This window comes from Caldicoprobacter algeriensis (assembly GCF_023838525.1).
Taxonomy (GTDB): domain Bacteria; phylum Bacillota; class Clostridia; order Caldicoprobacterales; family Caldicoprobacteraceae; genus Caldicoprobacter; species Caldicoprobacter algeriensis.
Genome location: NZ_JAHUQD010000001.1, coordinates 1 through 115343, shown reverse-complemented (window position 1 = coordinate 115343; position 115343 = coordinate 1). Strand labels below are relative to the sequence as shown.

General features: G+C 45.1%; 111 protein-coding genes, 7 tRNA genes, 3 pseudogenes and 2 other annotated features (1 of these 123 running past the window's edge). Of the genes and pseudogenes, 99 read left to right on the top strand and 22 right to left on the bottom strand.

Going from position 1 to position 115343, the window contains the following annotated elements:
- On the top strand, positions 1 to 25 hold the 3' end of the coding sequence (locus KVG29_RS00610) for a deoxycytidylate deaminase (RefSeq protein ID WP_338084603.1). The gene continues 428 nt to the left of window position 1, outside the view; 25 of the gene's 453 nt are visible here — the last part of the coding sequence; its start codon lies off the left edge, out of view; it ends in the stop codon at positions 23 to 25.
- Positions 26 to 50: 25 nt separating this feature from the next.
- On the opposite strand, the gene KVG29_RS00605 is transcribed toward KVG29_RS00610, so the two are convergent.
- Complete coding sequence (locus KVG29_RS00605) at positions 51 to 806, bottom strand: DUF6062 family protein (protein WP_252225691.1); 756 nt, start codon at positions 804 to 806, stop codon at positions 51 to 53.
- 125 nt (positions 807 to 931) lie between these two features.
- Between KVG29_RS00605 and KVG29_RS00600 the strand changes: the two genes are divergently transcribed.
- From KVG29_RS00600 to KVG29_RS00525, 16 genes are all read left to right on the top strand, one after another.
- Positions 932 to 1855 carry an SPOR domain-containing protein gene (locus KVG29_RS00600; protein WP_252225690.1) on the top strand — a complete coding sequence of 308 codons (924 nt, stop codon included), beginning with the start codon at positions 932 to 934 and terminating at the stop codon, positions 1853 to 1855.
- Positions 1856 to 1870: 15 nt separating this feature from the next.
- Positions 1871 to 2224, top strand: coding sequence for a DRTGG domain-containing protein (locus KVG29_RS00595; RefSeq protein WP_252225689.1), 354 nt, complete (start codon positions 1871 to 1873; stop codon positions 2222 to 2224).
- Complete coding sequence (locus tag KVG29_RS00590; RefSeq protein WP_252225688.1) at positions 2225 to 2665, top strand: ATP-binding protein; 441 nt, start codon at positions 2225 to 2227, stop codon at positions 2663 to 2665.
- Positions 2665 to 3996 (top strand): [Fe-Fe] hydrogenase large subunit C-terminal domain-containing protein, encoded by a 1332-nt coding sequence (locus KVG29_RS00585; RefSeq protein ID WP_338084602.1) that lies wholly within the window; start codon positions 2665 to 2667, stop codon positions 3994 to 3996. The genes KVG29_RS00590 and KVG29_RS00585 overlap by 1 nt, the downstream gene beginning before the upstream one ends.
- Before the next feature lie 6 nt (positions 3997 to 4002).
- The gene (locus KVG29_RS00580; protein WP_252225687.1) at positions 4003 to 4359 is read left to right on the top strand and encodes a DRTGG domain-containing protein; all 357 of its coding nucleotides are present in this window, start codon (positions 4003 to 4005) and stop codon (positions 4357 to 4359) included.
- A gap of 272 nt (positions 4360 to 4631) precedes the next feature.
- Entirely contained in the window at positions 4632 to 5336 is a 705-nt protein-coding gene (locus KVG29_RS00575; protein ID WP_252225686.1) for a PHP domain-containing protein, read from the top strand.
- A gap of 293 nt (positions 5337 to 5629) precedes the next feature.
- Positions 5630 to 6118, top strand: a complete 489-nt coding sequence (gene nuoE / locus KVG29_RS00570) for an NADH-quinone oxidoreductase subunit NuoE (RefSeq protein ID WP_252225685.1) — start codon at positions 5630 to 5632, stop codon at positions 6116 to 6118.
- A gap of 3 nt (positions 6119 to 6121) precedes the next feature.
- Positions 6122 to 6676: an ATP-binding protein gene (locus KVG29_RS00565; protein WP_252225684.1), complete on the top strand. Its 555-nt coding sequence runs from the start codon at positions 6122 to 6124 to the stop codon at positions 6674 to 6676.
- A complete protein-coding gene (locus tag KVG29_RS00560; protein WP_252225683.1) occupies positions 6673 to 7044 on the top strand; it encodes a (2Fe-2S) ferredoxin domain-containing protein in 372 nt (123 codons plus the stop codon). Before KVG29_RS00565 ends, KVG29_RS00560 begins: the two co-directional genes overlap by 4 nt.
- A 24-nt stretch (positions 7045 to 7068) precedes the next feature.
- Positions 7069 to 8865, top strand: a complete 1797-nt coding sequence (gene nuoF, locus KVG29_RS00555; RefSeq protein WP_252225682.1) for an NADH-quinone oxidoreductase subunit NuoF — start codon at positions 7069 to 7071, stop codon at positions 8863 to 8865.
- A gap of 31 nt (positions 8866 to 8896) precedes the next feature.
- Positions 8897 to 10639, top strand: coding sequence for an NADH-dependent [FeFe] hydrogenase, group A6 (locus KVG29_RS00550; RefSeq protein ID WP_252225681.1), 1743 nt, complete (start codon positions 8897 to 8899; stop codon positions 10637 to 10639).
- 242 nt (positions 10640 to 10881) lie between these two features.
- Positions 10882 to 12198 carry a xylose isomerase gene (xylA, locus tag KVG29_RS00545; protein ID WP_252225680.1) on the top strand — a complete coding sequence of 439 codons (1317 nt, stop codon included), beginning with the start codon at positions 10882 to 10884 and terminating at the stop codon, positions 12196 to 12198.
- Between the two features lie 63 nt (positions 12199 to 12261).
- Positions 12262 to 14616: a glycoside hydrolase family 3 N-terminal domain-containing protein gene (locus KVG29_RS00540; RefSeq protein WP_252225679.1), complete on the top strand. Its 2355-nt coding sequence runs from the start codon at positions 12262 to 12264 to the stop codon at positions 14614 to 14616.
- A gap of 457 nt (positions 14617 to 15073) precedes the next feature.
- Positions 15074 to 15451: a DUF2089 domain-containing protein gene (locus KVG29_RS00535; protein ID WP_252225678.1), complete on the top strand. Its 378-nt coding sequence runs from the start codon at positions 15074 to 15076 to the stop codon at positions 15449 to 15451.
- A gap of 23 nt (positions 15452 to 15474) precedes the next feature.
- A complete protein-coding gene (locus KVG29_RS00530; RefSeq protein ID WP_252225677.1) occupies positions 15475 to 15864 on the top strand; it encodes an SHOCT-like domain-containing protein in 390 nt (129 codons plus the stop codon).
- A 39-nt stretch (positions 15865 to 15903) separates the two neighbouring features.
- Positions 15904 to 16287 (top strand): hypothetical protein, encoded by a 384-nt coding sequence (locus tag KVG29_RS00525; protein ID WP_252225676.1) that lies wholly within the window; start codon positions 15904 to 15906, stop codon positions 16285 to 16287.
- A 382-nt stretch (positions 16288 to 16669) separates the two neighbouring features.
- Here KVG29_RS00525 and KVG29_RS00520 read toward each other — a convergent pair.
- Positions 16670 to 16814, bottom strand: a pseudogene (locus tag KVG29_RS00520) (IS256 family transposase); the annotation flags it as partial.
- Between the two features lie 182 nt (positions 16815 to 16996).
- A complete protein-coding gene (locus tag KVG29_RS00515) occupies positions 16997 to 18289 on the bottom strand; it encodes a DUF5667 domain-containing protein (protein ID WP_252225674.1) in 1293 nt (430 codons plus the stop codon).
- 158 nt (positions 18290 to 18447) lie between these two features.
- Here KVG29_RS00515 and sigI point away from each other — a divergent pair, with 158 nt between their 5' ends.
- The 11 genes from sigI to KVG29_RS00460 all read left to right on the top strand — a co-directional run bounded on the left by sigI (position 18448) and on the right by KVG29_RS00460 (position 30070).
- Positions 18448 to 19125 carry an RNA polymerase sigma-I factor gene (gene sigI, locus KVG29_RS00510; RefSeq protein WP_252225673.1) on the top strand — a complete coding sequence of 226 codons (678 nt, stop codon included), beginning with the start codon at positions 18448 to 18450 and terminating at the stop codon, positions 19123 to 19125.
- Complete coding sequence (locus tag KVG29_RS00505) at positions 19122 to 20225, top strand: anti-sigma-I factor RsgI family protein (protein ID WP_252225672.1); 1104 nt, start codon at positions 19122 to 19124, stop codon at positions 20223 to 20225. The genes sigI and KVG29_RS00505 overlap by 4 nt, the downstream gene beginning before the upstream one ends.
- A gap of 183 nt (positions 20226 to 20408) precedes the next feature.
- Positions 20409 to 20987, top strand: a complete 579-nt coding sequence (locus KVG29_RS00500) for a TetR/AcrR family transcriptional regulator (RefSeq protein ID WP_252225671.1) — start codon at positions 20409 to 20411, stop codon at positions 20985 to 20987.
- A 317-nt stretch (positions 20988 to 21304) separates the two neighbouring features.
- Positions 21305 to 23380, top strand: coding sequence for an efflux RND transporter permease subunit (locus KVG29_RS00495; RefSeq protein ID WP_252225670.1), 2076 nt, complete (start codon positions 21305 to 21307; stop codon positions 23378 to 23380).
- A gap of 78 nt (positions 23381 to 23458) precedes the next feature.
- The gene (locus KVG29_RS00490) at positions 23459 to 23689 is read left to right on the top strand and encodes a hypothetical protein (protein ID WP_252225669.1); all 231 of its coding nucleotides are present in this window, start codon (positions 23459 to 23461) and stop codon (positions 23687 to 23689) included.
- Positions 23690 to 23712: 23 nt separating this feature from the next.
- The gene (locus KVG29_RS00485) at positions 23713 to 24039 is read left to right on the top strand and encodes a hypothetical protein (protein WP_252225668.1); all 327 of its coding nucleotides are present in this window, start codon (positions 23713 to 23715) and stop codon (positions 24037 to 24039) included.
- A gap of 9 nt (positions 24040 to 24048) precedes the next feature.
- Complete coding sequence (locus tag KVG29_RS00480) at positions 24049 to 24825, top strand: hypothetical protein (protein ID WP_252225667.1); 777 nt, start codon at positions 24049 to 24051, stop codon at positions 24823 to 24825.
- Positions 24826 to 25119: 294 nt separating this feature from the next.
- A complete protein-coding gene (locus KVG29_RS00475; protein ID WP_252225666.1) occupies positions 25120 to 26793 on the top strand; it encodes an MBL fold metallo-hydrolase RNA specificity domain-containing protein in 1674 nt (557 codons plus the stop codon).
- A gap of 557 nt (positions 26794 to 27350) precedes the next feature.
- On the top strand, positions 27351 to 28406 hold the full coding sequence (locus KVG29_RS00470; protein ID WP_252225665.1) for an energy-coupling factor ABC transporter permease: 1056 nt from the start codon (positions 27351 to 27353) through the stop codon (positions 28404 to 28406).
- Positions 28407 to 28447: 41 nt separating this feature from the next.
- Positions 28448 to 29257 (top strand): cobalt ECF transporter T component CbiQ, encoded by an 810-nt coding sequence (cbiQ, locus tag KVG29_RS00465; RefSeq protein WP_252225891.1) that lies wholly within the window; start codon positions 28448 to 28450, stop codon positions 29255 to 29257.
- Positions 29258 to 30070 carry an energy-coupling factor ABC transporter ATP-binding protein gene (locus KVG29_RS00460; protein WP_252225664.1) on the top strand — a complete coding sequence of 271 codons (813 nt, stop codon included), beginning with the start codon at positions 29258 to 29260 and terminating at the stop codon, positions 30068 to 30070.
- Here KVG29_RS00460 and KVG29_RS00455 read toward each other — a convergent pair.
- A pseudogene (locus tag KVG29_RS00455) lies at positions 30027 to 30437 on the bottom strand (IS1634 family transposase); the annotation flags it as partial. The gene KVG29_RS00460 and the pseudogene KVG29_RS00455 overlap by 44 nt on opposite strands.
- A 222-nt stretch (positions 30438 to 30659) precedes the next feature.
- Here KVG29_RS00455 and KVG29_RS00450 point away from each other — a divergent pair.
- The gene (locus KVG29_RS00450; RefSeq protein WP_252225662.1) at positions 30660 to 30836 is read left to right on the top strand and encodes a hypothetical protein; all 177 of its coding nucleotides are present in this window, start codon (positions 30660 to 30662) and stop codon (positions 30834 to 30836) included.
- Positions 30837 to 31158: 322 nt separating this feature from the next.
- Here the strand turns inward: KVG29_RS00450 and KVG29_RS00445 are convergent.
- From KVG29_RS00445 to KVG29_RS00415, 7 genes are all read right to left on the bottom strand, one after another.
- Positions 31159 to 31246, bottom strand: a tRNA-Leu gene (locus tag KVG29_RS00445).
- 17 nt (positions 31247 to 31263) lie between these two features.
- Positions 31264 to 31348 (bottom strand) — tRNA-Tyr (locus KVG29_RS00440).
- Between the two features lie 5 nt (positions 31349 to 31353).
- A tRNA-Phe gene (locus tag KVG29_RS00435) sits at positions 31354 to 31429 on the bottom strand.
- Positions 31430 to 31437: 8 nt separating this feature from the next.
- Positions 31438 to 31514: transfer RNA gene (locus tag KVG29_RS00430), tRNA-Asp, on the bottom strand.
- A gap of 7 nt (positions 31515 to 31521) precedes the next feature.
- Positions 31522 to 31597, bottom strand: a tRNA-Ile gene (locus tag KVG29_RS00425).
- A 27-nt stretch (positions 31598 to 31624) separates the two neighbouring features.
- Positions 31625 to 31699, bottom strand: a tRNA-Glu gene (locus KVG29_RS00420).
- Between the two features lie 6 nt (positions 31700 to 31705).
- Positions 31706 to 31782, bottom strand: a tRNA-Pro gene (locus KVG29_RS00415).
- A 148-nt stretch (positions 31783 to 31930) separates the two neighbouring features.
- On the opposite strand from KVG29_RS00415, the gene KVG29_RS00410 reads away from it, so the two are divergent.
- From KVG29_RS00410 to pyrE, 21 genes are all read left to right on the top strand, one after another.
- A complete protein-coding gene (locus tag KVG29_RS00410; RefSeq protein ID WP_252225661.1) occupies positions 31931 to 32248 on the top strand; it encodes an STAS domain-containing protein in 318 nt (105 codons plus the stop codon).
- A complete protein-coding gene (locus KVG29_RS12335; protein WP_276576317.1) occupies positions 32245 to 32640 on the top strand; it encodes an ATP-binding protein in 396 nt (131 codons plus the stop codon). The genes KVG29_RS00410 and KVG29_RS12335 overlap by 4 nt, the downstream gene beginning before the upstream one ends.
- 6 nt (positions 32641 to 32646) lie before the next feature.
- Positions 32647 to 33408 (top strand): sigma-70 family RNA polymerase sigma factor, encoded by a 762-nt coding sequence (locus KVG29_RS00400; RefSeq protein WP_252225660.1) that lies wholly within the window; start codon positions 32647 to 32649, stop codon positions 33406 to 33408.
- A 155-nt stretch (positions 33409 to 33563) separates the two neighbouring features.
- Complete coding sequence (locus KVG29_RS00395) at positions 33564 to 33983, top strand: ATP-binding protein (RefSeq protein WP_252225659.1); 420 nt, start codon at positions 33564 to 33566, stop codon at positions 33981 to 33983.
- A 110-nt stretch (positions 33984 to 34093) separates the two neighbouring features.
- Positions 34094 to 35308: a biotin/lipoyl attachment domain-containing protein gene (locus tag KVG29_RS00390; protein ID WP_252225658.1), complete on the top strand. Its 1215-nt coding sequence runs from the start codon at positions 34094 to 34096 to the stop codon at positions 35306 to 35308.
- 7 nt (positions 35309 to 35315) lie between these two features.
- Positions 35316 to 36005 carry a YggS family pyridoxal phosphate-dependent enzyme gene (locus tag KVG29_RS00385; protein WP_252225657.1) on the top strand — a complete coding sequence of 230 codons (690 nt, stop codon included), beginning with the start codon at positions 35316 to 35318 and terminating at the stop codon, positions 36003 to 36005.
- 18 nt (positions 36006 to 36023) lie between these two features.
- Positions 36024 to 36509 carry a cell division protein SepF gene (locus KVG29_RS00380; protein ID WP_252225656.1) on the top strand — a complete coding sequence of 162 codons (486 nt, stop codon included), beginning with the start codon at positions 36024 to 36026 and terminating at the stop codon, positions 36507 to 36509.
- Between the two features lie 11 nt (positions 36510 to 36520).
- A complete protein-coding gene (locus KVG29_RS00375) occupies positions 36521 to 36826 on the top strand; it encodes a YggT family protein (protein WP_252225655.1) in 306 nt (101 codons plus the stop codon).
- A 37-nt stretch (positions 36827 to 36863) separates the two neighbouring features.
- Entirely contained in the window at positions 36864 to 37340 is a 477-nt protein-coding gene (locus KVG29_RS00370) for a DivIVA domain-containing protein (RefSeq protein ID WP_252225654.1), read from the top strand.
- Positions 37341 to 37454: 114 nt separating this feature from the next.
- Positions 37455 to 37763 (top strand): DUF5665 domain-containing protein, encoded by a 309-nt coding sequence (locus tag KVG29_RS00365; RefSeq protein WP_252225653.1) that lies wholly within the window; start codon positions 37455 to 37457, stop codon positions 37761 to 37763.
- Positions 37764 to 37915: 152 nt separating this feature from the next.
- Positions 37916 to 38314 (top strand): TraR/DksA C4-type zinc finger protein, encoded by a 399-nt coding sequence (locus KVG29_RS00360; RefSeq protein ID WP_252225652.1) that lies wholly within the window; start codon positions 37916 to 37918, stop codon positions 38312 to 38314.
- An 86-nt stretch (positions 38315 to 38400) separates the two neighbouring features.
- A complete protein-coding gene (lspA, locus tag KVG29_RS00355) occupies positions 38401 to 38859 on the top strand; it encodes a signal peptidase II (RefSeq protein WP_420840504.1) in 459 nt (152 codons plus the stop codon).
- A 10-nt stretch (positions 38860 to 38869) separates the two neighbouring features.
- Positions 38870 to 39799: an RluA family pseudouridine synthase gene (locus KVG29_RS00350; RefSeq protein WP_252225650.1), complete on the top strand. Its 930-nt coding sequence runs from the start codon at positions 38870 to 38872 to the stop codon at positions 39797 to 39799.
- A 192-nt stretch (positions 39800 to 39991) separates the two neighbouring features.
- Complete coding sequence (gene pyrR / locus KVG29_RS00345) at positions 39992 to 40528, top strand: bifunctional pyr operon transcriptional regulator/uracil phosphoribosyltransferase PyrR (RefSeq protein WP_252225649.1); 537 nt, start codon at positions 39992 to 39994, stop codon at positions 40526 to 40528.
- 148 nt (positions 40529 to 40676) lie between these two features.
- Positions 40677 to 41612: an aspartate carbamoyltransferase catalytic subunit gene (locus tag KVG29_RS00340; RefSeq protein WP_252225890.1), complete on the top strand. Its 936-nt coding sequence runs from the start codon at positions 40677 to 40679 to the stop codon at positions 41610 to 41612.
- A complete protein-coding gene (locus KVG29_RS00335; protein WP_252225648.1) occupies positions 41596 to 42885 on the top strand; it encodes a dihydroorotase in 1290 nt (429 codons plus the stop codon). Before KVG29_RS00340 ends, KVG29_RS00335 begins: the two co-directional genes overlap by 17 nt.
- Before the next feature lie 63 nt (positions 42886 to 42948).
- Entirely contained in the window at positions 42949 to 43890 is a 942-nt protein-coding gene (gene pyrF, locus KVG29_RS00330) for an orotidine-5'-phosphate decarboxylase (protein WP_252225646.1), read from the top strand.
- Between the two features lie 36 nt (positions 43891 to 43926).
- Entirely contained in the window at positions 43927 to 47136 is a 3210-nt protein-coding gene (gene carB, locus KVG29_RS00325) for a carbamoyl-phosphate synthase large subunit (RefSeq protein ID WP_252225644.1), read from the top strand.
- Positions 47137 to 47242: 106 nt separating this feature from the next.
- Positions 47243 to 48010: a dihydroorotate dehydrogenase electron transfer subunit gene (locus tag KVG29_RS00320; RefSeq protein WP_252225643.1), complete on the top strand. Its 768-nt coding sequence runs from the start codon at positions 47243 to 47245 to the stop codon at positions 48008 to 48010.
- The gene (locus KVG29_RS00315) at positions 47988 to 48911 is read left to right on the top strand and encodes a dihydroorotate dehydrogenase (protein WP_252225642.1); all 924 of its coding nucleotides are present in this window, start codon (positions 47988 to 47990) and stop codon (positions 48909 to 48911) included. Before KVG29_RS00320 ends, KVG29_RS00315 begins: the two co-directional genes overlap by 23 nt.
- 234 nt (positions 48912 to 49145) lie before the next feature.
- The gene (gene pyrE, locus KVG29_RS00310) at positions 49146 to 49724 is read left to right on the top strand and encodes an orotate phosphoribosyltransferase (protein ID WP_252225640.1); all 579 of its coding nucleotides are present in this window, start codon (positions 49146 to 49148) and stop codon (positions 49722 to 49724) included.
- Positions 49725 to 49790: 66 nt separating this feature from the next.
- Here the strand turns inward: pyrE and KVG29_RS00305 are convergent, their stop codons facing one another.
- The 3 genes from KVG29_RS00305 to KVG29_RS00295 all read right to left on the bottom strand — a co-directional run bounded on the left by KVG29_RS00305 (position 49791) and on the right by KVG29_RS00295 (position 55486).
- Positions 49791 to 51554, bottom strand: coding sequence for an Rqc2 family fibronectin-binding protein (locus KVG29_RS00305; protein ID WP_252225639.1), 1764 nt, complete (start codon positions 51552 to 51554; stop codon positions 49791 to 49793).
- A gap of 182 nt (positions 51555 to 51736) precedes the next feature.
- Positions 51737 to 54997, bottom strand: a complete 3261-nt coding sequence (locus tag KVG29_RS00300) for a M56 family metallopeptidase (RefSeq protein ID WP_252225638.1) — start codon at positions 54995 to 54997, stop codon at positions 51737 to 51739.
- A 3-nt stretch (positions 54998 to 55000) separates the two neighbouring features.
- On the bottom strand, positions 55001 to 55486 hold the full coding sequence (locus KVG29_RS00295) for a BlaI/MecI/CopY family transcriptional regulator (RefSeq protein ID WP_252225637.1): 486 nt from the start codon (positions 55484 to 55486) through the stop codon (positions 55001 to 55003).
- Positions 55487 to 55751: 265 nt separating this feature from the next.
- Here KVG29_RS00295 and KVG29_RS00290 point away from each other — a divergent pair, with 265 nt between their 5' ends.
- The 13 genes and pseudogenes from KVG29_RS00290 to trpA all read left to right on the top strand — a co-directional run bounded on the left by KVG29_RS00290 (position 55752) and on the right by trpA (position 67123).
- Positions 55752 to 56762 (top strand): GerMN domain-containing protein, encoded by a 1011-nt coding sequence (locus tag KVG29_RS00290; protein ID WP_252225636.1) that lies wholly within the window; start codon positions 55752 to 55754, stop codon positions 56760 to 56762.
- A 60-nt stretch (positions 56763 to 56822) separates the two neighbouring features.
- Positions 56823 to 57569, top strand: coding sequence for a ribonuclease PH (gene rph / locus KVG29_RS00285; protein ID WP_252225635.1), 747 nt, complete (start codon positions 56823 to 56825; stop codon positions 57567 to 57569).
- A complete protein-coding gene (locus KVG29_RS00280; protein ID WP_252225634.1) occupies positions 57566 to 58162 on the top strand; it encodes an XTP/dITP diphosphatase in 597 nt (198 codons plus the stop codon). The genes rph and KVG29_RS00280 overlap by 4 nt, the downstream gene beginning before the upstream one ends.
- Before the next feature lie 235 nt (positions 58163 to 58397).
- On the top strand, positions 58398 to 58889 hold the full coding sequence (locus KVG29_RS00275) for a metallophosphoesterase family protein (RefSeq protein ID WP_252225633.1): 492 nt from the start codon (positions 58398 to 58400) through the stop codon (positions 58887 to 58889).
- Positions 58890 to 59179: 290 nt separating this feature from the next.
- Positions 59180 to 59533: pseudogene (locus tag KVG29_RS00270) on the top strand (amidohydrolase family protein); the annotation flags it as partial.
- Complete coding sequence (locus KVG29_RS00265) at positions 59530 to 60117, top strand: carbohydrate-binding family 9-like protein (RefSeq protein WP_252225631.1); 588 nt, start codon at positions 59530 to 59532, stop codon at positions 60115 to 60117. The pseudogene KVG29_RS00270 and the gene KVG29_RS00265, both read left to right, overlap by 4 nt.
- A gap of 157 nt (positions 60118 to 60274) precedes the next feature.
- Positions 60275 to 60595: a binding site (T-box leader), on the top strand.
- Between the two features lie 113 nt (positions 60596 to 60708).
- Positions 60709 to 62142: an anthranilate synthase component I gene (gene trpE / locus KVG29_RS00260; RefSeq protein ID WP_252225630.1), complete on the top strand. Its 1434-nt coding sequence runs from the start codon at positions 60709 to 60711 to the stop codon at positions 62140 to 62142.
- Position 62143: 1 nt separating this feature from the next.
- On the top strand, positions 62144 to 62722 hold the full coding sequence (locus tag KVG29_RS00255; RefSeq protein WP_252225629.1) for an anthranilate synthase component II: 579 nt from the start codon (positions 62144 to 62146) through the stop codon (positions 62720 to 62722).
- On the top strand, positions 62712 to 63734 hold the full coding sequence (gene trpD, locus KVG29_RS00250; protein WP_252225628.1) for an anthranilate phosphoribosyltransferase: 1023 nt from the start codon (positions 62712 to 62714) through the stop codon (positions 63732 to 63734). The genes KVG29_RS00255 and trpD overlap by 11 nt, the downstream gene beginning before the upstream one ends.
- On the top strand, positions 63724 to 64527 hold the full coding sequence (gene trpC / locus KVG29_RS00245; protein WP_252225627.1) for an indole-3-glycerol phosphate synthase TrpC: 804 nt from the start codon (positions 63724 to 63726) through the stop codon (positions 64525 to 64527). The genes trpD and trpC overlap by 11 nt, the downstream gene beginning before the upstream one ends.
- Entirely contained in the window at positions 64520 to 65149 is a 630-nt protein-coding gene (locus KVG29_RS00240) for a phosphoribosylanthranilate isomerase (protein ID WP_252225626.1), read from the top strand. The genes trpC and KVG29_RS00240 overlap by 8 nt, the downstream gene beginning before the upstream one ends.
- Positions 65139 to 66314, top strand: a complete 1176-nt coding sequence (gene trpB / locus KVG29_RS00235; RefSeq protein ID WP_252225888.1) for a tryptophan synthase subunit beta — start codon at positions 65139 to 65141, stop codon at positions 66312 to 66314. Before KVG29_RS00240 ends, trpB begins: the two co-directional genes overlap by 11 nt.
- A gap of 17 nt (positions 66315 to 66331) precedes the next feature.
- A complete protein-coding gene (trpA, locus tag KVG29_RS00230; protein WP_252225887.1) occupies positions 66332 to 67123 on the top strand; it encodes a tryptophan synthase subunit alpha in 792 nt (263 codons plus the stop codon).
- Positions 67124 to 67213: 90 nt separating this feature from the next.
- Here trpA and KVG29_RS00225 read toward each other — a convergent pair whose 3' ends face one another.
- Positions 67214 to 68146 carry a magnesium transporter CorA family protein gene (locus KVG29_RS00225; RefSeq protein ID WP_252225625.1) on the bottom strand — a complete coding sequence of 311 codons (933 nt, stop codon included), beginning with the start codon at positions 68144 to 68146 and terminating at the stop codon, positions 67214 to 67216.
- A 380-nt stretch (positions 68147 to 68526) separates the two neighbouring features.
- Between KVG29_RS00225 and KVG29_RS00220 the strand changes: the two genes are divergently transcribed.
- The 5 genes from KVG29_RS00220 to KVG29_RS00200 all read left to right on the top strand — a co-directional run bounded on the left by KVG29_RS00220 (position 68527) and on the right by KVG29_RS00200 (position 74244).
- On the top strand, positions 68527 to 69465 hold the full coding sequence (locus KVG29_RS00220) for an NUDIX domain-containing protein (RefSeq protein ID WP_252225624.1): 939 nt from the start codon (positions 68527 to 68529) through the stop codon (positions 69463 to 69465).
- Between the two features lie 83 nt (positions 69466 to 69548).
- Positions 69549 to 71018, top strand: coding sequence for a nicotinate phosphoribosyltransferase (locus KVG29_RS00215; RefSeq protein WP_252225623.1), 1470 nt, complete (start codon positions 69549 to 69551; stop codon positions 71016 to 71018).
- Between the two features lie 247 nt (positions 71019 to 71265).
- A complete protein-coding gene (locus KVG29_RS00210; RefSeq protein WP_252225622.1) occupies positions 71266 to 72237 on the top strand; it encodes a phosphoglycerate dehydrogenase in 972 nt (323 codons plus the stop codon).
- Between the two features lie 432 nt (positions 72238 to 72669).
- The gene (locus tag KVG29_RS00205) at positions 72670 to 73083 is read left to right on the top strand and encodes a GntR family transcriptional regulator (RefSeq protein ID WP_252225621.1); all 414 of its coding nucleotides are present in this window, start codon (positions 72670 to 72672) and stop codon (positions 73081 to 73083) included.
- Between the two features lie 42 nt (positions 73084 to 73125).
- The gene (locus tag KVG29_RS00200) at positions 73126 to 74244 is read left to right on the top strand and encodes a GNAT family N-acetyltransferase (RefSeq protein WP_252225620.1); all 1119 of its coding nucleotides are present in this window, start codon (positions 73126 to 73128) and stop codon (positions 74242 to 74244) included.
- Positions 74245 to 74320: 76 nt separating this feature from the next.
- Here KVG29_RS00200 and KVG29_RS00195 read toward each other — a convergent pair whose 3' ends face one another.
- Together KVG29_RS00195 and KVG29_RS00190 are read right to left on the bottom strand one after the other, a co-directional pair.
- Entirely contained in the window at positions 74321 to 75607 is a 1287-nt protein-coding gene (locus tag KVG29_RS00195) for a class II aldolase/adducin family protein (protein ID WP_252225619.1), read from the bottom strand.
- A gap of 177 nt (positions 75608 to 75784) precedes the next feature.
- Positions 75785 to 77032, bottom strand: coding sequence for a 6-phosphofructokinase (locus KVG29_RS00190; protein WP_252225618.1), 1248 nt, complete (start codon positions 77030 to 77032; stop codon positions 75785 to 75787).
- Positions 77033 to 77297: 265 nt separating this feature from the next.
- Between KVG29_RS00190 and fba the strand changes: the two genes are divergently transcribed.
- Positions 77298 to 78239 (top strand): class II fructose-1,6-bisphosphate aldolase, encoded by a 942-nt coding sequence (gene fba / locus KVG29_RS00185; protein ID WP_252225617.1) that lies wholly within the window; start codon positions 77298 to 77300, stop codon positions 78237 to 78239.
- A gap of 59 nt (positions 78240 to 78298) precedes the next feature.
- On the opposite strand, the gene spoVB is transcribed toward fba, so the two are convergent.
- On the bottom strand, positions 78299 to 79849 hold the full coding sequence (spoVB, locus tag KVG29_RS00180) for a stage V sporulation protein B (RefSeq protein WP_252225616.1): 1551 nt from the start codon (positions 79847 to 79849) through the stop codon (positions 78299 to 78301).
- A 213-nt stretch (positions 79850 to 80062) separates the two neighbouring features.
- On the opposite strand from spoVB, the gene KVG29_RS00175 reads away from it, so the two are divergent.
- The 5 genes from KVG29_RS00175 to KVG29_RS00155 all read left to right on the top strand — a co-directional run bounded on the left by KVG29_RS00175 (position 80063) and on the right by KVG29_RS00155 (position 84426).
- The gene (locus KVG29_RS00175; RefSeq protein ID WP_252225615.1) at positions 80063 to 80590 is read left to right on the top strand and encodes a hypothetical protein; all 528 of its coding nucleotides are present in this window, start codon (positions 80063 to 80065) and stop codon (positions 80588 to 80590) included.
- Positions 80591 to 80715: 125 nt separating this feature from the next.
- The gene (locus KVG29_RS00170) at positions 80716 to 81348 is read left to right on the top strand and encodes a ThuA domain-containing protein (protein ID WP_252225614.1); all 633 of its coding nucleotides are present in this window, start codon (positions 80716 to 80718) and stop codon (positions 81346 to 81348) included.
- 20 nt (positions 81349 to 81368) lie between these two features.
- Positions 81369 to 82112: an SDR family oxidoreductase gene (locus tag KVG29_RS00165; RefSeq protein WP_252225613.1), complete on the top strand. Its 744-nt coding sequence runs from the start codon at positions 81369 to 81371 to the stop codon at positions 82110 to 82112.
- Between the two features lie 139 nt (positions 82113 to 82251).
- Positions 82252 to 83010 (top strand): DeoR/GlpR family DNA-binding transcription regulator, encoded by a 759-nt coding sequence (locus tag KVG29_RS00160; protein ID WP_252225612.1) that lies wholly within the window; start codon positions 82252 to 82254, stop codon positions 83008 to 83010.
- 150 nt (positions 83011 to 83160) lie between these two features.
- On the top strand, positions 83161 to 84426 hold the full coding sequence (locus KVG29_RS00155; RefSeq protein ID WP_252225611.1) for a zinc-binding dehydrogenase: 1266 nt from the start codon (positions 83161 to 83163) through the stop codon (positions 84424 to 84426).
- Positions 84427 to 84602: 176 nt separating this feature from the next.
- Here the strand turns inward: KVG29_RS00155 and srlD are convergent, their stop codons facing one another.
- Positions 84603 to 85397: a sorbitol-6-phosphate dehydrogenase gene (gene srlD, locus KVG29_RS00150; protein WP_252225610.1), complete on the bottom strand. Its 795-nt coding sequence runs from the start codon at positions 85395 to 85397 to the stop codon at positions 84603 to 84605.
- 428 nt (positions 85398 to 85825) lie between these two features.
- Here srlD and KVG29_RS00145 point away from each other — a divergent pair, with 428 nt between their 5' ends.
- From KVG29_RS00145 to KVG29_RS00130, 4 genes are all read left to right on the top strand, one after another.
- A complete protein-coding gene (locus KVG29_RS00145) occupies positions 85826 to 87199 on the top strand; it encodes a dihydrolipoamide acetyltransferase family protein (RefSeq protein WP_252225609.1) in 1374 nt (457 codons plus the stop codon).
- 25 nt (positions 87200 to 87224) lie between these two features.
- Positions 87225 to 88595, top strand: coding sequence for a dihydrolipoyl dehydrogenase (gene lpdA / locus KVG29_RS00140; RefSeq protein WP_252225608.1), 1371 nt, complete (start codon positions 87225 to 87227; stop codon positions 88593 to 88595).
- A gap of 20 nt (positions 88596 to 88615) precedes the next feature.
- The gene (locus tag KVG29_RS00135; RefSeq protein WP_252225607.1) at positions 88616 to 91087 is read left to right on the top strand and encodes an alpha-ketoacid dehydrogenase subunit alpha/beta; all 2472 of its coding nucleotides are present in this window, start codon (positions 88616 to 88618) and stop codon (positions 91085 to 91087) included.
- A gap of 123 nt (positions 91088 to 91210) precedes the next feature.
- The gene (locus tag KVG29_RS00130; protein WP_252225606.1) at positions 91211 to 92266 is read left to right on the top strand and encodes a class II aldolase/adducin family protein; all 1056 of its coding nucleotides are present in this window, start codon (positions 91211 to 91213) and stop codon (positions 92264 to 92266) included.
- Positions 92267 to 92365: 99 nt separating this feature from the next.
- Here KVG29_RS00130 and KVG29_RS00125 read toward each other — a convergent pair whose 3' ends face one another.
- The gene (locus KVG29_RS00125) at positions 92366 to 93067 is read right to left on the bottom strand and encodes a phosphatase PAP2 family protein (protein ID WP_252225605.1); all 702 of its coding nucleotides are present in this window, start codon (positions 93065 to 93067) and stop codon (positions 92366 to 92368) included.
- A 294-nt stretch (positions 93068 to 93361) separates the two neighbouring features.
- Between KVG29_RS00125 and KVG29_RS00120 the strand changes: the two genes are divergently transcribed.
- From KVG29_RS00120 to KVG29_RS12330, 5 genes are all read left to right on the top strand, one after another.
- Positions 93362 to 94087, top strand: a complete 726-nt coding sequence (locus KVG29_RS00120) for an ABC transporter ATP-binding protein (RefSeq protein WP_252225604.1) — start codon at positions 93362 to 93364, stop codon at positions 94085 to 94087.
- Positions 94084 to 95373 (top strand): ABC transporter permease, encoded by a 1290-nt coding sequence (locus KVG29_RS00115; protein WP_252225603.1) that lies wholly within the window; start codon positions 94084 to 94086, stop codon positions 95371 to 95373. The genes KVG29_RS00120 and KVG29_RS00115 overlap by 4 nt, the downstream gene beginning before the upstream one ends.
- A 111-nt stretch (positions 95374 to 95484) precedes the next feature.
- Positions 95485 to 96144 (top strand): adenylate kinase, encoded by a 660-nt coding sequence (locus tag KVG29_RS00110; RefSeq protein ID WP_252225602.1) that lies wholly within the window; start codon positions 95485 to 95487, stop codon positions 96142 to 96144.
- 13 nt (positions 96145 to 96157) lie between these two features.
- Positions 96158 to 96847 carry a metallophosphoesterase gene (locus KVG29_RS00105; RefSeq protein WP_252225601.1) on the top strand — a complete coding sequence of 230 codons (690 nt, stop codon included), beginning with the start codon at positions 96158 to 96160 and terminating at the stop codon, positions 96845 to 96847.
- Between the two features lie 194 nt (positions 96848 to 97041).
- Positions 97042 to 98301 carry a C40 family peptidase gene (locus KVG29_RS12330; RefSeq protein ID WP_338084601.1) on the top strand — a complete coding sequence of 420 codons (1260 nt, stop codon included), beginning with the start codon at positions 97042 to 97044 and terminating at the stop codon, positions 98299 to 98301.
- Between the two features lie 96 nt (positions 98302 to 98397).
- On the opposite strand, the gene KVG29_RS00085 is transcribed toward KVG29_RS12330, so the two are convergent.
- A complete protein-coding gene (locus tag KVG29_RS00085; RefSeq protein ID WP_252225600.1) occupies positions 98398 to 99153 on the bottom strand; it encodes a TIGR03915 family putative DNA repair protein in 756 nt (251 codons plus the stop codon).
- Between the two features lie 2 nt (positions 99154 to 99155).
- Entirely contained in the window at positions 99156 to 100466 is a 1311-nt protein-coding gene (locus KVG29_RS00080; RefSeq protein WP_252225599.1) for a putative DNA modification/repair radical SAM protein, read from the bottom strand.
- Positions 100467 to 100604: 138 nt separating this feature from the next.
- Between KVG29_RS00080 and KVG29_RS00075 the strand changes: the two genes are divergently transcribed.
- The 16 genes from KVG29_RS00075 to KVG29_RS00005 form a co-directional block, all read left to right on the top strand.
- Positions 100605 to 100757 carry a hypothetical protein gene (locus KVG29_RS00075; RefSeq protein WP_252225598.1) on the top strand — a complete coding sequence of 51 codons (153 nt, stop codon included), beginning with the start codon at positions 100605 to 100607 and terminating at the stop codon, positions 100755 to 100757.
- A gap of 12 nt (positions 100758 to 100769) precedes the next feature.
- Positions 100770 to 101288 (top strand): translation initiation factor IF-3, encoded by a 519-nt coding sequence (infC, locus tag KVG29_RS00070; protein WP_025746913.1) that lies wholly within the window; start codon positions 100770 to 100772, stop codon positions 101286 to 101288.
- Positions 101289 to 101351: 63 nt separating this feature from the next.
- Complete coding sequence (gene rpmI, locus KVG29_RS00065; RefSeq protein WP_025746912.1) at positions 101352 to 101549, top strand: 50S ribosomal protein L35; 198 nt, start codon at positions 101352 to 101354, stop codon at positions 101547 to 101549.
- 21 nt (positions 101550 to 101570) lie between these two features.
- Entirely contained in the window at positions 101571 to 101930 is a 360-nt protein-coding gene (gene rplT / locus KVG29_RS00060; protein WP_025746911.1) for a 50S ribosomal protein L20, read from the top strand.
- Between the two features lie 190 nt (positions 101931 to 102120).
- A complete protein-coding gene (locus KVG29_RS00055) occupies positions 102121 to 103461 on the top strand; it encodes a TrkH family potassium uptake protein (RefSeq protein ID WP_252225884.1) in 1341 nt (446 codons plus the stop codon).
- A gap of 15 nt (positions 103462 to 103476) precedes the next feature.
- The gene (locus KVG29_RS00050; RefSeq protein WP_252225597.1) at positions 103477 to 104136 is read left to right on the top strand and encodes a potassium channel family protein; all 660 of its coding nucleotides are present in this window, start codon (positions 103477 to 103479) and stop codon (positions 104134 to 104136) included.
- Positions 104137 to 104150: 14 nt separating this feature from the next.
- On the top strand, positions 104151 to 104957 hold the full coding sequence (locus KVG29_RS00045; RefSeq protein WP_252225596.1) for a TrmH family RNA methyltransferase: 807 nt from the start codon (positions 104151 to 104153) through the stop codon (positions 104955 to 104957).
- 61 nt (positions 104958 to 105018) lie between these two features.
- Entirely contained in the window at positions 105019 to 105117 is a 99-nt protein-coding gene (locus KVG29_RS00040) for a YqzL family protein (RefSeq protein ID WP_252225595.1), read from the top strand.
- Positions 105118 to 105125: 8 nt separating this feature from the next.
- Positions 105126 to 105356 (top strand) — a binding site (T-box leader).
- Between the two features lie 55 nt (positions 105357 to 105411).
- On the top strand, positions 105412 to 106431 hold the full coding sequence (gene pheS, locus KVG29_RS00035) for a phenylalanine--tRNA ligase subunit alpha (protein WP_252225594.1): 1020 nt from the start codon (positions 105412 to 105414) through the stop codon (positions 106429 to 106431).
- Positions 106432 to 106446: 15 nt separating this feature from the next.
- A complete protein-coding gene (gene pheT / locus KVG29_RS00030) occupies positions 106447 to 108840 on the top strand; it encodes a phenylalanine--tRNA ligase subunit beta (protein WP_252225592.1) in 2394 nt (797 codons plus the stop codon).
- Between the two features lie 98 nt (positions 108841 to 108938).
- On the top strand, positions 108939 to 109268 hold the full coding sequence (locus tag KVG29_RS00025; RefSeq protein ID WP_252225591.1) for a cell division protein ZapA: 330 nt from the start codon (positions 108939 to 108941) through the stop codon (positions 109266 to 109268).
- 33 nt (positions 109269 to 109301) lie between these two features.
- The gene (locus KVG29_RS12325) at positions 109302 to 109430 is read left to right on the top strand and encodes a hypothetical protein (protein WP_276576315.1); all 129 of its coding nucleotides are present in this window, start codon (positions 109302 to 109304) and stop codon (positions 109428 to 109430) included.
- A gap of 97 nt (positions 109431 to 109527) precedes the next feature.
- Positions 109528 to 111912, top strand: coding sequence for an endonuclease MutS2 (locus KVG29_RS00020; protein ID WP_252225590.1), 2385 nt, complete (start codon positions 109528 to 109530; stop codon positions 111910 to 111912).
- Positions 111913 to 111931: 19 nt separating this feature from the next.
- On the top strand, positions 111932 to 112399 hold the full coding sequence (locus KVG29_RS00015; RefSeq protein WP_252225882.1) for a 2-thiouracil desulfurase family protein: 468 nt from the start codon (positions 111932 to 111934) through the stop codon (positions 112397 to 112399).
- Between the two features lie 137 nt (positions 112400 to 112536).
- On the top strand, positions 112537 to 114846 hold the full coding sequence (locus KVG29_RS00010) for a helix-turn-helix domain-containing protein (protein ID WP_252225880.1): 2310 nt from the start codon (positions 112537 to 112539) through the stop codon (positions 114844 to 114846).
- A gap of 201 nt (positions 114847 to 115047) precedes the next feature.
- Positions 115048 to 115343: DUF4277 domain-containing protein (locus KVG29_RS00005; RefSeq protein ID WP_252225589.1), on the top strand; the 296-nt coding region annotated here is incomplete at its 3' end.

Below are 115343 nucleotides of genomic sequence, written 5' to 3'. Positions count from 1 at the left end.
CCTAGAGAAGTACGAGGAAGAGTAGGTATTCTATTTATAAGCCATCCATCTTAATCCATAAATTTTCCCGTGAGCTTCTGTATGGTGCGGGGAAGAGAATTCTTTGCGCTTCCCAGTGGTTTGTTCTGATTGCGATAGTCAAATTTGTTTATAAATTGATACAGTTCCTGTTCCAGGTTATGAAAAGATTTAATCTGTAGCGGGATTACATCGGCCAGCCAGAGAGCTTGCTTGTGTGCTGGTAGCGTCTCTCTGGCTATTTTTATGGTCAATGTCAGGTGTTTAAGGCAAAAACCTTTTGAAGATTCAAAAGCTTTTTTGAATTCCTTATCCGTATCCCACAGATAGAGAATGGTGTAGGCATAGCGGTTCATGGTATTTGACATCCGGTTACAGATTATGCATTGATGATGTTGCACTGTAAGCCATTCTTCCAATTCGGCTGTGAGCTGCTGCATGTCTTTTTTTCCTCGAATTATACTGCTTAATGCAAAAGCGCTTCTGGCTTTGCTTGTCTTTAAAACCGCATTGCAGCGTTGCTCGAATTTCTCCATAAACTCTTTGAGATGGGTATGAGTCATTAAAGCCAGGCCTAAACGATTTTGAGCATCATACAGCAATTTGAAGTGGTGGGGGCAAAACCCAGTTTTGTTGACCTCTATCCGGGTGTCTGGTTCCATCACCGAGGCTCCCAGGAACGAATCTACATAGCTTTTCTCCAGCCTGTTCTCTAGGTTGCACAGGGGACACTCTCCTCCCTGGTGGTAGGCATCCCATACAGGAATGGTATCAATATGGTACTTCATGGGTAACCTCCATTAAATAGAGTTGCACGTCTTGGGTATCATTTTATCATAAATCAAGTGGACCTGCCATAGATATAAGTATGAAGTTTACCTTAAGCAGTTTATAAATCAAAGGAGGAATCTTTATGCGTTACTCGCGGTTAAAGAGGAAAAACAGGCGGCGTTATACTTCAGTACTTCTTCTGGGCCTTTTACTGTTTTTGGCTGTATATATAGGCTCTGCCAGTGCGGCCGGCAATTTTATAAGCCGGATAGTCACATCCTTCCTGGGCAGCTTCGCCAACACTAACCAGGGTGAAGACGATGCTTCTGTTCGGGTAACTGATACCCAGCTTACCGTCCCTGATAAAGCCGCCGAATCCCCGGATGAAAGCCCGAATGGAGGTTCTAGCTCGAGCCAGAAGGTGACGGAACAGCTCGACATAGCTCCATTTAATCTGTATGCCATACAGCTGGGCGCTTTTACAAGCAAAGAAAATGCCGAAGTGGCTGCCAGAGAACTTCAGGCAAAAGGAGGAGCAGGGTACATTTTAAATGACAAGTATTTTCGTCTTTTGGCCATGGGTTATGCTTCCCAAGCTGATGCTCAAAAAGTAAAGCAACAGCTGGAAAAAGAAGGAATAGAAAGCCAGATATATTCCATTTTGGTACCCGGTGTGAACATGGAGATAACTGCCTCTGCGGATAAAGTGAGCAGCGTTAAATCGGCTTTTTCGATGTGGATTGATAAAACCAAGGCCCTGGAAGACATGGTGAAAAACCTTGATACTTCGGCCATATCGGTAGAGGATGCCAAAAAGGGCATTGAAGCGACGATTGGTGCGTTTAACTCTACCCTTGAACAGCTTAAAGCGTATTCAGCTACGCAGGAAAGCAACCATATACTGGCTGGACTTCAGGAACTTTATCAAAAGGGCATCGAAAGCCTAAACGGAATATTTGCTGGAAATGTTTTGGACAGGGTAGCAATTTCGTCAAAAATAAAGTATACTTATATTGATATGGTTTACAGGTACAAGCAGTATATAGATAGCATAACCGGTAAGTAAGGGGGAGCTAATAATTTGAAAATAGAAGAGATACGCGATTTGCTGAATGCCAGCCTCTTAACAGGCCAAGAATTGCTGGACAGAGAAGTGTTTTCGGCCTGCGCATCAGATCTTATGAGCGATATATTATCCTATGTAAAAAATCAAACGGTGTTGCTCACTGGCCTTACCAATGCTCACGTCATTAAAATGGCTGAAATCCTGGAGGTTACCGCCATAGTGTTTGTTGGTGGGCGAAGGCCTGCTGATGAAGTGGTCGATATGGCCAGAAAGATGGGCATTGCCGTGCTTACAACCGAATACACCATGTATGAGGCATGCGGAAGGCTCTACAGTGCGGGATTACCAGGCTGTACGAGGGAGTCATAAATGGCGGGCGGCTATTATTCCATTGAACAGGTGTTTCATATTAAAGCCGGTGATTTTGCTTCAGCAGGAGAGGCTTCCAGCCAAATAAAGAAAACATTAAAGCAGTTGGGGATTGATTCCACCCTGGTGCGGCGGGTTACCATAGCAGCTTATGAGGCCGAGATGAATTTGATAATACACTCAATCGGCGGAGAACTGAAGTTGAAAGTAACTCCTCAGTCCATTATCGTGACGGCCGAAGATAAAGGCCCTGGCATTCCTGATATAGATTTGGCCATGCAGGAAGGGTACTCTACAGCTCCTGAAATAGCAAGGGAGCTGGGGTTTGGTGCAGGGATGGGGCTTCCCAATATTAAACGTAACGCTGATCGTTTGAATATTCAGTCTAAGGTGGGAGAGGGAACCCTGCTGGAGATATATTTTGACATAAAAGCAAGGTGATGAAATTGAAGGAATATTACCATTCGGTTACTTTGAGGAAGGACAAGTGTAGGGGATGTACCAATTGTATAAAAAGGTGTCCTACCGAGGCCATAAGGGTGAGGGACGGCAAGGCCAGGATAATTGCAGAGAGGTGTATAGACTGCGGAGAGTGTATAAGAGTATGCCCCTATCATGCAAAGGTGGCCGTTACAGATCCCTTGTCTTCCATAGAGAGGTTTCGCTATCGCATAGCGCTGCCGGCTCCAACTCTGTACGGGCAGTTCAAGAATGTAGACGATATAAAGGTAATTCTGACGGGCCTCAAAAAACTTGGCTTCGATTACGTATATGAGGTTGCCAGAGGAGCGGATTACGTGACCGCTTTTGTCAAAGAGGCGCTTAAGGACCCAAATCGCAAAAGGCCTATCATATCCTCAGCCTGCCCGGCCATTGTCAGGCTCATTCAGGTGCGCTTTCCTGAGCTGATAGATAATATAGTGAATGTTGATTCGCCCATGGAAATTGCCGCGCAGCTTGCCAGGAACGAATTTTGTGAAAGGTACGGCGTAAAGTCCGAAGAGGTGGGGGTATTTTTCATTACCCCCTGTGCTGCCAAGATGACCAGCATACGGAATCCGGTGGGCAGGAAGGAATCCTCGGTGGATGGTGCCATTTCCATCCAGGAGATATACGGCCCACTCTACAGTCAAATAAGCAACCTGAAAGAGGAAGATGTTGCGCAGATGGCATCGCCCTTTGGAGTGGGATGGGCCAATTCCGGGGGAGCATGCCTCTCATTGGGAATTGATAGTTACCTGGCGGTTGACGGCATACAGAACGTCATACGGGTGTTGGAAGAGATAGAGGATGAGAAGCTGACTGACCTGGAATATTTTGAAGGTCTAGCTTGTCCCGGTGGCTGTGTGGGCGGCCCGCTTACCGTTGAAAACGGGTTTGTAGCAAAAAACCGTATAAGGAAGCTGTCCGAAAAGGCAAGAGGTAGGCCGGTATCAGAAGATGAGCTGCGTGAGGTTGCGCAAAAGATACAGTGGCGGCTTGATGAGAAGATACTGCCCAAACCCGTTATGAAGCTGGATGACGATATAGTGGAGGCCATGAAAAAGATGGAGACCATAGAGAGTATATACGAAAGCCTGCCGGGGCTTGACTGCGGTTCCTGCGGGTCACCCAGCTGTCGAACGCTGGCCGAGGATATAGTAAGGGGTTATGCTTCTGAGATGGATTGCGTCTTTAAATTGAGGGAAAAGGTAAAACAGCTTGCGCAGGAGATGATAGAGCTTTCTGAAAAGATTCCAGGGGGAAGAAAAGAAACAGAAGGGCAGGAGTGAACGGCGATGAAGGTATCGCAAATGGTAGAGGCTTTATCCCTTAAGGTGCTGGCTGGAGAGAGTTTTTTGGAACGGGAGGTGTGCAGCGGCTATTGCTGCGACCTTTTGAGCAGGGTAATGGCAAAAGGGGAAAAGGGAATGGCATGGATTACCGTGCAGACGCACATGAACGTAGTGGCTGTGGCTGCATTGGTTGAGATGGCCTGTATTATAATCCCCGAAGGCATAGAGGTGGAACGCAAAGTTTTGGACAAGGCTGAAGAGGAAGGGGTAATAATGCTTTCATCTCATTTGACGGCTTTTGAGTTGGCGGGAAAACTGTATCAAATGGGTATTGCGCCTGTCTGTAAGGTTGTAGATTGATTTTTGGATTATGATACAAAAATACCATGTAAACCATGAGGTTTGGTATAGATAACTTTGGGGAGTTGCTGTGTTTTGATGATCTTATTGTAATTCGTTGGATGAGGCTGTAAATATCTGTAAAATAGCGTGTTCGGTATCTCAAGTAGACAAAGGGCGCGGTCTGTGGGTGTGCTATACCGGTTGTGCGATGTGGTGTCACTGAATCGAAGGTCAGAGGTAGCCCCTTGCGTGTATAGCTGCCTTTCAATACTGTTGAGGAGAGACTTTTCATGAAAATAGCAGTAGACCTTCATATACATTCGGCGCTGTCTCCCTGTGCCGATGATGATATGACGCCAAACAATATAGTAAATATGGCTATTCTAAAGGGGCTTGATGCCATAGCCATAACTGACCACAATAGCTGTGACAACGTTGAAGCCGTCATGAAGATTGCCGGCGGCCGGATTTTGGTGTTGCCCGGCATGGAAGTACAGACAAGAGAGGATGTCCATTTGCTGTGCTATTTTGAAGATATAAAATGTCTGCTTGACTTTGATGCATATATCCGTAATTTCATGCCTCAAGTGCCAAATGTCCCACATATTTTCGGCAACCAGTATATAATGGATGAGAATGATCAAATCATAGGAAAGAGGGAGGACTTGCTGCTCTCTTCGCTTGACCTGTCTGTCGAGGAGGTAGTACAGCTGGTCCTGCAAAGAGGCGGGGTTGTGGTACCGGCTCACGTCAATCGCCCTTCTTACAGCATCATTTCTCAGCTTGGATTCATCCCCAAAAACTTGGCTTTCAGCGTCTTAGAATTTTCAAAGATTGACACGAATTACACAATATATTCTCAAGGATTTAAACATATCTATTCCTCGGATGCCCATCAATTGGGTCAAATACTGGAAAGAGAAATGTTAATTGACGTATATGATGTCTCATTAGCTGCTATTATACAGTGGTTAAAAGGTTTGACTGTTATTTAACAGAATTATAACAAAAAAATTTGTAACAAAATTCGTTAAAATAATAGCAAATACTCTTGATTATGATACGATTATATGAGATAATAACTCTTGTTGAACAGCATCGATAATTGGGAAGGTGCTGTTTAATATATAAATTGCGATAAATTTTAATTATTTTATTATAGAAAAAATCGCAGTTTATTAATAGGGCAAATATTGAAGCAAATCAACCAAAGTATACATAACATAGCCAAGGATTTTCGGCTGAGTGGATTTTAACATACATAAAGTAACAGGGGAGGGAAATAACCATGGCGGTATCTGTTTTGACAGAAAATAAAGAAAAGTTTGAAGAATTTAAGAAGGTAATTGAGGAATACAAGGGCAAGGAAGGGCCGCTTATGCCTATATTGCAGAAGGCCCAGGAGATATTTGGCTGCTTGTCCTTGGATGTACAAAACTATATAGCCGAGGAATTAAACATTCCGATAACCGACATTTATGGGGTGGCTACTTTTTATGCCCAGTTTACGTTAAAGCCAAAGGGAAAGTATAAAATCGGCGTTTGCCTGGGGACGGCTTGCTATGTAAAAGGTTCACAAAAGGTGCTGGACAAGCTGCAGGAAATTCTCAATATTAAGGTAGGGGATACCACCGACGATGGCAAGTTCACTTTGGAAGCCACGCGGTGCCTGGGGGCCTGCGGATTGGCTCCGGTTATGATGATAAATGACCATGTATACGGTAGGCTTAAGCCAGAGGATGTAGAAGGGATAATTGCAAAATACAGGGATGAATAATGGATGGAAGATATCTCGCTTTATATACTGGACTTAGTGCAAAACTCCATTGCTGCTGCAGCCACCCTTATCGAAGTATCGGTAATCGAGGATGTACAAAATGACAAGCTCATCTTGAGCATCAAGGATAACGGCCAGGGGATGGACTCGCAAACGGTTAAAAAGGTCACAGATCCTTTTTATACCACACGGACAACGCGAAAGGTGGGCTTGGGGTTGGCGCTTGTGGAGGCAGCCGCTCAGGCCTGCGGGGGAGGGGTTTACATCTTTTCGCAGCCCGGCAAAGGCACCGAGGTGAAGGTGGAATTCAAATATAATCATATTGACCGGCCACCTGTAGGCAAAATTGATGAGACTGTGGCAGCACTGGTGGCCTGCAATCCATCAATAGATTTTGTATATACCCATATTACTCCTGTGGGGAGGCTGCGTTTTGACTCCAGGGAGGTCCGGCAGAGGATAGGCGATTTGCGCATCGACCATCCCGAAGTGGTGGAGTGGATTAGGGAATATATAAGGGAAGGCATTGATGAAATAAGCGGAGGTGGAGGAGTATGAAGTCTTTGAAAGAGTTAGAGGAGATAAGGCAACGGGCTTTGGAGTCCGTTAATTTAAGAAAAGAAAGAAACGGCACGAGGGTAGTGGTTGGAATGGGAACCTGTGGGATTGCTGCGGGTGCAAGGCCGGTGCTTTTGGCGTTTCTAGAAGAGGTAAAAAAGCGTAATCTTCAGGATGTTATAGTGACTCAAACGGGTTGTATAGGCGTATGCCGTCTTGAGCCTATGGCGGAGGTTTACAGGCCGGGTGAAGAGAAGGTAACTTACGTTAAGCTCACGCCTGAAAAGGTAAGGCGGATCGTGGCCGAGCACATTGTAAATGGTAGGCCGGTAACTGAGTTCACCATCGGCGCTGCTGACAAGCAATGATGTGTTTGTGAGGAGGTAGGTAACATGGAACTGTATCGCGCTCATGTACTGGTCTGTGGAGGGACCGGATGTACATCATCGGGTTCTCCAGCTATTATAGATAAATTCAATGAAGAGCTTGAAAAGCATAACATAAAGAACGAGGTCAAGGTGGTAAGAACAGGGTGTTTTGGCTTATGCGAGGTGGGCCCTGTTGTAATTGTCTATCCCGAGGGTGCCTTTTACAGCCGTGTCAAGGTTGAGGACGTGCCTGAAATCGTTGAAGAGCACCTGGTAAAGGGAAGAATTGTAAAGCGGCTTTTGTATCACGACAGCGTAGCCCAGGATCAGACCATCAAATCGCTAGACGAAGTTGGATTTTATAAAAAGCAGATGAGGATAGCCCTGAGGAACTGCGGCGTCATTGACCCAGAAAATATAGAGGAGTACATTGCTCTGGACGGTTATAAAGCCCTGGGCAAGGTGCTTACCGAGATGACGCCCGAACAGGTAATAGAGACCGTCAAGGCATCGGGCTTGAGAGGAAGAGGCGGTGCTGGATTCCCGACGGGGCTCAAATGGGAGTTTACGCGAAAAGCGCCAGGGGATAAGAAGTATGTCTGCTGCAACGCTGACGAAGGTGACCCCGGTGCTTTCATGGATCGAAGCATCCTCGAGGGCGACCCGCACAGCGTCATCGAAGCCATGGCCATTGCGGGATATGCAGTAGGAGCTGATCAGGGGTATATTTACGTCCGTGCGGAATATCCAATAGCCGTTAAACGGCTGGCCATAGCCATAGCTCAGGCTAGGGAATACGGCTTGCTTGGCAAAGATATCTTCGGAACCGGTTTCAATTTCGACATAGAGCTGCGTTTGGGAGCAGGTGCATTTGTGTGCGGTGAAGAGACAGCTCTTATGGCTTCCATCGAAGGGAAAAGAGGCGAACCCAGGCCCAGGCCACCTTTCCCAGCAGTCAAAGGTGTATTCTCCAAGCCTACCCTTCTTAACAACGTCGAAACTTATGCCAACATTCCGCCTATCATCCTGAAGGGGCCCGAGTGGTTTAGCTCTATTGGGACGGAAAGGAGCAAGGGAACCAAGGTATTCGCACTGGGCGGGAAGATCAACAATACCGGGCTGGTGGAGGTGCCCATGGGGACAACCCTCCGCGAAATCGTATATGATATCGGCGGAGGAATTCCCGGAGGCAAGAAGTTTAAAGCGGCTCAAACGGGTGGCCCATCTGGCGGTTGTATACCGGCAGAGCACCTGGATACGCCCATCGATTATGAATCGCTCGTTCAAATCGGTTCCATGATGGGTTCGGGCGGCCTTATCATAATGGATGAGGATACCTGTATGGTTGATATCGCCAGGTTCTTCCTCGATTTTACAGTGAGTGAGTCGTGTGGAAAGTGCCCGCCCTGCCGTATCGGTACCAAGCGCATGCTGGAAATACTGGACAGGATAGTCAGCGGTAAAGGGCAGGAGGGGGATATAGAAAAGCTGGAGCTTCTTGCAAAGAACATCAAAGCTGCTGCTCTGTGCGGCCTGGGGCAAACGGCGCCCAACCCGGTGCTCAGCACCATACGCTATTTCAGGGACGAGTATGAAGCCCATATAAAGGAGAAGCGCTGTCCAGCAGGCGTTTGTCAGGCGCTGTTGCGTTACGTCATTATTCCCGAGCTGTGCAAAGGCTGCGGTCTGTGTGCTAGGAACTGTCCGGTGGGCGCTATATCCGGTGAGCGTAAGAAGCCTCACAGCATAAATCCGGATAAATGCATCAAGTGCGGCGTATGTATTGAGAAATGTCCGTTTAATGCTGTGAAAAAGCAGTAAGCGCATTTTGAGGAGAAAGGGAGTGAGAGTCATGGGAATGGTCAAAGTTACTATAGACGGTATCCAGGTGGAGGTTCCAGAAGGGAGCACTGTCCTGGAAGCTGCCCGTCTTGCCAATATAGATATACCCACCTTGTGTTATTTGAAGGGGATAAATGAAATCGGAGCGTGCAGGATGTGCGTTGTAGAAGTGAAGGGAGCCAGGGCCCTACAGGCCGCCTGTGTCTATCCCGTATCTGATGGGATGGAGATAAGAACGAACACGCCAGCTGTCCGCGAAGCCAGAAGGGTGAACCTGGAGCTCATTTTATCCAATCATGACCGGAACTGTTTAACATGCGTGCGCAACCAGAACTGTGAGCTTCAGGAGCTGGCGCAAAAGCTGGGCGTCAATGAGATACGATTTGAGGGAGAGCGCATCAATTATCCCTTGGATGATTTTTCGCCTTCAATAGTGCGGGACCCCAACAAGTGCATATTGTGCCGCCGCTGCGTATCGGTGTGTCGAAATGTGCAGGGCATAGGCGTAATCGGGGTAAGCGAGAGAGGCTTCGACACAATCATCTCGCCGGTATTTGGCATGAGCCTCAGGGATGTGCCCTGTATATATTGCGGTCAGTGTATTGAAGCTTGTCCCGTCGGTGCTCTCAGGGAAAAGGATGACACCGAGAGGGTGTGGGATGCGCTCAACAACCCCGACCTATTTGTGGTGGTACAGACGGCACCGGCGGTGCGCGTGGCCCTGGGCGAAGAGTTTGGCATGGAGATGGGCACCATCGTAAAGGGTAAAATGGTAGCGGCACTCAGGCGATTGGGATTCGATAAAGTGTTTGATACCGATTTTGGAGCCGACCTGACTATAATGGAAGAGGGGACCGAGCTGCTCAATAGGATCAAAAACGGCGGCAGGCTTCCTTTGATCACTTCCTGCAGCCCAGGTTGGGTCAAATACTGCGAGCACTATTTCCCAGAGTTTCTGGATAATCTGTCAACCTGCAAATCCCCTCATGAAATGGTGGGTGCTTTGATCAAGTCCTATTACGCCGAGAAGAACGGCATTGATCCTTCGAAGATATTTGTGGTTTCGGTGATGCCGTGTACCGCCAAGAAGTTTGAAGCCACGCGTCCCGAGCTCAGCGCTACAGGTTATCCCGATGTCGATGTTGTGCTGACCACCAGAGAGCTGGCACGGATGATCAAACAGGCAGGCATAGATTTTGTAAATCTCCCGGATGAGGAGTATGATCCCTTCTTTGGCGATTCCACCGGTGCCGGCGTCATATTTGGTGCAACCGGTGGCGTGATGGAGGCGGCCTTAAGGACGGTGGCTGAGATTGTAACCGGCAAGCCGTTGGACAACATCGAAATAACGGAAGTACGAGGGCTGGAAGGGGTAAAAGAAGCGGAGATTTCTTTGAGAGATATGACCATAAAAGCAGCGGTAGCCCATGGCACTGCCAACGCAAAAGCGCTTCTTGAAAAGGTAAAATCTGGTGAGAAGGAATATCACTTTATCGAAATAATGGGATGCCCTGGTGGATGCGTCAACGGAGGCGGTCAGCCAATAGTCAAGGCCAAGGACAGGATGGATGTGGATCCCAGGCAGGTAAGGGCGGCTGCCATCTATCAGGAAGACAGGAATCTGCCGCTCAGGAGGTCACATGAAAATCCATCGGTTAAGAGGTTGTATGAGGAGTATCTAGGCCAGCCCAATAGCCATAAAGCCCACCAGCTGTTGCATACCCACTATGTGCCGAGAAAGAAGTATTTATAATAATCTAATAAAACGGACTGAGCCAGTAAAGGAGCCCCTACTAGATCTATGGCAGGGGCTCCTTTTTCAATATAAAGCAGGCTTTTGTGCAATATATACAAATTTTGGGATTGAGTATAGCTTAAACGACACAATTTTTTGTATTGAGGTTGATTAATGTTATTTTCGTATTGACCAATATTATTTAATATAATAACATAATTTGTAGAGTAAACAAACGAATATGAAGGGAGTGTACACTTATGGCTTATTTTGAGAATATCAAGCCTATTACTTATGAAGGCCCTGATTCTAAGAATCCTCTCGCATTTAAGCATTATAATCCTTCCGAAGTTATTATGGGGAAAACGATGGAAGAACATTTGAGATTTGCGGTGGCTTACTGGCATACTTTTACCGGTAGCGGCGCGGATCCATTCGGGGAAAAGAACATGATTCGTCCCTGGGACAAGTATACAGGTATGGATTTGGCCAAGGCTAGAGTGGAAGCGGCTTTTGAGTTTTTCGAAAAGCTAAATGTTCCGTTTTTCTGTTTCCATGATCGCGATATTGCTCCCGAAGGTGATACCCTAGCGGAAACCAATAAGAATTTGGATGTAATAGTATCTATGATAAAAGAGTATATGAAGACGAGCAAAGTTAGGCTTTTGTGGAATACAGCCAATCTATTCAGTCATCCCAGATATGTACATGGGGCTGCTACATCTTGTAATGCCGATGTGTTTGCATATGCGGCGGCTCAGGTTAAGAAAAGCCTTGAAATTGCTGTAGAGCTGGGGGCTGAAAACTTCGTATTCTGGGGTGGCAGAGAAGGATATGAAACGCTTTTGAATACAGACATGAAATTGGAGCTTGACAATCTGGCTAGGTTCTTGCATATGGCGGTTGACTATGCCAAGGAAATCGGCTTTAAAGGGCAGTTTTTGATTGAGCCCAAACCCAAAGAACCCACAAAGCATCAGTATGACTTTGATGCGGCTACAACCATTGCATTTCTGCAGCATTACGGCCTGAAGGATTATTTCAAACTGAACATTGAGGCAAATCACGCTACGCTGGCTGGACACACCTTTGAGCACGAGTTAAGGGTCGCAAGCATATACGGTATGCTGGGTTCTATTGATGCAAACCAAGGGGATCTGCTTTTAGGCTGGGATACCGATGAGTTCCCCACTGATCTTTATATGACCACCCTGGCAATGTATGAGATACTAAAGGCAGGTGGGTTTACAACTGGTGGTGTCAATTTTGATGCTAAGGTAAGGCGTGGATCCTTTGAACCCGAGGATCTGTTCTATGGCCACATCGCAGGCATGGATGCCTATGCCATAGGTTTAAAGGTTGCGGCAAAGCTGATCGAGGATAAGGTGATAGACAAGTTTATAGAAGAGCGCTACAGCAGTTACAAGAGCGGTATCGGCCTGGATATTGTCAGCGGAAAAGCCAATTTCAGGACGTTAGAACAGTATGCAATGCAAAATCCCGTAATTAAAAACCGCTCCGGAAGACAAGAAGTGATAAAGACGTTGATTAATGAATATTTGTTTAATGTCAAATGATTTTGGATAATGCAAAGAAGGGCAGATGCGTTGTAGTGTAATCAAAATGAGGGAGGGACTGGGATGGCTGAAGCTCTGTATAAGGATAAAAACCAGTCGATTGAAAAGCGGGTTGAGGATCTGCTTTCGCGGATGACATTGGATGAGAAAATAGCCCAACTAAGTGCTGTATGGGTATATGAAGTGCTGGATGATACAAAATTTTCGCCCGATAAAGCTGCTTCCAAAATCGGACATGGTATTGGTCAGATTACGCGTATTGCGGGGGCCAGCAATTTGGACCCTGAGTCATGCGCCCAAATAGCAAATGAGATCCAGAAATATCTAATAGAAAATACCCGCCTTGGAATACCGGCCATTGTACATGAAGAGTCGTGCAGCGGTTTTATGGCAAAGGGAGCTACCTGTTTTCCTCAAACAATCGGTGTAGCAAGTACGTGGAACCCTGAACTGGCAAAGGCGATAGGAGAAGTGATAAGGACGCAGATGAAAGCAGCAGGGGCACATCAAGCTTTGGCGCCATTGCTGGATGTGACGCGGGACCCCAGATGGGGTAGAACAGAGGAGACTTTTGGAGAGGACCCTTATCTGGTGGCTCAAATGGGTATTGCGTATATTAATGGCCTGCAGGGGAATGGTTTGCATGATGGCATTATAGCTACGGGGAAACATTTTGTGGGCTATGGAATGTCAGAAGGCGGGATGAATTGGGCACCAGCGCATATTCCAGAACGAGAATTGCGCGAAGTATATTTGTTTGCTTTTGAAGCAGCTGTCAAAGAAGCCAAGCTGGCTTCAATCATGCCGGCTTATCATGAAATAGATGGAATACCATGTCACGCTTCAAGCCGATTGCTAAAGGATATATTGCGCGATGAATGGGGGTTTGAAGGTTTAGTAGTTTCCGATTATTTTGCTATCAACATGTTATATGAATATCATAAGCTTAATCCAGATAAGGTATTGGCGGCTAAAAAAGCGATTGAAGCGGGAGTGGATATAGAGCTTCCAAGCACCGATTGCTATGGCTTGCCTTTGAAGACTGCAGTTGAACGGGGTATTGTCTCTGAAGAAGTTATTAATAGGGTTGTGGCACGAATTTTAGAGCACAAGTTCAGGTTGGGATTATTCGAGAATCCGTACGTCGAGCCTTCTAAGACTAAAGCGGTGTTTGATATTCCGGAGCAGCGTCAGCTTGCGCGAAAAGTGGCGCAAGAGTCAATAGTTTTATTGAAGAATGAGAATAATCTCTTACCGTTAAGTAAAGATCTGCGTTCAATAGCAGTTATTGGCCCCAATGCCCACAATATTCGCCATATGATAGGGGACTATGCTTACCCCTGCCATATTGAGACATTGCAAAACATGGCTGATGCTTTTGATACAGCAAGACCGCAGCGTGTTGATTTGGCTGACAAAGAACTATTTGTGCCAATGGTCAGTATATTGGATGGGATAAAAGAGAAAGTGTCTGAAAATACTGAGGTTCTGTATGCAAAGGGTTGTGATGTACTAGGCGACGATACCAGCGGTTTTGTTGAGGCTGTTGAAGCGGCTAAGAAAGCTGATGTCGCTGTTGTGGTTGTTGGCGACAGGTCCGGTCTTTTACGTGGATGTACATCCGGTGAAGCCAGAGACAGAGCTGACTTGAATTTAACAGGCAAACAGGAAGAGCTTATAAAGGCGGTACATGCTACTGGGACACCGGTGGTAGTTGTACTGGTCAATGCGAGACCGCTTTCGATCACCTGGCTCCATGAGAATGTTCCTGCGATAGTTGAAGTATGGCTCCCTGGTGAGGAGGGTGGTCGAGCAGTCGCGGATGTGCTGTTTGGCGATTACAACCCGGGTGGCAAGCTACCGATTAGTTTTCCGCGCACGGTAGGACAGGTGCCGGTATACTATGCCCATAAGCCTTCGGGTGGACGCTCTCACTGGCTGGGTGACTATGTAGAGTGCAGCACAAAACCCCTGTATCCATTTGGTTATGGATTGAGCTATACCACTTTTGAGTACAGTAACCTGCAGATAACACCTCAGGATGTTGGTGTAAGCGGTGAGGTCCGCATACAGGTGGATGTGACCAACACGGGTAAAATGGCAGGGGATGAGGTGGTACAGCTGTATGTCCACGTTCCGGCACAAAATGTGACCAGGCCCGTGAAGGAGCTTAAGGGATTTAAGCGCGTCAATCTTGAGCCTGGTCAAACGAAAACCGTTGTATTTGAACTGCCAATTGCTTTGCTGGGATTTTATGATGAGAACATGGATTTCGTAGTGGAACCGGGTAAGGTTGATGTGTATGTTGGTAGTTCCTCCGAAGATATAAGGGCTACAGGGCAGTTCAATCTTGTAGGAGAGAAGCTGGTCATTGGGAATAACAAGAAGTTTACTACAAAGGTAACGGTGAACGATTAAAATCTTTATGTAAACTTTTGTGACTGGTAAATGTAACGCCTGTACATTTGTTTATGAAACCCAAAATGTACAGGCGCTAATTTTATTTACCTAGACGATGGGTACATACCTGATGTTTCCCTTTGAAACCACGCTTAATTTTCCAGCTAATAGCATCTCTAAGGCTGGTTCTTGCTGTTCCGCGACATATCGAGTACTTTTATAAATGAATACTTTAGCAAAGAAGTTTCTAGATGAAAAGTGAGATTGCACATCAAGTTCAAGTTTTTAACTTTCTAGGGGGTTATTAGCGAGATAGTACGGTCTGAAACAAAAAATTAATAAAAATATTAAACTTTATAAAATTAACACGAGAAAAAATTAAAATTATTAAAAAACATATTGAAAAAATTAATTTTGGTGATATAATGGTAATTGGATAGTAATATAAGAATTTTACTTGTAGGGGGATTAGCAGTTGCAAAACAATATCATAACAATATGCGCAGTGTGTGGTACCAAGTTAGAAGTAACAGAGTTGCATTGTTGCCGGTGTGACACAACATATAAAGGGCATTTTAAACTAGATAAGTTCAGCTATTTAACACCTGAGCAGAAATATTTCATCGAGGTATTTCTAAAATGCAGGGGGAACATCAAGGAAGTAGAGAAGGAACTTAACATTTCATACCCAACTGTTCGTAGCAAACTTGATGATGTTATTTGTAGTCTGGGCTACGATGTTGGTGGCAATGAAAAAAAGCAGACCAGCAAAAGAGAGGTTTTGGAGCTACTGAGCCAAGGGGTGATTACCTACGAAGAGGCAATAAAGATGATGAAGGAGAACAGTAAATAAATTAATAAAAGGATGGGATGGGCATGATGAAGGAAGAAATAAGAAAGATTTTAAAGATGGTAGAGGAGAAGAAGATTACTGCAGAGGAGGCCGAAAAACTTATTGATATGATTGAGCCAGAAAACACAGGTCTAACACAGTATGATTCAAGCGCAAATGGGAATTACGAGAAATTTTTGAGGGTTAAAGTGGTTGAAAACGGGGCTAATAAAGTGAATGTAAATATTCCGCTCTCATTAATTGAGGTGGGGTTAAAACTGGGGACACAGGTTGGGGCACAATTTGAGCCAAAATTGGAAGCTTTAAAGAATATTGATTTTAACGAGATTATACAGTCTATTAAAAATGGAGCACAAGGAAAGCTTGTCGAAATAGAAGATGATGAGACTTATGTAAGCGTTGTAGTTGAATAACGTCTGAATTGAGAAAAGTTTATTTGAGGATGATAGAAAATGGATGACATTGAGATTTTAGAGAAATTGGATAAAGGACAAATTGATTTTAATGAGGCTTTTACTTTGATGAAAAAGAATCGGGAAGCTGTAAATACTGCTAAGGGACATTTTTTAAAGATCAACATTAAGGATGGAGAACGATGTTTTCCTATAGTGATACCGTTGTTTTTGATTAAATCAGGTTTTTCATTGGGCAAAGCAATAGTTAGACTTATTCCAAAGGATAAGCAAAATGATAATTTGGAAAAGGTATACAAGATTTTGGAGAAAATAGAAAGCAGAGATATAAAGAGATTGGTTGATGCGTTAAGGCGGTGTAGATCATATCCTTTGGTTCGAGTAGAAAATGGCGATACTCTTGTGGATATAAGTGTTATATAATTTCCTCATCAAAGCGTCGTGTTTTGGAAAGATAGGGAGTGTAAATATTTTTGTGTATGGGAGCTTTTGGCTCCTTTCTGGTGTTGTTGGTTGTATCACTTTAACCTGGTAACAATATCTTTCGTACATTACTATTGTTACCTTTTTCTTTGTATTTTATGCATAAAATAGAATATTTTTGGTGATAATTTTTTATATTGGTGTAGTATGCCCTCCTCCTTCATCTGCAAAATTTCAAAAAACTTTCTACAAATGTCTTCTGTCATAAAAACCAATTTTTTACTGTTCTAAAAATGTTTTAGCGACTGCTCATATAACATAATCTTCTATTCGGCTCCCGTACATTATCAACAGTTGATTCAGTACCTGGTCCCAATTATGGTATCTCTGCGTCCATTTCTGCCTCCAGCATTTCTTGAAAGGATATCTTTAAAGGAGTCCTTCAAGAATTTCATAATCTCTTGAGAAGTTTGAAAATTGTTTTCCTTGATTATTTCTCTTAACAATTCTTTTGGTAGAACACTCATAATAAAACGCTCCTTTCTGATTTTATGTTGTTAATTTTATCCAGAAAGGAGCTCTTTCATTCATCCATACACAAAACTTTGGACAGTCTCGGCTCAAGTTTTATCGTTGCCAGAAAGAGCGCTTGTTTTTATAAATACTTTTTACCAAATATTAACAATTATGTATGAGTTACTTTTAATGTTTACTGTTTTTTGCGTCCCAAAGCTCTTCCGTTGTTGTTGCTGTTTTTGTAATTGATAGTTTTTACTGTATTCTGGATATTTTCTGCTTTTTGGGTGTTATTGTTACCCTGTCCATCATTATTTTCGTCTTTTATTTTATCGTTTTGGCTGTTTTGAGCATTATTACCATCATCAATATTCTCTTCTTCAACTTCCTGGACAGGCTGCTGTGCGTTTATTTCCTCATTTTCATTATTTTCCTCCCTGTTAGCATCTTCATCAAGGGGCTGTTGTTGGTCGGTTTCATCTGCTGCGTCATTGTTTTCCTGGTTTTCCTCTTCGTTATCCTGATTGTTTTGGTTGCGGACCCTGTTCCTTACAGCTGCTTTCTTTTGCGTTATTGCATCGTTTAGCTGTTCTTTAGCTTGGAGTTGAACAGCCTGCTTCTCTTCGACCAGCTTTTGCGCTTCCGCAATTTTTTCTTGGTCTCCAGTTTTCATGGCTTTTTTGAGCTGAACCTCTGCTTTTTTAAGTTCCTGCTTGGCGGTATTGTATCTGTGCCTTGCTTCTACCATTTTGGCTACAGCTTCTTTCTTTTGCGTCTGCATTTCTATTACTTTTTCTATTCTTTCCCTGGCCTGTTCCGGCAGTTTATCCTTTATAGCGTTTAAAACCCTTATGCCGTTTTCCTGCCTCAGCCTCAGCCTTACTTCTATGGTATTTGGCTCATTGTTTTCATTATTTGTAGAACCGTCCTCAGGAATATCCGTATTGCTGTTGCCTTCTTCGTCTGGAGTTTGTTGGCTATCTTGGTTTTCTAATCCCTCTTCCTGGGAGCTTTGTTCTGTTTCACTGCTTTCTGTGTTTTGTTTGGTATCGGTATTTTGTGCATCCTGCTGTTCATTTTGATCTGCCTCGTTGGAAGTGTTTTTGTCACTAGATTCAACTTTATTTTCGTTTTCTAGATTTTCTTGTGCTACCTTTTCTAATATTTGATATGCCTGCTCCATTTTTTGGCTGTATTCTTCTACAAGCTCCAATGCTTTTTCTTCGTCGCCTTTTTCAAGCATGACCTCGCTTTCACCAAGCCTTTCTTCGGCGACATCAGTAACTGCAACTGCCTTGTTTTCGTCTCCTATTGTGAAGAAGACTTTTAGATTATCCAGCGCAACATCAACGGGATAAAAGATGCTGTCGGGTGTTATCCCCGCTTTATCAGCATAAGAAACGACTTCATCTTCCTGGGCAAAACCAGGTATTGCCAGTCCCAGCATAAATATAAACGCTGATGCCAAAGCTAAACGTTTTCTCATTTGAAGACCCTCCCGTTTTTCATAGTTTATTTTTGCCTTTCGTCCATATATACGAATGCTGTATAATATTTTTGGGGGGTTATATTATCAAAAATAAAAAAAGTTTAACGCCACCGTTAAAAACGGAAATTGAATCGTATACATAATCGGGAGGGAAAATGAGCTTGAACAAGGATGTGATAAATGGCTCCCGCGATGAATTTATAGAAAACAATAAGGGGTTTATATACAGGACGGCGTGCAGCATATGCAAAAGAAAGCTGGATTTTGATAACGATGATGAATTATCAATAGCGATGATTGCCTTTAACAATGCTTGTGACAGCTATGATGAGAAGTATGGAAACTTTTTTTCATACGCTGCAGTGGTGATACGCAACGCTCTTATTGACTATTTTAGAAAGTCTAAAAATTCTCCTGTAGCTGTGTTTTCAGATGATAACCAGCTGGATTACATAGATTACAGGGTGTCTATGACGGATTATGAGTTGAAGTTAGAAAGTGAGTTGAGGACGCAGGAGATCAATGAACTGTCGGAAGAGCTAAAAGCATATGGGATTGATTTTGAATCGTTGGTTTCCTGCTCTCCAAAGCATAAGGATACCAGAGATGCCCTTTTAAATATAGCATTATATTGTGTAAGGGATACAGAGCTTCTTGACAGTATAAGGACTAAAAAAGCATTACCTGTAAAAGAACTTGTGGAAAGGCTTGGTATAAACAGAAAGATGCTAGAGAGGTGGAGAAAATACATAATTGCCCTGGTCATCATTCTTGCGGGGGATTATCCATATATCAAATCCTATTTAAATATCAAGGTAGGTGAAAAGGATTGAAACATGAGGGTATAGTGCTCAAGGTGAAAGGCACAACAGCGGTTATAGTTACTCCGGGTGGACAATTTGTAAAAGTGAGGGTTAAAGGGCGTCCTCCCGCAGTAGGAGAGTTGTATTGCGGAGAAGCGCTGGGGAGCAGCAAAACATTTATCAGATGTGTAGCCATGGCGGCAGCTGTGGCGCTGGTGCTGATCTCCTTTTCTGCGATAAAGCTTTATTACACGGCCTATGCCTCGGTTGTGGTGGATATAAACCCTTCCATAGAGCTTGTGATCAACCGATGGGAGAGGATAATAAAGGCTGTGCCGCTAAATGAGGATGGCGACAAAATCCTGTCGAGAATCGAGTTGACCAACGTTTCTTTGGATGCAGGGCTAAAAAGGATTGTCGATGAGTCAATAAAGCAGAAGTTTATAGATGGTGATCGTGCTGTGGATGGCAGCAGCATAAGTGTAAATATTTACTATATCGGCGATGGAAAGAAAGTTGACCTGTCGGGTTTTGAACGGTATCTTACCACGGTAAACGTAAAATACGAGATAAAACAGCAATCTGCTGAGAAGTATCGCCCTGAAATAAATAGCCGTGAGACAGGTGCTGCAGAGGAAAACATCAAGGGTGATGGTATTGGAAATCATAAAGGCAACATGGATGGTAAGACGGATGATGGTACTAAGCATGATGATGGGTATGATGAAAACCAGGAAAGAAAAAACAACAAAGAGGATGCACAGAATAAAGGTAATACGGGGGAAAACACAGAGAAAGGAAGTACTAGTCCAAAGGCAGATAAAAATTTAAACAACAGCAGTGCCGCTGATAAAGGAAACAGCGACAACAAAGGTGGTACAAACAACAAGAACAAAAAAGAAAACGGCAGCGACAAAACCGGCACAAATAACAGCAGCAATAAAGGAAACGATGACAGCGGCCAGAAGGGCCAAATTTACGGTAATAATAAAAAATTCCCTGTAGGGGGTAAGGATAAAAATCCTGGGAGGAATGAAAATGTCAATGAATACCATGAAACTAAAACGGAAAAGTTAAACAGAAATGCACGGGGAAACAATGCGAACCGCGGTAATCGGTCCGGCAAATAGGGAACTACAAATCCTGCGAAGGTCGGTGATGTTAAAGATACCGTAAGTAACGGGAGAAACAAGGATTAAGGTATTCAAATGACAGGATGTTTGTGGTACACTTTTAGTGTACTTTTTTTATACTAGTAAAATTAGAAGTTCAATTTAGAGTGTTTAAATTTGCAAAACTTGGGAGGCTTTTAAATGGAAGGCAGAATGGATACACAGGATAAGATCATAGCCACAGCTATAGACATGGTCGGGCGTCAGATTAATTTAGATTTTACCGTAAGGGAGATAGCCGAAAAGGCCAATGTAAACCTGGCATCGGTTAATTATTACTTTCGTTCAAAATATAATCTTCTCAATGAAGTTGAAAAGCATTTTGTCCTCGAAAGCCATCGCATATATGAGGAAGTGGCCCGCTTAAATGCCGGCCCCAGGGAAAAGATAAAATTCTGGGCCATGAAGACCATGGAACACATAATGGAATATCCAGGCATTATATATCTGATTGTTACCAAGTTGCTTCACCACAAGGGCAAAAACGTGGGAATCGTTGGATTGATTGATACTTTGGAACACAGCATTATGCCCCTCGTTAAGGAGTTGACGGGGGTCGCTGACGATTTTACGGCTTCGGTAAAGCTGATGCAGTTATTCTCAGGCGTTGTAGCACCTGTGCTTTTTTATTATGGAGCCGGGCGCACGTTTAATATAGACATGCGAAGCAGTAAGGACAGGGAAGCGTACGTTGAGTCGCTGATCGAAAGTATATTATAGACTTATGCCACACAGCCTGATCCTATTTGTTTGCCGTTGTTTAAAGTCAGGGTGATTTTTAGGCAAATATGTGATGTACTTGCTGGGCGAATGGATTGCCAAATATCAACTCCATGATGAATACAGCGTTACCATCGGTAAGCGTGGTTTCCGTGTGCAAAGCAGGTGTTTGTCGGCAATTGTTGAATAAAGAACGTTTTTTTGCCTTGACAAACGCTTTTTTAAGCGTTATATTTAAACATGCATATTAAACAGTTGTTTAATATAAGCGTTTATTAGGCACTTTTTTGATCTATATGACGAGGTGAGATACTATCATGATTGCATTTAGCAGGTTTGTGGTGAAGCATAGAAAAGCAGTACTTGCGCTGTTTTTGACCCTCTTGATTCCGTCTGTTTTCGGCATATTCTTAACGCGAGAAAATTACGACATATTATCGTATATGCCCAATTATTTGAACTCCCGGAAAGGAGAAGAGATTTTAGAGGAAAATTTTAACCTTTCGGGGCAGGCTTTTCTGGTGGTTAAGGATAGGGAAATGTGGGAAGTTAAGGATATAAAATCCCGCATCGAGGCTGTAGATGGAGTGAAAGATGTAATATGGGTTGACGATTTTGAGGATATAACTTTGCCGGCCGAGTTTATGAACCCTGATATCCGAAAAAATTTCTTTTCTGGCAGCTCTACCATTTTGCAGATTCAGTTTGCCGACAGTGCCAGGTCTGAGTCCACAATGCGGGCAATAAATGAGATAAGGAAAATCATAGACAGGGATATGCTGTTTGGCGGAGAACCGGTCATTATGAATGACCTTAAAGCCATAACTTCAAAGGAAATGGTATACTACATGGTCATTGCTGTAATATCTATATACCTCATACTCTCGGCTTCTATGACCTCGTTCATTGAACCGTTACTATTTCTTGCCTCAATAGGAATTGCCATTTTGCTCAATATGGGTACCAACGTTATAAAAGGCGAAATATCATTTATAACAGCCTCTATAGCTGCTGTCATGCAGCTGGGCGTATCCATGGATTATTCCATCTTCCTGCTACATAGGTTTGAGGAAGAAAAGCAAAAACATCCCAATATAGATGATGCCATGGTTGCGGCCATGTCGAGAACGGGTGTGCCGGTGATGGGCAGTGCCCTTACCACCATTGCGGGGTTTGTGGCGCTGATGTTTATGAAGAACGGCATAGGCCGCGATTTGGGATTTGTTTTGGCCAAGGGAATAATATTCAGCCTTTTGATGAATATCACTGTTCTTCCCTGCCTGATCCTGATGTTTAACAAATATGCAGACAGGCACAGGCACAAACCCATCATTCCCACCTTCAAACGGGTTTCGCAGTGGGTTGTGAAATTTAGATGGGTTTTCCTTGTCGTAATAATAGTGCTGGCTGTGCCTTCATTTTTAGCTCAGAGAAATCTTCAGTATTACTACAGCATGGAGCATTATTTGCCCGAGAACTCCCGGGCTGCGGTAGATACCGACAAGATTAGAGAAAGCTTTATGAATACCGAAGTTGTGTATGTGTTGATTCCTGATGAAGGAGCAATAAAGGAAAAGGAATTGATAAATAGGATTGAGACTATAGATGCGGTGGATTCGGTAGCTGCTTTATCCCGTCAGATTGACGTGACCATACCTGAAAGCTTTATTCCCCGCGATATAAGGGAAAAATATGTAAAAGGGGGTTACAGGTATTTCGAAGTGCGCCTTAAGACTCCTTCGGATGACCCGCGGACGTTTGAAGCGGTTGACCATATAAGGGAAGCTGCCGGCGAGATGTTTGGCGAGTATTATGTGACCGGGTCTCCGGCGCTGACAAGGGATCTGGCCGGGTTGGTGGCTGCGGATAATAAGACGGTCTCCATAATATCCATAGGCCTGATATTGGCCATTATAGGTTTCAGCTATATGTCGCTTTCTCTTCCGTTTTTGCTTGTGCTGGTGATTGAAATGGCCATATGGATAAACTTAAGCATACCGTATTTTCAGGGGGTTACCGTCTCATCCTTGACGCCGATAGTTATAGGAGCTATTCAGCTGGGAGCCACAGTGGACTATGCCATTTTGTTTACCAGCCGTTACAAGGAAAACCGTGAAAGGATGAAGGATAGGCTAGAGGCCATAAGGCAAACAATAGAAGATACCGGACGTTCTGTACTGACCAGCGCCCTGACCATGATAGCTGCCACGCTGGGCATTGCATTGATTGCCAGCATAAAGGCAACGGGAGAGCTGACGATGATGATCGGAAGGGGTGCGGCTATAAGCATGGCGGTGATCTTCCTCGGGTTGCCTTCCGTGTTTCTGATATTCGACAGGCTGATTGGCTGGACCACAAAAAACTGGGCAAGAGCTGAAAAGTCGAGCAAATAAAAAATGCCAGTAAATAGGTTTAAGGGAGATGTAAATAAATATGCAAAGAAGGGGTGAGAGTTTATGAATGTTAAAAATATGATGAAAAGGGTACTATCGAGAACACTGCTGTTTTCGGTTATACTTTGTTTCGTATTGATGCCAATGGGTGTGACCTATGCTTATAGAGGTTTAAAAGTAGCATTGGCTCAACCATCTGGCCAAAACGTGGATGATGGTTCGGGCTTTGTTGCCAAAGATGAGACCGTCTACGTGATTCTTGACCATGACGGTAAGGTGCTGGAACAAAGGGTTGTCAACCGAATTTAGGTGTACGAAAGATCCGCGATGGCTTGAAGCAGTTTGGCGCTGCTGCGCAACCGCTGGCGAGCGGCGGCAAGCAAATGGCTGAGGGCAAACAGGCACTTGAGAAAGGGATTTCTGATCTTGTTGCAGGAAGCAAAAAATTAGATAAAAGCCCCAATGAGTTGGTAGCAGGTTTTGATGCCAGCATTCAAGGTTTTAATGAGTTAAATGATGGGGTGACAAAGCTGGCCGAAGGCCTTAATGGAGTGGCTGCCGGGATGAACAGTCTGGTTGATTCTGCAGGGGAAGTATCTTCTGCTGTAAATTCTCTGGCGCAGGCTGCCAGCCAGCTACAGGATGCTGCTAGTGGTTAGGCAAATAACATGGCGCCTGGACTGTTACAGCTTGTGAATATAAACGAGGAAATGTTGACTATAGCCCAAAAGCTGGTGCAGGAGCAGCCTGAAGGTTCTGATTTGTATAAGCTGGGGCAGATGGTCATTGAGCAAAACAGGCTTATAGAGAGTATGGGTGGCCCGGAATGCATTATAAACAATGGTGCGCAGCTTTTAGGGGCAATAAATGAGGTGAAAGAAGCGGTAGATAAATTAAAAGAAGGGTTAGACAGCCAGTTCATTCCCGGAATTCAGGCCGTAAACGATTCAATTGCCAGTTTGGCATTGGGTGCTAAGGCTACCCTTGATGGAATGGAAGAATACCAAAAAGGGCAAACAGCTTACAGGCAAGGCCTTGTAAAGTATGTTGAGGGAGTGGGGAATGTTACCGCTGGATTGAATGCCTTGAGCGGGAATTTGACAAGTATGTTTACGGGAATGGATTCTTTGGTCAAGGTTTTGGAGAAGATGGAAGAGGGCTTAAGTGCAATGGATTCCCAGGGCCTCTCCGAAATGGAAGAGGGAATCATACAGGCAATTGATGACATGCGCTTTGCCAAGGCATTGAAGCAGCGAATGGAGGAGCTGGCTGACGGCTACAGGTCCTTCATGGATAACGAAAGAAACAAGAACAGCAGCGTTCAGTTTATCATGAGAACCAGGGAAATAGAGTATGAAGAGGATAGAGGAGAAGTACAGGATGTTCAGGATATCCAGCCCAAGATGAATTTATGGGAACGGTTGCTAGATTTTCTCGGTCTATAGAAAATTTACCATTTTTGAAGGAATTTTCGAGTTTTTGTCGAATATATAACATTGTAGGGGACCTGCGATTAGCTATGAAATGTAAATACTTGTAAAGTATTATTTGCTTTGAAGTAAGTGTTTCAAGATGCTTTGAGAGATATAAAGAGATACTTTGAGAGATAGATGCAGTAGAAGGACGAGATTTGTAAAATGAGACAGTTGGATTTTATGACAAGCTAAAATTTTGCAAGAAAGGAGGAGTGGCGCAGAAGGCTCTTTTTTAAGGGGTCTTCTGCGTTACTGTATAATGAGATGATAAAAATAAGGTTTTTAGGCGCGGTAGATGGGGTAACGGGGTCATGCCATATAATCGAGTTTAATGATAAGCTTATACTGCTTGACTGTGGCCTGTATCAGGGGAAGGATGAGGGGCTGAACTATGCGGAATTTGAGTTCAATCCGGTTGACATCGACTATTTATTTTTAAGCCACAGCCATATAGACCACAGCGGAAGAATTCCCTTGCTGGTCAAGAAGGGCTTTAAGGGAACCATATATTGTTCAAAGCCTACCTATGATTTGTGCGAGGTTATGTTGCTTGACAGTGCACACATTCAGGAAGCCGAGGCGGAATGGAAAAACAGGAAAGCAAAGCGTTCGGGCAAGCCGCTGGTTGATCCGCTTTATACCCAAGCCGATGTACACGACAGCCTGAGATTTTTTAAGCCGGTACTGTATGGCCAGATTGTTAAGGTGGATGACGATTTGACAGTGAGGTTCAGCGATGCCGGGCATATACTGGGTTCTTCCATAATCGAGATGTGGTTTAAAGATGAGAATGAGGTGATCAAGATTGTCTACTCAGGAGACCTGGGCACGAAGGAAAAGCCTTTGCTGAAGGACCCGGCAGCGATCGATAGTGCAGATTATGTTATAATGGAGTCAACGTATGGGGACAGGGAACACAAGGACGTTGAGCAAGCGGAACAGCAGCTGATCGACATAATACTGAAAACTGCTGAGAGGGGAGGCAGTGTCATCATACCCTCTTTTGCGGTGGGCAGAACCCAGGAGATAATATATCACCTGAACAAGTATTATGACAAAAAATTGAGTGAAGCGGGGGAAAGGGAAAATAGATTGAGGAAAATACCAGTATATGTAGACAGCCCACTTGCCATAAGGGCGACTGAAGTATTTGCTCGCAATGCCCATGTGTTTGACGAGGAAGCAAGGGATTATCTGATGAAAGGAGATAATCCGCTGTATTTTGGAAATCTCCATTTTATTCAAAGCGTTGAGGAATCTAAAATGCTCAATTTTTCCAATGAACCCAAGATAATCATCTCGTCCAGCGGCATGTGTGAGGCAGGACGAATTAAACATCATCTGAAACATAATCTGTGGAAAAAGGAGTGCAGCGTGGTATTTGTTGGATATCAGGCTGAAGGTACCCTTGGAAGGAGAATTTTGGATGGCGCCAAAGAGGTCAAGATACTGGGAGAGGATATTCGTGTAAACGCTGAGATATATGATGTGGAAGGTTTTTCTAGCCACGCCGATAAAAAAGGGTTGGTAAACTGGCTCAAAAATTTTAACGAGAAACCCAAAAAGGTGTTTTTAGTACACGGAGAGTCTGAAGCCAAGGAAGGGCTTGCAAAAGAGATAAATGATATTTTAGGAATCGAATGCCTAATTCCGGCTTACAATACGGCCTACGAAGTAAGAGGCAAGACCGAGGTGAAAGAGATAGATGTTGCGGGTAGAGAAGAGTTAGAGGTTTCAGGACAGGTTGAAAGAGCATATATAGAAAAGCTGAAGAATGAGATTGTGAATATAAGGCACTTAATTGAAAATGCCTTAAAGCTCATCGAAGAGTATCTAAACAGCGATAACGTGGATATGGAAAAGTACAGAAAGATCAACAACAGTTTACTGGAGATAGAAAGCAAAGTCATGGACCTTACTATATTGGGTGGAAGGTAGGGCGAGAAAAAGAAGTTTTTTCTGTAGCAAGTCTGGTCGATGGTACAGGAAGCCACCACCTCCATAGGTAGGTGATAGTTCACGTTGTTAATTGTGGTTAATGAATTATAAAAGAAAAACCTGATAATTGTCTATGCAAAAGAGGTTTGAGCTTATCAAATCAATGTTTAAGGCTGATGGTGGAGAGAATCATCGCAAGCTTGTCATTGGAGAGGGTGTACACCGTTTTTATGCGCAAATGCTGCCTGGCCAGTCATGAATGCCTACATAAATCAAGATTAGGGTGTATATAATCTTCTGTATGAAGATAGTGCAAGAAGCCGCTGGACGACTGAAGGTTAGATCAAATCTGGATGAAAATAGTTAAAGTAGGGTCTTGACAACATGTGGTAAGTTATGATAAGTTTTATCTAGAATTGAAACCAGGAAGGTTTCAGAGAGGCATATTAAAAATTTTGTTTAAATTGAGCCCATGAAGGGAAAACCCATGAAGGGTTATAGAGACGTTGAGTCTTGCCTTTTATGGGTTATTTTATTTTTTTAAAGGAGTTGGTGCTATGCATATGGCTGATGCCTTGATTTCACCGGCCGTTGGTGGAACCATGCTGGCAGCTACTGCTGGAATTGCGGCTTATTCCGCTAAAAAGGTTCAAAATGATATGGATGAAAGCAAAATTCCTCTGATGGGAGTCATGGGTGCGTTTGTCTTTGCGGCACAGATGATCAATTTTTCGATACCCGGCACCGGTTCCAGCGGACATCTTGGCGGGGGAATGCTGCTGGCAATACTTCTGGGGCCTTATGCGGCATTCCTTACAATGGCATCGATTTTGCTGATACAGGCACTGTTCTTTGGTGATGGTGGATTGCTAGCTTATGGGTGTAATGTTTTTAACCTTGGCTTTTATACCTGCTTTGTAGCTTATCCGCTTATTTACAAAAAGCTTGTGCGTAAAGGCGTTAATCCAAGGAGTATTTTTGTTGGTTCTATGGTTTCATCGGTGGTTGGCTTGCAGCTTGGGGCTTTCAGCGTTGTGGTTCAGACGCTCTTGTCAGGGAAGACTGAACTGCCTTTTGGCCAATTCTTGTTGCTTATGCAGCCTATACACCTTGCCATTGGAGTCATTGAAGGGCTGGCTACTGCAGCAATAGTTACCTTTATATGGAGAGCTAGACCCGAAATATTAGAAAGAGTAGCTTTTGGGAAATCGCTTGGTGGTGTGCCCATCAAGAAGGTCCTGACAGGGCTTGTGGTTGCGGTGGTTATAGTAGGTGGTTTGCTTTCCTGGTTTGCCTCCACCAATCCTGATGGTTTGGAATGGTCTATTGAAAGAGTAATGGGTACAACTGAACTGGAAACTCCCGATGGTATTCACAAGGTGTTTTCTGAGATCCAAAGCAGGACTGCGTTTTTGCCTGACTATGGCTTTAAAACAGATCAAGATGATGTTCAAAATCAACCGGCTGTAGAGGATGAAGAATCCTGGCCTTCGGTTAATGCCGGAACAAGCGTTTCGGGTATAGTAGGAGGAGCTATGACGCTTGTGTTGGCCGCATTTATGGGATGGATTATAAACATCTTAAAGAAAAAGAGGGGCAAAGCCGTTGCTTAACAGGGCTGCTGTTTAATATTTTACCTTTGGGAATGGTCTGTATGTCGAACATCATAAATTCGTTATATAACATAAGGTTGCTGGATGACCTGGCTAGAAAAAAGACATTTATACATAGCATTCATCCGCTGATAAAACTGCTTACCACCATTGTTTATGTGGCTGTGCTTGCATCGTTTGAAAGGCATGAGGTTAGCGCTCTTTTGCCTTTTGTCTTTTATCCTGTATTCATTCTTTCTTTTGCCGAGATACCGGTGGTTCCGATTCTGAAAAGAGTATTGCTTGTTGAGCCTTTGATTATAGGGATTGGAATATTAAATCCGTTATTTGACAATTATATAGTTGTGTTTGGTGACATTGTTGTTTCAAGGGGATGGCTTACTTTTTTGTCCATTTTCATAAAATGCAGCTTAGCGGTGACGGTCAGCATTTTATTGGTAGCAACCACGGGGATGGACAGACTGGCCATTGCACTGCGGATGCTTAAAATTCCTAGAATTTTTGCTCTGCAGCTTTTATTGACCTACCGATATATATGGTTGCTGATTGAAGAGTCTCTAAGGATGGTGCGAGCGTATTCCCTGAGGGCGCCAGGCCAAAAAGGGGTAAAGATAAATGATTTAGGTTCTTTTTTAGGCCAGATGTTGCTTAGGGCTTTTGACAGGGCACAGCGGATATATCAAGCAATGAGCTTAAGAGGCTTTACGGGTGAGTATAATGCCGGTGATGTACCGAAGATAAAGTTTAGGGATTTCGTATACTTTGCGGCATGGAGCCTGTTCTTTATTATTGCTAGGATCTACAATATCGCCGTATTAATAGGAGCGTTGTTTACAGGAGTGGGTAGATAGATGAGTCATCATAAACTTGAAGCTAGAAGTTTGTATTTTTCATATCCGGATGGACATGAGGCCGTGAAAAACGTGTCTTTTACTATTTATCACGGAGAATCTGTAGGGTTGATTGGTGCTAATGGGGCTGGAAAGTCTACGCTATTGATGCTGCTTATGGGCATTTTGTTTCCAAGTCGCGGAGAAGTGCTGGTTGGAGATGTTAGGTTGACAAAAAAGACGTTACCCGCTATACGCCAGAGATTAGGGTTCGTTTTTCAGAACCCTGATGATCAACTGTTTATGACCACTGTTTATGATGATGTGGCTTTTGGGCCGCGAAATTACGGGCTTGATGAGGACGAAGTAAAGATTAGAGCAGAAAAAGCGTTGGAAATGGTGGGGATACCTCATCTTAGGGATAGAGCGCCTTTTAAATTATCAGGTGGAGAAAAACGGGTAGCTGCAATTGCATCTGTTTTATCTATGCAACCCGATATATTGATAATGGATGAGCCAACGTCTGCCCTTGACCCTAAATCAAGACGGAGAGTAATAAATTTGCTAAAAAACTTTGAACATACAAAGATAATCGCCAGCCATGATTTGGATATGGTGCTTGAGACCTGCAGAAGGGTGATTGTGTTAAATGAAGGTGAAATAGCGGCGGATGGAATCACGGAGGAGATTTTGTTCAACAAAGAATTGCTGGAGAGCTGTGGGCTGGAAATACCTCTTTCTCTTCAAAATTGTCCTGTATGTGGGACTTTTAAATCCCACATTTCGCATGTTAAAAAATGGGATTTATCTTTTTCGTGTAAATGTCAGGACTAAATCCCAACCATTCTAGCATCTTCAATATCTTTGGTGAAGTATCATTTGGCAAATACAGATCACCATTGAAATATATAACCAATACTGTCTCCAATACCTCAAGTATAGTCCTAACCGATGGTCGAGTCGATTTTTGACCATTTGGCTGAATATAATATTCTCCCCTCTCCCTCAATGCCTTCCTTACTCTGTACTCTAAATAACTCGCTATCAGTAAAACAAGTATAAATACACATCCCAGCGCTTCTACTCGCTCAGGTTTCTTCAAATATACTGGCCCTAAGTACACTGGACTTTTTAAAAACTTAAATGCCTGCTCTATTGAACTTTGCCCTTTATATTCTGCCAGTATCCTCCATCCAGGATGTCACCGCCGGTGTATAATTGACCCAGGAGCAACGAAAAGGAATTGACCCACCCCCTGGCGAATTATCCCTCTGATTAATCCTATTAACTATAAATGAGCAAAATCACAGGAATAAACCACATAAAAAGGTATATAAAAATTAAAATATCTATGTCATTCTTTGTTATAATTAAATTATCACAAAAAAACAAAAAGTCAGATTAAACATGTTATAGCTTTCATATGTGCTATGATGCTAATAAGAATGCCATTTTCAACGAGAAAGCATTGAAAGCATTTATAAGCCTTGATCCTAATATAGATGCCCAAAGCTTGCTAAATCATTACGTTCACAGGTGGCCAATAGAGACATTTTTAGAGAAAGCAAGAGGTACCTGGGCCTTGATGATTGTCAGGTAAAAAATGAAAGAAGCATAAGGAGATACTTTGTACTACTCATGCTTACCTATGTTTATTGTGAACTTGAAGTAAGCGGTGATGTACTCAACTTTTCTAAGCGGCTTAAGCTCTCTCGCAAGGAGATTAAACAAAACCAAATAGCCTGGATTTATATGCAAGTTCAGGCGGGAACCCCCTTAGATCAGATTTTCCAATTACTAAAGATTGCATAAGGGTATACTAGCTTCTTGTAATGGTAAATATTTCTAGTAAATTTGCTCATTTATAGTCCTGAATATAATAAATTCCGGGATTTTGAAAACCCCGGAACCCTTGATTTTACTGGTGCGAAAGGGGGGACTCGAACCCCCACGGGCTTGAAGCCCACTAGACCCTGAATCTAGCGCGTCTGCCAATTCCACCACTTTCGCACGCTATTTATTTATTATGGTGGAGGGGGATGGATTCGAACCACCGAAGGCTGCGCCAACAGATTTACAGTCTGCCCCCTTTGACCACTCGGGCACCCCTCCACGTTTGGTGCCTCGGGGCGGAATCGAACCACCGACACGCGGATTTTCAGTCCGCTGCTCTACCAACTGAGCTACCGAGGCTTTTTAATTGGCGACCCGGAAGGGACTTGAACCCTCGACCTCTAGCGTGACAGGCTAGCGTTCTAACCAGCTGAACTACCGGGCCGCATTTATGGTGGGCCTTCAGGGATTCGAACCCCGGACCAACCGGTTATGAGCCGGCTGCTCTGACCGCTGAGCTAAAGGCCCATATCAATCTCTTGTTTTATTCATTTGTGGTGACCCCTAGGGGATTCGAACCCCTGTTACCGCCGTGAAAGGGCGGTGTCTTAACCACTTGACCAAGGGGCCGCTCTCTGGTCGGGGTGGAGGGATTTGAACCCCCGGCCCCATGCTCCCAAAGCACGTGCGCTACCAAGCTGCGCCACACCCCGACTCTTTTGAGTCACTTTCCGAAGGCAAATATTAATATACAGCATTTAAATTATTCTGTCAAGAGGGAAAAATTTTTTTATTTTTGTTGTTCCGATATGGTATAATTACAGACGGATAACTATGCTTTGGAAGAAAGGGGAGGATTGCATGAACATAACCCACAATTACAATCCCTCTACCAATACGTGGGAAGTTTCTTTATCAGGCGAGGTGGACGTATACAATGCACCCCAGCTGAAGGAGGTCCTTCACAGCCTTTTGGACCAGCATAACTCAAGCATAGTGATAGACTGCCAGGGCCTTAAGTACATCGATAGCACTGGATTGGGCGTGCTGATCGGGGTTTTGAAGAGAGTGAAGGACAACAACGGCAGTATATCCATAAGGAATTTGAAACCTTACATTAAGAAAATTTTTACAATCACCGGGCTTGATAAAATATTTTTGATTGAGGTGCAGGAATGATGAACATGGACAGCGTCTATTTAAGGGTGCCAGCAAAGCCTGAGTATATGCTGGTCATACGGTTGACGACTTCAGCGGTGGCCAGCCGGGCTGGTTTTGATGTAGATGAGATTGAGGATATAAAGCTGGCGGTGTCTGAGGCTGGGACCTTTATGATGAACCATGACAAGGGCATAGAGTGGTTGGAGCTTGAGTTTAAGGTGGACAAGGAGGAGGGCATATGGATTGATATATTTGCATCTGAAGCCGCTCATCAAGATGTGCTGTTTTCGAACAATGAGCAGTCAGAACTCAGCTTTTATATAATGGAGTCCCTTATGGATGGAGTAGAGAAAGCAATCGATAATGGATTTTTAAGGGGTATAAAGATGTACAAAAAATTTGGGGGTTAGTTTTTAATGAGCGTACAGACATCTACAAAGTCAGGTGCCGAAAATTTGGAAGCTTTGCTGAAGGAGTATTGTAAGACCAGGGACATAGAGCTGAGAAACCTTTTGGTGCAGAAATATTTATATATTGCCGAAATAATAGCCAAGAAGTTTGCCAACCGGGGAATCGACTTTGACGATTTGTATCAGGTGGCTTCGCTGGCTTTGATAAAGGCTCTGGAGCGTTATGATATAAACAAGGGCTATAAGTTTTCCAGCTTTGCAACTCCTACCATAATTGGAGAGATAAAGAACTATTTCCGCGACAGAAGCAGAATAATCCGGCTGCCCAGGAAGGAGAGCGAGATGCTCAAAAAGCTGGAGGAAGCCAGGGCACATCTTTCAGCTACTCTTGGGCGTTCGCCCAAACCCGAGGAGCTTGCCGAGTATTTGGATGTGACCGCTGAAGAGGTTTTGGAGCTGATGGAATCCAATCAAAAGACCAATCCTCTTTCGCTGGATTATTATATAGACGAAGATAATGAAACTGACCTGTCAGCAGTAATAGGTCATGAGGAGAATGGCTATATAAACGTTGAAAATAGAGACTTTATCGACAGCGTCATGGACAAGCTAAATGATGTGGAGAAAAAGATCATATACGAACGTTTTTATAATCAGCGAAGCCAGAAGGATATAGCGGAAGAGATGGGCGTTTCGCAGATGTATGTTTCCAGGCTTGAACGAAAAATTTTGAGGAAGCTCAAACACATGTTTAAAAACAGCATCTGAGTGATCGCTTTGATGTAAAATGATTACAATTGTTTTGTTTAAATGCTATAAAGAAGGGTAGTTATATAATTAAGGAGCCACGTTTTATTGAGTAAAACGATTTAAATCAGTCAATTGAATTTGAGCAGCACCAGTTTTTGGAGGTAGTGCCGGAGATGTTGTTGTTTAAAAAGGAAATTGTAGGGGCTAATCCACAGATGGTCAGAGGGCTGGTAAGGGAAATAATGGATTGTATAGAGGCTTGGCATCACCTGGAGGAAGAAGAGGATTATGAATTCCGCCTCATAATCAATGAACTTATCGTCAATGGCATTGTCCACGGGAATAAGTGCTTTGATGACAAGGTATTGACAGTGATTGTCCATGCGCTGGATGATAATACCGTATCCATATGTATAAGGGATCAGGGAAGGGGTTTTAATTACAGGGAAATAGAAAGAGGTATTTTCCCCTGTGATTCTTTTTTGCTTTTGGAAAGGGGGAGGGGACTTAAAATAGTGCAGAGCATATGTGATGATATTAAATTCAGCAAGAATGGCAGCTGGATTAGCGTAAAGAAATCCATAAAGTCATAAGGGGATATAAACTGATTCGCTGCAATCAGAATATTTTTATTTTTGGAGGATTTTTTTGTTTTGCGGAGAAATAGAAAATATAGTAGAATAACTTTGAAGGGATTGGAGTTATGGGTAAGGGCCTTGTAATTGGCAGAAGAAGGGTACGCTTTCGCTTTTTTGTTTTTTTGTTTACGGTCATAATGGGCTGTTATTACCTCATACATGCCTCCACTCGTACGCCGGTTTACGGTATCGTGCAGTATGGAGAAATATTGTTAAAGGATAGGGGCGATGCTCTGGTAATCCGGCAGGAAAGCGTGTATGATGCTCCTGAGTACGGGCGGGTTAACTTTTTGGTAGCTGAAGGTGAATCAGTGGAGAAAGAGGCTCCTGTGGCCGTTTTATATAAAGCCAATTACAAGGAAGAGCTGGTGTACCAGCTCTACAACGTGCAGGAGAAGATATTGCTCTATCAGCAGGAAAATATAGTGCAGGAGATCATCGATAAGGATTTGGAGAAGGTGGAGAAGGATATAGTCGGTACAGTTGCATCTATTCAGGTTGCGGTAAGGGATTTGCAGCTGGACAAACTGGATGATTACGAAAAAAGGCTTCGTTCGCTGTTTGCCAGCCGGCAAAAGGTGCTCGACCAGAAGATGGGATCCGACCCTTATCTGGAACGGCTTTACAAGGAAGAGGCTGAGCTTAACAAGCAGCTTGAAGAGTGGAAAGTGGAACTGGTGGCTCCGGAGTCCGGCTTCATAAGCTTTTCTTTGGACGGTATGGAGGACATTCTGGGGGCAAAAGCAGTAAATTATATTACAATTGAGGATTTCAAGAGCTTTTATGGTAAAGATGTGGTGGAACAAGTAGATAGCGGAGAAGATGCAAAAGCTGATCAACCGTTTTTCAAAATCGTACAGCCCGGTAAGTGGTACGCAGCGTGCCTGATATCAAAGCCGCGAATCAACTATGCAGAAGGGCAAGAGGTGGATGTAAGCTTTATAGGCCCTCAGATGCAAGCCATCACAGGCAGGGTACATCGCATTGTCCAAGGGAAAAGTGAAACCCTTGTGATAGTGGAGTTTAATGAGAAGGTCGAGGATTTCATCAATAAGAGAAGCGTAAAAGTAGAGATAAGCAAGAATTTTCAGGGGTTTATGGTGCCTGCCGGCGCTGTTGTTACTCGGCGGGGAGAAAAGGGGATAAGGGTGATTCAGGAGGATTCAGAAGCTTTTGTTCCGGTAGAAATGGTGGCGTCTGATGGTGATAATGCTATAATTTCCGAGAAAGGGGAATCCAAACAGCTGGAGCTTCATGCCAAAGTTCGCATTGAGAGGTGATTTGGCAATGGACGTACAATACAATGTGAAGAGGGTATTGGATAGAGTCGCCGAAGCTGCCCATAGGGCAAATAGGGCACCCGAAGATATTACGGTTGTTGCTGTCACTAAAACCGTTGAGGTGGGCAGGATAATGGAGGCAATCGATGCCGGCATACGGCATATTGGCGAGAATAGGGTGCAGGAGTTTGTAAAAAAGCACGAATTTATTCCCGCCGAGGTAAAGAGACATCTGATTGGAACGTTGCAGACAAACAAAGTGAAATATATAATAGACAAGGTAGACTTGATACATTCGCTTGATCGCATTTCCCTGGCAAAGGAGCTGGACAGGCGTGCGGCGACAGTAAACAGGGTCATTCCTGTTTTAATACAGGTTAACGTATCCAAGGAATCCACAAAGTCGGGCATCTTTGAAGAGGAGCTTGAAAGCTTTATCGAGCGGTTGGAACCGTTCGAGCATATACGGGTAAAGGGATTGATGACCATAGCGCCGTTGTCAAGTAACCCTGAATCTGCACGCCCTTATTTTGCACGGCTCAAAGAGCTGTTCGAAAAAATAAAGGAGAGGAGATATCCTTATATTGATATGGAATATCTATCGATGGGGATGACCAATGATTTTGAGGTGGCCATTGAAGAAGGTGCCAATATCGTGAGGATTGGCAGGGCAATCTTTGGGGAAAGATATGTTTAGAGAAGAGGAGGAATTTTTATGGCGGGCAGTATATTTAACAAGATTTTAAACTTAATTGGGTTGGAAGAAACCGTGATAGAGGAAAACCCGGAAGCCGGTGAACCTGAAGCTGAGGAACAAAATCAAGATCAGGAGTTGGAGGAGCCGTCATTTTGGTCTAGACAAAAGAAAGGCAAAGTTGTCAATATACATACTTCGTCTTATGTAAAAGTGGTCATATATCAGCCTACCTCATTTGAAGATACTCAGATTATTATCAATAATTTAAAGAACAGAAAGCCCATTGTAGTTAACCTGGAGGCGCTGGATACAGCTCTGGCCCAAAGGGTGCTGGATTTCATAAGTGGGGCGGTGTATGCTCTCGATGGGACCATTCAAAAAGTGTCCAGAGGCATATTTGTGCTGGCGCCCAGCAATATCGACATTGTGGGTAACATTCCTGAAGAATTGAAGGGCAAGAGCTTTTATACGCTGGCAAACATCAAGGAAGAGGAAACAGAATAGGGGGAGTGACATTGATATACTGGGGAATCATATATGTACTGCGGGGCATACGATGGTTCCTGAACATACTTTCGTGGTTAATTGTCATCAATGCCCTTATGTCGTGGTTTATAGATCCAACCCATCCCGTTCGATCCTTCGTTATGCGGGTAGTAGAACCTGTGGTCAGCCCTTTTCGCAGGCTAACCGATAGGCTGAATACCTCGGGATTTCCCATAGATTTTTCGCCACTTTTTGCCTATTTGGCAATAATGATTCTGCAGCAGATCATAGAGGTTGTGGAAAACTTTTTGAAGTACAGGGCAGCGTTTTTTTAACGTTTTTGTGGCAATCTAAGAGGGGAGGATATTGATTATGCCGTTGACGCCTATGGATATTCACAATAAGGAATTTTCCCGAAGCTTCAGAGGTTATGACGAGGATGAAGTAGATCAGTTTCTGGATGAAGTTGTACAGGATTTTGAAAAGCTTTATAAAGAAAACCTTGAACTTAAGGAGCGTATTGGCCTTTTAAAGGAACAGCTGGAATACTACAAGTCCATGGAGAGCACCCTGAAGGAGACACTGGTTACGGCACAAAAAACCGCAGAGGAGGTGACGGCCTCGGCGCATAAGAATGCCGAGCTGATCATCAGAGAGGCCGAACAGAAGGCGCAGAAGATCATACAGGACGCCAATGAGCAGGTGGTAAAAATACGAATGGAATATGAAGAGACCAGAAAGCAAATGCAGGTATTCAAAACCAGGTTTAAAACGCTTTTGCAGGAGTATCTTAAAACGATAGAAAGGGAAACAGAATTGCCATCTGTTGAGGATCAGGCTGGTGCTTAAAATCAGCGTGCTATATCGTTGTTGATGAAGTAATATGGCGAGGATAAAAAGTGCTACGAGGGGGTATACTTTTTTCAGTATCCCCTTTTATGTTTTTTGGAGAGATGATACAACATGGAAAGGGATTGTCGGACAAATAATGAGGAGGACACAAAGCAGCAAGCTTATTCAAAGATAGAGGAGATTGCCAGGACTCTTGAGAAGATGAGGTTTGGAGAGTATATAGAATATCTAAATGATACCCGGAGGGTGATACGCACCAATTTCATAGCCGGCTTGGCAAGAGGGTTTGGAATGGCTGTGGGGTTTACCCTGCTTGGCGCCGTGGCACTGTATTTTTTGACCCGGCTGGCTAATGAAAATTTGCCTATAATAGGTGGATTTATAGCAGAAATAGTTAAAATCGTCAAGCAACACCTGTGAACGGCTTTAAAAGGTTCAAGATTTAAAATTGAGGAGTATTGACTGATGTACGGATTTGTCGGGGAAAATAGCAATGTGTCTGTAATCTACAATTAGAAACTTACAACGTAAAACCTAAAAAGGAGACCTAGAAGAAGGGGGAAAAGAGGCTTATGAAGGATTATGAAATAAAATACCTTAAGAAAAAGTTGCTGGACGAACAGCAAAAAGTTGAGTCTATGCTTAATGAGTTTAAGAAGAACAATTTTGGGGTGGATGATTCCATAGGGAACAGCATAGAGGAGTTATCCAAGTACGATAATCATCCTGCCGATTTAGGGACCGAAACCTTTGAGCAGGAAAAGTACGTCTCCTTGCGCAATCACCAACTAGAATACCTTGGCGATATACGCGATGCCCTACAAAGGATAGAGAGGGGAAGCTACGGGATATGTTTATACTGCGGCAAGGAGATAGGCTTTGAACGCCTGGATGCCTATCCAACTGCCAAGCTTTGTATCAACTGCCAGAAGAAAGAGGCTGAAGAGCAGATTAATACCAACTGGGCCTAATTTATGAAAACTTGCTATGAAAGGTGCTTCACCTTATGGTATAATGTAATACAGTGTAAAGAAGTCTATGGAAGGGGAGCACCATGCTGCAGGTATTTATCGTGGCTTTCATAGTGGCCCTTGATCAGGTTACCAAATATCTCGCCAAGACCTATCTTAAGCCAGTGGGGTCTATCCCTTTGGTACAAAATGTATTTCATTTTACCTACGTGGAAAACAGGGGTGCCGCATTCGGCATCTTGCAAAATCAGAGATGGCTTTTTATAGTATTGACGGTTGTAGTCAGTGCAGTAATAGCATATTATCTATTTGCACGCAGGCAAGAGAACATAGTACTCACCATTGCGCTTTCCATGATACTGGGTGGGGCTATAGGCAATCTAATTGATAGGCTGCGGTTGGGATATGTGGTGGATATGCTGCATTTTGTACTTATAGATTACCCTGTCTTCAATGTGGCCGATTCATTCGTGGTGATAGGTACCATATTGCTTGCCTATTATATATTGTTTATGGCAGATTCAAGAGAAAGGCAGCTCAGTTAGGTGTTCGCTTATGGAAACTTTGAGGTTTGAAATTGCGCAAGCAGATGACAAAAAGAGAATCGATGTCTTTTTGACCGAAAAGATTCCTGAACATTCGCGTTCATACATTCAAAAGCTAATAAAGGACGGGCTTGTGCTGGTAAACGGCGAAAAGGTAAAGCCTAATTTTAAGGTAAAGTCCGGGTGCATCATAGATGTGACCATACCGCCGCCGCAGGAGATATCCCTTCAGCCCGAACCCTTGGAGCTGGATATAGTATACGAAGACGATGATATAGTGGTGGTCAATAAGCCCCAGGGGATGGTGGTACACCCCGCACCAGGGAATTATTCGGGTACACTGGTCAATGCGCTGCTCTACTCTTGCGATGAGCTGTCCGGGATTGGCGGCGTGATCCGGCCGGGGATTGTCCACCGCCTGGACAAGGATACCTCGGGCTTGCTGGTGGTTGCCAAGAATGATGCTGCGCACCGCAGCCTGGCGCAACAGATCAAAGACAGAACTTTAAAGAGGATTTACTGGTGCATTGTGGAAAAAAACATAAAAGAGGACAAAGGGGTTATAAATGCTCCAATAGGGCGCCATCCCACCAACCGCAAAAAGATGGCAGTGCTGAATGCGCCTACTGCAAAACCGGCGATTACGCATTTTAAGGTGCTTGAACGGTTTGGCGAATATACCCTTGTCGAGGCCAGGCTTGAAACTGGCAGAACCCATCAGATACGGGTGCACATGGCGTATATAGGCCATCCCGTGGTGGGCGACAACGTTTACGGTTCTCGAAAGCAAAAATTTAATTTAAAGGGACAGGTCCTTCATGCAAAGAAGCTAGGGCTTATCCATCCCTCTACTGGAGAGTATATGGAGTTTGAAGCGCCCCTGCCCGAATACTTTGAAAACCTGCTTGATATCCTGCGAAGAAATTATACAAAAAATTAAAAAGGGTATGGACACTCGGGTGTGTTTATGTTATACTATAAAAAATTGATTTGGCCTTTAAATCGATCCTGTGAGGTCGGTAAGGTGTTGAGGTGTAGTTTGCGCAAAATTGTATCTGGGATGGTACGTGTGCAAAGGACGTCTTACCGATCGGTGAGATGTCTTTTTTTGTAAAAAGGGGTGAGCTGGACCATGGTTCAAAAGGCGCTGATTATGGATGAAGCGGCCATGAACAGGGCTCTTACGCGAATAGCCCATGAGATCATAGAACGCAACAAGGGCATCGAAGATGTGGTACTGGTGGGTATACAGACCAGGGGGGTACCGTTGGCTCAGAGGTTGGCCAAGAAGATACAACAATATGAAGGTCAGGAAATTCCCGTTGGCGTACTGGACATAACGCTGTATCGCGATGACCTATCCTTACAACCAGAACAGCCCGTAATTAACAGCACGAATATCCCGTTTGATGTGAATGGCAAAATCGTGGTAATGGTCGATGATGTGCTGTTTACGGGGAGGACGGCCCGAGCAGCCATGGATGCTCTGATTGATTTGGGCAGGCCCAAAGCCATCCAGCTTGCGGTTTTAGTGGACAGGGGACATCGCGAGCTGCCTATAAGGGCGGATTACGTGGGGAAAAACGTTCCCACATCAATAAACGAAAAGGTATACGTATATGTTGCTGAGGTTGATGGTATAAACAAAGTTATCATAGCCGAACCTTAAAAATTCCCTTTAATACAGTCCTGTGAGGCTGTCAAGGGAATTGCACCGGGTTTTACATGCCTTGATAGCCTTCTATCAAGGCATTTTTTGATGCCCAAAAGCGGGCGACAGTAAATCAAATAAATCTTGAATTTTGGTGGGTGAGATAATGGCATTAAAGCGAAAGGACTTGCTGGGCCTTAGAGGATTGACCAGAGAGGAGATTGAGGAAATACTGACGACGGCTGAAAAGATGAAATCCATTCTTTTGAGCGACGTCAAAAAGGTGTCGCATCTACAGGGCAAATCGATGGTAACGCTGTTTTATGAAAACAGCACCAGGACAAGGTTCTCGTTTGAATTTGCGGCCAAATATCTGGGAGCACACACAGCCAGCGTTGCAGTCTCGTCCAGCAGCGTTGCCAAGGGAGAAAGCTTGATAGACACGGGGAAAACCATTCAAAGCATGGGGGTTGACGTCATCGTTATTCGTCATCCAATGTCGGGGGCGCCTCACCTTCTGGCAAAACATGTATTGGCGTCGGTTATTAATGCCGGCGACGGAATCAACGAACACCCAACCCAGGCGCTGCTCGATATGTTTACCATGAAGCAAAAGAAAGGGGCCATAGATGGTTTGAAGGTAGCCATAATAGGAGATATACTGCACAGCAGGGTGGCGCGCAGCAACATATGGGGGCTCACCACCATGGGAGCCGAGGTAAGGGTGGCCGGCCCTCCCACTCTTATGCCGCCTGATATTGAAAAAATGGGAGCTAAGGTTTTTTACAGAGTCGAGGAAGCCATAAGAGGGGCGGATGTGGTCATGGGGCTGCGGCTTCAAAGAGAGCGCCAGCAGAAAGGGTTGCTGCCTTCTCTTAGGGAGTACATGCATCTGTTTGGCATAACCGAGGAACGGATACGGCTTGCCAAGAAGGATGCCCTGATTATGCACCCTGGTCCGGTAAACAGGGGTGTGGAGATATCGTCAGATTTGGTGGATGGAGCGCAGTCTGTAATCAATGAACAGGTGACCAACGGAGTGGCTATCCGCATGGCGCTTCTATATCTCTTGACGAGGAGGAATCATGATGCTGTGCATTAAAAACGGGATGGTGGTTGATGGGATCTTGGCTGTACCCTATAAAGCGGATATATTGATTGACAAAGGGAAGGTCATCAATATAGGGAAAGATATAGAAAATACGGCTGATGAAGTTATCGATGCTGCTGGCAAATGGGTGCTGCCGGGATTGGTGGATGCTCACTGTCACTTAAGAGAGCCAGGATTTGAATACAAGGAGGATATAGGTTCGGGGACCAGGAGCGCCGCCGCAGGTGGTTTTACCAGTGTTGCGTGTATGGCCAATACCAACCCCGTGGTAGACAGTGCAGCTATGGTAAATTATATAAAGTCAATAGCCATGGCTAAAGGCGTGGTCAAGGTTTATCCCATAGCAGCCGTCACAAAAGGACAAAAAGGCGAAGAGCTCACAGAGATGGGGGAACTCAAAGAGGCAGGGGCTGTAGCCCTTTCGGACGACGGCAGGCCCATCATGAATTCCCACCTGATGAGGCTGGCCCTTCAGTACGCCAAAGGCCTCGATATGCTTATAATCTCGCACTGTGAGGATTTATCGCTGGTTGGGGACGGTGTCATGAACGAGGGGTATATGTCGACGGTGCTGGGGCTCAAAGGCATAACCCGGGCTGCAGAAGAGGTCATGGTGGCAAGGGACATCATACTGGCTGAGACGCTGGACGCTCCCATACACATCGCACATGTGAGCACCAGAGGCTCGGTGGAGCTGATCCGCCAGGCCAAGAGAAGAGGCGTGAGGGTTACCTGTGAAACCGCACCTCACTATTTCTCAGCAACTGATGCGTGGGTGGATGGATACGATGCCAACGCTAAAGTGAACCCTCCTCTGCGTACCGATGACGATGTGGAGGCCATAAAACAGGGGCTAAAGGACGGGACCATCGATATCATCGCCACCGACCATGCACCTCACCACCGGGACGACAAAGAAGTGGAGTACGGCCTGGCTGCCAATGGCATATCGGGGTTTGAGACGGCATTTTCGCTTGCCTATACCAATTTGGTCGAGACGGGGATTCTTTCTATGGTGGAGCTGGTACAAAAGATGAGTAAAGGGCCAGCTGATATATTGAATATAGATGCGGGCACCATAGGGGTTGGAAAACCTGCAGACATAATAGTGGTTGACCTCGATAGGGAATACACCGTTGATGTTTCGAAATTTTATTCCAAGGGCAAGAACTCGCCTTTCCATGGCCATACTTTAAAAGGCAAAGTTATCCATACCATCGTGGATGGCAGGATAGTCATGAAGGATGAGAGAGTAATCGTTTAAAGGTCTATAAAACACCCTGGTGATGCGGTAAAACGAAATTAGATAGATGGGGGGTGAATGCATTTGATAGATAAGCTCATAGAACAGATTATTAAAAAGAGGAATCCCACGGTGGTCGGGCTGGATACACGGCTTGAGTATGTTCCTGACCACGTGGTGGAAAGGTGTAGCGGGGCATCGCTCTTTGAGGTGGCCGCCAGCGCCATATTTGAATTCAACAAGGCCATCATTGACGCGGTATATGAGCATATTCCTGCCGTCAAGATACAGGTAGCCTATTATGAGATGTACGGCCCACCGGGGATGGAGGCCTTCAGGCTTACGGCGCAGTACGCCAAGTCAAAAGGCCTGATAGTCATAGGGGATATCAAGAGAAACGATATCGGCTCTACTGCCGAGGCCTATGCCAGCGCTTATCTTGGCGAAACTCCGCTCAAAAGTGGTAGAATGCCAGCCTTTGACCTGGACTTCGTAACGGTTAATCCCTATCTTGGCACCGATGGCGTGATGCCGTTTATCCAGGCCTGTAAGGAGTACAATAAGGGCATATTTGTACTGGTTAAGACTTCCAACCCTTCGTCGGGGGAGTTCCAGGACCTGCCGGTTGAAGGGAAAAGGCTATATAACAAGGTGGCCGAGAAGGTGGTGGAATGGGGGAAAGAGCTCATGGGCACAAAAGGTTACAGCCATGTAGGTGCCGTCATAGGAGCCACTTACCCCCGGCAGCTCGAGGAGCTGAGGGGCGAGATGCCTCACACCTACTTTTTAATACCGGGTTATGGAGCGCAGGGAGGTAGTATCCAGGATGTAATGGGTGGTTTTGATGAGCATGGTTTGGGTGCTGTCATCAATGCCTCGCGCAGCGTGATATGTGCCTATCGGCGAAGCCCGTGGAAGGAGAAGTTTTCTCCCGAGTGCTTTGCAGATGCCGCACTGGCAGAGGTGCTCCGCATGAAGGAGGAAATTGAAGCTGCCCTATCACATAATGGGATTAAGACATGGTAATCAAAAAATAGCAGACGGTAAAGGAGATGATGGATTATGCCAAGAGACCCAAACATCAAAAAAGTTCTTGTAATAGGCTCGGGACCGATAATCATCGGACAGGCAGCAGAGTTTGACTATGCGGGGACTCAGGCTTGCAGGGCTCTGAAGGAAGAAGATGTGGAGGTTGTGCTGGTAAACAGCAATCCTGCCACAATCATGACTGATCTCAGTATGGCCGACCACGTGTATATTGAACCTTTAACCTCTCAAATCCTTAAAGGGGTTATTGCCAAGGAAAAGCCCGATAGCCTGCTGGCCACTTTAGGCGGGCAGACAGGGCTTAATTTGGCCGTTGAGCTGGCCGAATCAGGATTTTTAGATGAATACGGTGTGAGAATCATAGGAACCGATGTGGAGTCCATCCGCAAAGGCGAGGACAGAGAGCTGTTTAAGCACACCATGCAGTCCATTGGAGAGCCGGTAATCGAAAGCCTTACGGTACACGATGTTGACAGCGCGCTGGCATTTGCCGAAAAAATTGGCTACCCGGTCATTGTACGACCCGCTTATACCCTTGGGGGAACGGGTGGAGGCATGGCCAGCAACAGCGAGGAACTGAGGCGCATCGCTTCCGAAGGTTTGCGATTGAGCAGGGCGCACCAGGTGCTTATAGAAAAATCGGTGGCCGGCTGGAAGGAGATCGAATATGAGGTGGTACGGGATGCAGAAGGCAACTGCGTCATCGTGTGCAGCATGGAGAACGTCGACCCTGTGGGCATCCACACAGGGGATAGCATAGTGGTAGCTCCTGCGCAGACCCTGACTCCAGAGCAAGATGCCATGCTGAGGCGTGCTGCCATAAACATAGTCAATGCGCTCAACATCAGGGGCGGGTGCAATATCCAGTTTGCATTGAGCGTCGACGGACAGCAGTACTACGTCATAGAGGTCAACCCCAGGTTAAGCCGTTCAAGCGCTTTGGCTTCCAAAGCTACGGGCTACCCAATTGCAAGGGTGGCAACCAAAATCGCACTGGGGTACAGGCTTGAAGAGATAAGGCACAGCATAACAGGCAGACCTTTTGCTGCGCGCGAGCCTGTGGTGGATTACACAGTGCTCAAGATCCCGCGCTGGCCTTTCGATAAATTTGTGAAGGCCGATAAAGCCCTGGGTACAAAGATGAAGGCCACCGGCGAAGTCATGGCCATTGGTGCCTGCTTTGAAGAGGCGCTTTTGAAGGCTGTGCGCTCGCTGGAGCTGGGTGTGGATTATCTATATATGGAACACATCGCTAAGATGGACGATGACCAAATCGTCAAGCAGCTGGATTACAAGACGGATGAGAGGCTTTTTGTGGTGGCAGAGGCGCTTCGAAGAGGCATATCAATTGAGGAGATTTACAGAAAAACCGCCATTGACCCGTTTTTCTTGAGCAAGATTCTCAACATTATCCGCTTTGAAGACGAGATAAGGCAAGAGGGAGCAAATCTGGATAGGTCCACACTGCTTGAGGCCAAGAAACTGGGCTTTACTGATGCGACCATCGGCAGGCTTACTGGTATGAAGCCCGACGAAGTGCGAAGCAAAAGAAAAGAATGGGGAATATATCCTGTATACAGGCCCATAGATACTGGAGCCGGCGATAACTCCGGTGTTGGGGCGTACTACTATTCCACCTACAACGCGCAGGAAAATGCTGTTAATGTAGGTCAAAGCAAAAAGGTTGTAGTGTTGGGTGCCGGGCCTATAAGGATAGGACAGGGCATCGAGTTTGATTACTGCTCGGTTCATTGTGTGTGGGCTTTGAAGAAGATGGGATATCAGGCCATTATCATAAACAACAATCCCGAGACAGTCAGCACCGACTTTGATACCTCGGATAGGCTGTATTTTGAACCCCTGTCTCCTGAGGATGTGCTGAACGTTCTGGACATGGAGAGACCAGACGGGGTTATGGTACAGTTCGGTGGGCAGACGGCCATCAAGTTAGTACGTATCGTGCATGAGGCGGGATACACAATACTGGGAACCCAGCCCGAGTATATAAACAAGTCCGAAGATAGGAAGGAATTTGATGCAGTTCTGGAAGAGCTGAATATTCCCAGACCGCCAGGGACTACCGTGTTCACTGCAGAGGAAGCGGTGGCTGCAGCTGAAAAGCTGGGATATCCGGTGCTGGTAAGGCCTTCATATGTGCTGGGCGGCCAGGGAATGGAGATCGCCTACAACCGTGACACCATAGTCGAATACATGGAGATCATAAACCGCATTAAGCAGGAGCATCCGGTTTTAGTGGATAAGTATTTGATGGGCAAGGAAATCGAAGTGGACGCCATATGCGATGGGGAAGACATACTGATACCGGGCATCATGGAGCATATAGAGAGGGCGGGTATTCATTCCGGCGACAGCATTGCCGTATATCCCGCAAAAGGCCTTTCCAGATCTACCGTTGATCGCATACTTGATTATACTTACAGGTTGGCTAAGGCGTTACACATTAAAGGGCTCATCAATATTCAATACATTGAGCATAATGGAGATGTATATGTAATTGAAGCAAATCCACGTTCTAGCCGTACAGTTCCTTATATCAGCAAGGTGACGGGGGTACCGATGGTTGATCTGGCCGTCAGGACTATGATGGGTCAAAAGCTGAAGGAATTAGGATACGGTACGGGTTTGTATCCCGAGAAAAACGTTGTGGCCGTCAAAGTGCCGGTGTTCTCGTTTGAAAAATTGCCTATGGTAGAGGTAAGCCTGGGGCCCGAGATGAAATCCACCGGCGAGGTGCTGGGGATAGGAAGGACGTTGCCCGAGGCTCTGTTCAAAGGCCTGCTGGCGGCGGGTTACAACTTGAAAAAGGAAGGCAATGTGCTGATCACCGTATCAAACGCTGATAAACAGGAGGTTGTGCCCATAGCTGCTGACTTTGAGAATCTAGGGTTTGGCATACTTGCCACCAGCGGTACGGCCCATGTGCTCAATTCAAATTATGTGGCGGCCAGCGTTGTGAATAAGGTAAGCCAGGACCATCCCAATATCAGCGATTATATACAACAGGGCAAAATAAGCATTATAATAAACACGCCCACCAAAGGGCATATCCCACAGCGCGATGGGTTTAAGATACGAAGGATGGCTGTGGAACACTCTATCCCCTGTTTGACTTCCCTGGATACGGCCCGCGCCTTTGTGAGCATTTTGAAACAGAATATTGATGAATCCAGGATCGAGCTTATAGCCCTGGAGGATATAGAGTGATGAAAGGGGGTAAGTGCCGAGGCTCCCGGCTTTCATAAAAGCCGGAGCCTCTTGTGCCTTTAGCATGATGAAAGGGGCAGATATGTGCAAAATTGTGGAGAATACAATGATTGCACCCCATATGTATAAAATGGCATTTCTCTCTAAAGGTATTGCTTTAAATGCCAATCCCGGTCAGTTTGTGCATATAAAGGTGCCGGGCGATAACTCGCTGCTTCTCAGGCGGCCCATAAGCATACACGATGTGCATCCACAAACCGGAATGGTGGAAATAGTGTATCAGGTAGTGGGTAAGGGGACACGCATTCTTTCAGGGATGAATGCCGGGCAGTTTATAGATGTGCTTGGCCCTCTGGGCAACGGCTTTACCATTTCCCGGGAAATCAAAAGCGCGCTTGTGGTGGGTGGCGGCTGCGGCATAGCGCCTCTTAAGTTATTGATGAGACGGTTGAAAGATATGGGGGTGGTGGTTAAGGCGTTGCTGGGATTTCGCAGCCGCGAGGCGGTGTATGGGCTTGAAGAGTTTGAGATGCTTTCGGATCGCGTGTTGGTGACCACCGATGACGGCAGCCTGGGCAGAAGAGGGCTGGTCACCCAGGTGCTCGGGGAAGAGCTCCAGCAGCTACCCGATATGATGTTTGCATGTGGGCCGACACCTATGCTGAGGATTGTCCAGCAATTAGCCAGGGAGTACAGTGTACCCTGTCAGATGTCGCTGGAGGAGAGAATGGGGTGCGGGATAGGGGGATGCCTTGTCTGCTCGTGTGCTGTTCGTACGCCGGATGGCGGTTTCGAATATAAAAGGGTGTGCAAGGACGGCCCAGTGTTCTGGAGCCAAGAGGTGATGTTGGATGAAGCCCCGAATGAGCGTTAAGATATGCGGCGTTTCCTTTAAAAATCCCGTTATTGCTGCTTCTGGTACCTTCGGATTTGGCCGGGAGTATGCCGAATACGTGGATTTAAACATGCTGGGCGGCATAGCTGTCAAAGGCCTGACGCTTTTACCAAGGAAGGGCAATCCGCCACCCAGGATTGCTGAAACCTCTTCTGGCATATTGAACAGCGTGGGGCTTCAAAATCCTGGCGTTGACTATTTTATCGAGCATGAGCTTCCCAAGCTGCTCAAGTACGACACGCGCATCATTGTAAATATAAACGGCAATACCATCGATGAATACTGCAGGATAGCCGAAAAGCTGAGGGACGTGCCAATACATTTTCTGGAGCTCAATATCTCGTGCCCCAATGTCAAGCAAGGAGGCGTTGCTTTCGGCACTCATCCCGATGTGGTGTATGACATCACACGCAGCGTGAAGGCGCATGCTAAACAGCCGGTGCTGGTCAAGCTGACGCCAAATGTCACCGATATAAAGGAGATTGCCATTGCAGCTGAAAAGGCTGGCGGAGATGGCATATCGCTTATCAACACGGTGCTGGGTATGGCTATAGATGCCAAAAAGCGCCGACCGGTACTGGCAAACATAGTAGGGGGGCTTTCAGGGCCTGCGATAAAGCCCATTGCACTCAGGATGGTGTGGGAGGTGGCGCAGGTGGTCAGCATCCCCATTATTGGCATGGGGGGAATAACCACTGGCGAGGATGTGGTGGAATTTCTTTTAGCTGGTGCTACCGCCGTTGGGGTGGGTACCGCTAACCTTATATCTCCTACTGCCTGTATCGACATCGTCAATCAGCTGGAAGAGTATATGGTACAGAACGGCATTGAAGATGTAAACGAGCTGATAGGCGGGCTGGAGATTAAAAGCTTTTGCTGACAGAAAAGTTGGCGGCAAAGTCGAGTTTGGCGATGGGAGAAAAATTTTGTTAAAAACGATAGGTCATCATTTTTAGCGGAATTTGTACAGGATGATCAATTGCCGCGTGGAAAACTACATACATAAGCCTTACTTTATCAAGCTACATTTAAGAAAGTTAAGTTTGTAGTAAAATCAAAATTGAGTCCAAAAGCGCAATTTAAGACAAAACGATAACGAAAGGGGAAAAGATTTATGGACAGGGAAAGGGTACTGCAGATATTTAAGGAGACGGGGGTACTGCTTCAAGGTCACTTCCTTCTCACCTCCGGGAGGCACAGCGGCGAATATCTTCAGTGTGCCAAGGTTTTTCAATATCCTCGCTACGCCGAGGAGATAACCAGGGCGCTGGCTGATAAGTTCAACGATGACCGCATAGACATAGTGGTGGGCCCGGCTATAGGTGGCATCATCCTTTCGTATGAGATGGGCAGGTGCCTTGGCGTAAAGACCATATTTGCAGAGCGAGAAGATGGCAAGATGACCTTGAGAAGGGGATTTGAAATACCCGAGGGGAGCAGGGTGCTGGTGGTGGAGGATGTCGTCACCACTGGCGGGTCGGTCAAGGAAGTCATGGAGGTTGTGAAAAACTGCGGCGGAGAGGTAGTGGGTGTTGGAGCTGTAGTGGACAGGAGCGGGGGCAGCGTAGATTTCGGGGTAAAGTTTCACTCGGTGATATCCATGGATGTCAAGTCGTATGCCCCTGAGGAGTGCCCGATATGCAAGACCGGATTGCCTCTTGTAAAGCCGGGCAGCCGGAATATAGGAAGATGACAGGCATAGCTGTAAATAGTACGATTTTTCGTGTGGCAATGCAGTTGAAGTATTGAATCAGGAAGGTTAATTAACCTTCCTGATGTTCTGTATTTTTTCATCGGATGGCGTTACGTATATGGTATTGTATCCTTCATATATTACCATTCCGGGCTTTGCACCGCTGGGCTTCTTGACGTTTTTGCGCGGGCAGTAGTCCACGGGTACGTTGCTGGAGTTCCTGCCTTTGCTGAAATAGGCCGCTAGCAACGCGGCTTCTACCAGCGTATTTTCGGGGATTGGTCGCCCACCTGTTTTTATGATTACATGGGAGCCTGGGATGTTTTTGGTATGAAGCCAAATATCATTAGCGCTGGCCGTTTTGAGGGTGAGACGGTCGTTCTGGTAGTTGTTTTTCCCGACAAAGATATCAAACCCATCCGAGGAGATAAAATGATGGGGTTTTGAAGGGGCAGGGGCCTGCCTTTTCTCCTTTGTCGTCTTTTTGATGTATCCCTGCTCGGCCAGTTCCTGATACACTTCTTCCACATCAGACTCTTCGGTGCACTTTTCCAGGCTTTCGAGCAGTGCCTCCAAATAATCTATTTCCTCTCTGCTCTCCTCTATTTGCTTGGAAACCTTGTCCAAAGTGTTTTTCGCTTTGGAATATTTTTTGAAGTATTCCTGGGCATTCTGTATGGGCGATTTTTTTTCATCCAGCGGTATGGTTATGGTGGAGCCGTTTGGGTCATAGTAGTTGACCAGACTGACCTCCTTCAGCCCTTTTGGTATGGAATGGGCGTTTGCTGTAAGAAGTTCACCCCACAGCCTGAACTTGTCGGCCTCTTTGGCCTGCTGGAGCTCTTCCAGCTGCAGAGCCAGCTTCTTCTGGCAGCGCTCCAGGTTGGCCTTGATAAGCTTTGAGAGATAGGAGGTACGCTGCTGCAAACGTTCCAACTTGTCCCGTTCTGAATAAAACGCCTCCAGCATTTCAGATACCGATGAATATCTCTCCAGCATAGAGGCAGGATACTGCTGGTAAACAAACGGGAAGATATCCAGAGGATAACCCGTTTCATCCTTCAACATGGTGGGGCTGAACTGCTTGTTTTTTACTTCATCAAAAAAAGACATGAACGATCGGCATAGCGCTTCCAGCTGCTGCTCGGAAAGCTCCTGGGGTCCAATTGGTTTATCGCCCAAAGCCCGATATACAATTTCAAAGGCTGTGGTGGGAGAGATTCCCATATAATTGTTCAAGAGGACATTTTCGACCTTCTTGTTTGTTGGCATCGATTTTAAAAGGTCCTTGAAGGACTCCGGCGTTTCTGATAGAGGATTCCTTTTATCCTGGGCTGGAGGAGGACTGTACACAAGGCCGGGAAGTACCTGGCGAACCCTGCTCATTGACTCATTTACATGCTTTATGCTGTCTATTATCTTCCCGTCTTCGTCTACCAGTATTATGTTGCTGTGCCGTCCCATTATTTCGATGATTAATCTCTTTATGGTCAGGTCTCCCAGTTCATTTGTACTTTCGATGAGTATTTCGGCTATTCGCTCCATTTGAGGTTGAACTATATCCACGATTTTGCCGCCGGTAAGGTGCTTGCGCAGAAGCATGCAAAACATGGGCGGCGTTAAAGGGTTGGGTTTTGTGGACCTTGTAAGGTGGATACGAGGATGATTTGCACTGGCAGACAGCAGCAGCTTTAGCTCTTCATCCCGGGAGCGAATGTGCAGGTAAATTTCGTCTTTTTCTGGCTGATAAACTTTGTCTATGCGCCTGTTGAGTATTTTGCTGCGCAGTTCTTCGATAACGCAACTCAATAGAACACCGTCGTAAGCCATTTTATGCCTCCTGTTGTGTTGTTTTCCTGAAGAATTGAATCCCTATCGTTGTATTGATTCAACTCCACCGTAAACTGCCACATCCAATTGGCAGGTTTTTTAGATATTCTTTGGATTATGATGTCTGATTATGATAATCCATTATACTATATGTTGGTCTTTAATTTCAAAATATTTGAGAATTAAAAATATGCTATAAACAATTCTAGAATTAACTGATGAGGCGGTTTCAAAGGCTGATAGTATTTGCCATTATATTCTATGTAATCATCGGTATAGGTTACCACTATAATGCTCCCGTCATCGAATTCAAATTCAAATAGGTAGGTTTTTCTCTTATTATCACCGCCATTATCTATACCATCACTATTTAAGCCGTTTATATTTTCTGCGATTTTATCCCTGGGGATTTCCTGCCCCATCGCATTTCTTATGGCTCTTACACACTTGTTAATATGAACTTGTTCTGTGTAGGTTTCTTCTTCAAAGTAATCCCCCTTAAATCTAAGCTTTTTAGCGTTTAAGAGATAATTGATATTGCTTTTTGAGTTGTTTGGCTTAGTCGGAAACAACTCTTTGATCTTCTGAATGAACTCAATATTCGGGGTTATAAGCCTTATTGGGGGGCCTGCTCTTCCAATGCCATAGTCGTAACAGATATCACCATCCATCAGGAGCAAAAGGCTGTTTTGAGTGGTAATCACCATACTGTACCGAGCCTCATTTTCGTTGGCTGTATCATATTGTGCTACATTATTTCTCTCAAACTCCAATCTGTAAAAAGGGTACGCTGCCTCTCTGTAATCCATTACACTGCCGTCCCACGTTACAGGTTCGAAAACTCTTTTAAGAGAACTTGCGAGGGCGTTTCTCTGCTGTGCTGTGGGTTTAAATATATCACCCGTATCCTCGGCTTTGATGATAAAAGAAGGATTATTTAGAATTTCCTCCTGGAGTTTTGAAACAAATTTATCGAGATCAGGTTCGGGGTGATAAGCTTTATTTATTATTTCGTCGGTAATGCGGTAAAAGATTTTATCCTTTTGTATCCAGCCGGTAAAAGAGTTTACGCCGGCGCTCACCTGCAACCAGTCGCCTTTTGTATTAGTGATATGGATGCATGCAATGGGATTGTATTTAAGAAGGTTTTCAAGTCCGGGGTATGTATCATTGAGCGTTTCAGAATTCTCGTCAGGTTCAGTATAGATTAAAGTATCATTAAGTATAAAGCCCTGTAAAGGCTGCATTCCCTCGGTTAATTCAACTACGTACTCTTCTTTGATCCATCCGACGTTTGAAGAATTGTAACCATAGAAGGGAATTTTTTCTATCAATACCCATTCACCATGTCTGATAATATTTTTTTCATCGTCTTTTTTAAGTCTGACCAAGTCATTGTTAAATGCATGCCCCACTACAACTCCATCAGTTGCAGGAAAATCGAATATTTCAATGTAATTATCCGGATTGAACAACCTTTCACTCTTTTTACCGGTTTGTATCACCCATGTATATTCCAATGCATCGTTTATATTGGTGGAATTTATGTAGAGGGGTTTATCTAATGTATGGTGAAATTCAAAATCCTGTATATTTATCCAGAATTCAACGCCATCCGAATGCACAGAATATGCGTGTGCATCCCCTGCTCCCGATTCATCTTCTGGCAGTATTAGCGGCTCTATTCTTTTTGCCGTCCACCATTCAACACCCAGGTTTCCGGTCAATTGAACTATTGTGTTTTCAGGAATCACGCACCATTGATCAAACCCATCACCAGGTCCTGTTCTGCCGATGCAATCCCGTTTCAACACGGTAACTGGGTACTCGTTTTTGTAGGGCTTATATTCCTCCCCGCCTCGCTTTTTAAAGATGTCCGAAATTAACCATTCGGCTGTAGTCTTTCGTCTCACCATCTCCTGTCTTATCGATAACGGTTCTTCATTATCAGGATCTTCGCCCGGCCTATGGTTCAGCTTCCCAGTGATATTTGCGATTTGAGCTTTTAGGAATTCAACGGCTCTTTCATCCGCTGCGATTATATAATTATATTCATCCGAAAGCTTTTGCTTGGTAGCTTCCTGCGAATATCCCGCCAAAATATGGAGGCAAAGCTTTTCGAAAGCGTCACTCAATTTCTTCTCAGCATCGTTATCGGCTACGGTGTTGGCGTTTTCATCTATTCCCGTTTCAGGGTCATTGGGACTATTCTCAACAATAGCCGTTTCATTTTCAGTAATAGCCGTTTGTCGAGGTTTAATAACGCCATCGGTCAATAGCGCGAATCCCAGGATTAAAGTAACCACAACAGCCAGGGACGTTAATAAGAAAGACGGCCTCTTAAAATTTATGGCTTTTAAAATCCTCTTTTCAGTATTACTTTTTTTGTTTGTCACCCCAACAACGAAGTACGACGGCTTTAACCCGGAACAATACCCTGATGCTTCAAGTATAGTTTTGCCGTATTCAATCCATTCTTTATTTTCCAGCCTCAGCATTACCGATTCGTCGCATGATACCTCGCAGTCACTATGCATTATAGAAAAGCAGTACCAAAATAATGGATTGAACCAATAAACTGCCTTTAATACGATTAATACGGCATTCAAATACAGGTCTTTTCTTTTTAAATGCATCAGTTCATGCAGAAAGATGTATCTTATATGCCTTTCATCAATATTTTCCATTAGAATACTGGGTATCAGCAGTTTTGGCTTTATCAATCCATACAGGCAGGGAGAACCAAAACTGTCGCAGATTAGTGGCGTTACAGTGCTGTTGATGGATAAGTATGCCTTACACGCATTAAAAATGTTTAGCATCCTAGTATTGGCGGTATTAGTAAAAACAGGACACTTTTTTATCATTCGGTTAATATGAATGTTGCATACACATGTATATGCCAGGAATCCGATGACCCCTGAAAGCCATATAATGCTTAATAGGTAAATAGCATTATTCGGCCGACTTTTTTGTGCACTACCTGCATAAGGAGTTGCATTGGTATGATTAGAAGGGTGGGTATCAATGTCATTGCTGGTATCAGTATTGTTGAGATTATAACCGGTATCAGAACCGTTTGAAACATCATTGTTAACTTTTGAGCTTAAAGCTGTTTTATTATCCGACAAAGGTGTATTTACATCATCAATGACCGTACTGCTGCCCAGCGTGGAATCGCTTATTACAAGATTGCTTGTAGTGAGTCCCTTTTCATCAAGCTCTTGTTGAAGCATCCCTGTTAGATTAAACAAACTAAACGGGCTCTCCGGGAATATGGGTATTACAAGCCTTATAACCAGTATAATCCATATATAGTAGTGCCATGTTGGATTTAATCTGTTTCTGAATATCCATTTAACAAGCAGGAGAAAAGCCGCGGTAATTGTTCCCATAATAGAAATGTTTAGTATGCACAAAAAGATATTTGCCAAAATACCCATAAGTTATTCCTCCCTTATGGAATTCCTGAAATCAAGCCGAGTAGCATTGTTTTTGTCTGAATTGCTTTTAGCCTGATTTTTCCTGATAGAATCGTTTTCAGCAGAATTTGTCCCCGGTAAATTGTTCTCGACTGCATCAAGCATTTCTTTAAGCCTTTGAAATTCATCAGCCGATAGCTCGCCCTCGTTTACAAACTTGTATACCATGTTGGACAGAGAGCCGTTAAAAATTTTATTGAGGAATGATTTTGATTCTTTAATAATATATTCATCTCTGCTGATTAGAGGAGTATATTCATAAAAAGCTCCCTTCTTTGTTGCTTTTACAATGCCCTTTGAAACCAGCCTTCTCAAAAATGTGTGAATGGTTTTCGGATCCCAACCGGTATCATCCAATGCTTTAACTATATCTGAAGAAAAGATTGGATTATTATCCCACAGCACCTGCATTATTTTCAGCTCCGAATCGGATATTTTCACCTTTCTCACTGTTTTGCACCTCCAATGCGCTCCCCCAAAACACTATATTATGTATTACAATAGTAATACAATACATTAATATATTACTATTGTAATACCGATTTGTCAATACAAAAAATGAGTAAAAATGGGTGTGGTAAAAGAAAATTTGGACAAAACCCCATAAAAAAATACAAAACCCGATGGATATGTGGTAAAATATTTGACGATAGAGACATACTCAAAATCCCCCCCTAATATAATTAATATCAAGAGATTGGTTGGGGGGGAGAGTATGTTGAACGGAAAAAACGCTGCCTTAATAGCAATTATTGTTGTCCTGATGCTTTTGTTTACGGTGGGCTGTAACTCAATAAAGACCAAAGAGGAATTTGAAGAGGAACTGCCACAGGATGTTGTGTCAGAAGGAGATACTGAGGACGCTGAAGACGCTGAAGACGCCGAGGACGAAAATGTGCGTGAGACTGTCGTATATTATCAGAATGAAGCTGGATATCTGGTGCCGGTAATGCGCAGAATACCTTGGGAAGAGGGTATAGCCAAAGCTACGTTGAGGATGACGATAGATAGCCCTGAAATACAGCAGGACCTCATGGCGATGGGGCTTAAGGCATTGCTCCCTGCAGGTACCCAGATAAGAGGCATGTCCATAAAGGATGGGCTGGCAAAGCTCGACTTGAGCAAAGAGGCGATGGAGTGCGAAAACGCGGTGGCTGAGCATAACATGATTCAGGGAGTGACGCTGACGCTGGCCGAGTTTGATTCCATTGATAGGGTTCAGTTCATGTTTGAAGGAAAGGTTGTCGACCGGCTGAAATATGGAACCGATGTGAGCAAACCGATTGAACCCCAAGACGTAAACCTTGAGATCGGCTCCAACGCCAGCAGCGATGGTGCAAAGGTTACCGTGTTTTTCCATTCGAATCCCGATGCTGTTTACGATTACATAGTACCGGTTACCAGAATAATTTCGGCTGACAGCGCATCCATTGAGACGGCCATTCAGGAGATTTTAAATGGGCCCAGCGATGACAGCCTGAGCATGGATATACCCGCGGGGACACGATTGCTGGGGGTTGAAACAGATAACGGCGTCGTTTCTATAAACTTCAGCAAGGAATTTGGGCATCTGGCACAGCTGCCGCAGAGTGAGCCGTTGGTGCTCAAGTCGATAATAATGACGGCGAAGCAGTTTCCAGGGGTGAAAGAGGTGAAAATACTGGTTGAGGGCAAAGAATATGAGGGAGGAGAGGTAAGCGTCTCTGCCTTTGCCAACGAATACTGATCAAATGTAGTGTCTTGCGCTATAGCCTTTAGAGCAATCATAAACGTAGGAGGAATCTTGATGGCTAGGATAGACGGAAGAAGAAATGACGAGTTAAGGCCTGTTAAAATGACTACCAATTACATAAGAAATGCCAGCGGTTCTGTCCTCATCGAGGTAGGCAACACCCGGGTGATATGTACCGCTACCGTTGAAGATAAGGTGCCGCCGTTCTTGAAGGGCACGGGCAAAGGGTGGATTACAGCCGAGTATGGTATGATCCCGGCTGCCACCCAGGTCAGGAAGGCACGTGAGGTTACTCGGGGTAGGCCTGAGGGCCGCACCCAGGAGATTCAAAGGCTGATAGGCCGTTCGCTGCGTTCGGTCATCAATACCGAACTGTTGGGAGAAAGGACGATTTGGATAGATTGCGACGTCATTCAGGCCGATGGAGGGACCAGGACTGCTTCCATAACAGGTGGGTTTGTTGCTCTGGTATACTGTATGAAGTCTTTGCTGGAGCAGGGGCTTATTGAGAAGAGCCCCCTTACCAGCTATGCTGCCGCTGTGAGCGTAGGTAAAGTAAACGATGAGATAATGCTTGACCTGTGCTATGATGAGGACGTGGTGGCAACGGTTGACATGAATCTGGTCATGACCGAGAAAAGCGAGCTTATAGAGATACAAGGTACGGCTGAAGGTTCGCCTTTTGCGCTGCAGGATTTGAATGTTTTGCTTGAGCTGGGGCAAAAGGGAATTAACCAGCTCATTCAATATCAGATGGAAGCTCTGGGTGAGCTTAATTGCCTGGTGGGGCAGGGAAAATGAAGCGAATAATCATTGCAACCAATAATCCCGGCAAGGTACAAGAAATTCGCCAGATTTTAGGCGACCTGCCCTTTGAATTATTATCTCTGCGAGATGCTGGAGTTGATATAAAGGTGGAAGAGGACCAGGATTCTTTTGAAGGAAACGCAAGGAAAAAAGCGCTGGAAATTGCCAAATATACAGGATATCCTGCCCTGGCAGACGATTCTGGATTGGAAGTCATGGCGCTTGGCGGCCAGCCGGGAGTGTATTCGGCTCGCTTTGCGGGAGAAAATGCAACAGATGAGCAAAACAACGCCAAGCTGCTCAAAATGATGGAGGGTATACCCTATGAAAAGAGGCAAGCCGTATTTCGATGTGTGGTAGTTTTGGCTTATCCCGACGGGAGGATGCTTGAGGCTACGGGAGAGTGCTACGGTAGGATAGGTTTTAATCCTTCGGGCAGCGGCGGATTTGGCTATGACCCGCTTTTTATTGTGGACAGTGTCGGAAAGACATTTGCAGAGCTTACCCCCGAGGAAAAAAACAGGATCAGCCATCGCGGAATAGCGCTGAGAAAGCTCAAGGAAATGATCATACAGAACTGCTTGTAATTTCGGTGCTGACAAAAGCCAGTGACTGTATAGTTTACTTCATCGCTTATTTTATTATTTGTTACATACATGCTTTGCTGGTGTATTTCTGATGGTTAGTTTGCATAGACGGAATTTATAAACTAGGGAAAGAAGTTGCGTCGTTTTTTAGTCGTTTTTTATTGCGAAGGGTTACGGTTAACAGCCAATGTCACTTCATCAATTATTGATATGCTTACGAGGATGGGACTGAACTATGAAGATTGGAGTAATTAGCGACAGCCATGGAAAAAGGTTTGCCCTTGACAGGGCTTTAAAGAACATAGGAGAAGTAGATTTGCTTATCCACCTTGGAGATTTATGTTCCGATGCCGCGTATCTTGAAAAGTCATTAGAAGTGCCGGTGGTGTATGTCAGGGGCAATTGCGATTTTTCCGGACAAGCCCCTTATTCAAGAGAAATTGAAGTGGAAGGCAAACGAATATTTTTAACCCATGGGCACCTTTACAGGGTAAAATGGGGGACAAGCTACCTTGTGGACTTTGCAAGTAAAAATGGCTTTGATGTGGTGCTTTTCGGGCATACCCACGTGCCTGAAGTTTTCTGGAAGGGTAAAACCGTCTTTATGAATCCGGGTAGCGTTTCTTTGCCCAGGGGGAGTACAGGGCCAACGGCTGGAGTTATTGAGATGTCAGACGATAAAATTGTCCCGTATATTGTAAAGGTCAACTACCGACCACCTGTATAGGTGGTGGCTTGTAAGAGCCATAGTTGACCAGCCAGAGGGTTTGACACGAAGGACAAGTGGATGATAACCCTACGTTATTCCTATTATGACACTCTAGGGTGCATCCCAAGCTCCAGATACTGTCGTGCAGACTTAAACAGTCCTGAAAGGAAATTACTCGAAGAAGGAAAGGCAGTAATTCACAGAATCTATCCTTTCACGATAAGACTTAAAGAACAAATGTTTTAAAACATCTTTTGAATAAGGGAAATTAAGCTAAATCAGTTTACCAAATACGGGAAAAGAAAAGGTCTATGAGGGCTGCAGGGATGCCTGAGGGAGAGTATATATTGGGCAGCCTAAAAGAAGGGCAAAAGGTTATCGCGGAAGATGGGATAGCAAAACTGCCGGATCGAACTGCCTTTGCTGGGAGCGTGGCAACCGCTGATCGATTGGTCAGGACTATGGTGCAACTGGCACAGGTGCCCTTGATGGAAGCTGTTCAGATGATGACTGCCACGCCGGCGAGAATCATAAAGGTGGATGATAGGAAAGGAAGCATCGCCGTTGGTAAGGACGCTGACCTGGTCATATTTGATGATGATATAGACGTTCATTTGACGATGGTTGAAGGAAGGATAGTGTATAAGGGTGAAGCTTTATGAGTAATGCTCAGGTTTGGAAGGTGCGCTATGTTGAGGATTCAAAAGTAGACCCGAAAGTGTGGGAAGAAATATCTCCTTTGGTCGTTGATAATTTCCCTTGGGATGAAAATGGTTATAGGCTCAGAACAGAAGTGCGTATCTTTTATTCTGAAACAAGGTTTTATTTATTGTTTAAAGCTTTTGAACAGGAAATACGTGCTGAATGCTTAAACATTAATGATCCTGTGTGCACAGATAGCTGCGTTGAATTCTTTTTCAATCCAGACCCTGAACATGATGATAGGTATATAAACTTTGAGATAAATCCCATTGGCACTTTTTTATTGGGGATAGGTGCAGATCGCTACAGCCGCGTGCTGATTAACGACGTTAGCCCTGAAATATTTGATATCACTACTTCAGTAACCAAGGATTCAGTTCAGAGCTACAAGGGACCGCTGTGGGCAGTCGAGTATTCAATTCACTTTTATTTTATAGGGGAATATTATGGAAGGCAGGATTTTCGTTGTGGTAAGAGGATAAAGGCCAATTTTTATAAATGTGGGGATAAAACAAAATATCCACATTGGGGTTGCTGGAAATAGAATTGATACTCCCCATCCTGATTTTCACAGGCCTGAGTTTTTTGGGGAGTTGGCATTGGGATAAAATAAATATCTTTGCCTATGCAAAGAAATAAAAAATCTCTTGACATATTTTAAGATACATTGTATTCTTATAAAAAAGAACGTATAAAGTCAGCCAAATTCGATGAACGGGAAGAGTAGGCGGCATGGCCAGGTCACAGAGAGCCGGGGATGGTGGGATCCGGTACTGTTGGGTGCCGTTGAATGGGCCCGGGAGAAGTTGTGCGAACTTTAAGTAGCATAAACCGGTAGTCCACCGTTAAAAGGACAGGGTATCGAAGCATAAGCTTCCGTACCTGGAACGAGATGGCTGTATTTAGGTGGCTAGCGGAGTGCTAAGGCATTTCGCCCTAAAGGGTGAAATGCCTTTTTTGATATCCCGCCGTCTAAATCGGCTGAAATTGGGTGGCACCGCGAGGGGTACCTCGTCCCATGGGGATGAGGTACCCCTTTTCAGTTATACAAAGTTAATTTTTTATCGATTCAGCTTGGTTTAGTCAGGTCAATAACAGTCATTTTTAAGTGAAAACGAAAGGAGTGAGAAAAACAATGATATTTCCCAGTGAACCAAAATTTAGAAAATTAAGGCAACAGGGCGGCGTTGTACCTGTTCTGTTGAAACTGAATGCCGATGAGCTTACTCCCATTGGATTGTTTTACACCTTAAAGGGTAAGAGGAAGTTTTTACTTGAAAGCGTGGAAAATGGTAGGAATTGGGGTAGATATTCTTTTCTGGGCTGTAACCCTTACATGATGATAAGCAGTTATGGCAAAAGGGTGTTTATAGAAAAATACGGTAAAACCGAGACAGTCACGGGCAAGGTTCTTGACGAGGTGAAAAGGCACATAAAACGGTACAATGTGGTATCGGGTGTGGAACTTCCTCCTTTTACGGGGGGTGCTGTGGGATATGTGGGTTATGACGTAGTGAGGCAGTATGAAAAACTGCCTGACAAAAACCCGGATTTGATTCAGGTACCTGAGGCTTATCTGATGTTTTACAAGGATATCATAATATACGACCACTTTTACCACACTGTATCCATTGTTTGCAATGTATTGCCAGAAGATCAGGTGGAATACGGCGATGTGGTGGATAGATTGAATAGGATGAAGGACGAAATCTTCTCAACGGAAAACGTACATCTTCTTGAGATGTCAAGCAATCTTGAAGACATCGCTTCCAATTATGATAAGGATAGCTTTTGCCAAATTGTCCAAAAGGCGAAAGAATATATAGTTGCTGGTGATGTGTTTCAGGTGGTTTTGTCTCAGAGGTTGACTGCAACTACTCGTACCAGTCCATTTGATGCTTATAGAAAACTGCGGTCTTTCAATCCTTCACCCTACATGTTCTATATAGACTTTGAAGACTTTCAGATAGTGGGTTCATCTCCCGAAAGCCTGGTGAGAGTTGAGGGACGAACGGTGAGAACCAACCCCATAGCTGGCACAAGGCGCAGGGGCAAGACCAAGGAAGAGGATGATAGGCTGAAAGAGGAGCTTTTGTCGGACGAAAAGGAGAGGGCCGAGCACGTCATGCTGGTGGACCTGAGCAGAAACGATATCGGCAAGGTAAGCAAATTCGGCTCAGTCAGGGTTGACAGATTTATGGGAGTGGATATGTATTCCCATGTTATGCATATAGTCTCCACAGTGTCGGGCCAGCTTAGGGACGACAAGGACTGCTTTGATGCGTTGGTGGCCTGTTTGCCAGCAGGTACAGTGTCAGGTGCCCCCAAGGTGAGAGCTATGGAAATAATTGACGAGCTGGAAAATGTAAGGCGCGGCATATACGCGGGAGCGGTTGGATACTTCGCTTATACGGGAAACATGGACATGTGCATAGCCATAAGGACTATTGTTTTTAAAGGCCAAAAGGCGTATATCCAGGCAGGTGCAGGGATTGTTTACGACTCTATCCCTGAACTTGAATACCAGGAGACGCTTAACAAGGCTATGGTGCTCAAGGAGGTGCTTTAAAATGGTAATTTTAATCGATAACTATGACTCGTTTACCTACAATTTGTATCAATATCTTGGTGAAATATATCCACGCATAGAAGTGGTAAGAAACGATGAGGTGACGGTGGATGAGGTTATTAATTCTGGTGCCAAAAGGATAGTGGTGTCTCCGGGGCCTGGCAGGCCTGAGGATGCCGGCATATGCGTTGAGCTTATAAAAAGGCTCAACGGGCGGGTTCCACTTCTCGGCATTTGCCTGGGGCATCAGGCTATAGGATATGCTTATGGAGCAAAGGTGGTACAGGCAGACAAAATCTTACATGGCAAGACTTCCATGGTGATACACAACGGTAAAGGGATACTATGTGGGATAAAAAATCCCATACGCGCAACCAGATACCATTCTCTGGTGTTAGATGAGAAAAGTCTTCCACCAGAACTGGAGGTTACAGCCCGTACGCCTGATGGCACAATTATGGCGGTGAGCCATAAAAGTCTGCCGGTATACGGCATACAGTTCCATCCTGAATCAATTTTAACAGAGCACGGTAAAAAGATATTGAGAAATTTCATGGGAGGGATCGTAAGTGTTGAGTGAAGCTCTCAAAAAGATAGTGTCTGGCCAGCATTTAACTGAGGAGGAGGCGGCGCTGACCATGGATGATATAATGAATGGCAGCGCTACGCCATCGCAGATAGGTGCTTTCTTAATAGCTCTACGCATGAAGGGAGAGACCATCCCCGAAATAACCGGATGTGCGGCTTCAATGAGGCTTAAGGCCAAAAGAGTAGAGCTGGGCGACTATGCCATAGATACCTGCGGTACCGGTGGTGATGGTGGCAGAACCTTCAATATATCAACGGCTGTGGCAATTATCGCTGCGGCTGCCGGGGTAAAGGTCGCTAAGCACGGCAATAGAGCGGTATCCAGCAAAAGCGGGAGTGCAGATGTCCTTGAGGCATTGGGAGTAAATATAGAGATGTCGCCAGAGATGGTCGTCAAGTGTATCAAGAGGGTGCACATAGGTTTCATGTTTGCTCCTCATTACCATATATCAATGAAGAATGTAGTTGGGGTAAGAAGGGAGTTGGGCGTGAGAACTATCTTTAACATACTGGGACCGCTTACTAATCCTGCTGGTGTCAAGGGTCAAGTCTTAGGCGTGTACGATGGGCGGCTGGTGCACAGCCTGGCAGAGGTACTAAGCAACTTGGGCACTCAAAGGGCAATGGTGGTGCACGGTTTAGACGGCCTGGATGAGATTACCACCACGACGAGGACGAAGGTAAGCGAGGTCAAGAATGGAGAGATAATTGATTATGAGATAGATCCTGATGAATACGGTATTCCTTATGCAAAGCTTCAAGACATTGCAGGTGGTGATGCAAGGCATAATGCTGAGTTGATAATAAGGATATTAAAAGGCGAAAGGGGTCCGGCAAGGGATATAGTCCTGCTGAATTCTGCTGCTGCGCTGTATATTGGCAATGCCGCCGAGAGCATGAGGGAAGGTATTGAAAAAGCCGCCTATCTGATAGATTCAGGTGCCGCTTATGAAAAGCTAAAAGAATTTATAAGGGTGAGCAAGGAGGTAGCCTATGTTTCTTGACGAGATGGTGGCTTACAAGAAAAAGTGTGTGGAGGAACAAAAACGGCAGAAGCCATTAAAAGTGCTGGAAAAGGAGCTTCAATTTGCATCTCCACACAGAAATTTTGCTGAAGCGCTGCGCCGAAGTAGCCGTGGGCCTCAAGATGGAGTGAAGATTATTGCCGAGATAAAGCGGGCTTCCCCTTCGAGAGGCATCATAAAAGAAAATATAGTTCCGGCTGATGTTGCAAGGATGTACCAGGAAGGTGGGGCGGATGCCATCTCGGTTTTAACCGAGGAAAAATATTTCATGGGGTGTGATGCATTCCTTCAGCAGGTGAAGCAAGCGGTCTCGTGTCCTGTGCTTAGAAAGGACTTTATAGTGGACACTTATCAGATTTACCAGTCCAAAGCCCTGGGGGCCGATGTCGTCCTACTCATAGTGGCTGTTGTGGGAAGGCAGCTGAAAGAGTTTTATGGCCTGGCAAAATTTCTAGGCCTAGAATGCCTTGTGGAGGTGCACGACGAGGCGGAACTTGAAATTGCACTGGACTGTGGAGCCGAAGTGATAGGTATAAACAACCGGGACCTTAAAAGCCTCAGGGTAAGCTTGGACACTACTGAAAGGCTTGTAAAGCTGATTCCTGCTCATACAGTAAAGGTTTCGGAAAGCGGTATAAAGTCGGCTGAGGATATAAGGCGTATTAAGTCTATGGGTGTGGATGCCTTCCTGATAGGGGAGACCCTGATGATGGCTAGCGATGTGGTAGGGACGCTGAGAGAGTTTAAGGAGGTTGGAACTTCAGGTGGTTAAGATAAAGATATGCGGCCTTAGGAGGTACCAGGACATTGACTACGTTAATGAACTAAAAGTCGACTATGCGGGTTTTGTGTTTGCCAAAAGTACCAGAAGGGTGGATTTAAGGCTTGCTGAAAGCCTTGTTGCCCGGCTTGACAAATGCATAAAGAAAGTTGGTGTATTTGTCAACCAGAGCAAAGAATTTATAAAAGAGGTTTGCAGCGCTTTAGGTCTTGATGTGATCCAACTTCACGGGGACGAAAACCCTGATGATGTGGCCGAATACGCTGCGTGGGGCGTTGAAGTGTGGAAAGCTGTAAGGGTGAAAGACCAAGATGTATTGATGTATGCCGGAAAATACCCAGTGGATGGCATACTGCTGGATGCAGCGGTGCATGGAATCTATGGAGGGACAGGACAAACGTTTGACTGGAATTTATTAGATGGTGTATCCTTTAGTAAAAAAATAATCCTGGCGGGAGGGCTTAATCCCCAAAACGTTTGCCTGGCTATAGCTAAAATAAAGCCGTATGCTGTGGATGTCAGCAGCGGTGTGGAGACCAATGGTTTTAAAGACTACTACAAGATGAAAGAATTTGTAGAAAGGGTGAGGAACTGTGAAAAACATACCAGGTAGATTTGGCATATTTGGGGGGCAGTATGTACCCGAAACGGTGATGAACGCTTTGATCGAGCTTGAGAGGGAGTTCAATGCTGCCATACAGGATGAGGATTTCATGGAGGAGTATCGCTATTACCTTAGGGAATATTCAGGGCGACCCACTCCTCTGTATTTTGCCCGTAACCTTACTGAAAAGTTGGGCGGCGCCAAGGTGTACCTGAAGCGAGAGGATTTAAATCATACGGGTGCACACAAGATCAACAACGTTTTGGGGCAGATACTTCTAGCAAGGCGAATGGGCAAAAGGAGGGTGATAGCCGAAACCGGGGCCGGGCAGCACGGCGTGGCCACCGCAACCGGAGCCGCCATGTTTGGCATGGAGTGCGAGATCTTCATGGGTAAAGAAGATGTAAGGAGGCAGGCTTTGAACGTATTTCGAATGCGGCTTTTAGGAGCAAAGGTGCACAGCGTAGAGTCGGGTACCGGCACTTTAAAGGATGCTGTCAACGAAGCCATAAGGGACTGGGTAACCAGAGTGGAGGATACATTCTATGTGATAGGTTCGGTGGTGGGGCCTCATCCTTATCCAACCATCGTAAGAGAGTTTCAAAAGGTGATAGGGGAAGAGGCCAGGGCACAGATACTGGAAAAAGAAGGTAGATTGCCCGATTATGTCATCGCCTGCGTGGGTGGTGGCAGCAATGCAATGGGAATATTCCATCCCTTTTATCATGATAAGGAAGTGAAGTTGATTGGCGTTGAGGCAGCGGGTTTGGGATTGGAGACCGGCAAGCATGCCGCCACAATGGCTATGGGGAGCGTGGGCGTGCTACACGGCATGAAGACATTGCTCCTTCAGGACAGCGAGGGACAGGTTATGCCTGTCCATTCCATTTCGGCGGGGCTTGACTATCCGGGGGTAGGGCCAGAACACGCGTATTACAAAGAGATAGGGAGGGCCGAATATGTTGCCGTGACAGATAGAGAAGCGGTGGAGGCTTTTGTGGAGCTATCCAGGACAGAGGGGATAATCCCGGCTCTGGAAAGCGCCCATGCGGTGGCTTATGCATTGAAGCTGGTTCCACAGCTTCCAAAAGACAAAATAGTAATCGTAAACCTCTCGGGTAGAGGGGATAAAGATGTCGAGACGGTTGCCAGCTTACCGGAGGTGGAACTATGAACAGCATTGATTTGACCATGAACAGAATTGATAAGGCGTTCAATAATTTGCGAAAAAGAGGCCAGAAGGCGCTTATTACCTACATCACAGCCGGGAATCCCAACCTTGAGGCCACTGCCGACTTGATCATTGAAATGGAGAAGGCAGGGGCAGATATCATCGAGCTGGGCATACCCTATTCCGATCCTCTAGCTGATGGGCCGGTCATTCAAAGAGCATCGGCAAGGGCGCTCAATAATGGTATAAAAATAGCTGATATAATGAACATGGTAAGGTCAGTCAGGCAGGTCACCCCGATTCCTCTGATATACCTGGTCTATTATAACTCGGTGTTTAAATACGGTATAGAGAGGTTTGTGAAAGAAGCACACGATGTTGGGATAGATGGAATTATAGTCCCTGACCTGCCTTTGGAAGAGAGGGGAGAGGTTTTTGACCTATCAAAACAATACGGCATACACCTTATTCCCTTGGTCGCGCCCACATCCCATGAGCGCATAGCGAGGATTGTTGAAAATGCAGGTGGGTTTGTGTACTGCGTTTCCACAACCGGTGTCACCGGGGAAAGGGACGAGATTCAAACCAACATAAAGGGCTACATGGAAGAGGTGTCAAGATATACCGATATGCCCAAAGCCATAGGGTTTGGTATATCAAGTCCGGACATGGTATCACAGCTTAAGGACTACTGCGATGGCATAATCATGGGTAGCGCTATAGTGTCGCTTATAGATAAGGCGGCAAACAAGGATGAAATGCTCGAAAACGTAAGCCGGTTTGTGAAAAGCATCAAACAAGTATTGCAATAGATAATGCGAGCTTATAATGTGCTGCTATACAAGTGCGGATTGAAATTAAGCTGGAATTACGACAGCCCTCACCATGAGGGCTGTCGTTTACTAGAACATCTTCTTTTTCATTAGGATGAATACTGAAATTATGCACAGTACGATGGAAAGCAAAAATATAATTCCTCCTGCCATTGGATTGTTCTCAAAGGGAAGTTTGACGTTCATACCAAAAAAGCTATAAACAATAGTAGGAATAGCCAGCACAATGGTAACAGAGGTTAAAAATTTCATAACTATATTTAAATTATTGGAAATAATTGAGGCAAATGCGTCCATGGTACTGCTTAATATATTGGTGTATATATTGGCCATTTCAATTGCCTGCTTATTTTCTACTATGACGTCTTCCAGCAACTCGGTGTCATCGGGGTACTTCTTTATGTAATCTGCTTTGAGTATTTTTTCCATTACTATTTCGTTGGCTGTAAGGGATGTAGTGAAGTATACAAGGCTTTTGCTCAGCGCCAAAAGTTGGATTAATTCCTTATTTTTCATTGATTTATGAAGTTCCAGCTCAATTATACTGCTGGCCTTGTCTATTTGACGCAGGTACATGAGATACTGGGCTGCGTTTTTGTATAGGATCTGGAGAATAAATCGCGTTTTTTTGTACGTGTAGAAAGTCTTTACCCGGTTTTCTATGAAATCGGTTATAATGGATGTTTCCTTGAGGCATACAGTGATAATGCTTTTTTCGGTTATTATTATTCCTAAGGGGATAGTGGTATAAATTAATGAATTATTTTCCATTTCTACTATGGGTATATCTACTATAATCAAGGTATTTCCGCCATCTGATTCTATTCGAGGTTTTTCTTCTTCATCCAATGGTGCTCTGACATAATCAGGATCTACATGAAGGGCTTCACAGACCTTTTGAATCTCATATTCACTGGGATCTGTCAGGTGAACCCACACTCCCTCTTCAAAATCCTGTAATTCATCGAGTTTGTCTTCTATGGTCTTAAAAATCTGCAGCATCTTGTTTTGCACCTTCTTTCTTAAAGGTTGATATTATGGATTTAAAAAGCATTTAAACTTGTTAAAATTATAATGCTATTAAAGAGGTCAGTCAATTTATTTATATTATGTGGCCTGTATTTGGACGCATTTAATATTTTTGAAGAAATGATTACCAAACGAGGTTATATCAAACGTTTTAAAACCACTTGTACTTCTAGGCAAAATATTTTTACTTTTTAGACAACCACAAAGTGCTTAATTTTAGTGTATTGGCAAATGTTACCTCATATATTGAAAATGCGCCCCCTGTATTTATAGTAACTTGACAAAAACTTGTAAGAATACTATGCTTTAAGTTGGATATTAAGTCGAATCGGCAAAATAGGAGCTGAGGTATAATGACAGATAAGATGGTCAACGCCCAGGGCTTGACCGAAGAGGAGTTTTTAAAGCAGTATGATCCGGACAAATACGCTACCAGCAATCCCGCGCTTACGGTGGATATGCTTCTCTTTACATTGCAGGACGACGAAAAAGCTGGTGCAACCGGAGAATCTTCCAAGCATGTAGAGGTGCTGATGATAAAGAGGGGAGATCACCCTTTTATGGGCAGATGGGCTCTCCCCGGAGGATTTGTCACCCGCAATGAAGATCCGGAAGATGCGGCCTTGCGTGAGCTCAAAGAAGAAACTGGTATAGATGAGGTCTATATGGAACAGCTTTATACCTGGGGTGCGCCGGGGCGTGATCCGCGCACCCATGTGGTCAGCATTTCTTACATGGCTTTGGTTGATAGATCAAAGTTAAAAGTCAGTGCCGGCGACGATGCCAGCGATGCCAGGTGGTTCAAAGTAAACCTTGAGGTTGTGGATAAAAAAAGGGCTGCCGCTCAAAATGGATCAAATGGATATACTCTAGAGGTCAAGTACAGGCTTGTCCTTTCCGATGACCAGCAACAGCTGTATGGCGTAGTCAAAGCCATAAAGAGCGTGGAAAATGGAGTGGTAAAGACCAGGTATAAACTCCTAGAAGCGCAGGGTATTGCCTTTGACCATGCTGTAATAATTACCTACGGGCTTCTGCAGCTCAGAAGAAAGATATGGTTTACACCTGCGGTTTTCAGCATCATGCCAAGATGTTTTACCATGTCTCAGCTTAAGGGAGCTTATGAAGCCATATTGGGTACAACGTTTAAGATAGAGACGGACCAATTTACTGAGAAAATTTTGAGAACGGGCATGGCCATTGAAGTTAGGGCTGAAGAAAAATGCACATACGCTGGAAAAGATAAACTGTATATGTTCAATCCCGAATGGGATTACAGTAACGTTGTGTAGATTTTAATGGATATTTGTGAGGTCACGTTTCACCTCCTTAAATAGAGGTGCGATAACCTTATAAAAAGTTTATGTGCTAGGAGATGAAGAAATTGGTTAGGATTGATTGGAAGGAAAAGAAAAACCTCACCATGCTCACCGACTTTTATGAGCTTACCATGTCCAACGGTTATTTTGAGCATGGGCTTAAGGACACGATAGCATATTTTGACATGTTTTTCAGGAAAGTGCCTGACGGTGGCGGCTTTGCCATCATGGCGGGGGTTGAACAGCTGATCGAATATTTAAAAAATCTGCGCTTTACTCCCGAGGATATAGAATATCTCCGCAGCAAGAAGATGTTCAGCGAAGAGTTCTTAAAATACCTTGAAAACTTCAAGTTTGAGTGCGATGTATGGGCAATTCCGGAGGGTACGCCCATATTCCCCAATGAGCCCATTGTAACGGTTGTAGGGCCGGTCATCCAGGCTCAGTTTGTAGAAACCATGGTGCTTCTCACCATAAACCACCAAAGCCTTATTGCTACCAAGGCCAACCGTATCGTACGGGCGGCACAGGGAAGGCCGGTTATGGAGTTTGGCTCCCGCCGGGCACAGAGCTATGACGGCGCGGTGCTGGGCGCCAGAGCCGCTTATATAGGTGGGTGTGTGGGCACTGCCTGCACCATAGCCGAGAGGGATTTTGGAGTGCCAGCGGTGGGAACCATGGCCCACAGCTGGGTGCAGATGTTCCCATCTGAACTGGAAGCGTTCCGCGCATACGCAAGGACATATCCCGATAAATGTATACTGTTGGTAGACACATACAACGTACTGAAGAGCGGTGTGCCAAATGCGATTAAAGTGTTTAAGGAGGAGGTAGTTCCCAGGGGATACAGGCCTCAGGGTATACGAATAGATAGTGGCGACATCGCGTATCTGTCAAAAAAAGCGCGGCAGATGCTTGACGAAGCGGGCTTCAATGATTGCAAGATCATCGCTTCAAGCTCGCTGGATGAATATATAATCAGGGATCTGTTACAACAAGGAGCTGCCGTCGATGCCTTTGGGGTGGGTGAAAGGCTTATTACCTCCAGCAGCGAGCCGGTGTTTGGAGGAGTATATAAGCTGGTGGCGGTGCAGCAGAACGGTAAGGTCATACCAAAGATAAAGATAAGCGAAAATGTTGAGAAAATAACCAATCCAGGTTTCAAACAGGTGTACAGGTTGTATGATAGAGAGACAGGCAAGGCCATTGCGGATGTGATTACTCTGCACGACGAGGTGATAGATGATACCAAGCCGTATGAGATCTTTGACCCCATACACACCTGGAAGCGAAAGACAGTTACCAACTTCATTGCACGGAAGCTCCTTGTCAAGATATTTGATAAGGGCAGGTGTGTGTATGAGAGCCCTGATATCCACAGCATAAGGAGATACTGTCAGGAACAGGTAAATACCCTGTGGCCAGAGGTATTGAGGTTTGAAAATCCCCACAATTATTACGTGGACCTCTCTAAGCCCTTGTGGGAATTGAAACAGGAGCTGCTCAATAAATATGGTAATATGTAAAAGTAAATTATTCTTGAATGGATATTGATTGATTTGTGTCATCATATGGTGTATGTAATCTCAAAGACAGGGTTGGGATAATAGCGGGTATTTTGCTATAAGAAGTCTTTCAGGGGGGGAAGATACACGACAGTGCAAAACATAGCAAGCTAAGACTTATAGAGAGGGCAAAGACGTTAATGTTAGAAAGGAGGAAAGAGCGCATTCCTCTCCATCTTGAAGAAGATGGAGTCTCCTGCGCTCGGATATGATGAAGATACTGGTTACACCCACGTCTTTTAACCGAGAGGTGTGCCCTGAGGCATGGCATATGCTGGAACAGTTTACCAGTGAGATTGTCTGTAACCCATATAACCGTCCGCTGACGGCCGATGAGCTTATTCCGCTGCTTGAGGGCGTTGACGGATATATAGCGGGTGTGGATGATGTTTCGGCCAGGGTGATAGAAAAGGCCCCTTCAACGCTCAAGGTGATTTCAAGGTATGGGGTTGGATATGACCAGGTGGATATTAAGGCCTGCGGGCAACGGGGAATTGTAGTCACAAATACGCCGGGAGCCAATGCCGAATCGGTGGCAGACCTGGCGTTTGGGCTCATGCTTTCAGTTGCAAGGCAGATTCCCTATGCTGATGAACAGACAAAAGGGGGCGGCTGGCCGCGCATAACGGGCCTTGAGTTGTACGGCAAGACCCTTGGGATTGTAGGTTTGGGAGCCATAGGTAAGGGTGTAGCAAGGCGGGCAAAGGGTTTCTCCATGAGGGTGCTGGCATATGACCCGGCGATAGATGAGGATTTTTGCCAGCAATACGGGGTTGAAATTTCCACGTTCGAAGAGGTATTGTCAAATTCCGATTTCATATCGCTGCATTTACCGCTCAAAGAACAAACCAAACACATCATCAATTCAAGTACCATCTCCATGATGAAGGATGGCGCTATTTTGATCAATACGGCACGGGGTGGCTTGGTGAACGAACAAGCGGTGTATCAGGCATTGAAGTCGGGCAAATTAGGGGGATTTGGCATGGATGTGTTTGAGGTTGAGCCTCCGGGAAATTCGCCTCTGTTTGAGTTTAAAAACGTGGTGGCAACGCCCCATATGGGCTCGAGCACGGTGGAGGCAATAAAAGCCATGGCAAATCTGGCGGTCAAAAACCTCATCGATGTTTTGACCGGAAAGGAGTGCCCCTACATAGTAAATCGGGAATATTTAAAATGAAGGTCACCTTATGATTGAGTATATAATAAGGAAATAATAATGCAAAGAATCAGCTTGAGAGTTTAAAAGGCGGAGTGGATAGGTTTTACTCATTGTGCTGGGGACAGCATTTTTAAATCTTTAGGATTAACTTTTGAACATTTGCTCTTTATAAATTTACATCAGTAGATTGGATTTTTCTTTATAACGCTCATGTGTAATTGCATGGGCGTTTATTTTTTAGATTTAAAGCTCCAACTTGGATTACTCGAATGCTACCGAATATTCGATGATAAAAAATATTGACATTGCTGTAATGTCATGCTAGTGTAATAGTGTACCAATTCACTAATACACAATCGAGAATTGCGGGCCGTTTTATAAGGTTTATGGATATTGCAAGGGTTATTTTAACAAGGTGATAGGACTGGTAACTTGAAGGGGGAAATCAACATGATGTTGAAAAGGGCTGCCTTGAATATCGTCATTGACTCTGATGCGCCTATACCCATTTATATGCAAATTATCATTCAAATAAAGGGTTTAATTGCAAGTAAAGTACTTGCACCCGGGGATAAGCTGCCTTCTGTGAGAAAGCTCAGCCGCCAGCTGGGGGTAAACCCTAACACTGTAGCACGGGCATATCAGGAACTGGAAAGGGAGGGTATCATACGGACTACCCGTGGAATCGGGGCGTTTGTTGGCAAACCAACTCTTAGGATTTCGGCCCAGCAGCGTTCAGAGCTTATGAACAGGATATTGGATTATCTGTTTACCGAGGCTTATCATCTCCAGTACAGCAAAGAGGAGCTTTACTCTATGTTCATGCAACGGCTTGAACAGTGGAATCCGGATAAAAGCTGCTAAATGTACAAGCCGGACACCTAAGAATGATGAGGGGGTCATACTGTGGTCGAGATAAAGGAAGTTAAGACGCGAAAAGATTTAAAGAAATTCGTTTATTTTCCTTATAAGCTGTATGCCGGAAATAAATACTGGGTCCCGCCTCTTGTGATGGATGAGATGAATACCCTTCGCCAGGATAAAAATCCCGCTTTTGAGTACTGTGAAGCCAGGTACTGGCTGGCGCTTAAGGATGGCGAGGTTGTAGGGCGAATTGCCGGCATCATAAATTACAAATACATAGAGAAATGGGAGCAAAAGAATGCGCGGTTTGGGTGGATAGATTTTATAGATGACCCTGAGGTATCAAAAGCTTTGCTTGCAACTGTGGAAGGTTGGGCAAGGGAAAAGGGGATGACAGGCCTGCATGGGCCTCTGGGTTTTTGTGACCTTGACAGGGAGGGTATGCTGGTAGAAGGATTTGATGAGATGGGCACCTTTACCACTATTTATAATTATCCGTATTATCCCGTTCATCTGGAAAACAACGGTTACGTTAAAGACGTGGATTGGCTTGAATACGAATTGGAGGTTCCGCTGCAGCTACCCGAGGTTATACAAAGGGCTTCACAGGATGCCTTAAGGAGGTTTAACCTTAAGGTACTGGACGCAAAAAGGCCCAAAGATTTCATTCCCTATGTCAAGGGCATCTTTAACCTCTTGAACGAGGCCTATAAGGACCTTTATGGTGTGGTGCCGCTAACCGATAAGCAGATAGAGCTGTACACCAAGCAATATTTTGGTTTTGTAAATCCGGACTATGTAAAAGTAATTCTGGATCAAAATGGTGAGGTAGTGGCGTTTGGCATTGCATTCCCGTCTTTGACTCAGGCGATGAGGAAAACAAGCGGAAAGCTTTTGCCCTTCGGATTCATACACATTTTGAAGGCTTTAAAGAAGAACGATACCATCGATTTGTGCCTGGTAGCGGTAAAGCCTGAACTACAGGGGAAGGGCGTGAATGCCATTTTGATGAGCGAGATTCACAAGGCGTGCATCAGAAACGGCATAGTCAAAGCGGAGTGCAACCCCCAGCTGGAATCTAATGTGAAGGTTCGATCCCAGTGGCGATATTTCAATTTTAGGCAACACAAGCGGAGAAGGTGCTATATAAAGTACCTTTAATGATGACCAGGTAAAAGCTCCTGGCGAAAATGACCGGTTTGGGTACCAATTTCGCCAGGGGCAAAAAATTATGGTATTACAGCTTAAATGCCTTTTCGATCTCAGCTACCTGCTCATCATTGATGGTTACCAGCTCTCCCAAATCCCTGGCTGCTATGATGGCTTTGGCACTGTATTCGGCTACTTCCAGCTTGTCGAAGGCATTGAGCAGGCTGCTTCCGGTTACGATGACGCAGTCGTTTTCTACCAGCACCACCGATATCTCCTTGGAAAATGCATCTGCTGTCATCTCGGGCTGCCTGAAGGTGCACCCAAATGGCAGTTTGGGTATGTTTCGCAGCATTATATAGCTCTCGGGTATGGTCTTGGTTTCAAAGTTTTCATCTGTGACGGCAAAGGCCATGATGTTTGGCGGGTGCGCAATGAGCACCGAATTGATGTGGGGGTGCTTGTCGTATATAGCTTTGTGAAGCAGCACCGAACGGCTGGGGGTTTTCCCTGCCTCCTTCCATCCGTTTTCAATGCGTACCAGGTCTTCCTCTTGGAGATATTTTCTATCCAGCCCATAGGGTGTGATTATAAAGGAACCGTCGCTTAGCCTTTGAGAGAATGTACCCTGCGTGCTGGTGAAGAGCTGCTGATCATAGGCGCGGTGTATGAGCTGGCACATGTTCCGCCTGGCTTCCCTTTCTTCGCTGGTAAACCTTTTGGGGATGAATTCGTTCAGCGTGACATCCTGCTTGTTCTTGGATATTTCTATGTGCCTGTCGGTTAAGCTCCTGGGGTTCCCGAGCCTTCGGGCTTTTAGTTCAAGCTTTGCGCAGAAATCCAGGGTTTCAAAGGCCATAAATGCTTCAAACAGGTTTTTGCCACCTGTCACCACCCCGTGATTTTCGAGTATAACGGTTTTAAAGCCCTTCTCAAATTGGGCCGCAATCTTTTTGCCCAGGTCTCTGCTCCCTGGCAGGCCGTATTCTGCTATTCCAACCTGGCCACATATTAAATGAACATTGGGGATTAGCCTTGTGTTTGGGATTTTACGCACTATGCTGAAGGCCACAAGCGCAGGCGGATGGGCGTGAATAATGGCCTTTATATCAGGCCTTTTTTGATAGATCATCTCGTGAAAAGGAAGTTCAATTGAAGGTTTGTGAATTCCCTCTATGGTCCCATCGGGTTTCACGCGTATTATGTCATTTCGGCGTAGTGAGCCCTTATCAATTCCGCTGGGAGTGATCCATATATCGCCATTGTCGTCAAGGATTGATATGTTGCCGCCTGATGTGGTGGTCATACCATAGCGATATATTCTCTCCATGATCATCACTATTTGGTCGGCTGGATGCAGCAGCTCAAATTTCAACGTTTTGGCCCCCTCTTTCTTAAGACTACTTTAATACTTAGACTTGTTTTCGTTACAGCCATTTTTACCTCAAAATTGCGAATTTCATTTTGGGTAGCAAAATTTATTTAGCATTTTAAAAGATAAAATAATAACGAAAAGGGGCATTGAACTCCCCTTTTCGTTTGATCATATGTCTTATTTTGTTGCTAAAACCTTTTTCAGTCTTGCAAATCTTGGCAATCCGTTTTCGAAGGGCGGTCTGGATTCGCCTTGAATGAGCGGCATAGCGTATTTGATAAACTCTTCGGTGACGCCGTTGCCATCTTTGTTTATCCATTCGCGCGGTACCTTCTTCTCTACGTTGGCAACATCGGTCAGGTTGACCAGTTTGATGTTGCACTTGTATTCTGGCCCTTCTGCCCTCTCAAACGCCACCATCTTATCGGTTATACCCTGTACCGCGTACTGTACAGCGGCTTGTCCGGCAAGGTAGGCTTCGTTTACATCGGTCAGTGAAGCGACATGGGCTGCGCACCTCTGGAGCAGGCTGAATTCAATGCCGCGCACCTTGGCTCCGGTTTTCTCCTTCAATATTCCCGCCAGGGTAGCTGCAAGGCCGCCCAATTGAACGTGCCCGAATGCGTCGGTGTGTTTGTGCAGTGCGGCACCATATTCAAAGATGTATTTCCCGTCTTTGTCTCTTATACCCTCAGATACGGCCACGATGATGTTTTTCTTTTTCTCGTATACCGATATTACCTCGTCTATGAATTTGTCGATGTCAAACGGTATCTCAGGCAAATATATGAGATCCGGGCCATATCCCTGTACGCCTGCAAGAGCCGATGCCGCGGTAAGCCAACCTGCGTTTCTACCCATTATCTCCAATACCGTGATCATTTTTGTATCGTATGCCCTTACATCGAGGTAAATTTCCATTGTGGATGTTGCTATATATTTAGCTGCACTGCCGTAACCCGGACAATGGTCGGTACCCCACAGGTCGTTGTCTATGGTTTTGGGTACACCCATTACCCTGCACTCATAACCTACTTTTTGCATGTACTTGCTTATCTTATTGCAGGTGTCCATGGAGTCGTTGCCGCCATTGTAGAAGAAATACCTTATGTTGTATTTTTTGAATATCTCCAGCAGCTTTTTGTAATCGGTATCATCTTCATCAGGGTCTCTGAGCTTGTAGCGCACAGAACCCAGCAAGGACGAAGGAGTGGTTTTGAGCAATTCCAGCTCGTAGGGGTCTTCTTTGCTCATATCGTAGAATTTCTCATTTAATATGCCCTGGATGCCGTGGGCGGCTCCATAGACTGCTGTTATACAGTCCTGTTTTAAAGCTTCTTGGATTACTCCAGCCGCGGTGGCATTGATGACTGCAGTAGGCCCACCTGATTGGCCAAGTATGCAAGCACCTTTCAATTCGCCCATTGGTAAACCTCCCTTTTTAAGCTTTAATGTTAATTTATGTTAATATTTTGTTGTTATGTACCTGCACTTCATCATACCTTATAAAATATACCATATTTGATTTTAAAAAGCAATTTTTGTAGACAAAAATCTAGCGAATTATTTTGAGCTAATTTAAATTAACAGAATTTGGAAGTCGAATTTTGAAATTAACCTTGATTTTGAGAACGGATGTGATAAAATTAATATGATTAAAAATTTTGCTAAAAGAAGGGGTTGTTGCATTATGCCATTGGTCACGTCAAAGAAAATGTTTGAAAAGGCTTATGAAGGTGGCTATGCTATTGGCGCGTTCAATGTAAACAACATGGAGATCATTCAAGGTATTACCGAGGCTGCAAAAGAAGTAAATGCTCCTCTAATTCTGCAGGTGTCTGCCGGTGCGCGGAAGTATGCCAAACATACATATCTCATGAAACTCATTGAGGCTGCCCTCATTGAGACCGACCTTCCCATTTGCGTTCACCTGGACCATGGCGACAGCTTTGAACTTTGTAAAGCCTGCATAGACGGTGGGTTTACCTCGGTTATGATCGACGGTTCGCACCTTCCATTTGAGGAGAACATCGCTTTGACCAAGAAGGTAGTCGATTACGCCCATGAGAGAGGTGTAGTTGTAGAGGGCGAGCTGGGAAGGCTTGCTGGAATTGAAGACGCTGTAAATGTGTCTGAGGAGGAGGCTTTCTTTACCGACCCTGACCAGGCCGCTGAGTTTGTTGAGAGGACAGGGGTTGACTCACTGGCAATTGCTATAGGTACAAGCCATGGGGCATACAAGTTTAAGGGTGAGCCAAGGCTGAGGTTTGATATTCTTGAGGAGATCCAAAAGAGGCTCCCCGGATTTCCGATTGTTTTGCACGGCGCTTCTTCGGTAATACCGGAATTTGTGGAGAAGATCAACAAGTACGGCGGGCAGATGCCGGGGGCAAAGGGCGTGCCGGAAGACATGCTGAGGAAGGCAGCGTCCATGGCTGTCTGCAAGATAAACATCGATTCCGATTTGAGGCTTGCAATGACTGCTACCATCAGGGAATATTTTGCAAAGAATCCCAGCCATTTTGATCCGAGGCAGTATTTAGGGCCCGCTAGAGAAGCCATTAAGGAGCTTGTGAAGCACAAGCTGGTAAATGTTTTGGGTTGCGCTGGGAAAGCAGACGAAGTGAGGTAAGATTAATCGAAATATTGTGAAGAGTTATATGGTTTAAAGGTGTAAGCTTTTAAGGCTCCTCATAGACGTACTGTTGAATGAGGGGCCTTGTTTTTTATGCTTGGTATTCCATTTACCGAGTAAAGAGAGATTAAGAAAAAGGCTACACCGGTTACTGTAGCCAGGGCCAGCGATACGATGAGGGGAAAGCCGGCATGTGCGGATAGGTTAAAGACACATTGTCCCAATGAAGCCATGACAAGGGCGGCAAAGCCGGATTTCAAAAACCAGTCCGCCCATCTCATCTGAATCTCGGTAAACTTTTTTATTGCAGAAAAATTCAGCATGAATACCGCGATGTTCCTTAGGTTGAAGCCAACGATGAATCCGTATATCCTCAAGGCTGGATGGGAAACGAGGAAGTAGGTACAGCAGACTTGAATGACTCCTCCTATAAACAGGTTTAGCGTTGAGCGCTTTTGCCTGTCGAGGCCGTTTAAGACGGCGCTTAAGGTATGCTGAAGAGCAAGAAAGACCACACTCAATGTAAGGGGTGTTAGCAATTGCCCTACCTGGGATTGGCCGTACAGCGCTATCCCAATGGGCTGCCCAAGGGATAGCAGAAGGGCAGTAGCTGCAAAAGCGACAACGGATGTCAACTGGATGGCGTGCGAAATATTATTGCGTATGGCTTGCCAGTCGCCAAGCGCCATCTCCTCCGAGAGGTGGGGAATTATGACAGTGGAAAGCGCATTTGTAATGGCAAAAGGGATGAAAAGTAGAGGCATTACCATCCCGGATATAATACCAAACAGCGATACCGCCTGGCTGTTCGTCATGCCGCTGGCAATCAGGCGCTGAGGGATCAGGATGGTGTTGATGGAGTTTATTGATGTAATTATAAACCTGGTAGAGGTTATGGGAACAGCTATGGCAATAATGCTTTTGATTAAGGAAAAAACGGATGAGGTTTTGGTATCCCCATTTAATGCTTTGATGGAGTGATAATATCGGGTGTGAAGGTATAATAAACTTGCAAGTTCTCCTATAACGATGCCAAATACGATGACTATGGCTGATTCTTCATAGCCTTGCGGGTTTAGCCATAAAAGCATAAATATGACTGTTGTGATGCGGACTAGCTGTTCTAATATTTCAGCCAAGGCAGGCTGGTGCGTATGCTTTATGCCGTAGAAATAGCCTTTAAGTGTCGCCCCCATGCCGGTGATGATGATGCATGGGAAGAGAATGAATAGAGGTATGGCGGTACGTGGGTCTTTTAATATGGTATGGGTAATCCAGTCGAGGTTTATCAGGATTAATGCGGAAAGGATTGTACCAAGCCCCATCACTATCGATAGGGCTGTTGATATGACCCTCTTAATTTCCCCACGGTGACCTGTAGCGTTGCTGGATGCCACCAACCGTGAGGCGGCAACCGGTATACCCGAGGTCGTCAACGCCAGGGCAATGGTATATGGAGGAAATATTAGCTGGTATACCCCCATGCCTTCAGGTCCCAGCAGTCGGCTCAGCATTATTTGGTATACAAATCCGATGATTCGAACCAGGACATTTGCCCCAGCTAAGATGAACGTTCCGTACAACATAGAACGGGGATTTATCTTCAATTTGCCATTCCCCCGATACAATTAAGATTCTGATTTCATTAATATTCACCTCTATTGTCAAGTAGAAGTAGGCATGGCTTTCTATAATGTTACCGTAGTGTAAGGGCGGCGTTGACCGTCGTATTTTTCAAGTGAGAAGGTGAATTTGCTGATAAAATATGGTAAAATATTTTCGTGAGGCGTTAAAAGATAAAATGGATAGGGGGATAAAAGATGGAAACAATGACGGGGGTTGAGCGTATACACAATATTCTCAAGCGCAAGCCGGTGGACCGTATCGGCGTATTTGAGCATTTTTGGGGCGATACGCTCAAAAAATGGCAAGAAGACGGGTATATTGGACCGGATGAAAATCTGATCGACCACTTTGGGTTTGATATGGAACTGTGCTGGCCGTTTAACCTTGTAGCGGATTTGGATTTCGTTCCCGAAGTGGTGGAGGAGACAGAAGAGACTATTTTAATTAGGGATGGAAATGGAGCCTTGCTTAGAAGGCACAAGCTTCATGACAGTACACCCGAGCATGTGGATTTTTTGGTCAAGGATCGCAAAGGATGGGAGGAATACATAAAGCCATTGCTGACCCCTGATCCCAGGCGCATTAATTTTGAAGCATATCGAAAGGCCAAAAGGCATGCGCAGGAGCATAACCGCTTTTTTGCCTGGTCTATACCCAATACGGTCAATTATGAAACTTATCGTTATTTTGTTGAAAAAGGGCTGGAGTTGGGGACTTATTAATAAGGCTGCAATGGGGTTATTGCACAACTCTGTGTTCATTTTTATTGTTAAATCTTAGTTGCTGTCATATAAGTAATAAGTAAGCCATTCTGTGAAAAATTTCTCTTGAAATGGAGGCGTGCAAGATGCGGGTTTTAGTTTTTTGCGATGACCGTTGGCACCCAGCAAGTGTGGTAAAAAGCGGGCTTGATCCTCTTGTAGATGATGGTTTTGAGTTCACGTATATAGAGAATATGGCCGATTGGACACCTGATATGATTAAAGGGTTTCCGGTGGTAATACTGGCAAAGTCAAATAATTTTTCATCGACAGATACAACGGAATGGGCAACAGAAGAAGCTCAAAGCGTTTTTGAAAGCTATGTACAAAATGGCGGTGGCCTTCTGGCCATACATTCGGGTACGGCGGGTTACATGGAAGCTAACATAATTCGCGGTATATTGGGCGGTGTGTTTACACATCATCCCGAACAGTGCCCGGTTACGGTAGAAGCTGTGGACGGGCACGTCATTACTCATGGATTTGAGCCTTTTACCTTAAAGGATGAACACTATTTCATAGAAATTGATAATAATGTCGATTTATGTGTCTTTTTAGCCTCAACGTCTCAACACGGAAGACAGCCTGCCGGCTGGGTGCGCATTCATGGCAAAGGGAAGGTGTGTGTATTGACGCCAGGTCATAATTTGGATGTATGGCTTCATCCCAGCTTTCAGTTATTGCTGCGAAATTCACTCAATTGGCTGGTCAAGGATTAAGGATGGGAGGTTGAACAGATATGGAGCCGATAGCTGTTATAACAGGTGCTGATCGCGGACTTGGGTTTGCGCTGTGTGAAAGGCTTTTGGAGAAGGGATGGTGCGTATTTGCCGGCCAGTATATGCCAAGCTGGCCACAGCTGGCGGGTTTAAGTAAAAGATATCCTGAAAAGCTCCATGTTATACCGCTTGATGTGTCATCCAATGAATCAGTAAAGGCAGCTGCTATGCAGGTTTCTTCAATTGTGGACCATGTCGATATGCTAATTAACAATGCGGGCATCATTTCGCAGTATAACGAATTGGATATAAGGGAGCAGTTGAATTATGAGGATATGCATCGCATTTATGACGTTAACGCTTTAGGTCCCATACGAATGGTAGAAGCGTTTTTGCCATTGATGGATAAGGGAAGGTTAAAGCGCCTTTGTTTTGTGTCCTCGGAAGCTGGCAGCATTGGGGCGTGTACACGAAAGGCGTGGTATGGCTATTGCATGTCCAAAACCGCTCTCAATATGGCGGTAAAGATAACCTTTAACAGGTTAAAACCGGAAGGCTATACCTTCAGGCTGTATCATCCTGGGTGGATGCGCACCTACATGTCGGGAGAGAAAAATTATGAGGCTGATATGGAGCCTGAAGAAGCAGCGGTATATGCTTTGCAATATTTTTTGAGTGGTACGCCATATTCAGAAGGGGATATACATATAGATGAAGACCGCTTGGTTTTAAGGGATTATAGGCTGAATGAATGGCCATGGTGATATCTGTAACGTTGACAATTGATTATTTTTATTAGTATAATTGAAGTATAATTCACTGATAAATAAAAACAATTGTAACAAGATCTATGTTAAAAATAACGGCAGATTTGTTACAATGCATTTAAGGAAGTGATAGGGATTGAACGCTCAAAGGCGAGAAATTATAAACGCGTATATACAGAATAAGGGTGAAGTCAAACTCAAAGAGCTGGAAAAGCTGTTTCCTGAAGTGTCCACCATGACATTGAGGCGCGACCTTAATTACCTCGAATCCAAGGGGCAGATCGTTCGAGTGCGTGGAGGGGCAAAATCCATCAATCTGTTCTCCAGCTTAAAGGAAGACATGTATAATTTAAGGGCCATGGAGAATGTGGATGCAAAGATGAAGATTGCCAAAAAGGCATTGGCCTTTGTGGAACGGGGGCGTTCGTATTTCATTGACTCGGGCACTACCACCATGTGTTTGGCTAAAGTATTGCCCGATGAGGACCTTTCTATACTCACTAGTGGCCCCAACATCGCTTTGGAGATCATCAAGAACAATAACCCGTCGGTGACTTTGGTGGGAGGGCAGCTCAGCCGTAACAATCTATCAGCTTCCGGTGCCAATTCCCTGAGCTTCATAAAGGATATAAATGTGGACATTGCGTTTATGGCCACATCAGGGTTTTCACTTGAGTACGGCTTTACCTGCGGGGATTACAACGAATGCGAGCTTAAAAAGGCGATCATCAGGAAGGCGCGAAAGGTCATACTTTTGATGGATGTCAGCAAGATCGATAAGAATATGCCCTTTACCTTTGCAACTTTAAAGGACATTGACGTGCTGATATGCGATAAACCTTTACCTGAGGATATAGCGCAAGCCGCTGAGCGATATGGCGTCGAGGTAAAGTGATTCAGGCTCGTCATCAGGTTTGCTGCGTTGTGCACAAGGTTGTCCTAAAACCGCCTGCTGGGGGAGGGCAACTGGGAGAGGCGGACTACAAATACCCCAGCCGTCTGAACTGGTGTATTTGTCCGGTTTGGATGGAGTAAGGAGATATTTATGAAGACCAAAGCTGTGCGCCTTTACGGCAAAAACGATTTGAGGCTGGAGGAGTTTGAGCTCCCACCTATAAAGGATGATGAAATATTGGCGCAGGTCATATCTGACAGCATATGCATGTCTTCATATAAGGCTGCTATTCAGGGGAAAGACCACAAGCGGGTTCCTGACGATGTGGAGACAAATCCAGTCATCATAGGCCATGAATTTTGCGGTGTCATCCTGGAAGTGGGCAAAAAGTGGCAGCACAAGTTTAAGCCCGGCCAGAAATTTTCTATACAGCCGGCGCTGAATTACAAAGGAAGCCTGGCGGCGCCTGGCTATTCATACAAGTATATCGGGGGCAGTGCAACCTATATCATCATCCCCAACGAGGTCATGGAGATGAACTGTTTGCTTGAGTACAATGGTGAGGCTTATTTTTACGGCTCGCTGGCTGAGCCCATGTCGTGTATCATCGGCGCGTTTCATGCAAGTTACCATACCGTGCCCGGCAAATATGTGCATAACATGGGCATCGTCGAAGGCGGGAATATGGCAATACTGGCTGGAGCAGGTCCCATGGGTTTAGGTGCTATCGATTATGCCATACACAGGGATAAGAAACCCAGGTTGCTGGTGGTAACCGATATCGATCAGGCAAGGCTACAGAGGGCCAGCGAGATTATTACGGTGGAGGAAGCGGTGCGCAACGGCGTCACGCTGAAATATATAAACACCTCTGGAATGGATAATGTGGCAGAATATCTCATGTCCTTAACGGATGGCAGAGGATATGACGACGTATTTGTATTTGCGCCGGTTAAGTCTGTGGTCGAAATAGGGGATGCGATACTGGCAAGGGATGGCTGTTTGAATTTCTTTGCAGGGCCTACCGATCCGAATTTCTCAGCCCAGATCAATTTTTACAACGTCCACTATGCATCCACTCACGTGGTGGGCACCAGCGGTGGTAACACCGAGGACATGATAGAAGCGCTACAGATGATGGAGAAGGGGCTTATAAATCCGGCTGCTATGATTACCCATATTGGAGGGCTAAATAGCGTGGTTGATACTACTTTGAACCTGCCCAAGATTCCAGGCGGTAAAAAGCTCATATACACCAACATCGAGCTTGAGCTGACCGCTATATCGGATTTCAAAGAAAAGGGAAAGATCGATCCTCTGTTTGCCGAACTGGCTAGGATTGTAGAGAAAAACAATGGCCTGTGGTGCGCAGAGGCTGAGAAGTATCTCTTGGCCCACGCCAAGCCTATAGGCTGATGCATATGAGCCGCTAAAATGCTAAATAGAGTTGATTTTTGGGGTTACAAAGGTGCAAATTTTTGTTTTAAGCAGTAAAACGGGCTTCGTATTACAATTGTAATGAAGAGAGCACTTTGCAAGTAATAAATAAAAAAGGAGATATTGCCCTGGGAATGAGGCAATATCTCCTTTTTTTATCTCATCTCCTGACCGCCGGTTACGTTGATGGCCTGACCTGTCATATAGCTGGCCTCATCAGAAGCCAGGAATACCAGCACGTTGGTCACGTCGTCGTATGTACATGCTCTTCCCAGCGGAACTTGGCTTAGGTATTTCTGCCTTATTTCTTCTTTGGTAAGTCCCTGATTGCGTGCATACTGTTCATACAGGCTGTTAACCCACAGAGGTGAATCCAGCAGATTGCCGGGACATATGGCATTGACCCTTATATTATACGGTGCCAGCTCGAGCGCCAGGCTTTGCGTAAGACCTATGCCGCCAAATTTGCTTGCAGCATAAGCAGAGTTCTTGTAAGATCCCTTCTTGCCCGACTTGCTGTTTATCTGAATGATGTTGCCCTTTCTTTGCTTCATCATGATGGGTGCAACGGCTTTTGCACAGTTAAAGTAGCCTATGAGGTTTACGTCTATAACCTTTTTCCATTCTTCGGTGGAGAATTCATCGATGCCCTTGGCGATAAGGATGCCGGCATTGCTTACGAGTAAATCGATCCTTCCGTATTTCTCTACGGTTATACGCGACATTTCCTCGCATTCCTCATACTTTGTAACATCCACTTTTAGGGCGATAGCGTCGTTGAGGTCGGAAGCCACCCTTTGTGCTGCTTCAAAGTTTATATCGGTTACAACCACTTTAGCGCCTTCTGCATCCAAGCGCCTGGCTATGGCTTCACCTAACCCCTGGCCAGCTCCGGTTACAATGGCGATTTGATTTTCCAGTCGACGGCACTTGCGTTCCATACCCATCATTCCTTTCTGATAAATTTAACATGAATATTACAAAATCCTAGTATTATTATACAAGCCAAATGACAGTTAATCAACATTGAAAAAGCTTCTTTTAAAAGCAAGCATGGACTGTTGACAAGAAAAATTGGGTCTGTTAAAATGAAATCAAACATGTTAATTTGTAAAGCTAATGTTAAAAACGTGTTATATTTGTTTTTTAAAAATGTGAAATATAACATCAAAGTTAACACTATTTTGTTAGATGTTTACCGGTAAATTCTAACGTTTAAGATAATCTTTTTGTAGGTGTATAAACTTTAAATACAAATTTCGACACTCTTTTAATTTTTTGCTCTTACCAATGAAACATCAGACGGGTCACCTGTTATTTAAGTGGTGAAAGGTTATTATAGCTATGAAAAGTTTAAAATGAAAAGGGGAGATAAAGAATGGCTACGCCGGTAATCATGCCTCGGCAGGGGCAAACAGTTGAGAGCTGCATCATAACCAAGTGGCACAAGAAGAAGGGCGAGGCAGTAAAGGTAGGCGATCTGTTGTTCTCCTATGAAACCGATAAAGCTGCTTTTGATGAGGAGGCAAAGGTAGAGGGTACTCTGCTGGAGGTCTTCTTTGATGAGGGTGACGATGTGCCGGTCCTTGCCACCGTTTGCGTCATTGGCCAGGAGGGTGAGGACATTTCCGAGTTTATGCCTGATGGAAAGGATGCTTCTACCGCAAAGGATGTGGCGGCTGGAGGACAACAGCAATCGGCTGCAGAATGCGGAAGCGAAATGGAATTAGAAGGCGGCGATGTCGCACAGGAAGACGGTAGAGTGAGGATCAGCCCAAGGGCTCGCAATTTGGCCGAAAGAGCGGGGGTGGATTACAGAGAAGCTACTCCTACCGGGCCTGATGGCAGGATAATTGAAAGGGATATAAGGCAGCTCATAGAAAAAGGCCAATTGGTGACGCTTGCCGCCAGAGATAAATATATCGGCGCAGAGGGAATGCGGATAGGCGGTACGGGAATAGGAGGACGGGTTACCACAGCTGATTTGGACAGCATAAAGAGAGATGCACATTACGAGGTGCCACAGCCTCCTGTTCAAAAGGTTAAGGCTGGAGAAGCCGACTATGAAGAGGTTAAGCTCAGTAACATAAGAAAGGTCATTGCCAGGGCAATGCATCAGTCGCTGGCCAATACCGCGCAGCTCACCATACATACTTCATTTGATGCTACCGAGATACTCGCTTTTAGGAAGAAGGTAAAGGAGCAGGGAGAGCGCCTGGGCCTTGCAAACATTACGCTCAACGATATCATACTCTACGTTGTGTCCAGGACGCTGCTCAACCACAAAGCCTTGAATGCCCATTTCCTCGATGATAAAATGCTTCTTTTCAATCATGTCCATCTGGGGGTTGCTGTGGATACCGAACGCGGGCTCATGGTGCCCACCATTTACAATGCCGATACCAAGTCACTGGATGAGATATCCCGGGAAGCCAAAGAGCTGGTGGAGGCCTGCAGGAAGGGCAGCATAAATCCCGATTATTTGAAAGGAGGAACTTTCACGGTTACCAACCTGGGTTCTCTGGGCGTTGAGGCCTTTACCCCCATACTCAACTCGCCGCAGACGGGCATTTTGGGCGTGAATACAATAGTTCAGCTGATTAAAGAAGTGGACGGGAAGCTGGTTACCTATCCATCCATGGGCTTGTCACTAACGTTTGATCACAGGGCCGTGGATGGCGCTCCTGCCGCAAGGTTCTTGCAGGAGCTCAAAGCCAATTTGGAGAACTTCAGCATATTCTTAGCAAAATAAGCTAAAAGGGGAAGGGTGAAAAAAGATGATTTACGACCTTATTGTAATAGGTGGTGGGCCTGCAGGCTATTTGGGTGCCGAGAGAGCAGGCCATGCAGGGCTTAAAACGCTTCTTATTGAGGAGAGATCTCTGGGTGGCGTCTGCCTGAATGAAGGATGCATTCCCTCCAAGACGCTGCTTCACTCCGCTAAAATATACGACTATGCAAGGTTTGGCGAAAAATACGGGGTTACAGCAAAGGATGTGGTTCTTGATCACCGTACAGTTATAGCCCGGAAGAACAAGGTAGTGAAGACATTGGTTGCGGGCATACGTTCCCAGCTTAAAGCCAACCATGTGCATGTGATAGAAGGTCATGCTTACATAGTAGGGAGAAGCAGCGATGGCTATACAGTCAGGGCCAATAATGATACCTTCATTGGCAGGAGGCTGTTGATCGCCACGGGGTCCGTGCCCATCATCCCGCCCATACCGGGCATCAAAGAAGGCCTGGAGAGAGGATATGTCCTTACCAATCGCGAGATATTGGATATACCTCAGGTGCCCGGCTCTTTAGTTATCGTAGGAGGGGGGATAATAGGCCTTGAGATGGCGTCATATTTCAATTCGGCCGGCAGCAAGGTGACCATCATCGAGATGCTGGACCACATTGGCGGCAATATCGATAGGGAGATTTCCCAGATTTTGCTTAAGAATTACCAGAAGAAGGGAATAGAGTTCAAGCTCAACTCAAAAGTGGTGGAGATATGTGATGGGGCTGTGGTTTATGAATGCGATGGCAGAAGGGAAGCGGTTGAGGCCGATAAGGTGTTAATGAGCGTAGGTCGAAAGCCGGCGGTGCAGGACATAGGCCTGGAGAATATCGGCGTTGAGATTGAAAGGGGCGTCGTAAAGACCGATGACAGGGGGAAGACCAATGTGCCGGAGGTGTATGCTGCCGGCGATGTCAACGGTCGCTATATGCTGGCGCACACGGCCTACAGGGAGGCAGAGGTTTGTATAAACAACATGCTTGGCAAGCGGGACATAGTGCGCTATCATGCCATCCCGTCGGTTATATACACCAATCCAGAAGTTGCGTCGGTGGGCGAGACCGAGGAGAGTGCAAGGCAGAAGGGTATAGAATTTGAGGTTGCCAAGGTTTCCATGCGCTATAGCGGCAGGTATGTGGCTGAGAACGAGGGAGGAGACGGCATATGCAAGGTGCTCATCAATAAAAAGTACAGGAATGTGATAGGCGCGCATATGATAGGCAATTATTCCTCTGAGATCATTTACGGTGCCGGCTTGATGATTGAGGCCGAGATGCGCGTAAAAGACATAAAGGAGTTGGTGTTCCCGCATCCGACTGTGTCTGAGGTCATAAGGGAATGCATTTTTCAATTTGAAGATTGAGAAGGGAGAGGTGGGTTTGGATGCCCAAGCAGCTTTTTGTAAATCCTGATGAAGTGAGAAAAAGTGGATGGGTTAAGTTTCAGGATATCCCTGTAAATCAGTACAATAAGACCATTGAGGAGGAAAAAGCCAATTATACCAACGAGGATTTCGTGAGAATTTATAGGGACATGGTCATAATTCGGGAATTTGAGACCATGCTCCAGCTGGTTAAGACCACCGGTGAGTATAATGGCGTTCCTTATGATTATCCCGGGCCGGCGCATTTGTCCATCGGTCAGGAGGCAGCAGCGGTAGGCCAGGCATATCACCTGGACAAGGATGATTTCATATTTGGCTCTCACAGAAGCCACGGCGAGATTATAGCCAAGGGGCTTTCTACTATAGAGAAGATGTCCGACGATGAACTGATGGATATAATGAAAAAGTTCTGGGATGGCAGGATACTCAAGGTAGTAGAGGAGAGCAAGAAAGATTATAAAAGCGTTAAGGAGCTGGCCATGGATTTTCTGTTGTATGGCGCACTGGCCGAGATTTTTGGCCGCGAGACGGGATTTAACAAAGGTCTGGGCGGTTCTATGCACGCGTTCTTCACGCCCTTTGGTATTTACCCCAACAATGCCATAGTGGGAGGCTCAGCGGGAATCGCGGTTGGGGCTGCCTTGTTTAAAAAGGTCAACCGCAAGAAGGGCATAGTGATAGCCAATATAGGCGATGGCGCTATGGGTTGCGGCCCGGTGTGGGAGGCCATGAATATGGCTGCTATGGACCAGTTCAAGTATCTGTGGGAGGAAGGTTACAGGGGAGGGCTGCCCATAATATTCAATTTCTTCAACAACCAGTACGGCATGGGTGGCCAGACATGTGGGGAGACCATGGCTTACCAGATACTGGCCAGAGTAGGTGCCGGTATAAATCCCGAGCAGATGCACGCCGAGAGGGTGGATGGATATAACCCCCTGGCGGTTATCGATGCCATAAAGAGGAAGAAACAGCTTTTGCTGGAAAACAAGGGGCCGGTATTGCTGGATGTAGTGACTTATCGGTTCTGCGGGCATTCTCCTTCAGATGCCTCCACCTACAGGACCAAGGAAGAGGTAGACGCATGGATGCAGCATGATTCGATAGTGACATACAGAAAGCAGATTGTTGATGCCGGTGTGGCCACCCAAGAGCAGCTGGATGCTATTTTGAACGACGTGAAGGAGCGCATTGACAGGATATACAGGCTGGCCATAGATGAAAAGAAATCGCCCAGGATGGATTTGGTATCAAATCCCGATGCTATAGCCAGTCTGATGTTTTCCAATCAAAGGATAGAGAAGATGGAAGACAGGGAATGCGAGGTATTAATTCCCAAGGAAGAGAATCCAAGACTTCAGCAGATAAAAAGAAAGGTCAGGGTAGGAATTCAGGACGGCAAACCTGTGCCCAAGAATAAAGTATTTCAGCTTCGCGATGCTATATTTGAGGCTTTGCTGGATAAGTTTTACGTAGACCCCACGCTGATCGCATACGGTGAGGATAACAGAGACTGGGGCGGGGCCTTTGCCGTGTACCGGGGTCTGACCGAGGCTTTGCCCTATCATAGGTTGTTTAATGCGCCCATATCGGAAGCCGCCATTGTCGCCTCTGCGGTGGGATATGCCATGTGCGGCGGCAGGGTGGTTGTGGAGCTCATGTATGCTGATTTTATGGGAAGAGCAGGGGACGAGATATTCAATCAGCTGTCAAAGTGGCAGGCTATGAGTGCGGGGATTTTGAAGATGCCGGTGGTATTGAGGGTATCTGTGGGGTCCAAGTATGGAGCGCAGCACTCGCAGGACTGGACATCTCTGGTGGCCCATATACCTGGCTTAAAAGTGGTATTTCCTGCAACGCCCTACGATGCAAAAGGCCTTATGAACAGCGCTTTGATGGGAACCGACCCGGTGGTGTTCTTCGAAAGCCAGAGAATATACGATGTAGGTGAGATGTTCCATCCAGGAGGCGTACCCGAGGGATATTATGAAGTGCCCATAGGTGAGCCCGACATAAAGAAGGAAGGTAAGGATATCACCATTTTGACAGTAGGAGCGATGCTGTATAGGGCATTGGAGGCGGCTAAGATACTGGAGAATAAGTATGGCATGTCCGCCGAGGTTATTGATGCAAGGAGCATTGTACCCTTCAACTATGAGAAGGTGATTGAATCGGTTAAGAAGACCGGTAAGATAGTCATTACCGGCGACGCGTGTGAAAGGGCTTCTTATCTCAAAGACTTTGCGGAGAATATTACCGAGCTGGCTTTTGATTACCTGGATGCGCCTCCTGTGGTTGTGGGCGCCAGGAACTGGATTACGCCTGCCCATGAACTGGAGAGGTTTTTCTTCCCACAGCCCGACTGGATAATCGACGCCATCCACGAAAAGATAGTGCCGCTCAAAGGGCATGTGGTGGGCAATAACTTCACAGTCAATGAACAGCTGCGTAGGAATCGCTTGGGAGTGTAAAGCGCAAACTTGTATATTTCGGGAAATTTAAGCGAAGTGCGAACTTGTATGTTTGCCAGGATTTTGCTACAATAAACTTGCCATTAAATGAGAGATAAATGAAAGGCAAAGGAAGTGATAGCGTTGTTAAAAGAGGCATTGAGGGAATTAGAGACGATATCAAAAGCGGTGGGCGTTCATCCTGACGTGGTGCAGGGCGGCGGTGGCAACACATCGGTGAAGATCGATCAGGAGCTCATGGCCATTAAGGCCTCGGGTTACAGGCTGGACCAGGTGACCGAAGATGACGGATTTGCTGTGGTGAATTACCGTAATATTGCGGAATATTTCAATACCGCCGAGATAATACCCGACGTGGATTATGAAAAAGTGGGGGCTGACCTGGTAAATCAGAATGTCGTGCAACTGGAAGAATATAAGGCTTTAAGGCCCTCGGTGGAGGCTGGCTTCCACTCAATACTTAAAAAATACGTCATTCATACCCATCCTGTTTACGCCAATATCCTGTGCTGCTCAAAGGGCGGAGACAGTCTGATGGAGAAAATTTTTAGGGAAAGAGGCTTGCATTGCGTCTGGATTCCCTACACCATGCCAGGATTTCATTTGACCTTGAGCATAAAGCGGATCATCGACTGCTATATGGATGAGCACAGCATATTTCCGCAGGTGGTATTCATGCAGAACCATGGCCTAATTGTAACTGCGGATGATGCCCAGGAATGTATAAGGCTTAATGCCACGGTAAATGACATGATAAAGGATTACTTCAATATTTCTGCACCTTATCCCGAGATAAGGTTGGAGAAGGTGAGCGATTCAGAGTTTATCAGCAGGACAGACTTTGTGCGGGATTTTATCAAAGGCAATCCTGTAAACATGGAGTTTTTCAAGAAGGTGCTGTATCCTGATCAGATAGTCTATCTCGGCGATGAGCAGATGGCCATAGACCGGACCGATAACAAGATCAATATAGATACCTGTACAGGCGAAGTGGTGTACAAGGCCGGATATACCGAAGCCAGTACCATTGAGGAGACTTTAACTGCTTATCTGTATGTTGTGCACCACATACTCAAAAACGGGCTTGAGCTCAATCCAATGACGGATGAGGACATCAACAGGATAAAGAACTGGGGAGCAGAAAAGTACAGGAAGAAGATGGTGAGCGAAGCAAAATAAAAATAGGGCTTTAAAGCCCCTATTTTTTATATGTGCGCCCGGCATGGGCGTTTTAGAATCAAGTTGTGATGCATGTATGCTCGATATGCTGAGTTTTTATTATTTCAGCGATGAAACTTCTTTGACGTTGATGGAGACCACGCTTTTGCAGGGCAGCCATTTTGGCACCTGGTATATGGCTACATAAAATACCACGGCAAGCACAATGCTCCACATGACGTCCTTTATGGAATGCTGCTTTATCAAGACGGTAGAAGCGCTTATGGTGAGCATGCATATGAGTGATGCCAGCTTCATCCACCTTTTTTTTCTAAATTCGGGACAGTTCACTAAAGATACGTGTACCGCTATTGAGTTAAAAACATGGATGCTGGGAGCTACGTTGGTAGGGGTATCGGTGGCGTATATATGCTTTATGATTCTTGAAAACACGTCGTTTTCGGTGATCGTCGGCCTCAAATTCTGCCCGTTGGGGAATAGGAGATACAGGACATAGCACAGATACATGCCACCAAACATGTAAATGCACAGCCGGTAAAAATCCTTTTTAGATACCAATCCCAGATATAGAAATCCAATACCCATATATATAAACCAGAAAAGATAAGGCACTACAAAATATTTAACAAAAGGTATGTGGTTGTCAAGCGGCGAATACATGAAGTATTTCGGCCGCACAGTGCGTTCGCAGTATTGAAACCATATCTGGGCAAACCCATAAAGCGATACCAGTACAAAATGTTTGTATTTCAACAATAATGCTTTTATTTCGTGTTTTCTCAACGTCTTATACTGCATCATTTGTAAATCCTCCTTGCTTTTTGTCAAAATAATGCCTTATTTAAACCCTCCTTTTAATATTATACTATGAAATTTATACTGTGTATCTTAAGATTCTATTAAGATTTGTTCTTGCAAAAAATGATTGTACTGTATGTGATTTTCTGGTAGAATTTAATCGACTTCATTGACTTAATCTCAAGATATTGCTAAATTGAGTTTTTAACATACAATTTTTAGAATTACTGGGATCTTTTGGCTGAAGTTAAGAATAATAAATGTGTAACAAAATCCTAAGGTGGGGAGATGGATATTTTGGATAATATAATTCTTAGAGCAAACAACTTAAGAAAAAATTACGGGAAATTTGAGGCACTAAAGGGAGTTAGCTTTGAGGTGAAAAAAGGTGAGATTTTTGCTCTGATTGGTCCTAACGGCGCCGGTAAGACCACGACTCTCAGAATTGTAGCAACCCTTCTTACGCCTACCGATGGCAGCGTGGAATTCATGGGCTTTGATTTGAGAAAGAATCCAGACAAAATAAGGCAGGGGATTACCTATCTTCCCGAGGAGGCGGGGGCATATAAGAATCTTACAGGGCTGGATTATCTAAAATTTATGGCAAACTTCTATGCTGAAAAGCCCCAAGATGTGGATATGTACATTGAAAGGGCAATAAAAATCGTGGGCTTTAAAGACAGGTTAAAGGATAAAGTGGGAACTTACAGTAAAGGCATGACAAGGAAGCTCCTTTTGGCAAGGGCGCTTATGACCAAGCCCAAGCTTGCTATACTAGATGAACCTACATCCGGGCTGGATGTCATTAATTCTTTAGAGATAAGGGAAGTAATAAGAGGATTTGTAGAAGAAGGGGTTTCAGTACTTCTTTCCTCTCATAACATGCTGGAGATAGATTTTCTATCCGACAGGGTTGCAATTATAGACAAAGGGCACATTCTAGAAATTGGTGAGCCCAAGGCTCTCAAAGAAAAATATTCTGCAGATAATCTGGAAGAAGTATTCAGGAGGTTGGTGCAATGAGAAAATTTACCAATTTACTCAAAAAAGAAGTCAAAGAGCTCATTACGTTTCAGCTTATCGTTTCTTTGGTTTTTACCATTGGAATGTTTTATTTTATAGGAAATATTGTTCAGTCTGAAGTGCAAAAGGCGGAGGAAAAACGAGATATACATGTTTTTAATTTGGATAATTCACAAGAATCTAAAGCACTGCTGGATGGTTTATCTTATGCGGGTTTTAAAGTAAATCTTTTGGAGAAAAAAGACAAAGCAGAGGCTATAGAATATGCTAAAAACAGCAATATAAGTTTGCTGATAGTAATTCCTGAGGGTTTTAGTGAAGCGGCATCGAAATTCCAGTTTAAGGAGATAGAGGCCTACTCCTTTATCCGTAGCTTTTCCATGACCAGTTCGGCAAATGCCGCAATAGTTGATCAGGTAATTTCTGAGATAAACAAACTCCTTTCAAACAATTTTTTAAAGACAAATTTTCCTGACTTTAATCCAGAGGATATAAAGAATCCGATTAAAAGCAGGGACTTTGTTGTGGTAAAGGATATAATGGCCGAAGGTTCAGCAGCAGAGGTCAGCAACATTGTCTATTCCCAGTCAATATTCATCCCCGTTATTTTGATGATGATAATCGTATTCTCCTCTCAGATGGTATTATCGGCCATGGCGATGGAGAAACAGGATAAAACTTTGGAAACTCTTCTTACTGTTCCTATAAGCAGAAACCAGATAGTGATTGCTAAAATGGCGGCTTCGGCTTTGGTAGGTTTGATCTCTGCAGGGATATACATGCTGGGCTTTAGGTATTATATGGGCGGATTTATGGGGAATATTCAAGAAAGTGGCCAGTTGAATGAGCTCATGCAAAAGCTAGGGCTTCAGTTTACCTCGGGAGATTATGTGGTTTTGGGTATATCAATATTTTTAGCAATACTGTGCGCCCTAGGGTTGACCATCATTTTGGGAGTTATGGTAGAAGACTTAAAGAGTGCTCAGACAATGATATTGCCCCTGATTTTTCTTGTAATGATTCCGTACTTCATATCCCTGTTTTCAGATATTAATTCTCTGTCCTTGCCGGTCAAGATTTTAATTATGCTTATACCATTTAGCCATCCCTTTATAGCATCACAGAACATACTCCTTGGGAACTATGCTGTGGTGTTTTATGGTATACTCTATATGCTGGCTGTTTTTATAATTTTGATATTTATCTGCGGCAGGATATTTTCTACAGATAGAGTATTGACTATGAAGTTAAGATTTGGTAAAAAAGGATTTGCAAAAAATAGTTGAAGCGGAGACTTCTTTTGGTCGTATTTGTATGAGATAATGAAAAATTTTAAAAAAGGAATAATAAGCAACAGAGTAGATAAAATCTGTCGCAGCAAAAAAGGAGGAATGATGGTGAACATCGTATTGCTTGGCCCACCGGGTAGTGGAAAAGGAACGCAAGGGCAGCTTCTTGCTGAACGTTTTGATCTGGCACAATTGTCTACGGGGGATTTGTTTCGCCAAATTTTGCAGGACCCTGATCATCCCCTGTATGATGAGCTGCAAATTGTCAAGCAAGGGAAACTGGTGTCGGATGAGGTTGTAAACGCGGTAGTGGAGGATGCAATAAAAAAACTCGGAAATGCAAAGGGGATAATATTTGACGGGTTTCCCAGGACTGTTGCTCAGGCACAGGCGTTGGATAAAATGCTGAATTCGATGAACAAAAGGGTTGACGTGGTGCTTGATTTTAATGTGGCGCAGGATGTGCTTTTACAGAGGTTGTTGGGGAGAAGGGTTTGTCCTGATTGTAAGAGGGTGTTTCATATAAAGCAGAGATATGTAGAGTGCCCTGACTGTAAAGTGCAGCTGGTAACAAGAGAAGATGATAACGAAGAAGTCATAATGAAGCGGTTCAAGGAGTATAACGAGAAGACGGCTGGTGTAAAAGAATATTATCTTGATTCGGACTGCGCTTACATAAATTTGACTGTGGATGATGCTGATACCACTCCCGAAGAAGTGCATCAGCAGATAATTTCCGAGCTGGCCAAAAGGGGGCTGGCGCAGTAAGGGGCAAAGGCAAATGAAAATTTTTGCTATCGGTGACCTTCACCTATCGGAAGCCAATCCCAAACCCATGGATGTGTTCGGTGAGCACTGGTTTCAGCACTGGGGGAGGATAAAGAACAACTGGATAAATAAAGTGGGAGCTGAAGACGTGGTTCTCATTCCTGGCGATATAAGCTGGGCCATGAAGCTGGAGGAAGCTAAACCCGATTTAGACAGCATAGGGCGGCTGCCTGGACGAAAGATCATAATAAGGGGGAACCACGATTACTGGTGGTCTTCTATATCGCGGGTAAGAAAAATGCTACCCGATAATGTGTTTGCCATACAGAATGATAGCGTCGTTATCGACGGGATTGCGTTTTGCGGTACCAGGGGATGGGCAATCCTGGAGGGACGAGAAGATATTCAACATGATATCAAGATATTCAATAGAGAATTGCACAGGCTGAAATTGTCACTGGATAGCGTGAGAGATGCCCAGGAAATCGTGGTGTTGCTTCATTATCCGCCTTTTGACGAGAGGGGCAACGAGAATGAGATAGCTAGGCTGATCAGACAGTATCCTGTAAACCACGTGGTGTTTGGCCATCTGCACGGCGCAAGTTTAAACAACGTGGTAGAAGGATATATAGATGGTATTACGTATCACCTAGTCTCATGTGACTATTTAGACTTTGACCTTAAACTTATAATGGAAAGATAAGCTATTATTTTCGGATCTGAAGAGTTTTGACATGGGCTATTGTATAAATATTAAGTATATATAAAAAATATGTAATATTTTTGTAATATTTTAAGAATTTGCGGTTACACCCCTCGACAGCAAGATTGTCGAGATTTGAGGTCAATGTGGACAAGGTATATAATAGTAATTAGGGAAAGAAGGGGGTGAACCGCGTGTTAAGAGGTACGGTGCGCTTGTTCTGTACTGCATTTACTTTTGTCTTTATCTTAGCAGTATTGGTTTTTCCAGGAGATGTACATGCTCAGGGAACGTTGCTTAAGATGGGGAGCAGGGGAGCAGAAGTCAAAAAGATGCAGCAGGCTTTGATAGAGCAGGGCTTTCTTTCAGGTAAGGCCGATGGGATATTTGGTCCCCTAACCAGAGCGGCTGTTATGGCTTTCCAAAGGGCAAAGGGGTTGGTTGTAGATGGCATTGCCGGGCCGAAAACTTTGAACGCTCTCTATGGCAGTGAATCTTTTACGGGAGGTAATTCTTCTGATGAGCAGTCCGGCAGAAGTGCGACCATATCAAGGACGTTGAGGCTTGGGGATAGAGGTCAAGATGTAACAATTCTTCAGAACCGGCTAAACCAGCTTAAGTTCAACTGTGGGAAAGCCGATGGGATATTTGGCCCTACTACTTACGCCGCTGTAGTGGCATTCCAAAAGAAGAATGGCTTGGTAGCGGATGGCATCGTTGGGCCTAAGACGTTGGCAGTGCTGTTCGACAATGGTGTTTCTACAGGGGAAAATCCACCGGCAAGTTTGCCTGATGAAGAGCCGAGCAGAGGTGCTGGCATTTCGAGGACGTTGCGGCTGGGCGATAGAGGAGAAGACGTGGCGGTTTTGCAAAGGCGATTGAACGAGCTGAAGTTTAACTGTGGAAAGGCTGATGGCATATTCGGTCTTGCTACCCTTAATGCTGTAAAGGTATTCCAAAAGGCCAATAGGCTTATAGCTGACGGCATTGTAGGAAAGAGCACCATTGCTAAGCTATACAGCTCAGACGTGGTCACGGGCGATGCAGCAGTGGGTGGACCATCACCTGAGTCAAAGGCCGATGAGATTGTAGCTTTTGCGAAGAAGTACATAGGCAAACCTTATGTGTATGGTGCCTCTGGCCCGGATTCATTTGACTGTTCCGGTTTTACTACTTTTGTGTACAGGCATTTTGGCATTTCCCTTAAACGGACAGCCTGGGACCAGGGTAATGATTCTAGTTTTGCCAGGCTATCACGACAGCAGCTCAACAAGGGCGATCTGGTGTTTTTCGATACCAGCACATCGACGCAGACTAGGTATCATGTTGGGATATATATAGACGGCGGTGAGTTTATCCACGCCTCCTCAGCAGCAGGAAATGTTAGAATCGATAAGCTGGATTCAGGTTATTATCAGCAGAGATTTAAATGGGGATTGAGAGTACTGAATTAAACAAGAACAATCCGAAAAAAAGGCGGGCTACGGTTTATGACTGTGGCCTGCTTTTTTGCTTTTTATATTTTCTAAAAGATTTCGAGAATTTCGGGGTTATGGTTTGGCTTGTGTGCCCGGCGTTTCAATTAAATATTTCCAGTAACGGACGGGCATGAACTGTCGCTGGAGCCGTAGGTTGATCCTGCTCTTGATGGCAATATTTTGGAAGTACTCCTTCCACAGGGTTTGGTAGTCAAATTCTTCATCGTCCAAGGGAAGGGCTCCTTTGAACTCAAAAGGCACAATCGCGTATTGGCCTTGGCTATAGAAAGCAGCCAGCTTTCTCTTTACGTCATGTATTATCCAATCCTGGTTTGGCATGCGCCTTTTAAAATGGGGTGCTATTATGCCCAAAATGTTAAAATCGGGTTCAATGGGGGCATAATATACTCCGCTTTTGAGCAGCTGGAAGCGTACCAGTCCAAGCATCTTTCCTGCTTCCTGGCTTACCTTTTTACGCAGGGCATGAACGCGGAAGACATGCGGTTCTGCCAATGCCAAATCAACGCTTTTGCCCATCTTCCAGCCAAGCTTTAGATACCTGTATATGGCCGTTCCTGCGTCCTGGGCCTCCGAAAGAAAGGCGTACAGCGCGTTTTTGGCCGCCGAAGGGGATATCTTTTGCACTATGGCGTCATACACCCTTTGTGCCTTTTCTTGGTCGGTGTTTATGTGTACATATTTTATAAACAGGCTGTTCTGGACATTATCGCTGCTCAGGATTTTTTCGGGCGTTTCCCGCCGGTAATACGCTTCGTATATGGCTGTTAGCAGCCCCTCAAAACTACCGTCGTATATGTAATAGACCACCCTCACATCTCTCCCGTTATGACCGTGTAAACATCTTCGGGCTGGAACACATGGGGGTAAAGGGACGAGAAGGTCAGCTGTTCACCTGTCGAACTTATGGCTTTTTGTTGGGTTGAAGCAGGTTTGAGCATCTGATACAGGGCTGATTCGTTTATGTTTCTCTCGCCGTAGAACTTGCCACGGCAGGTTATGAAGTGGCGCGCCCTTTTGAGCACCACGCCAAAGCGCTTCAGGGTTTCAAAGTCAATGGAGCTGTAGCGCCTTGCTGCAATTATGCGCTTAGCAGAGCGAACCCCGATTCCCGGGACTCTAAGCAGCATCTCATAATCGGCACGGTTGACCTCCACGGGGAAGAGGTGGAGGTTTCTGAGCGCCCAAGCCGATTTTGGGTCAATCTCGATATCCAATAGCGGTTGATTTTCATCCAGCAGCTCATCGGCCTTAAAGCCATAGAACCTCAGGAGCCAGTCGGCTTGGTAAAGGCGATGTTCTCGCATAAGGGGAGGGCTGGCAATGGCCGGCAGGTTTGGATGTTGAGTCACAGGCACATAGGCCGAGTAGTAGACCCTTTTTAAAGAGAAACGCTTATAGAGGCTTTCGGATAGCCTTAGTATCCTTAAGTCATTGTCGGGCGTTGCTCCCACTATGAGCTGCGTAGTCTGGCCGGCAGGGACAAAAAGGGGGGCGTTTTTATATAGTTTTCGCTCTTCCCTTGCCTGAAGTATTTTGGAGTGAATAAACCCCATGGGTTTGATAATCGCGTCTCTGTTTTTCTGCGGTGCCAGCAACTGAAGTCCCTGGCTAGACGGAAGCTCAATATTGACGCTCATGCGATCCACGTATTTGCCCGCTTCGGCTATGAGCAATGGGTCTGCGCCCGGAATGGCCTTTAAATGTATGTATCCGTTGAAGTGATATTCATTTCGCAGCTTCCTTACAGTGGTAATCAAAAGCTCCATGGTATAATTTGGGTTTTTGTACACAGCCGAGCTTAAAAATAGCCCTTCGATGTAATTCCTCTTGTAGAAATTTATGGTAAGCTGGGCCACTTCGTCCGGCGTGAATGTGGCGCGTGGGACATCAGCTGTCGCACGGTTTACGCAGTACAGGCAATTGAAGGCGCAGCGATTTGTAAACAGTATCTTAAGCAGGGATATGCACCGCCCGTCATCCGACCAGCTGTGGCAAATTCCGGGCAGGCTGGCATTGCCCAACCCACCGGGCCTGTTCCGTCGGGAGCTTCCGCTGGATGAGCAGGATACATCGTATTTGGCAGCCGCACCTAGAATCTTTAACTTTGTATGTAAATCCATGATGGAGGACCTCCCGCTATACCGTGTGAATAAATTTTATCATATTTTGGTTTACATTGCAAACATATGTTTGGGTTGTGTCTTTTAAAAATTTTCATCAAAATGTTTGACAAAGTACGAGCTTTTGTGTTAAACTTTATGTTGCCATCAAGTAGAAGCTATCCACTTCTCACCTTCCGGCGCGAGAGGGCAGCCAGGAAGGTCAATATGGCGGTTAAAGGGTGTAGTGTGTGGCGCTGCGCTATGGAGATGAGAGTGGGTAGATGTGTGCCCGCTCTTTTGTTTTATTAAATTCGGGGGTGAATGAATATCAATAAAAAAGAGTTATTGGTTAACGAGCAGATCAAGGACAGAGAGGTCAGGGTGATCAGCGAGACGGGTGAGCAGCTGGGCATTATGCCCATTGAGAAGGCGCTCAGGCTTGCCGAGGAGAGGCAGCTTGACCTGGTCAAGATAGCTCCCAAGGCCAATCCACCCGTTTGCAAGATCATGGATTATGGCAAATACTTGTTTGAAATGGCCAAGAAGGAGAAGGAGGCCCGTAAAAACCAGAAGGTCATCAACGTAAAGGAGATACGCCTGTCGGCTTCCATAGAGGACCATGACCTGGGGGTTAAGGCCAGGAACGCCGACAAGTTTTTGAAGGCGGGAGACAAGGTGAAGGTGACCATAAGGTTTAGAGGGAGAGAGATGGCTCACCCTGAGGTAGGGTACGAAGTTATGGAGAAATTTGTGTCCATGCTTACGGTGGAAGCTGTGATGGAGCGCAAACCCACACTGGAAGGCAATCACATGATTATGGTACTGGCGCCAAAGGCGTGATTGCAGAAATTGATGACAGCGAAACAGTAAACACGGATAAAGCACTGAGAGGAGGAATAAACAATGCCTAAAATTAAAACCCATCGCGGGGCAGCCAAGAGATTCCGCCTGACAAAAAGTGGGAAGGTAAAGAGGGCTAAGGCATTTAAGAGCCATTTGCTTACCAAAAAGTCGCCAAAGAGAAAGAGAAACCTGAGAAGAGCTACTTACGTTGCGGCTGTTGAGGCAAAGAAAATAAAGCAGCTGATTCCGTATAAATAAGGCAGTAAAGGAGGGTGTATTATGGCTAGGGTAAAGAAAGCGCTTAATGCAAGGAAGAAGCACAAGAAGATATTGAAGCTTGCAAAGGGGTATTATGGCGCCAAGAGCAGGCAGTTCAGAGCAGCCAATCAGGCAGTGATGAAGGCGCTGGCATATGCATATGTTGGGAGAAGGCTGAAGAAAAGAGATTTTCGCAAGTTGTGGATTGCCAGGATCAACGCGGCGGCAAGGCAAAACGGCTTGAGCTATAGCCGATTCATAAACGGCCTGCGCAAGGCGGGGATTCAGATAGATAGAAAGATACTGGCGGATATGGCTGTCAACGATGCCAACGGATTTGCTCAGCTGGTCAACATTGCTAAAGAAAAGCTGCATGCGTAAATTCAAGCAGCTACCAGTAGTAGAGAGAAAAGGCCTCATTATAAATGAGGTCTTTGTTCATTTTTGCATAAGTTTGGTGGAAATTCATTTTGTTTTGAGCTCAAAAGGCGAATTTGAGTGAGAAAATACAGCGTGAGTAAGCAGCGAGTTGTGGAGCTGGAATAGGAGGGTAAATTCGTTGAGTGAAAATATGGCTAAAAGGACTATAAGGCTTTTGCCGACACAGGTTTTAGTGCTCGGCTTTGCTTCCATGATCATAGTGGGTGCTTTGCTTCTCACTCTGCCGGTAGCTTCCAGCACAGGGGAAAGCATAGGTTTTCTAAATGCCCTATTTGAGGCCACTTCAGCGGTGTGCGTTACCGGCCTTGTGGTGGTGGATACTGGTGATGACTTGAGCCTGTTTGGCCAGTTGGTCATAATTACTCTTATTCAAATGGGCGGTTTGGGCTTTATGACCATGGCTACCATGGTATTTCTGCTTTTGGGGAAGCGAATCACCTTAAGGGAAAGACTTGTAATTCAGGAAGCTCTTAATGAGTTTAAGCTGCAGGGCGTTGTGCGTTTAACTAGAAATATAATCGGCATTACTTTCCTTATAGAGGGAATTGGAGCTTTAATTCTTGCCCTGCGGTTTGTGCCCATGTACGGCTGGGGTGAAGGATTGTATTTTAGCGTATTCCACGCCATTTCAGCTTTCTGCAATGCAGGCTTTGACCTCATGGGAGGATACAGGAGTTTTACTGACTTCACTGATGATTTTATTGTCAATTTTACAATAATGGGTTTGATCGTGTGTGGAGGGCTTGGCTTTTCTGTCCTGCTGGATATTTACAGGAATAGGCATTTCAGAAAATGGTCATTGCACACAAAGCTGGTTGTGTGCGTTACTGCTGCTTTGATCACCATGGGCGCCCTGTTCTTTTTTATTGTAGAGTTCAACAACCCTGCTACGCTGGGCAGCCAAAATTGGAGAGGCAAAATCCTTGGGGCATTATTCCAATCTGTGACCCCCAGAACCGCTGGCTTTAATACAATTGATCAGGCTTCCCTCACAAACGCGTCAAAGTTTATGACAATCATCCTGATGTTTATCGGTGCTTCGCCTGCGGGTACAGGCGGAGGAATCAAGACTACTACTGCCAGCGTGATTTTGCTTGCTGTGCTCAGCGTGATCAAAGGCAGGCGTGATGTAGAGGTTTTTGGCAGGAGGATTTCTTATGCCATTGTAAACAGGGCACTGGCGATAGCGGTTATAAGCTTCATTCTGTTGGTCAGCGTCAGCATGGTATTGTCGTTGCTGGAACCCTATCCGCTGGTTGATGTGCTTTTTGAGACGGCCTCTGCCTTGGGAACGGTGGGGCTGGCGACATTCAATAACTCTAATTTAAGTGATATCAGTAAAATATTTATCATCATGACGATGTTTGCGGGTAGGGTAGGGCCTTTGACGCTGACGCTGGCTTTTGCAAAGAGGATGGCAAGCGATACAGGCAATGTGAAATATCCTGAAGGTAAGGTAATGGTGGGTTAAAAGGGAGGAGTTGCTATGAAGAAACAGTTTGCTGTCATTGGTATAGGGCGTTTTGGCTCAAGCGTTGCAAAAACTCTGTGTGCACTGGGGCATGAGGTCCTTGCTGTTGATAAGAATCATGATAGGGTACAGGAGATAGCTGACTGTGTGACACATGCTGTACAGGCCGATGCTACTGATGAGGAAACATTAAAATCGCTGGGTATAAGGAATTTCGATGCTGTTGTGGTTTCGATAGGAGACGACATACAGTCCAGCATAATGATCACACTGCTGTGTAAAGAAATAGGGGTCAAGTTTGTAGTGGGGAAAGCGCAGAATGACCTCCATGCCAAAGTGTTGTACAAAATAGGGGTTGATAAAGTGATATTCCCCGAAAGGGATATGGGGATTAAGATAGCACATCATTTGGCGTCAACCAATATAATCGACTATATTGAACTGGCATCTGACTATAGCCTAGTGGAGCTTACAGCCATCCCCGAATGGATTGGGAAATCGCTAAAGCAGATCAATATGAGGGTTGTGTACGGTCTCAATATTGTGGCTATAAAGCGCGGCGAAGATGTGCTGGTATCACCTAAGGGCGAGGATGTTATCAATGAAGGTGATGTTTTGGTGGCCATTGGCAGGAATGACCACATAAAAAGGTTGGAAGATAAAACACAGGAGTAAAGGGTGTAGTAGACTTGGAAGAGTACATCACCAGTCCACACAACATTTCTATCAAGCGTGTTAAAATGCTTCATCATAAGAAGTACAGGGATATTTACGGGCAGTATTTGGTTGAAGGGGTTAAGATGGTGAAGGAGGCAGTGGAACAGGGTGAAAGCATTTGGGCTTTGGTGGTAGCACGGGGATTTGATTGGTCAGGGTTTAAAGAGCAGCTGAATGTGGGTGTAGACAGCTTGAGGGTCTTAATTGTGGAGGACAGGTTGTTTTCGAGTATCAGCGATACCCAGACGCCACAGGGACTCATGGCTGTTGTAAATAAAAAGGAATATCGCCTTGAACAATTGCTGTGTAGGCCTTCGTTTTTCATAGCGGTTTTGGACCAGATAAGGGACCCTGGAAACCTAGGCACCATCATAAGGACATTGGATGCTGCAGGCGGGGATGGCGTTGTTCTGCTTAAAGGGTGTGCGGATCCCTATAATCCAAAGGTTGTGCGCTCCACCATGGGTTCGATATTCCGCGTACCCCTTTACGAGGTGGATGACCACATCGATTTTTTCAACAGGCTTCTGGAAGCCAAGGCACATATACTGGTTAGCCATCTGCACGGTTCCAATCTCTTTGAATGGCCGGGGGGCTATGATAAAATAGCTGTCGTTATTGGCAATGAATCGGAAGGCGTTCGCCAGGAAATATGCGGGTTTGCTTCCTCACTGGTAAAGATACCCATGCGGGGTGGTACTGAATCCCTTAATGCTTCGGTGGCTGCAGGTATACTGATATACGAGGTGCTGCGCAAATCAAAGCAAATAGCGCCTTGAATTTCCTTGAATCCACGCGGTGCATATGGTATAATTAGCCTAAGAAAGCCCGGCAAAGGAGATGGGACCGGTGAGGCTGGCCGATATAATATGGAAAATTTTTGAAAAGACGGGTTCCATAAATGCTTATATGCTTTATAAGGAGCTCATAATGCTTTAATGGAATGGATAAAGGCAATGATGGAGAGGAGTACACCCGAGCATCTTTATACAGAGAGGGGGACGCCATGGGCTGAAAGCGCCCCTATAAAGGCGAGGGTAGAAGTTCGCTCCTGAGCTGGGGGCTGAAATGGCAGTAGGCCTTGCCGGGTTTAACCCGTTATCGTTAAAAGAGGTTTCGTTTCCTACCGAAACGAAATTGGGTGGTACCACGTGGCTTATCAAGCCTTCGTCCCATGCTTGGGCGAAGGCTTTTTCAATATATGATGATATCGATGAAAGGAGAGAGCTATGGATGAAAGCCGAGTTGGAGCAGATTAGAAAGGAAGCTGAGCAAGCTCTTGCGCGTATAGATAACCTTCAAGATTTATCGAATTTTCGCGTGGAGTATCTGGGCAAAAAAGGCAAGTTAACCCAGATTTTGAGGGGGATGGGGAAACTCTCTGCTGAGGAAAGGCCCCAAATCGGCCAGCTTGCCAATCAGATAAGGGCTTATCTTGAAGAGGAAATTGAAAAGAAGATGAAGGTGCTTGAAGAGGAGACGCTCAATCAACGGCTGAGGGAAGAAGTGATCGACGTTACCATGCCGGGTAGGCGCCATTACCGCGGAAAGTTGCATCCTCTGAATATAGTGTTAAATGAGATCAAGGATATCTTCCTGGGGATGGGCTTTGAGATTGCTGAAGGCCCAGAGGTTGAATGGGATTATTACAACTTCGAAGCCCTCAATATTCCCAAGAACCATCCTGCACGGGATACGCAGGATACCTTCTACATTACGGAGAACATACTTTTGCGCACCCATACCTCGCCCACGCAGATTCGCGTGATGGAGAGGCAGAAGCCGCCTATAAAAATCATAGTACCTGGCAGGGTTTATAGGTCGGACGCGGTGGATGCAACTCACTCTCCCATCTTCCATCAGGTGGAAGGGCTTGTAATTGACAAAAATATCACCATGGGCGATTTAAAGGGTGTGCTGGACGTATTTGCCAAGGAGATGTTTGGCCCCCAGACCAAGACGCAGTTCAGACCGCATCATTTTCCGTTTACCGAGCCCAGCGCTGAAATGGATGTAAGCTGTACTACATGCGGAGGTAAGGGATGTCGCGTGTGTTCGTATACTGGCTGGATCGAAATTCTGGGTGCCGGCATGGTGCATCCAAAGGTATTAAAGTATGGAGGGATTGACCCTGAGAAATACAGCGGTTTTGCATTTGGCATGGGCCTTGATCGCATAACAAATCTGAAATACGGGATAGATGATATAAGGCTGTTGTTTGAAAACGACATACGTTTCCTGGAGCAGTTTTAAAGGAGGTAGAGATAGATGTTAGTACCGCTTAAGTGGCTGAAAGAGTATGTAAAGATAGATGTACCCATTGAACAGCTGGCGCACCGTCTGACCATGACGGGGACAAAGGTTGAGGGCATAACCAGGCTGGGCGAAGGCATAAGCAACGTGGTGGTGGGAAGGATACTTGAGATACGTCCCCACCCCAACGCCGACAAGCTGGTTGTATGCGTAGTTGACGTTGGAAAATGCAAGCTGCAAATAGTGACCGGCGCTCCAAACGTGAAGGAGGGGCAGCTTGTACCGGTGGCGTTGGACGGCGCTACACTGCCTGGCGGACATAAGATAACTACCACCACGTTGCGGGGTGTTGAGTCGTACGGAATGTTGTGTTCAGGTGAGGAGCTGGGGCTTACCGATGAGGACTACCCGGGAGCAGAAGTAGACGGCATATTGATTTTGCAGGAAGAATACCCTCTGGGGATGGATATAAAGGAAGCATTGGGATTGGATGACCATGTGCTGGAGTTTGAGATCACTTCCAACCGTCCGGATTGTCTGAGCGTCATAGGCATAGCCCGCGAAGCATCGGTGGCTTTGAATTCCTTCTTTATACTGCCGTATATAGAGGTAAAGCCGGGCGTTGGAGATGTCAACGCCGAGGCCAAGGTTCTGGTAGAGGACCCTTACCTGTGTCCCAGGTATTGTGCACGGGTGGTGAAGGATGTCAAGGTGGGGCCATCGCCGAGGTGGATGCAGCGCAGGCTAGCCTCTGCAGGAGTTCGACCCATCAACAACATCGTCGACATAACCAATTACGTCATGCTGGAGATGGGTCAGCCCATGCACGCCTTTGACCTGGATAAGGTGGCGGGCAGGACCATTGTGGTGCGTAGGGCCCGCGAGGGCGAAAAACTGGTCACACTGGATGACAAGGAGAGACTACTGAGTTCGGATATGCTGGTTATAGCAGACATAGAGAAGCCCATAGGCCTGGCAGGGGTCATGGGTGGAGCCAATACCGAGATTACCGATGGGACAAAGAACATTTTGCTGGAAAGCGCGCTGTTTGGCAGGGAAAGCATAAGGAAGACGGCAAAGGCACTTGGGATTCGCAGCGAGGCATCCCTCAGGTTTGAAAAGGGTTTGGATATACACAATGCAAGAATGGCTTTAGACCGTGCTGTGCAGCTTATTCAGGAGCTGGGTGCAGGGACGGTGGTAGAGGGAGTGATAGATGTCTGCCATGGCTCTCTGGAAAAGCGAATTCTGGAGATACCCTGGAAGAGGGTAAACAGTCTGCTGGGCCTCAACCTGTCGGCTGATGAGATGGCCGAAATTTTAGGCAGGCTGGAATTCAAGGTTGAGATAAAGGGCGAATACATGCGCATAGAGGTTCCGTCGTTCAGGCAGGATATAGAGGGTGTAGCCGATATAGCCGAAGAAGTGGCACGTATTTACGGCTACAATAATATACCCATGACCTTGATGGAAGGCACCGTAAGCCGGGGTAGAAAGACCAGGCGGCAAAAGCTTATGGACAGGGTAAAGGATGTGCTGGTGGGCACCGGCCTTTACGAGGTGGTCACCTACTCGTTTACCAGCCCAAAGGTTTACGAATCCCTCGGCATTGCCGATCCGCAGCTCATCCCGGAAACGGTCAGAATCTTAAATCCCTTGGGCGAGGACCAGAGTATAATGCGCACCACGCTTATTCCGAGCCTCCTGGAGGTGCTTTCGCGCAACCGTAACAGGGGGATAGAGAGGTGCCAGATATTTGAGATAGGGCCGGCTTTTTTGCCCAAGTCGCTGCCACTGGAGGATTTGCCGGAGGAAAAGCCGCTTTTGACCATTGCAGAGTACGGGCCGGATATTGATTACTATGACCTGAAAGGTAAAGTTGAAGTGCTGCTTAATGAACTGGGATTGCTGGCTGAGGCTGAATTTGTACCCCACGTTCATCCGACCTTCCACCCGGGAAGGACGGCTCTTGTGAAGCTGGGCGGCAAGGAGACAGGCATACTTGGCGAGATACATCCAAAGGTGGCTGAAAACTATCAGCTTGAAGAAAGGGTCCTGGTGGCCGAGCTGGAACTTGACGCGTTGCTTGATTGTGCAAAGGAGGAACGAAGATACAGGCCTCTTCCCAAATATCCAGCTGTTGAGCGAGACCTGGCGCTTGTGGTCAAGAAAGAAGTGCTGGCCGCTCAGGTCGAGAGCTGTATAAGAGAGCATGGAGGGCAGCTTCTCGAAAAAGTGGAGCTCTTTGATGTGTATGAGGGTATCCAAATACCTGAAGGCTATAAGAGCATGGCATATTCTTTGAGCTATCGCGCCGCCGACAGAACCTTGACGGATGAAGAGGTGAATTCCCTGCACGATGGTATTGTGAAAGGCCTGGAGCAGAGGCTGGGAGCAAGATTGCGTTAAAACCCGAGTGATCACAAAAATTCGACAAAACGCTTGTTTAAATATGGCAGGTGTTGTATAATAGTACCCAGGATAGCGGGGGAACGGAGATGTGATCCATGGTGGAAAAGACGAAAACCGTGGTCAGGATCGGCGGTCGTGAATATGCCATAAAGAGCATGGAGTCTGAGGAGTACATCCACAAGGTGGCCATTTATGTCGACAAGAAGATGGAGGAGATCAGACAGCGGCAGCCCAATCTCAGCACCACTATGTTGGCCATGCTGACGGCCATAAACCTGGCGGATGAAGTCCTCAAGCTTCAGCAAAAGGTCGAAAAGCTTCAGAGGGAAATAAGCGTCCTGCACTCCTTACTGGAAGAAGATGGACGAAATGACATTTCAAACGCTTCTGCCGTTTACGACGTTTCGCGCAGGGCGCGACGCTAACGGGTTATGTTGATATTGAGTGTTGTATAAGCGATGTGGGTTATAAAAAGCAGCCTTCGGGCTGCTTTTTGTTTGGTTTTGCTGCAGTGCGGCAAAACTTCAAAGGCTATAATGGGCGGCATTGTTCAAACTGTAGAATTTAAAATTGCTGCTGTGGTATAATGTATTAAAGCGCTATTTGAAAATGGGTGTGGAAATCAGTGACGCTTTAATTTGTAATTTTCACGGTAAATAAATTCTGAAATCGAGGGAAGGAATTGTGAACGAGAGAACCTTTCGTGTGCTGGAATATGATAAGATTATAGATATGCTTAGCGGCCATACCGTATCAGCGCCTGGGCGTGAAATGGTACAAAATTTACTTCCTTACAGGGACAGGGATAAAGTAATTTCGGCTCTGGTGGAGACCGAAGAGGCTTTAAAGATAATGGTTAAATACGGGATGTCGCCTTTAGGGGAGTTTCCTGACATTCGCAGCCATTTGAGAAGGGTTGAGAAAAGGGCGATATTGAGTCCGGAAGAACTGCTGGAGATAGGGCGCGTGCTTAGGACGTGCGCCAGCCTTAAAGAGGTCTTTAAGAGCAAGGATGGCTTAAATGATGCCGGGATTAACGTCATCCCCAATTTGGTATATCAGCTAAAACCTCACAACGAGTTGACGAACGAAATATTCAGGTGCATAGAGCCTGATGGACGGGTATCAGACAGTGCCAGCTCTGAGCTTCACAGCATCCGCCGCAACATAGTGCGGTGTCAGGAGAAAATAAAGGAACTTTTAAACGGCTATATACAATCCCCGCAGTACCAGAAATTCCTTCAGGAGCCCATCGTTACTATAAGGAACGGTAGGTACGTCATCCCGGTAAAGCAGGAGTATCGCTCCAGCGTGCCCGGGCTGGTACATGACCAGTCGGCCAGCGGGGCCACATTGTTCATTGAGCCCATGCCGGTGGTAGAGGCCAACAACAAGCTTAAGGAATGGATGCTCAAAGAGGAGCAGGAGATAGAGCGCATTTTGGCCAGGTTGACCGAGGAAGTCTGGAAAGTCAGGGAAGACATAAGCAGTTCATTCGAAATCCTAAGCCGGCTTGACTTCATCTTTGCTAAGGGGAAATTGGGGCATTCGATGAGAGGCGTGGTCCCCAGGATTGTAGACGGCGGGAAGGTCAATATCGTAAACGGCAGGCATCCGTTGATACCCGATCACGAGGTCGTGCCTATAAGCCTTAATTTAGGGTATGATTTTAATACCTTGGTGATCACCGGCCCCAATACAGGCGGTAAAACCGTGACCCTCAAGACGGTGGGACTGTTTGTGCTAATGGCACAGGCTGGCCTTTGCTTGCCAGCCGATTACGGTACCGAAATAGGTATATTTCAGAAGGTTTTTGCCGATATAGGAGACGAGCAGAGCATAGAGCAGAACCTTAGCACTTTTTCGTCTCATATGGTAAATATTGTATCGATTGTTGACAACGTGGACAGCGATTCCCTGGTGCTGCTAGATGAGCTGGGAGCCGGTACTGATCCTACCGAAGGCGCTGCTCTCGCCATGGCCATCCTTGAATTTTTGCACAACAGCGGTGCTAAAACCCTCGCCACAACGCACTACAGCCAGCTGAAAGCTTTTGCCATGATGCAGCCGGGGATGGAGAACGCTTCAATGGAGTTTGACGTAGAGACATTAAGCCCCACATTCCGCCTGCTTATAGGGGTACCGGGCAAAAGCAACGCCTTTCAGATATCGAAGAGGCTGGGACTTAAAGAGGATATCGTTGAAAAGGCCAGGGAATTCTTGACGCAGGAGGACATCCGGTTTGAGGATTTGATTTCTGACTTGGAATATAACAGGACTAAGGCAAGAGAGGAACGAGAAAAGGCAGTAAGATATTTAAGGGAAATAGAGAGAGAAAGGCAGAGGCTTGCCGAAAAGGAGTCTGAGCTTGAGTCGGCACGCCAGCAGATACTTCGAAAGGCAAGAGAAGAGGCCAGGATGATACTACGGCAGGCTAAGGAAGAGGCTGATCAAATCATCAAGGAATTGAACAGGCTGTCGCAGGTGGCCGCTGAAAAGGAACGCAACAGGGCCATCGAGCAATACAGGATGAAGTTGAAGCAAAGCCTGGACAGGCTGGACGATGAACTTGTTAAAGAGGTTAGACCGTCCTATAAGTATCATGAACCGGTTAAGGAGGTTCGCCTGGGAGAGACGGTGTATATAAGCACACTGGGGCAAAAGGGACAAGTACTCACTCTCCCAGATGATAATGGAGAGATTACGGTTCAAGTAGGCATAATGAAGGTAGCGGTCAAGCTGTCGGATATAAGAAGGGTTGACGAGGGCGATGATGCAGCAACTGCCGTTATGTCTGCAAAGAAGCCTTCGCCCAGAATGACAGCCGTTTCTCCCGAGATAGACTTAAGGGGTCAGACGGTGGACGAGGCATTGCTGAACGTTGACAAGTATCTGGATGACGCTTTTTTAGCGGGCTTAAAGCAGGTAACCATTATCCACGGCAAGGGTACGGGTGCTCTAAGGGAAGGAATCCATCAGTACCTGCGCCATCACCCCCATGTAAACTCTTTTCGCCTTGGGAAGTACGGCGAGGGTGAGGGTGGGGTTACCATAGTCGAGCTCAAATAAAGGGGGCCGGGTGAACGGGATGATTTTGGTAAGCGCGTGTCTGGCAGGGATATGCTGCAAATACGATGGAGGGAATAACGGCATTCCCCTCATCAAAGAACTTGTAAGACAGGGCAAGGCCATTCCGCTGTGCCCCGAACAGCTGGGTGGCCTGCCCACGCCCAGGATGCCTGCAGAGATAAAAGGCGGCAGCGCCCGCGATGTTTTGCAGGGTAAAGCCTCAGTGATAAGGAATGATGGCGCTGATGTCACCGAAAATTTCGTAAGGGGCGCCAGCGAGGTTCTAAAGTTTTGCCAGGAGATGGGAATTATGTGCGCTATCCTGAAATCAAAAAGCCCTTCCTGCGGTAAAGGGCTGGTATATGATGGGACATTTAAGGGCAAGCTGGTAGAGGGCAACGGCGTTACCGCCCAGCTGCTTATCGACAATGGGATTGAGGTGATGACGGAGGAGGAGATTGAACCAGCATGCTTATTAAATATATAGTCTATTATACACTTGTTACCTCGGTATAAAGTATCTTGAAACTATGTGTAAAATGAAGTAATATAAGACTATAGATAAAAATATCATTGAAAAGCTTAAAGTAACCAAGCAAGAATGTACGGGAGGATCGTTTTTTGATGAAGGACCAGTCTTTTTTTATTAAATTGTTTATTTCGTTTACGATATTATTGGTGGTAATAACGGTAGTCTATATTTTGATATACGAACAAGTGGTAATAAATAGTTCAAAAGAAGAAATTGGCAGAAATTATATAGGTAAATTGAAAGTAGCAGAGAAGATTATGACAGAGTTTAAAAATGCCGTTCGAAAAGATATTGTAAGGCTGGCAGCCAGTAATTCAATAAGTGCTCTTGTGGAGCTAAAGAATTTAAAAAAAGATAATAAGCTGGCTTTTGATAGTCAATCTTTAATAAAGCTTTCGAATGCACAAAAGTCGATTTTGGAAGTAGTTAATGCTAATATAAGGTATGAATCAATATATTTATATATAGAGGACTTGGAACTTTGCTTGACCAGCAACCAAGGATTGGTGTTTAATGACGATATAAGGGATACAGGTTGGTTCAAAGCCTATAGTGAATATAAAAATGAGAGAAAACCTTTGGGTTGGATAGATACTATGTTCCTCGAGAGATATGATGGTGCAGTTTATCCTGATTATAGCTATATTGTAACATATGTTTTTCCTTTGACTCCTTATACCAGCGCCTTACAAGGAGCACTTGTGATAAATATAAAAGAAGACGCGTTATCACAACTTATCAATACTGATGATATAAACAAAGAGGGTTATATTTTTATAATTGATAGCGATGGTAATGTTGTGACCCATGTAGATAAGAGTTATGTGGGGTATAATATTTTCCGTGTAGGTTATATAGATAAAATATTAAAGAGCGATGCAACGGATGGATACTTTATTAGTAAGATGGAGCAAAAGGATATTTTAATCTCGTATTATAAGTCCATTAATGACAACTGGATTTATGTAGGCGTTTTTTCTTTGGAGCCTTTGGTAAGTAGAATTGATAGCTTGCGTACAAGGGTTATTTATTCTTCTGTGCTAATAGCATTACTAAGCATATTGAGCGTTTATTTAATATCGAGAAAGTTATCCAGCCCAATAACTAAATTGATTCAAGATATTAAACTCAATAAAGGAATAGATATTTATGAGAGTAAGGATGAACTGACGATATTGAGGAGAGCTTTTGAATCACTTTCAAATCAGTTAGTCCAGAATAAGGTGAACATCAAGCAGGCTTATTTGAACAATTTATTAAACGCTAATTATTCCTATGGAAATATTGAAAATGATGGGTTATTTGATGAATACTTTAAGCACCAACATTTTATATGCGTTTCTGTGGTGATAGATAGGTATTATGATTTTGCAAATAAATATGAAGTGGAAAGACGATATTATTTAAAGATGTTGATAGTAAATATTGTAAAACAGGTTATGGAAATGGATTACCTGTGTGAGGGTGTTAATTTGGATGGTGGAGAAATCGCATTTATCATCAACGTAAGTGATGACCGAGTGTATAAAATATATGAGGATTTAAGAAGATATTTCCGTGAAGTGCAGAGCGAGATTGGCAAGATATTGGATTTCACTGTGTCTGTAGGAATCGGGAGATGTTATAAAGGGATATCAAAAGTACACGTATCATACTCGGAAGCAAAACAAGCGCTCAAATGGAGATTGGTCCTCGGAAATGGAAGTATTATTTTATGGGATGAGGGATTTGGAAATTACAGCTATTATTATCCACATACTGCCGAAAAGAACCTAATAAATCAATTAAAATGCAGGGATATAGATGGAATTAGAAGAACTGTGACTGAGTTGATAAGCGAACTAAAAGGAAAACGGGATATATCTTGCGATAATATTTTGTTGGTCATAAATCAGCTTGTAGGAAATACCATAGTGAAATGTCTTACCGAGCTTAAGTTAGATATGAATGAAGTCTTCGGCCGTGATTTTAATATTTATAGTGAACTTTCTCATAAGGAGACATTGGATGAAATAGAGACTTGGCTTGTCAAGATGTATAAGGCTATAATAGACTTTCTTGAGGCGTATGAAAGGCAGGAAAATGAGACTGTGAAGAAAATAGTAGATTTTATAGAAAAGAATTATAAGAAAGACATAGGAATACAAGAGGTGGCGGATTTTGTGGGGCTCAGTTATTCTCATGTTAGGAAAGTGTTTAAGAACAGAATTGGAGAAAACATTGTTGAATTTATCAATAAGTTAAGGATGGAAGAAGCAAAAAAGCTATTGCTTAATTCTGAACTCTCTGTGAAAGAGATAGCGTCAACTGTGGGGTATAACAGCGATCAGACGTTTGCAAGAATATTTAAAAAAATGGAAGGAGTTACTCCTGGAGAATATAGAAAGTTTAAAAGTAGTTGAGTAGAATTTATAATATTTTGAGATTTTGTCATGTTAATCTGTATATAAAAATGGCTTGTTCTTTAAGCAAGCCATTTTTTATTTTTAACCGAGTCTCCGCATGTCAAAAACAGGTAATTAAATTACATATATTACCAAAAGGATTTTTGGATTTTTTGTCGAATATATATCCCCTGTAGAAAGATGCAGGGGTGATTGTGAATGGATATAAATGATGTTAAGAATATTGTGGCATACAATGCCTCCAGTATACCAGTATTGTTTGAGATGTGCCGTATTGCAAAAATAGCGGAAACTGTCAACGATATGGTAGAATGGAGACCGGATAATTCCCAGATTTCACCGGGATTTTTAATAGAAGTATTGGTGGTAACCATAATGCACAGGAGACAGCCTTTATGGAAAATTGAAGAATACTGGAGGAAACAAAAGCTTGAATACATGTTAGAGGGTAGCGATATTACAGTGGAACAATTAAACGATGACGCATTTGCTCG

What these genes read in the sequence shown, in the direction of transcription:
- KVG29_RS00605 (WP_252225691.1), bottom strand. Translation starts at nt 806, where the DNA reads ATGAAGTACCATATTGATACCATTCCTGTATGGGATGCCTACCACCAG.
- KVG29_RS00600 (WP_252225690.1), top strand. Translation starts at nt 932, where the DNA reads ATGCGTTACTCGCGGTTAAAGAGGAAAAACAGGCGGCGTTATACTTCA.
- KVG29_RS00590 (WP_252225688.1), top strand. Translation starts at nt 2,225, where the DNA reads ATGGCGGGCGGCTATTATTCCATTGAACAGGTGTTTCATATTAAAGCC.
- KVG29_RS00585 (WP_338084602.1), top strand. Translation starts at nt 2,665, where the DNA reads ATGAAATTGAAGGAATATTACCATTCGGTTACTTTGAGGAAGGACAAG.
- KVG29_RS00580 (WP_252225687.1), top strand. Translation starts at nt 4,003, where the DNA reads ATGAAGGTATCGCAAATGGTAGAGGCTTTATCCCTTAAGGTGCTGGCT.
- KVG29_RS00575 (WP_252225686.1), top strand. Translation starts at nt 4,632, where the DNA reads ATGAAAATAGCAGTAGACCTTCATATACATTCGGCGCTGTCTCCCTGT.
- nuoE (WP_252225685.1), top strand. Translation starts at nt 5,630, where the DNA reads ATGGCGGTATCTGTTTTGACAGAAAATAAAGAAAAGTTTGAAGAATTT.
- KVG29_RS00565 (WP_252225684.1), top strand. Translation starts at nt 6,122, where the DNA reads ATGGAAGATATCTCGCTTTATATACTGGACTTAGTGCAAAACTCCATT.
- KVG29_RS00560 (WP_252225683.1), top strand. Translation starts at nt 6,673, where the DNA reads ATGAAGTCTTTGAAAGAGTTAGAGGAGATAAGGCAACGGGCTTTGGAG.
- nuoF (WP_252225682.1), top strand. Translation starts at nt 7,069, where the DNA reads ATGGAACTGTATCGCGCTCATGTACTGGTCTGTGGAGGGACCGGATGT.
- KVG29_RS00550 (WP_252225681.1), top strand. Translation starts at nt 8,897, where the DNA reads ATGGGAATGGTCAAAGTTACTATAGACGGTATCCAGGTGGAGGTTCCA.
- xylA (WP_252225680.1), top strand. Translation starts at nt 10,882, where the DNA reads ATGGCTTATTTTGAGAATATCAAGCCTATTACTTATGAAGGCCCTGAT.
- KVG29_RS00540 (WP_252225679.1), top strand. Translation starts at nt 12,262, where the DNA reads ATGGCTGAAGCTCTGTATAAGGATAAAAACCAGTCGATTGAAAAGCGG.
- KVG29_RS00530 (WP_252225677.1), top strand. Translation starts at nt 15,475, where the DNA reads ATGATGAAGGAAGAAATAAGAAAGATTTTAAAGATGGTAGAGGAGAAG.
- KVG29_RS00525 (WP_252225676.1), top strand. Translation starts at nt 15,904, where the DNA reads ATGGATGACATTGAGATTTTAGAGAAATTGGATAAAGGACAAATTGAT.
- KVG29_RS00515 (WP_252225674.1), bottom strand. Translation starts at nt 18,289, where the DNA reads ATGAGAAAACGTTTAGCTTTGGCATCAGCGTTTATATTTATGCTGGGA.
- sigI (WP_252225673.1), top strand. Translation starts at nt 18,448, where the DNA reads ATGAGCTTGAACAAGGATGTGATAAATGGCTCCCGCGATGAATTTATA.
- KVG29_RS00500 (WP_252225671.1), top strand. Translation starts at nt 20,409, where the DNA reads ATGGAAGGCAGAATGGATACACAGGATAAGATCATAGCCACAGCTATA.
- KVG29_RS00495 (WP_252225670.1), top strand. Translation starts at nt 21,305, where the DNA reads ATGATTGCATTTAGCAGGTTTGTGGTGAAGCATAGAAAAGCAGTACTT.
- KVG29_RS00490 (WP_252225669.1), top strand. Translation starts at nt 23,459, where the DNA reads ATGATGAAAAGGGTACTATCGAGAACACTGCTGTTTTCGGTTATACTT.
- KVG29_RS00480 (WP_252225667.1), top strand. Translation starts at nt 24,049, where the DNA reads ATGGCGCCTGGACTGTTACAGCTTGTGAATATAAACGAGGAAATGTTG.
- KVG29_RS00475 (WP_252225666.1), top strand. Translation starts at nt 25,120, where the DNA reads ATGATAAAAATAAGGTTTTTAGGCGCGGTAGATGGGGTAACGGGGTCA.
- KVG29_RS00470 (WP_252225665.1), top strand. Translation starts at nt 27,351, where the DNA reads ATGCATATGGCTGATGCCTTGATTTCACCGGCCGTTGGTGGAACCATG.
- cbiQ (WP_252225891.1), top strand. Translation starts at nt 28,448, where the DNA reads ATGTCGAACATCATAAATTCGTTATATAACATAAGGTTGCTGGATGAC.
- KVG29_RS00460 (WP_252225664.1), top strand. Translation starts at nt 29,258, where the DNA reads ATGAGTCATCATAAACTTGAAGCTAGAAGTTTGTATTTTTCATATCCG.
- KVG29_RS00450 (WP_252225662.1), top strand. Translation starts at nt 30,660, where the DNA reads ATGTGCTATGATGCTAATAAGAATGCCATTTTCAACGAGAAAGCATTG.
- KVG29_RS00410 (WP_252225661.1), top strand. Translation starts at nt 31,931, where the DNA reads ATGAACATAACCCACAATTACAATCCCTCTACCAATACGTGGGAAGTT.
- KVG29_RS12335 (WP_276576317.1), top strand. Translation starts at nt 32,245, where the DNA reads ATGATGAACATGGACAGCGTCTATTTAAGGGTGCCAGCAAAGCCTGAG.
- KVG29_RS00400 (WP_252225660.1), top strand. Translation starts at nt 32,647, where the DNA reads ATGAGCGTACAGACATCTACAAAGTCAGGTGCCGAAAATTTGGAAGCT.
- KVG29_RS00395 (WP_252225659.1), top strand. Translation starts at nt 33,564, where the DNA reads ATGTTGTTGTTTAAAAAGGAAATTGTAGGGGCTAATCCACAGATGGTC.
- KVG29_RS00390 (WP_252225658.1), top strand. Translation starts at nt 34,094, where the DNA reads ATGGGTAAGGGCCTTGTAATTGGCAGAAGAAGGGTACGCTTTCGCTTT.
- KVG29_RS00385 (WP_252225657.1), top strand. Translation starts at nt 35,316, where the DNA reads ATGGACGTACAATACAATGTGAAGAGGGTATTGGATAGAGTCGCCGAA.
- KVG29_RS00380 (WP_252225656.1), top strand. Translation starts at nt 36,024, where the DNA reads ATGGCGGGCAGTATATTTAACAAGATTTTAAACTTAATTGGGTTGGAA.
- KVG29_RS00370 (WP_252225654.1), top strand. Translation starts at nt 36,864, where the DNA reads ATGCCGTTGACGCCTATGGATATTCACAATAAGGAATTTTCCCGAAGC.
- KVG29_RS00365 (WP_252225653.1), top strand. Translation starts at nt 37,455, where the DNA reads ATGGAAAGGGATTGTCGGACAAATAATGAGGAGGACACAAAGCAGCAA.
- KVG29_RS00360 (WP_252225652.1), top strand. Translation starts at nt 37,916, where the DNA reads ATGAAGGATTATGAAATAAAATACCTTAAGAAAAAGTTGCTGGACGAA.
- KVG29_RS00350 (WP_252225650.1), top strand. Translation starts at nt 38,870, where the DNA reads ATGGAAACTTTGAGGTTTGAAATTGCGCAAGCAGATGACAAAAAGAGA.
- pyrR (WP_252225649.1), top strand. Translation starts at nt 39,992, where the DNA reads ATGGTTCAAAAGGCGCTGATTATGGATGAAGCGGCCATGAACAGGGCT.
- KVG29_RS00340 (WP_252225890.1), top strand. Translation starts at nt 40,677, where the DNA reads ATGGCATTAAAGCGAAAGGACTTGCTGGGCCTTAGAGGATTGACCAGA.
- KVG29_RS00335 (WP_252225648.1), top strand. Translation starts at nt 41,596, where the DNA reads ATGATGCTGTGCATTAAAAACGGGATGGTGGTTGATGGGATCTTGGCT.
- carB (WP_252225644.1), top strand. Translation starts at nt 43,927, where the DNA reads ATGCCAAGAGACCCAAACATCAAAAAAGTTCTTGTAATAGGCTCGGGA.
- KVG29_RS00320 (WP_252225643.1), top strand. Translation starts at nt 47,243, where the DNA reads ATGATTGCACCCCATATGTATAAAATGGCATTTCTCTCTAAAGGTATT.
- KVG29_RS00315 (WP_252225642.1), top strand. Translation starts at nt 47,988, where the DNA reads ATGAAGCCCCGAATGAGCGTTAAGATATGCGGCGTTTCCTTTAAAAAT.
- pyrE (WP_252225640.1), top strand. Translation starts at nt 49,146, where the DNA reads ATGGACAGGGAAAGGGTACTGCAGATATTTAAGGAGACGGGGGTACTG.
- KVG29_RS00305 (WP_252225639.1), bottom strand. Translation starts at nt 51,554, where the DNA reads ATGGCTTACGACGGTGTTCTATTGAGTTGCGTTATCGAAGAACTGCGC.
- KVG29_RS00300 (WP_252225638.1), bottom strand. Translation starts at nt 54,997, where the DNA reads ATGGGTATTTTGGCAAATATCTTTTTGTGCATACTAAACATTTCTATT.
- KVG29_RS00290 (WP_252225636.1), top strand. Translation starts at nt 55,752, where the DNA reads ATGTTGAACGGAAAAAACGCTGCCTTAATAGCAATTATTGTTGTCCTG.
- rph (WP_252225635.1), top strand. Translation starts at nt 56,823, where the DNA reads ATGGCTAGGATAGACGGAAGAAGAAATGACGAGTTAAGGCCTGTTAAA.
- KVG29_RS00280 (WP_252225634.1), top strand. Translation starts at nt 57,566, where the DNA reads ATGAAGCGAATAATCATTGCAACCAATAATCCCGGCAAGGTACAAGAA.
- KVG29_RS00275 (WP_252225633.1), top strand. Translation starts at nt 58,398, where the DNA reads ATGAAGATTGGAGTAATTAGCGACAGCCATGGAAAAAGGTTTGCCCTT.
- KVG29_RS00265 (WP_252225631.1), top strand. Translation starts at nt 59,530, where the DNA reads ATGAGTAATGCTCAGGTTTGGAAGGTGCGCTATGTTGAGGATTCAAAA.
- trpE (WP_252225630.1), top strand. Translation starts at nt 60,709, where the DNA reads ATGATATTTCCCAGTGAACCAAAATTTAGAAAATTAAGGCAACAGGGC.
- KVG29_RS00255 (WP_252225629.1), top strand. Translation starts at nt 62,144, where the DNA reads ATGGTAATTTTAATCGATAACTATGACTCGTTTACCTACAATTTGTAT.
- trpC (WP_252225627.1), top strand. Translation starts at nt 63,724, where the DNA reads ATGTTTCTTGACGAGATGGTGGCTTACAAGAAAAAGTGTGTGGAGGAA.
- trpA (WP_252225887.1), top strand. Translation starts at nt 66,332, where the DNA reads ATGAACAGAATTGATAAGGCGTTCAATAATTTGCGAAAAAGAGGCCAG.
- KVG29_RS00225 (WP_252225625.1), bottom strand. Translation starts at nt 68,146, where the DNA reads ATGCTGCAGATTTTTAAGACCATAGAAGACAAACTCGATGAATTACAG.
- KVG29_RS00220 (WP_252225624.1), top strand. Translation starts at nt 68,527, where the DNA reads ATGACAGATAAGATGGTCAACGCCCAGGGCTTGACCGAAGAGGAGTTT.
- KVG29_RS00215 (WP_252225623.1), top strand. Translation starts at nt 69,549, where the DNA reads ATGAAGAAATTGGTTAGGATTGATTGGAAGGAAAAGAAAAACCTCACC.
- KVG29_RS00210 (WP_252225622.1), top strand. Translation starts at nt 71,266, where the DNA reads ATGATGAAGATACTGGTTACACCCACGTCTTTTAACCGAGAGGTGTGC.
- KVG29_RS00205 (WP_252225621.1), top strand. Translation starts at nt 72,670, where the DNA reads ATGATGTTGAAAAGGGCTGCCTTGAATATCGTCATTGACTCTGATGCG.
- KVG29_RS00190 (WP_252225618.1), bottom strand. Translation starts at nt 77,032, where the DNA reads ATGGGCGAATTGAAAGGTGCTTGCATACTTGGCCAATCAGGTGGGCCT.
- fba (WP_252225617.1), top strand. Translation starts at nt 77,298, where the DNA reads ATGCCATTGGTCACGTCAAAGAAAATGTTTGAAAAGGCTTATGAAGGT.
- KVG29_RS00175 (WP_252225615.1), top strand. Translation starts at nt 80,063, where the DNA reads ATGGAAACAATGACGGGGGTTGAGCGTATACACAATATTCTCAAGCGC.
- KVG29_RS00170 (WP_252225614.1), top strand. Translation starts at nt 80,716, where the DNA reads ATGCGGGTTTTAGTTTTTTGCGATGACCGTTGGCACCCAGCAAGTGTG.
- KVG29_RS00165 (WP_252225613.1), top strand. Translation starts at nt 81,369, where the DNA reads ATGGAGCCGATAGCTGTTATAACAGGTGCTGATCGCGGACTTGGGTTT.
- KVG29_RS00155 (WP_252225611.1), top strand. Translation starts at nt 83,161, where the DNA reads ATGAAGACCAAAGCTGTGCGCCTTTACGGCAAAAACGATTTGAGGCTG.
- srlD (WP_252225610.1), bottom strand. Translation starts at nt 85,397, where the DNA reads ATGATGGGTATGGAACGCAAGTGCCGTCGACTGGAAAATCAAATCGCC.
- KVG29_RS00145 (WP_252225609.1), top strand. Translation starts at nt 85,826, where the DNA reads ATGGCTACGCCGGTAATCATGCCTCGGCAGGGGCAAACAGTTGAGAGC.
- lpdA (WP_252225608.1), top strand. Translation starts at nt 87,225, where the DNA reads ATGATTTACGACCTTATTGTAATAGGTGGTGGGCCTGCAGGCTATTTG.
- KVG29_RS00135 (WP_252225607.1), top strand. Translation starts at nt 88,616, where the DNA reads ATGCCCAAGCAGCTTTTTGTAAATCCTGATGAAGTGAGAAAAAGTGGA.
- KVG29_RS00125 (WP_252225605.1), bottom strand. Translation starts at nt 93,067, where the DNA reads ATGATGCAGTATAAGACGTTGAGAAAACACGAAATAAAAGCATTATTG.
- KVG29_RS00115 (WP_252225603.1), top strand. Translation starts at nt 94,084, where the DNA reads ATGAGAAAATTTACCAATTTACTCAAAAAAGAAGTCAAAGAGCTCATT.
- KVG29_RS00105 (WP_252225601.1), top strand. Translation starts at nt 96,158, where the DNA reads ATGAAAATTTTTGCTATCGGTGACCTTCACCTATCGGAAGCCAATCCC.
- KVG29_RS00080 (WP_252225599.1), bottom strand. Translation starts at nt 100,466, where the DNA reads ATGGATTTACATACAAAGTTAAAGATTCTAGGTGCGGCTGCCAAATAC.
- KVG29_RS00075 (WP_252225598.1), top strand. Translation starts at nt 100,605, where the DNA reads ATGTTGCCATCAAGTAGAAGCTATCCACTTCTCACCTTCCGGCGCGAG.
- infC (WP_025746913.1), top strand. Translation starts at nt 100,770, where the DNA reads ATGAATATCAATAAAAAAGAGTTATTGGTTAACGAGCAGATCAAGGAC.
- rpmI (WP_025746912.1), top strand. Translation starts at nt 101,352, where the DNA reads ATGCCTAAAATTAAAACCCATCGCGGGGCAGCCAAGAGATTCCGCCTG.
- rplT (WP_025746911.1), top strand. Translation starts at nt 101,571, where the DNA reads ATGGCTAGGGTAAAGAAAGCGCTTAATGCAAGGAAGAAGCACAAGAAG.
- KVG29_RS00055 (WP_252225884.1), top strand. Translation starts at nt 102,121, where the DNA reads ATGGCTAAAAGGACTATAAGGCTTTTGCCGACACAGGTTTTAGTGCTC.
- KVG29_RS00050 (WP_252225597.1), top strand. Translation starts at nt 103,477, where the DNA reads ATGAAGAAACAGTTTGCTGTCATTGGTATAGGGCGTTTTGGCTCAAGC.
- KVG29_RS00040 (WP_252225595.1), top strand. Translation starts at nt 105,019, where the DNA reads ATGGGACCGGTGAGGCTGGCCGATATAATATGGAAAATTTTTGAAAAG.
- pheS (WP_252225594.1), top strand. Translation starts at nt 105,412, where the DNA reads ATGAAAGCCGAGTTGGAGCAGATTAGAAAGGAAGCTGAGCAAGCTCTT.
- pheT (WP_252225592.1), top strand. Translation starts at nt 106,447, where the DNA reads ATGTTAGTACCGCTTAAGTGGCTGAAAGAGTATGTAAAGATAGATGTA.
- KVG29_RS00025 (WP_252225591.1), top strand. Translation starts at nt 108,939, where the DNA reads ATGGTGGAAAAGACGAAAACCGTGGTCAGGATCGGCGGTCGTGAATAT.
- KVG29_RS12325 (WP_276576315.1), top strand. Translation starts at nt 109,302, where the DNA reads ATGTGGGTTATAAAAAGCAGCCTTCGGGCTGCTTTTTGTTTGGTTTTG.
- KVG29_RS00015 (WP_252225882.1), top strand. Translation starts at nt 111,932, where the DNA reads ATGATTTTGGTAAGCGCGTGTCTGGCAGGGATATGCTGCAAATACGAT.
- KVG29_RS00010 (WP_252225880.1), top strand. Translation starts at nt 112,537, where the DNA reads ATGAAGGACCAGTCTTTTTTTATTAAATTGTTTATTTCGTTTACGATA.